General features: G+C 63.3%; 104 protein-coding genes (2 of these 104 cut by a window edge). 54 read left to right on the top strand and 50 right to left on the bottom strand.

Annotation, left to right across the window (positions count from 1 at the left end):
- From AC1DX6_RS08275 to AC1DX6_RS08245, 7 genes are all read right to left on the bottom strand, one after another.
- Positions 1-823, bottom strand: partial view of a xanthine dehydrogenase family protein molybdopterin-binding subunit gene (locus AC1DX6_RS08275; protein WP_477312253.1) — the 5' portion only. It extends 545 nt beyond the left edge of the window; only the first 823 of its 1368 coding nucleotides appear in the window; it begins with the start codon at positions 821-823; its stop codon lies off the left edge, out of view.
- Between the two features lie 10 nt (positions 824-833).
- Positions 834-1316, bottom strand: a complete 483-nt coding sequence (locus AC1DX6_RS08270; protein WP_477312252.1) for a (2Fe-2S)-binding protein — start codon at positions 1314-1316, stop codon at positions 834-836.
- Between the two features lie 59 nt (positions 1317-1375).
- A complete protein-coding gene (locus AC1DX6_RS08265) occupies positions 1376-2170 on the bottom strand; it encodes an FAD binding domain-containing protein (protein WP_477312251.1) in 795 nt (264 codons plus the stop codon).
- Between the two features lie 21 nt (positions 2171-2191).
- The gene (locus tag AC1DX6_RS08260; RefSeq protein WP_477312250.1) at positions 2192-2635 is read right to left on the bottom strand and encodes an SRPBCC family protein; all 444 of its coding nucleotides are present in this window, start codon (positions 2633-2635) and stop codon (positions 2192-2194) included.
- A gap of 113 nt (positions 2636-2748) precedes the next feature.
- On the bottom strand, positions 2749-3576 hold the full coding sequence (locus tag AC1DX6_RS08255) for an AraC family transcriptional regulator (RefSeq protein ID WP_477312249.1): 828 nt from the start codon (positions 3574-3576) through the stop codon (positions 2749-2751).
- 158 nt (positions 3577-3734) lie between these two features.
- On the bottom strand, positions 3735-4733 hold the full coding sequence (locus tag AC1DX6_RS08250; protein WP_477312248.1) for an ABC transporter permease: 999 nt from the start codon (positions 4731-4733) through the stop codon (positions 3735-3737).
- A gap of 61 nt (positions 4734-4794) precedes the next feature.
- Positions 4795-5538, bottom strand: coding sequence for an ATP-binding cassette domain-containing protein (locus AC1DX6_RS08245; protein ID WP_477312247.1), 744 nt, complete (start codon positions 5536-5538; stop codon positions 4795-4797).
- Between the two features lie 445 nt (positions 5539-5983).
- On the opposite strand from AC1DX6_RS08245, the gene AC1DX6_RS08240 reads away from it, so the two are divergent.
- Complete coding sequence (locus AC1DX6_RS08240) at positions 5984-6973, top strand: sugar-binding protein (RefSeq protein ID WP_477312246.1); 990 nt, start codon at positions 5984-5986, stop codon at positions 6971-6973.
- Between the two features lie 196 nt (positions 6974-7169).
- Complete coding sequence (locus AC1DX6_RS08235; protein ID WP_477312245.1) at positions 7170-7949, top strand: FadR/GntR family transcriptional regulator; 780 nt, start codon at positions 7170-7172, stop codon at positions 7947-7949.
- 15 nt (positions 7950-7964) lie between these two features.
- Here the strand turns inward: AC1DX6_RS08235 and AC1DX6_RS08230 are convergent, their stop codons facing one another.
- Positions 7965-8903 carry an NAD(P)-dependent oxidoreductase gene (locus AC1DX6_RS08230; protein ID WP_477312244.1) on the bottom strand — a complete coding sequence of 313 codons (939 nt, stop codon included), beginning with the start codon at positions 8901-8903 and terminating at the stop codon, positions 7965-7967.
- Positions 8904-9018: 115 nt separating this feature from the next.
- On the opposite strand from AC1DX6_RS08230, the gene AC1DX6_RS08225 reads away from it, so the two are divergent.
- A complete protein-coding gene (locus AC1DX6_RS08225; protein ID WP_477275137.1) occupies positions 9019-9915 on the top strand; it encodes an NAD-dependent epimerase/dehydratase family protein in 897 nt (298 codons plus the stop codon).
- 111 nt (positions 9916-10026) lie between these two features.
- Complete coding sequence (locus tag AC1DX6_RS08220) at positions 10027-10803, top strand: FadR/GntR family transcriptional regulator (RefSeq protein ID WP_477312243.1); 777 nt, start codon at positions 10027-10029, stop codon at positions 10801-10803.
- A gap of 83 nt (positions 10804-10886) precedes the next feature.
- Here AC1DX6_RS08220 and AC1DX6_RS08215 read toward each other — a convergent pair whose 3' ends face one another.
- The 5 genes from AC1DX6_RS08215 to AC1DX6_RS08195 form a co-directional block, all read right to left on the bottom strand.
- Positions 10887-11990, bottom strand: a complete 1104-nt coding sequence (locus AC1DX6_RS08215) for a Gfo/Idh/MocA family protein (protein ID WP_477312242.1) — start codon at positions 11988-11990, stop codon at positions 10887-10889.
- Positions 11991-12012: 22 nt separating this feature from the next.
- Positions 12013-12843 carry an ATP-binding cassette domain-containing protein gene (locus AC1DX6_RS08210; RefSeq protein ID WP_477312241.1) on the bottom strand — a complete coding sequence of 277 codons (831 nt, stop codon included), beginning with the start codon at positions 12841-12843 and terminating at the stop codon, positions 12013-12015.
- Entirely contained in the window at positions 12840-13955 is a 1116-nt protein-coding gene (locus AC1DX6_RS08205; protein WP_477313635.1) for an ABC transporter permease, read from the bottom strand. Before AC1DX6_RS08205 ends, AC1DX6_RS08210 begins: the two co-directional genes overlap by 4 nt.
- Positions 13956-14106: 151 nt before the next feature.
- On the bottom strand, positions 14107-15075 hold the full coding sequence (locus tag AC1DX6_RS08200) for a rhizopine catabolism ABC transporter substrate-binding protein (protein WP_477312240.1): 969 nt from the start codon (positions 15073-15075) through the stop codon (positions 14107-14109).
- A 62-nt stretch (positions 15076-15137) separates the two neighbouring features.
- A complete protein-coding gene (locus tag AC1DX6_RS08195) occupies positions 15138-16112 on the bottom strand; it encodes a polysaccharide deacetylase family protein (RefSeq protein WP_477312239.1) in 975 nt (324 codons plus the stop codon).
- A gap of 308 nt (positions 16113-16420) precedes the next feature.
- Between AC1DX6_RS08195 and AC1DX6_RS08190 the strand changes: the two genes are divergently transcribed.
- Positions 16421-17668, top strand: a complete 1248-nt coding sequence (locus AC1DX6_RS08190; protein ID WP_477312238.1) for a DegT/DnrJ/EryC1/StrS family aminotransferase — start codon at positions 16421-16423, stop codon at positions 17666-17668.
- A 49-nt stretch (positions 17669-17717) separates the two neighbouring features.
- Here AC1DX6_RS08190 and AC1DX6_RS08185 read toward each other — a convergent pair whose 3' ends face one another.
- The 6 genes from AC1DX6_RS08185 to iolE form a co-directional block, all read right to left on the bottom strand.
- A complete protein-coding gene (locus AC1DX6_RS08185) occupies positions 17718-17978 on the bottom strand; it encodes a hypothetical protein (protein ID WP_477312237.1) in 261 nt (86 codons plus the stop codon).
- A 33-nt stretch (positions 17979-18011) separates the two neighbouring features.
- Positions 18012-18548, bottom strand: a complete 537-nt coding sequence (locus AC1DX6_RS08180) for an RNA polymerase sigma factor (RefSeq protein ID WP_477312236.1) — start codon at positions 18546-18548, stop codon at positions 18012-18014.
- Between the two features lie 9 nt (positions 18549-18557).
- Complete coding sequence (locus AC1DX6_RS08175) at positions 18558-18788, bottom strand: YgaP family membrane protein (protein WP_477312235.1); 231 nt, start codon at positions 18786-18788, stop codon at positions 18558-18560.
- Positions 18789-18942: 154 nt separating this feature from the next.
- Complete coding sequence (gene mocR / locus AC1DX6_RS08170; RefSeq protein ID WP_477312234.1) at positions 18943-20397, bottom strand: rhizopine catabolism transcriptional regulator MocR; 1455 nt, start codon at positions 20395-20397, stop codon at positions 18943-18945.
- A gap of 16 nt (positions 20398-20413) precedes the next feature.
- On the bottom strand, positions 20414-20620 hold the full coding sequence (locus AC1DX6_RS08165; RefSeq protein ID WP_477312233.1) for a LacI family DNA-binding transcriptional regulator: 207 nt from the start codon (positions 20618-20620) through the stop codon (positions 20414-20416).
- Between the two features lie 208 nt (positions 20621-20828).
- Positions 20829-21740: a myo-inosose-2 dehydratase gene (iolE, locus tag AC1DX6_RS08160; protein WP_477312232.1), complete on the bottom strand. Its 912-nt coding sequence runs from the start codon at positions 21738-21740 to the stop codon at positions 20829-20831.
- 269 nt (positions 21741-22009) lie between these two features.
- Between iolE and AC1DX6_RS08155 the strand changes: the two genes are divergently transcribed.
- From AC1DX6_RS08155 to AC1DX6_RS08120, 8 genes are all read left to right on the top strand, one after another.
- A complete protein-coding gene (locus AC1DX6_RS08155; protein WP_477313633.1) occupies positions 22010-23239 on the top strand; it encodes an MFS transporter in 1230 nt (409 codons plus the stop codon).
- 163 nt (positions 23240-23402) lie between these two features.
- On the top strand, positions 23403-24431 hold the full coding sequence (gntR, locus tag AC1DX6_RS08150; RefSeq protein ID WP_477312231.1) for an HTH-type transcriptional regulator GntR: 1029 nt from the start codon (positions 23403-23405) through the stop codon (positions 24429-24431).
- 104 nt (positions 24432-24535) lie between these two features.
- Positions 24536-24856 carry a hypothetical protein gene (locus AC1DX6_RS08145; protein ID WP_477312230.1) on the top strand — a complete coding sequence of 107 codons (321 nt, stop codon included), beginning with the start codon at positions 24536-24538 and terminating at the stop codon, positions 24854-24856.
- Positions 24857-25228: 372 nt separating this feature from the next.
- Positions 25229-26356: a sugar ABC transporter substrate-binding protein gene (locus AC1DX6_RS08140; RefSeq protein WP_477312229.1), complete on the top strand. Its 1128-nt coding sequence runs from the start codon at positions 25229-25231 to the stop codon at positions 26354-26356.
- 80 nt (positions 26357-26436) lie between these two features.
- Positions 26437-27984, top strand: a complete 1548-nt coding sequence (locus AC1DX6_RS08135; RefSeq protein WP_477312228.1) for a sugar ABC transporter ATP-binding protein — start codon at positions 26437-26439, stop codon at positions 27982-27984.
- The gene (locus AC1DX6_RS08130; protein ID WP_477312227.1) at positions 27981-28961 is read left to right on the top strand and encodes an ABC transporter permease; all 981 of its coding nucleotides are present in this window, start codon (positions 27981-27983) and stop codon (positions 28959-28961) included. Before AC1DX6_RS08135 ends, AC1DX6_RS08130 begins: the two co-directional genes overlap by 4 nt.
- The gene (locus AC1DX6_RS08125; protein ID WP_477312226.1) at positions 28958-29944 is read left to right on the top strand and encodes an ABC transporter permease; all 987 of its coding nucleotides are present in this window, start codon (positions 28958-28960) and stop codon (positions 29942-29944) included. Before AC1DX6_RS08130 ends, AC1DX6_RS08125 begins: the two co-directional genes overlap by 4 nt.
- 7 nt (positions 29945-29951) lie before the next feature.
- Entirely contained in the window at positions 29952-30503 is a 552-nt protein-coding gene (locus tag AC1DX6_RS08120) for a gluconokinase (RefSeq protein WP_477312225.1), read from the top strand.
- Here AC1DX6_RS08120 and AC1DX6_RS08115 read toward each other — a convergent pair.
- Positions 30498-31646, bottom strand: a complete 1149-nt coding sequence (locus tag AC1DX6_RS08115) for a lysophospholipid acyltransferase family protein (RefSeq protein ID WP_477312224.1) — start codon at positions 31644-31646, stop codon at positions 30498-30500. The genes AC1DX6_RS08120 and AC1DX6_RS08115 overlap by 6 nt on opposite strands.
- A gap of 112 nt (positions 31647-31758) precedes the next feature.
- On the opposite strand from AC1DX6_RS08115, the gene AC1DX6_RS08110 reads away from it, so the two are divergent.
- Positions 31759-31893, top strand: coding sequence for a hypothetical protein (locus AC1DX6_RS08110; protein ID WP_477312223.1), 135 nt, complete (start codon positions 31759-31761; stop codon positions 31891-31893).
- A gap of 65 nt (positions 31894-31958) precedes the next feature.
- Here the strand turns inward: AC1DX6_RS08110 and AC1DX6_RS08105 are convergent, their stop codons facing one another.
- The 9 genes from AC1DX6_RS08105 to AC1DX6_RS08065 form a co-directional block, all read right to left on the bottom strand.
- Positions 31959-32408, bottom strand: coding sequence for an RrF2 family transcriptional regulator (locus AC1DX6_RS08105; RefSeq protein WP_006202816.1), 450 nt, complete (start codon positions 32406-32408; stop codon positions 31959-31961).
- Positions 32409-32656: 248 nt separating this feature from the next.
- Positions 32657-33643: a sulfate ABC transporter substrate-binding protein gene (locus tag AC1DX6_RS08100; protein ID WP_477312222.1), complete on the bottom strand. Its 987-nt coding sequence runs from the start codon at positions 33641-33643 to the stop codon at positions 32657-32659.
- A gap of 181 nt (positions 33644-33824) precedes the next feature.
- Positions 33825-34865, bottom strand: a complete 1041-nt coding sequence (locus AC1DX6_RS08095; protein ID WP_477312221.1) for a sulfate/molybdate ABC transporter ATP-binding protein — start codon at positions 34863-34865, stop codon at positions 33825-33827.
- A 12-nt stretch (positions 34866-34877) separates the two neighbouring features.
- Positions 34878-35762 carry a sulfate ABC transporter permease subunit CysW gene (gene cysW / locus AC1DX6_RS08090; protein WP_477312220.1) on the bottom strand — a complete coding sequence of 295 codons (885 nt, stop codon included), beginning with the start codon at positions 35760-35762 and terminating at the stop codon, positions 34878-34880.
- Positions 35755-36606, bottom strand: a complete 852-nt coding sequence (cysT, locus tag AC1DX6_RS08085; RefSeq protein ID WP_477312219.1) for a sulfate ABC transporter permease subunit CysT — start codon at positions 36604-36606, stop codon at positions 35755-35757. The genes cysW and cysT overlap by 8 nt, the downstream gene beginning before the upstream one ends.
- Before the next feature lie 23 nt (positions 36607-36629).
- Positions 36630-37658, bottom strand: a complete 1029-nt coding sequence (locus AC1DX6_RS08080) for a sulfate ABC transporter substrate-binding protein (RefSeq protein ID WP_477312218.1) — start codon at positions 37656-37658, stop codon at positions 36630-36632.
- Positions 37659-37900: 242 nt separating this feature from the next.
- Positions 37901-38623 carry a M15 family metallopeptidase gene (locus tag AC1DX6_RS08075; RefSeq protein ID WP_477312217.1) on the bottom strand — a complete coding sequence of 241 codons (723 nt, stop codon included), beginning with the start codon at positions 38621-38623 and terminating at the stop codon, positions 37901-37903.
- Positions 38624-38641: 18 nt separating this feature from the next.
- On the bottom strand, positions 38642-40732 hold the full coding sequence (pbpC, locus tag AC1DX6_RS08070) for a penicillin-binding protein 1C (protein WP_477312216.1): 2091 nt from the start codon (positions 40730-40732) through the stop codon (positions 38642-38644).
- 206 nt (positions 40733-40938) lie between these two features.
- Positions 40939-46422, bottom strand: coding sequence for an alpha-2-macroglobulin family protein (locus AC1DX6_RS08065; protein ID WP_477312215.1), 5484 nt, complete (start codon positions 46420-46422; stop codon positions 40939-40941).
- A gap of 272 nt (positions 46423-46694) precedes the next feature.
- Between AC1DX6_RS08065 and AC1DX6_RS08060 the strand changes: the two genes are divergently transcribed.
- The 6 genes from AC1DX6_RS08060 (at position 46695) to AC1DX6_RS08035 (ending at position 61445) form a co-directional block, all read left to right on the top strand.
- Positions 46695-48623, top strand: coding sequence for an autotransporter assembly complex protein TamA (locus tag AC1DX6_RS08060; RefSeq protein WP_477312214.1), 1929 nt, complete (start codon positions 46695-46697; stop codon positions 48621-48623).
- Between the two features lie 3 nt (positions 48624-48626).
- A complete protein-coding gene (locus AC1DX6_RS08055; RefSeq protein ID WP_477312213.1) occupies positions 48627-54677 on the top strand; it encodes a translocation/assembly module TamB domain-containing protein in 6051 nt (2016 codons plus the stop codon).
- 286 nt (positions 54678-54963) lie between these two features.
- Positions 54964-56619, top strand: a complete 1656-nt coding sequence (locus tag AC1DX6_RS08050; RefSeq protein WP_477312212.1) for an ABC transporter substrate-binding protein — start codon at positions 54964-54966, stop codon at positions 56617-56619.
- Between the two features lie 224 nt (positions 56620-56843).
- A complete protein-coding gene (locus AC1DX6_RS08045) occupies positions 56844-57878 on the top strand; it encodes an ABC transporter permease (protein ID WP_477312211.1) in 1035 nt (344 codons plus the stop codon).
- A gap of 12 nt (positions 57879-57890) precedes the next feature.
- Entirely contained in the window at positions 57891-59048 is a 1158-nt protein-coding gene (locus tag AC1DX6_RS08040; protein ID WP_477312210.1) for an ABC transporter permease, read from the top strand.
- Positions 59049-59099: 51 nt separating this feature from the next.
- Positions 59100-61445, top strand: coding sequence for a dipeptide ABC transporter ATP-binding protein (locus tag AC1DX6_RS08035; protein ID WP_477312209.1), 2346 nt, complete (start codon positions 59100-59102; stop codon positions 61443-61445).
- 12 nt (positions 61446-61457) lie between these two features.
- Here AC1DX6_RS08035 and AC1DX6_RS08030 read toward each other — a convergent pair whose 3' ends face one another.
- Complete coding sequence (locus AC1DX6_RS08030; protein WP_477312208.1) at positions 61458-62048, bottom strand: transglycosylase SLT domain-containing protein; 591 nt, start codon at positions 62046-62048, stop codon at positions 61458-61460.
- Between the two features lie 218 nt (positions 62049-62266).
- Between AC1DX6_RS08030 and AC1DX6_RS08025 the strand changes: the two genes are divergently transcribed.
- On the top strand, positions 62267-63805 hold the full coding sequence (locus AC1DX6_RS08025; protein ID WP_477312207.1) for a trimethylamine methyltransferase family protein: 1539 nt from the start codon (positions 62267-62269) through the stop codon (positions 63803-63805).
- A 57-nt stretch (positions 63806-63862) separates the two neighbouring features.
- The gene (locus AC1DX6_RS08020; protein WP_477312206.1) at positions 63863-66289 is read left to right on the top strand and encodes a GcvT family protein; all 2427 of its coding nucleotides are present in this window, start codon (positions 63863-63865) and stop codon (positions 66287-66289) included.
- Positions 66290-66311: 22 nt separating this feature from the next.
- Here AC1DX6_RS08020 and AC1DX6_RS08015 read toward each other — a convergent pair whose 3' ends face one another.
- Positions 66312-66704 carry a DoxX family protein gene (locus AC1DX6_RS08015; RefSeq protein WP_477312205.1) on the bottom strand — a complete coding sequence of 131 codons (393 nt, stop codon included), beginning with the start codon at positions 66702-66704 and terminating at the stop codon, positions 66312-66314.
- Positions 66705-66906: 202 nt separating this feature from the next.
- Here AC1DX6_RS08015 and AC1DX6_RS08010 point away from each other — a divergent pair, with 202 nt between their 5' ends.
- Entirely contained in the window at positions 66907-67395 is a 489-nt protein-coding gene (locus AC1DX6_RS08010; RefSeq protein WP_477312204.1) for a hypothetical protein, read from the top strand.
- A 71-nt stretch (positions 67396-67466) separates the two neighbouring features.
- Here AC1DX6_RS08010 and AC1DX6_RS08005 read toward each other — a convergent pair whose 3' ends face one another.
- Entirely contained in the window at positions 67467-68243 is a 777-nt protein-coding gene (locus AC1DX6_RS08005) for a VOC family protein (RefSeq protein WP_477312203.1), read from the bottom strand.
- A gap of 195 nt (positions 68244-68438) precedes the next feature.
- Between AC1DX6_RS08005 and AC1DX6_RS08000 the strand changes: the two genes are divergently transcribed.
- The 6 genes from AC1DX6_RS08000 to AC1DX6_RS07975 all read left to right on the top strand — a co-directional run bounded on the left by AC1DX6_RS08000 (position 68439) and on the right by AC1DX6_RS07975 (position 73517).
- Complete coding sequence (locus AC1DX6_RS08000) at positions 68439-69146, top strand: gamma-glutamylcyclotransferase (protein ID WP_477312202.1); 708 nt, start codon at positions 68439-68441, stop codon at positions 69144-69146.
- A gap of 129 nt (positions 69147-69275) precedes the next feature.
- Positions 69276-70640, top strand: a complete 1365-nt coding sequence (locus AC1DX6_RS07995) for an NAD(P)-dependent oxidoreductase (RefSeq protein ID WP_477312201.1) — start codon at positions 69276-69278, stop codon at positions 70638-70640.
- 2 nt (positions 70641-70642) lie between these two features.
- On the top strand, positions 70643-71956 hold the full coding sequence (gene preA / locus AC1DX6_RS07990; RefSeq protein WP_477312200.1) for an NAD-dependent dihydropyrimidine dehydrogenase subunit PreA: 1314 nt from the start codon (positions 70643-70645) through the stop codon (positions 71954-71956).
- Between the two features lie 109 nt (positions 71957-72065).
- The gene (locus AC1DX6_RS07985) at positions 72066-72584 is read left to right on the top strand and encodes an RrF2 family transcriptional regulator (protein WP_477312199.1); all 519 of its coding nucleotides are present in this window, start codon (positions 72066-72068) and stop codon (positions 72582-72584) included.
- A gap of 29 nt (positions 72585-72613) precedes the next feature.
- The gene (locus tag AC1DX6_RS07980) at positions 72614-73072 is read left to right on the top strand and encodes a carboxymuconolactone decarboxylase family protein (protein WP_477312198.1); all 459 of its coding nucleotides are present in this window, start codon (positions 72614-72616) and stop codon (positions 73070-73072) included.
- A gap of 67 nt (positions 73073-73139) precedes the next feature.
- On the top strand, positions 73140-73517 hold the full coding sequence (locus AC1DX6_RS07975; RefSeq protein WP_477312197.1) for a DoxX family protein: 378 nt from the start codon (positions 73140-73142) through the stop codon (positions 73515-73517).
- 44 nt (positions 73518-73561) lie between these two features.
- Here AC1DX6_RS07975 and AC1DX6_RS07970 read toward each other — a convergent pair whose 3' ends face one another.
- Together AC1DX6_RS07970 and AC1DX6_RS07965 are read right to left on the bottom strand one after the other, a co-directional pair.
- Positions 73562-74284 (bottom strand): SDR family oxidoreductase, encoded by a 723-nt coding sequence (locus tag AC1DX6_RS07970; protein WP_477312196.1) that lies wholly within the window; start codon positions 74282-74284, stop codon positions 73562-73564.
- Positions 74281-75120, bottom strand: coding sequence for an SDR family oxidoreductase (locus AC1DX6_RS07965; RefSeq protein WP_477312195.1), 840 nt, complete (start codon positions 75118-75120; stop codon positions 74281-74283). Before AC1DX6_RS07965 ends, AC1DX6_RS07970 begins: the two co-directional genes overlap by 4 nt.
- 98 nt (positions 75121-75218) lie before the next feature.
- Between AC1DX6_RS07965 and AC1DX6_RS07960 the strand changes: the two genes are divergently transcribed.
- Entirely contained in the window at positions 75219-76091 is an 873-nt protein-coding gene (locus AC1DX6_RS07960; protein WP_477312194.1) for a helix-turn-helix transcriptional regulator, read from the top strand.
- Positions 76092-76095: 4 nt separating this feature from the next.
- Here AC1DX6_RS07960 and AC1DX6_RS07955 read toward each other — a convergent pair whose 3' ends face one another.
- Positions 76096-76725, bottom strand: coding sequence for a TetR family transcriptional regulator C-terminal domain-containing protein (locus AC1DX6_RS07955; protein ID WP_477312193.1), 630 nt, complete (start codon positions 76723-76725; stop codon positions 76096-76098).
- A 239-nt stretch (positions 76726-76964) separates the two neighbouring features.
- On the opposite strand from AC1DX6_RS07955, the gene aptA reads away from it, so the two are divergent.
- The 5 genes from aptA (at position 76965) to AC1DX6_RS07930 (ending at position 81904) form a co-directional block, all read left to right on the top strand.
- Positions 76965-78293, top strand: a complete 1329-nt coding sequence (aptA, locus tag AC1DX6_RS07950; RefSeq protein ID WP_477312192.1) for an omega-aminotransferase AptA — start codon at positions 76965-76967, stop codon at positions 78291-78293.
- A gap of 70 nt (positions 78294-78363) precedes the next feature.
- On the top strand, positions 78364-79614 hold the full coding sequence (locus tag AC1DX6_RS07945; RefSeq protein WP_477312191.1) for a Zn-dependent hydrolase: 1251 nt from the start codon (positions 78364-78366) through the stop codon (positions 79612-79614).
- Between the two features lie 63 nt (positions 79615-79677).
- Positions 79678-81129, top strand: a complete 1452-nt coding sequence (gene hydA, locus AC1DX6_RS07940) for a dihydropyrimidinase (protein WP_477312190.1) — start codon at positions 79678-79680, stop codon at positions 81127-81129.
- 2 nt (positions 81130-81131) lie between these two features.
- Entirely contained in the window at positions 81132-81503 is a 372-nt protein-coding gene (locus AC1DX6_RS07935; RefSeq protein WP_477312189.1) for a hypothetical protein, read from the top strand.
- On the top strand, positions 81494-81904 hold the full coding sequence (locus tag AC1DX6_RS07930; protein WP_477312188.1) for a hypothetical protein: 411 nt from the start codon (positions 81494-81496) through the stop codon (positions 81902-81904). The genes AC1DX6_RS07935 and AC1DX6_RS07930 overlap by 10 nt, the downstream gene beginning before the upstream one ends.
- A 17-nt stretch (positions 81905-81921) precedes the next feature.
- Here the strand turns inward: AC1DX6_RS07930 and AC1DX6_RS07925 are convergent, their stop codons facing one another.
- The gene (locus tag AC1DX6_RS07925) at positions 81922-82326 is read right to left on the bottom strand and encodes a cupin domain-containing protein (RefSeq protein ID WP_477312187.1); all 405 of its coding nucleotides are present in this window, start codon (positions 82324-82326) and stop codon (positions 81922-81924) included.
- Between the two features lie 116 nt (positions 82327-82442).
- Between AC1DX6_RS07925 and AC1DX6_RS07920 the strand changes: the two genes are divergently transcribed.
- The 4 genes from AC1DX6_RS07920 (at position 82443) to AC1DX6_RS07905 (ending at position 86650) form a co-directional block, all read left to right on the top strand.
- Positions 82443-83234 carry an ABC transporter ATP-binding protein gene (locus tag AC1DX6_RS07920; RefSeq protein ID WP_477312186.1) on the top strand — a complete coding sequence of 264 codons (792 nt, stop codon included), beginning with the start codon at positions 82443-82445 and terminating at the stop codon, positions 83232-83234.
- Positions 83235-83610: 376 nt separating this feature from the next.
- Complete coding sequence (locus AC1DX6_RS07915) at positions 83611-84489, top strand: ABC transporter permease (protein WP_477312185.1); 879 nt, start codon at positions 83611-83613, stop codon at positions 84487-84489.
- A complete protein-coding gene (locus AC1DX6_RS07910) occupies positions 84486-85640 on the top strand; it encodes an ABC transporter permease (RefSeq protein WP_477312184.1) in 1155 nt (384 codons plus the stop codon). Before AC1DX6_RS07915 ends, AC1DX6_RS07910 begins: the two co-directional genes overlap by 4 nt.
- Positions 85641-85678: 38 nt before the next feature.
- Positions 85679-86650 (top strand): ABC transporter substrate-binding protein, encoded by a 972-nt coding sequence (locus tag AC1DX6_RS07905; RefSeq protein WP_477312183.1) that lies wholly within the window; start codon positions 85679-85681, stop codon positions 86648-86650.
- A gap of 45 nt (positions 86651-86695) precedes the next feature.
- Here AC1DX6_RS07905 and AC1DX6_RS07900 read toward each other — a convergent pair whose 3' ends face one another.
- The gene (locus AC1DX6_RS07900; protein WP_477312182.1) at positions 86696-87154 is read right to left on the bottom strand and encodes an Lrp/AsnC family transcriptional regulator; all 459 of its coding nucleotides are present in this window, start codon (positions 87152-87154) and stop codon (positions 86696-86698) included.
- A 124-nt stretch (positions 87155-87278) separates the two neighbouring features.
- On the opposite strand from AC1DX6_RS07900, the gene AC1DX6_RS07895 reads away from it, so the two are divergent.
- Together AC1DX6_RS07895 and AC1DX6_RS07890 are read left to right on the top strand one after the other, a co-directional pair.
- Positions 87279-88562: a cystathionine gamma-synthase family protein gene (locus tag AC1DX6_RS07895; RefSeq protein WP_477312181.1), complete on the top strand. Its 1284-nt coding sequence runs from the start codon at positions 87279-87281 to the stop codon at positions 88560-88562.
- Positions 88563-88726: 164 nt separating this feature from the next.
- On the top strand, positions 88727-89164 hold the full coding sequence (locus tag AC1DX6_RS07890) for a CHRD domain-containing protein (protein WP_477312180.1): 438 nt from the start codon (positions 88727-88729) through the stop codon (positions 89162-89164).
- Between the two features lie 49 nt (positions 89165-89213).
- Here AC1DX6_RS07890 and AC1DX6_RS07885 read toward each other — a convergent pair whose 3' ends face one another.
- From AC1DX6_RS07885 to AC1DX6_RS07875, 3 genes are all read right to left on the bottom strand, one after another.
- Positions 89214-90863 carry a thiamine pyrophosphate-binding protein gene (locus AC1DX6_RS07885; RefSeq protein WP_477312179.1) on the bottom strand — a complete coding sequence of 550 codons (1650 nt, stop codon included), beginning with the start codon at positions 90861-90863 and terminating at the stop codon, positions 89214-89216.
- Entirely contained in the window at positions 90860-92035 is a 1176-nt protein-coding gene (locus AC1DX6_RS07880; RefSeq protein ID WP_477312178.1) for a CaiB/BaiF CoA transferase family protein, read from the bottom strand. Before AC1DX6_RS07880 ends, AC1DX6_RS07885 begins: the two co-directional genes overlap by 4 nt.
- 80 nt (positions 92036-92115) lie before the next feature.
- Entirely contained in the window at positions 92116-93048 is a 933-nt protein-coding gene (locus AC1DX6_RS07875; RefSeq protein WP_477312177.1) for an alpha/beta fold hydrolase, read from the bottom strand.
- Between the two features lie 211 nt (positions 93049-93259).
- On the opposite strand from AC1DX6_RS07875, the gene AC1DX6_RS07870 reads away from it, so the two are divergent.
- Positions 93260-94267, top strand: a complete 1008-nt coding sequence (locus tag AC1DX6_RS07870; RefSeq protein ID WP_477312176.1) for a ribonuclease T2 family protein — start codon at positions 93260-93262, stop codon at positions 94265-94267.
- Between the two features lie 84 nt (positions 94268-94351).
- Positions 94352-94966: a hypothetical protein gene (locus AC1DX6_RS07865; RefSeq protein WP_477312175.1), complete on the top strand. Its 615-nt coding sequence runs from the start codon at positions 94352-94354 to the stop codon at positions 94964-94966.
- Positions 94967-95003: 37 nt separating this feature from the next.
- Here the strand turns inward: AC1DX6_RS07865 and AC1DX6_RS07860 are convergent, their stop codons facing one another.
- Complete coding sequence (locus AC1DX6_RS07860; protein ID WP_477312174.1) at positions 95004-96290, bottom strand: GGDEF domain-containing protein; 1287 nt, start codon at positions 96288-96290, stop codon at positions 95004-95006.
- Positions 96291-96533: 243 nt separating this feature from the next.
- On the opposite strand from AC1DX6_RS07860, the gene ettA reads away from it, so the two are divergent.
- From ettA to AC1DX6_RS07835, 5 genes are all read left to right on the top strand, one after another.
- Positions 96534-98183, top strand: a complete 1650-nt coding sequence (gene ettA / locus AC1DX6_RS07855; RefSeq protein WP_477244549.1) for an energy-dependent translational throttle protein EttA — start codon at positions 96534-96536, stop codon at positions 98181-98183.
- Positions 98184-98228: 45 nt separating this feature from the next.
- Positions 98229-98999 (top strand): trans-aconitate 2-methyltransferase, encoded by a 771-nt coding sequence (tam, locus tag AC1DX6_RS07850; RefSeq protein ID WP_477312173.1) that lies wholly within the window; start codon positions 98229-98231, stop codon positions 98997-98999.
- A gap of 105 nt (positions 99000-99104) precedes the next feature.
- Positions 99105-99440, top strand: coding sequence for a hypothetical protein (locus AC1DX6_RS07845; protein ID WP_477312172.1), 336 nt, complete (start codon positions 99105-99107; stop codon positions 99438-99440).
- Between the two features lie 117 nt (positions 99441-99557).
- Positions 99558-100679 carry a beta-ketoacyl-ACP synthase III gene (locus tag AC1DX6_RS07840; protein ID WP_477312171.1) on the top strand — a complete coding sequence of 374 codons (1122 nt, stop codon included), beginning with the start codon at positions 99558-99560 and terminating at the stop codon, positions 100677-100679.
- 195 nt (positions 100680-100874) lie between these two features.
- Positions 100875-101291 carry a GFA family protein gene (locus tag AC1DX6_RS07835; RefSeq protein WP_477312170.1) on the top strand — a complete coding sequence of 139 codons (417 nt, stop codon included), beginning with the start codon at positions 100875-100877 and terminating at the stop codon, positions 101289-101291.
- Positions 101292-101316: 25 nt separating this feature from the next.
- Here the strand turns inward: AC1DX6_RS07835 and AC1DX6_RS07830 are convergent, their stop codons facing one another.
- From AC1DX6_RS07830 to AC1DX6_RS07820, 3 genes are all read right to left on the bottom strand, one after another.
- Positions 101317-101883 (bottom strand): methyltransferase family protein, encoded by a 567-nt coding sequence (locus tag AC1DX6_RS07830; protein ID WP_477312169.1) that lies wholly within the window; start codon positions 101881-101883, stop codon positions 101317-101319.
- A gap of 100 nt (positions 101884-101983) precedes the next feature.
- The gene (locus AC1DX6_RS07825; protein ID WP_477312168.1) at positions 101984-102376 is read right to left on the bottom strand and encodes a VOC family protein; all 393 of its coding nucleotides are present in this window, start codon (positions 102374-102376) and stop codon (positions 101984-101986) included.
- Complete coding sequence (locus tag AC1DX6_RS07820; protein ID WP_477312167.1) at positions 102376-102798, bottom strand: hypothetical protein; 423 nt, start codon at positions 102796-102798, stop codon at positions 102376-102378. The genes AC1DX6_RS07825 and AC1DX6_RS07820 overlap by 1 nt, the downstream gene beginning before the upstream one ends.
- A 114-nt stretch (positions 102799-102912) precedes the next feature.
- Here AC1DX6_RS07820 and AC1DX6_RS07815 point away from each other — a divergent pair, with 114 nt between their 5' ends.
- Positions 102913-103554 carry a TetR/AcrR family transcriptional regulator gene (locus tag AC1DX6_RS07815; protein ID WP_477312166.1) on the top strand — a complete coding sequence of 214 codons (642 nt, stop codon included), beginning with the start codon at positions 102913-102915 and terminating at the stop codon, positions 103552-103554.
- A 4-nt stretch (positions 103555-103558) separates the two neighbouring features.
- The gene (locus tag AC1DX6_RS07810; RefSeq protein ID WP_477312165.1) at positions 103559-104176 is read left to right on the top strand and encodes an MOSC domain-containing protein; all 618 of its coding nucleotides are present in this window, start codon (positions 103559-103561) and stop codon (positions 104174-104176) included.
- Positions 104177-104219: 43 nt separating this feature from the next.
- On the opposite strand, the gene AC1DX6_RS07805 is transcribed toward AC1DX6_RS07810, so the two are convergent.
- On the bottom strand, positions 104220-105062 hold the full coding sequence (locus tag AC1DX6_RS07805) for an SDR family oxidoreductase (protein WP_477312164.1): 843 nt from the start codon (positions 105060-105062) through the stop codon (positions 104220-104222).
- Positions 105063-105256: 194 nt separating this feature from the next.
- Positions 105257-106219 carry an aminotransferase class IV gene (locus AC1DX6_RS07800; RefSeq protein WP_477312163.1) on the bottom strand — a complete coding sequence of 321 codons (963 nt, stop codon included), beginning with the start codon at positions 106217-106219 and terminating at the stop codon, positions 105257-105259.
- 183 nt (positions 106220-106402) lie between these two features.
- Here AC1DX6_RS07800 and AC1DX6_RS07795 point away from each other — a divergent pair, with 183 nt between their 5' ends.
- On the top strand, positions 106403-106909 hold the full coding sequence (locus AC1DX6_RS07795; protein WP_477312162.1) for a hypothetical protein: 507 nt from the start codon (positions 106403-106405) through the stop codon (positions 106907-106909).
- A gap of 12 nt (positions 106910-106921) precedes the next feature.
- Here the strand turns inward: AC1DX6_RS07795 and AC1DX6_RS07790 are convergent, their stop codons facing one another.
- Both AC1DX6_RS07790 and tsaA read right to left on the bottom strand, forming a co-directional pair.
- Positions 106922-107236: a DUF2293 domain-containing protein gene (locus tag AC1DX6_RS07790; protein WP_477312161.1), complete on the bottom strand. Its 315-nt coding sequence runs from the start codon at positions 107234-107236 to the stop codon at positions 106922-106924.
- A complete protein-coding gene (gene tsaA / locus AC1DX6_RS07785; RefSeq protein ID WP_477312160.1) occupies positions 107233-107754 on the bottom strand; it encodes a tRNA (N6-threonylcarbamoyladenosine(37)-N6)-methyltransferase TrmO in 522 nt (173 codons plus the stop codon). Before tsaA ends, AC1DX6_RS07790 begins: the two co-directional genes overlap by 4 nt.
- Before the next feature lie 167 nt (positions 107755-107921).
- On the opposite strand from tsaA, the gene AC1DX6_RS07780 reads away from it, so the two are divergent.
- Together AC1DX6_RS07780 and metF are read left to right on the top strand one after the other, a co-directional pair.
- Positions 107922-108944: an ArsR/SmtB family transcription factor gene (locus AC1DX6_RS07780; RefSeq protein WP_477312159.1), complete on the top strand. Its 1023-nt coding sequence runs from the start codon at positions 107922-107924 to the stop codon at positions 108942-108944.
- Positions 108944-109861 carry a methylenetetrahydrofolate reductase [NAD(P)H] gene (metF, locus tag AC1DX6_RS07775; RefSeq protein ID WP_477312158.1) on the top strand — a complete coding sequence of 306 codons (918 nt, stop codon included), beginning with the start codon at positions 108944-108946 and terminating at the stop codon, positions 109859-109861. Before AC1DX6_RS07780 ends, metF begins: the two co-directional genes overlap by 1 nt.
- A gap of 393 nt (positions 109862-110254) precedes the next feature.
- Here metF and AC1DX6_RS07770 read toward each other — a convergent pair whose 3' ends face one another.
- Positions 110255-111175: a DMT family transporter gene (locus tag AC1DX6_RS07770; RefSeq protein ID WP_477312157.1), complete on the bottom strand. Its 921-nt coding sequence runs from the start codon at positions 111173-111175 to the stop codon at positions 110255-110257.
- A gap of 209 nt (positions 111176-111384) precedes the next feature.
- Between AC1DX6_RS07770 and AC1DX6_RS07765 the strand changes: the two genes are divergently transcribed.
- Positions 111385-112605 carry an alanine racemase gene (locus tag AC1DX6_RS07765; protein WP_477312156.1) on the top strand — a complete coding sequence of 407 codons (1221 nt, stop codon included), beginning with the start codon at positions 111385-111387 and terminating at the stop codon, positions 112603-112605.
- 41 nt (positions 112606-112646) lie between these two features.
- Here AC1DX6_RS07765 and AC1DX6_RS07760 read toward each other — a convergent pair whose 3' ends face one another.
- A protein-coding gene (locus AC1DX6_RS07760) for a lytic murein transglycosylase (protein WP_477312155.1) crosses the window boundary here: on the bottom strand, positions 112647-112980 show its 3' portion. The gene runs 845 nt beyond the window's last position; 334 of the gene's 1179 nt are visible here — the last part of the coding sequence; its start codon lies beyond the right edge, outside the window; its stop codon occupies positions 112647-112649.

The following is a 112980-nucleotide window of genomic DNA, read 5'->3' as shown; positions in this document are numbered from 1 at the left end:
TGGCGATCGGCTCGACGATGACGTCGACCTTGCCGCCAAAACCGCCGCCGACGGTGCCGCCGACGAAATGCAATTTGCTGCCGGGCATCTGCAGAATGATCGAGGCGTTGTCGAGGGTGAAGAACATCGCCTGCGTGTTGGTGTAGCAGGTGAAGCGGTCATTGCCCTCGGGCACGACGATGCAGCCGGTCGTCTCGGTCGGCGCGTGTTCGATGGGCGAGGACTGGTAGCTCTGCTCCAATATGTGATCGGCGCCGGCAAAGCCCGCCTCGACATCGCCGAAGCGCACTTTTCGGCACTCGCCGCTGTCATAGAGATAATAGTTCTGGCCGTGATACTCGTTGACGACTGGCGCGCCCGGCTTCAGCGCCTCCTCCATGTCGAAGACGGCCGGCAGCACCTCGTAGTCGACTTTGACCTTGGCGGCGGCTTCTTGCGCCGCACGCTCGGTCTCGGCCAGCACCGCCACCACGGCCTCGCCCTTCCAGCGCACCTTGCCGTCGGCCAGCACCGTCTCGTCCTCCGGGCCGATCTGGATCAGTATCAGGATGGTGTAGACATTGTGCGGCACATCCTTGGCGGTCAGCACCTTGACCACGCCCGGATGTTTCTCCGCCTCTGACGTGTCGATCGAGCGGATACGGGCATGATGGTGCGGGCTGCGCACCATCTTCAGATGCAGCATGCCGGGAAAGTTGCGGTCGGCGAAAAAGGCAGTCTTGCCGGTGACATGGCTGGGCGAATCCGAACGCGGCCTGGGCTGGCCGATCTCGTGCAGGTCGTCCTTGCGCTGGTCGGCGAAGTAATTCTTGCGCAGTTCCATCTTTGTCCCCTCAGGCCGCGTTCTGCGAATTGGCGCGGGCGGCGGTCAGCACCGCCTGGATGATCGGCTCATAACCGGTGCAGCGGCAGATGTTGCCCGACAGCGCTTCGACAACCTCGTCGCGGCTGGGGTTGGGCGTGTGGTCGAGCAGCACCTTGGCCGCCATGATCATGCCCGGCGTGCAGAAGCCGCATTGCGTGGCGAAGGCGTCGAGGAAAGCGCGCTGCAGCGGGTGCAGGACGCCGCCTTGCGACAGGCCCGATGTGGTGGTGATGGCGGCGCCGTTGCAGGTCTCGGCGAGCGTCAGGCAGGACAGCCTGAGTTCGCCATCGATGATGACCGAACAGGCGCCGCAGGTGCCCTGGTGGCAGCCGCCTTTCGGCGAGGTGTCGCCGATCTTGTCGCGCAGCGCATTGAGCAGGGTGGTGCCGCTGTCGATGAATTCGGCCGTTTCGCTGCCGTTGAGCGTGAACTGAACCGGGACCTTTGCCATGTCGTTTCCTCCTTGCGCGCCTGCCCCGCAGGGCAAGCGCGCGCCCCCCAGCGGGTTTTTCAGGCAAGCAAAAGCCGGCCGAGATGGACCGGCAGGACTTCGTTGCGATACCAGGCGCTGGCGATAGGATCGGTGGCCGGTGCGGTGCCGTCGCGGGCGACAGCCAAGGCGGGCGCGATGCCTTCCCGGGTCAATTTCCTGCCGAGCAGCGCCTTTTCAGCGGCGACAGCGCGCAACGGCCGGTCGGCCATGCAGCCAAGCGCGATCCGCGCCGAGGAGACGGCGCCATCCGCCGCCTGTTCCAGCACGGCGGCGATGCTGAGCACCGAGACGCCTTTCGGCTTGACCCTGGAGATTTTCAGGAAGCGAAAGCTGCCTTGCGCCGGAATCGCAAAACCGACCGCGGTGACGATCGCTTTGCTCTTGTCGCGGCTGGCCAGGAAGGCCTCGATCGGCAGCTCGCCGTCATCCGTGCTGACCGTCGCATTCAGCGCCAGCAGTGCGACAGTGAAATCGCCATAGGGCGTCGGCGCAAACAGATTGCCGCCGACGGTCGCCATGTTGCGGATGGCCGGGCCGCCGACAGCGCGCGCGGCGCGGGCCAGCGGCGCCAGATCCGGGTGGCGGGCAATCGCGGCCATGGTCACCGAGGCGCCGATGCGGACGTTGCCGCCGGCAACGGCAATTGTCGACAGCGAGGGGTCTGTCAGGCGCACAAGGCTCGAGACCGAAACATCGCCTTCATTGGCCGCGCGGACTACGAGTGTACCCCCGCCGAGATAGCGGGTGCCCTGGAATTTCAGTGCCGCATTCGCGTCCTTCACCGTCGAGAAAGTCTGCAGTGCAAGCGCCATGGCCGGCTCCCTTGTTTGCGCTCAGCCTTGGCCGGAAAAGTGGCTCTTTAAGGCGTTGAAGCCACCCTGGAACACATTGGTGCCCATGCCCTCGACCAGCTTGTCGGCGTCTTCCGGCGCGGCGTCGAAGCTCGCGGACCATTCGGCAAAGGTGCGGTCGCCGTCGGTCACTCGCCGCAGTTGAAGCGTCGCCTTGTGGTTGGTGAGCGGCTGCGGCGTCTCGAGAATCGAATAGCTGACGAGGAAATTCGCGTCGGAGAAGTCGAGCAGTTTTTCGCGGATGCGGGCGCCGCTGGCGAGCTGGAAGTTGCGCACGCAGCCGATGGTTTCGGCGCCCTTGCCGTCTTCGATATGGCTCTCGACCATGCGCGGGTGCCAGCTCGGCAGGCCGTTGAAGTCGCGTATGCGCGCCCAAACCTTTTCGACCGGCGCGTCGATGACGCTGGAGATGGTGACGTTCGCCATATGATGGGTCCCTTGCGCGTTTTGCTGCTCGGCAAGGTAGGGCGGCGTCAGCGCCGCCGCTTATCAATCAGTCTTCAAAGCTTATCGATGCGTCTGAAAATGCAGGGCCAGACTCAGCTGATGGCCCGCGCCGCCTCGCGGTAGAGCGTCGGCGGGACACCAACGTGATCGCGGAAGAAGCGCGAGAAATTGCCTTGCGTGGTGAAGCCGAGATTGCAGGCGACCGAAATCAGCGGCTCCTGCGACCACTGCAGTTGGCGTACCGCTTCCTCCATGCGCAGCGTGTTCCAATAGACGTTTGGCGTCAGATTGGTCTGTTCCTTGAACAGGGCAAAGAAATGCGGCCGTGACAGACCGACGCTGCGCGCCACGTCGTCGAAGCAGATGCGCTCGCAGACATTGGCTTTCATCAGCTGGATTGCCTTGCGAACGCGGAAGTCCTGCATGGTGTGGACGCGGGCGCGCACCGTCTGCGGCGCCGAGGCGTCGGCGGCATCGAGCACACTGTCGATGAAGCGCTCGATCTCGTAGTTGGCGATGTCGTCGATGCTCTCATTGTCGCTGAGATGATCGAGCAGATTGCCTGCCGCCTGGTGCAGCCACGGCTCCAGCGTGATCGCCGGTACCGAAAACAACGGCGCGGACGAAGGCATGTCGCGGCGGCGGCGGGCCCAATCCGGATCGATGTAGAAAGCGAGGAACAGGCCCGGTCTGCCGTCGTGCGACAGAGCATGGCTGTGCGGTTCGAAGGAATTGATGCCGGCGGCGGTGCCGGGGCCGAGCCGCACCGTCTGGCGGCCGATGGTCATTTCGCCGGCCGCGCCTTCCAGCCAGATGATGATATGCGCCTCGACATGGGCATGGGTGACGAAGTCGCTGGCGACATTCAGGACAGAAACATGTCCGAACCGGCCCCAATAGAGCCTGATCGCTTCCGTCATGGGTATATCCTCCCGCAGGCGACTGGCCTCCCTTCGCCTGCAGGGGGATAGTGCGGCGCGCGGCGTGCCCGCGTCAAGGCAGATGCGCGGGACCGGTGACTCCTGTGTGCCACAGCGGCGGATTTTCGATAGGCCGGCTTGCGCCGTCGCCGTCGCCTTTATTCTTCGCGCCTGAAGTTGCGGAGCCGGTCGAACAGCACCGCCAGCAGGATGGCGCCGCCGATGAACACGCCTTGCCAGAAGGCATTGATGCCGAGCAGTCCGAGGCTGTTGCGGATCACTTCGATCAGCGCCGCGCCGACGATGGCGCCGAAGGCGGTGCCGACGCCGCCGGCCAGGTTGGCGCCGCCGATGACGGTGGCGGCAATCACCTGAAGCTCCATGCCGGTGCCGAGATTGGTGGTGACGGCGCCCAGCCAGCCGGTCTGGATGATGCCGGCAATGCCTGCGGCCAGTGCCGAGATCATATAGACGGCGACCTTGATCTGGCGCACCGGAACGCCGGTCAGCGTCGCCGCATGCTCATTGCCGCCGATGGCGAAGATGTGGCGGCCAAATTTCGTCCAACGCAGCGTGAAGCCGGTAATCAGCGCCAGCAGGATCATGTAGAGCACCGGATTGGCGATGCCGAACACCCAGGCGCCGCCGCCCAGCGCCAGAAGCTTGTCGTGGTCCGGTCCGAACTGGAAGACGACGGTGTTGTTGGACGCAACCATGGCCAGGCTGCGCGCGATCGACAGCATGCCGAGCGTCACCACGAACGGTGGAAAGCCGAGATACGCGATCAGGATGCCGTTGAAGGCGCCGATGGCCAGCGCGGTGCCGATCGAGGCAAGAATACCGATCTCGATCGAGTAGCCGGCATGCATGGTCACCGCCAGCACCATCGAAGACAGGCAAAGCACCGAGCCGACCGACAGGTCGATGCCGCCGGTGATGATGACGAAGGTCATGCCGAGCGCGATGATGGCGACGAAGGTGATGTTGCGGGTGATGTTGTAGAGGTTCTTCGACGTGGCGAAGGCGTCGGTGGCAAACGACAGGAAAATGCAGGCGAGGATGACGGCGATCACCACCCAGAAGGTCTGGCTGGCGAATATGCGCGAGAAAATAGTGTGCTGTTTCTGCGCGATCGTCTGATCAAGGGTGACAGCCATTATCGACCTTTCCTGCCGGCGATGAGCCGCGCCAACGTGGCGAATTCCTGATTTGCCGCGCTCATGCGGCTTGCTCGATGGCACCGGTGATCAGCCCGGTCACTTCCTCGGGTGAACTCGACGCGATCGTCTTGTCGGCGACCTTGCGGCCGCGCCGCATGACGATGACGCGGTCGGCAACGTCGAAGACATCGGGCATGCGGTGGCTGATCAGCACGACCGCGATGCCCTGGTCGCGCAGCCGGCGGATCAGGTTCAGCACTTCGGCCACCTGCCTGACCGAGATCGCCGCCGTCGGCTCGTCCATCAGCACGATCTTGGCCTGCGACAGCCTGGTGCGGGCGATTGCCACGGCCTGGCGCTGGCCGCCGGACATCTGCTTGACGAGGTCGCGCGGGCGGGTTTCCGATTTCAGTTCGGCAAAGATCTGGCCGGCGCGCTTGTACATCGCGGCATAGTCGAGAATGCGAAACGGCCCGACGCCGCGACGCAGTTCACGGCCGAGATAGACGTTGGCGGCGGCGGTCAGATTGTTGCATAGCGCCAGGTCCTGGTGGACGATCTCGATGCCGTGCTGGCGTGCTTCCACCGGCTTGTGCAGGATCAACTGCTTGCCGTCCATCTGCATCGTGCCGTGGCTCGGGTGGAAATTGCCGGCGATCATCTTGACCAGCGTCGACTTGCCGGCGCCGTTGTCGCCCATCAGGCCAACCACCTGGCCGGGCTCGATCGACAGCGACACATCGTTGACCGCCTGGATGGCGCCGAAATGCTTTGAAATATTGGTGAGTTCGAGAACCGCCACCAGCCTTTTCCTTCCCCATTGTGCCGGGCAGTTATTCTGCCTCAGTCTCGCTCTTTCCAGCTCCTCCCGGAAACGGCGACAGCGTTCTTTTACGCAAAAGCCGGCGCGCGTCAATCAATTGCCGGGCGAATTGGGGCACTTCTTTTTCTAAAAATCCGTTTTGTAGGACAAATAGCATTGACGTTGGCGGCGAGCCGATATTAGCTAAGCATCGGAGGAGAATAGTCGATCCCCGATGCCGGTCGGATGAAGGGATCGTCGGAGGTTATGGGTCAAGGATTCGGCAACGGCTTGTTTGCTGTCCGGTTCGAGGCCGCATCTGAAAATACTTATCGACCTGGCTTGAAGACATGAGCGCTCGCAAAACGACCCTCTGTCATCGCGCATCCGGGTTGATCTGTGTGGCGGGCACGCCGTGTCCGTCTATTTCAACGGGAGGACTGACATGAGGAAATCACTATTGCTCGCCGCTGCCGCCGTCATGGCGCTGGGCGCCGGGCCGGCGATGGCCAAGAAACAGCTCGTCATCGTCGTGAAGGGTCTCGACAATCCGTTCTTCGAAGCCATCCATCAGGGCTGCGAGAAATGGAACAAGGAGAACGCCAGCTCGGAGTACGAATGCTTCTACACCGGTCCGGCTTCGACCTCTGACGAGGCCGGCGAAGCCCAGATCGTGCAGGACATGCTGAGCAAGGCCGATACCGTGGCGATGGCGATTTCGCCGTCCAACGCGCCGCTGATCGCGCAGACGATCAAGACCGCCAATCCGACGATCCCGATCATGACGCTCGACGCCGACCTCAGCAAGGAAGATGCGGCACTGCGCAAGACCTATCTCGGCACCGACAACTATCTGATGGGTCACAAGATCGGCGAGTACATCAAGAAGGGCAAGCCGAACGGCGGCACGATCTGCACGATCGAGGGCAATCCTGCGGCCGACAACATCCTGCGCCGCGCGCAAGGCATGCGCGACGCACTGTCGGGCAAGGAAGGCCTCGCGGCGCTGGCCGGCGAAGGTGGCTGGACCGAAGTTGCCGGCTGCCCGGTGTTCACCAATGACGACGGCGCCAAGGGCGTGCAGGCGATGACCGACATCCTCGCCGCCAACCCGAAGCTCGATGCGTTCGGCATCATGGGCGGCTGGCCGTTGTTCGGCGCTCCGCAGCCCTATCGCGACCTGTTCGGCCCGCTCAAGGACCGCATCGCCAGCAACGACTTCGTCATTGGCGCCGCCGACACGATCGGCGACGAAGTGGCGATCGCCAAGGATGGCCTCGTCACCGCACTCGTCGGCCAGCGGCCGTTCGAAATGGGCTACAAGGCGCCGTCGGTGATGATCGACCTGATCACCGGCAAGCCTGTCGCCGATCCGGTGTTCACCGGTCTCGACGAATGCACCAAGGATACAGTCGACACCTGCATCCAGAAGTAGGCCGCGATTTCGGGGCGTCCGTTTGACGGGCGCCCCGTCACATCGGTTTCAATGACAATGGACGAAGCAGCATTGTCGGGGCAGCAGCTCCGGCTTTCGCATGCCCATGGTTTCGTATTTTCGGCGAAGATTTCGCAGGGTGCGGACAAACTCCGGACAATCTCCCGCGACGGATAGCCGACGCACTGGAACGTGGATGCCGGACGAAAAATCAAGAAAGCGACGCGCCCGGGTCGATGCGCTGGCCAGCCTTCCGGCTGCCGTTCGTCGTGCCGATGCTACGAGGGTTCCGGGCTCGAGCGTGCATGCCTCGCTGGCCCACGAGATTGGTCTGCGGATCGTGCGCGGCGACTATCCGCCGGGAACCATCCTGCCCAATGAAGCCAAGTGGTCTGAGACGTTCGACGTCAGCCGCTCGGCGGTGCGCGAGGCGATCAAGATGCTGATGGCGAAAAGCCTTTTGGCATCACGCCCCAAAATCGGCAGCTGGGTCGAGCCGAAGGAGCGCTGGAACCTGCTCGATCGCGATGTGCTCGCCTGGTATGCGACGGCGCCGGACCGCGAAGCGTTCCTGCGCACCGTGCAGGAGTTCCGCCACATCATCGAGCCGGAAGCGTCCGCCTTCGCCGCCGTGCGGCGCTCGGAAGAGCAGATGGCCGAGATCAGCCAGGCCTGCCGCGAGATGGGGGAGGCGACAAGCCTGCAGGCGCGCACGCGCGCCGACACGCGTTTTCACCTCGCCATCCTGCGAGCCTCGGGCAACGACCTTCTGGTGCCGCTCGGCGTGCTGATCGAATCGGCGCTCGACCACCTCTTTGTCTTCGTCACGCGCGAAACCAGCGACCAGCGGCGGGCGCAAGCGCTGCATGAGGCGATCGAGAAGGCCATCCGCCTGCAGCAACCCGCCGCCGCGCGCAACGCGGTGCACCGGCTGCTCGCGAACACCGACGACGTTGTCCGCCGGTCGCGACGCTGACGCTTGTCGGCGCCCTCAAATCGTTTGCTTCTTGCCGTCCTTGCTGGGCATCAGGTCGACACCGTTGACCTTGCCGATATGCGTCGCCAGCATCGGCACGAATTGTTCGGCGGGACCGGTGGCATGGGCGCCGGCGAACGAATTCTTGGTGGCATTGCCCAGAGGGTTGGCGATGCTTGCGGCGCCCGCCATCGATTCCAGATAGGTGAGATCCTTGAAGGCGTTGGCGATTGAGAATTTGTGGGCGTCGCGGTCGCCTTCCAGCGTCCAGCGCATGAAGGTCTGGTAGAAACCGCAATCCATGCGGCCGTTGCGGATAACGCTGTCGAAACGCGCCGGCGAAATGCCGACCTTCTCGGCCAGTGCCAGCGCCTCGGAGTAAATCGCGGCATAGCCCAGCGAAATGAAATTGTTTAGCAGCTTCATGCGATGGCCATCGCCGGTGCCGCCAATATGGACGATGCGTCCGGCCCAGGTTTCGATGACAGGCTTCACGCGGGCAAAAAGCGCATCAGGCGCGCCGACCATGGCGTCGAGCGTGCCTTCCCAGGCTTCCTTGGGGGTGCGGCTGAGCGGGGCATCGACAAAGTCGACGCCGATATCCTTCAGTTCGGCCGCCAGCGCCACCGTCGATACCGGATCGGAGGTCGAGCAATCGACGACCACCGAGCTCTTCTTCAGGCCCTCCTTGAGGCCGCCGGGGCCGCGAATGATGGCCTCGACTTCGCGCGACCCGGTGACGCAGATGAAGACGATATCGGAGGCCGCGGCGACGTCGCGCGGGGTCGACGCTTCCGTTGCACCCCGGCCAAGCAGATCTTCCGCCGGCTTGCGGTTCTTGCGGCCGAGAAAGGTCAGGGAATAGCCTTTGTCGACGATGTTCTTGGCGATCCCATGCCCCATCAGGCCAAGCCCGATGAAGCCGATCTTCTCGCTCGCGGCAGTCGTGTTCATATCGTCCGTCCTGTCTGGATTATTGATAATTGCCCTGCTGTTTTTGCCGTATGCGGTTGCAGAATGCAATATTGTCTGACAATACACAAAAATCCTTCGAGATGTGGAGACCAAAATGACGAAGCGGATCATGTTCACCGGCGGCAGCGGCAAGGCTGGGCGTCACGTCGTGCAGTATCTGGTCGAGCAGGGCTGTCAGGTGCTCAACATCGACACCAAGCCGCTCGACAATCCCAAGGTGCGCACGCTGATCACCGACATCACCGACAGCGGGCAGGTGTTCAACGCGCTGTCGAGCTATATGGGCCTGCACGAGTTCGATCCGTCGCTGCGCCCGCAGCCGGTCGACGCCGTGGTGCATTTCGCCGCCATCCCGCGCATCATGATCACCACCGACAACGAGGTGTTCCGCATCAACGCGATGGGCACCTACAATGTCATCGAAGCTGCGGTGAAACTCGGCATCCGCAAGGTGATCATCGCTTCCAGCGAGACGACCTATGGCGTGGTGTTCGCCAACGAGCCGCGCGACCCCAAATATTTCCCGCTCGACGAAGCGTATGACGTCGATCCGATGGACAGCTATGCGCTGTCCAAGGTCGTCAACGAGCACACGGCGCGCGCCTTTGCGCAGCGCAACGGCACCGACATCTACGCCTTGCGCATCGGCAACGTCATCGAGCCGCATGAATATTCGCTGTTTCCGAAGTGGTTCGCCGATCCGGGTTTCCGCAAGCGCATCGCGTGGAGCTATGTCGACGCGCGCGATCTCGGCCAGATCACGCTGCGCGCGGTCGAGAAGGACGGGCTCGGCTTTCAGGTGTTCAACGCGGCCAATGACGACACCTCGTCGGACCTGCCGACAGCCGAGCTGTTGAAGCGGTTCTATCCCGATGTGCCGGTCAAGGCCGAGCTCGGCGAATATGAGACGCTGCTGTCAAACCGCAAGGCGCGTGATTTGCTCGGCTTCCGGCCCGAACACAGCTGGCGCAAATACGTCAAGACGGCCTGAGAGGGAGCGCATCGCCCGCAATCCAATGCTGATCTGTGCATAGAAGCGGGCTTTGCGGCCCAGCCCGTTTCGCCGGCTTGACAGTTTTCGGAATCCAGACTTTGTGGATGCATGCTGGACGGGAAGCCGAAAAAGACAAAAGCGCCTGCCAAGCCGACGCCTGCCGAGCACCCCGCGGGTGTTCGACGGGCGGACGCGACACGCATGCCGGGGTCGAGCGTGCATGGGTCGCTGGCCAATGAAATTGGTCTCAGGATCGTGCGCGGCGACTATCCGCCGGGCACCATCCTGCCCAACGAAGCCAAATGGTCCGAGACCTTCAACGTCAGCCGCTCGGCGGTGCGCGAGGCGATCAAGATGCTGATGGCGAAAAGCCTTTTGGCATCACGCCCCAAGATCGGCAGCTGGGTCGAGCCGAAAGAGCGCTGGAACCTGCTCGATCGCGATGTGCTCGCCTGGTATGCGACCTCGCCCGACCGCGAGGTTTTCCTGAAAACCGTGCAGGAGTTCCGCCACATCATCGAGCCGGAGGCGACCGCCTTTGCCGCGATGCGGCGGACCGACGCGCAGATGGCTGAGATCAGCCAGGCCTGCCGCGAGATGGGCGACGCTACCAACCTGCAGGAGCGCACCCGCGCCGATACGCGTTTTCATCTCGCCATCCTGCGGGCGTCCGGCAATGATTTGCTGGTGCCGCTCGGGGTGCTGATCGAATCGGCGTTCGACCATCTCTTCGCCTATACGACGCGCGAGCTCGACGACCTGCAACACGCACAGAAACTGCATGAGGCGATCGAGAAGGCCGTCCGCCTGCAGCGGCCGGATGCGGCGCGCAACGCGGTGCGCAAGCTGTTGGCCAACACCGACGGCGTCATCAGGTCCCGGTAAGCCGATATCCAGGTGAGACCTGCCTGAACTGGATCTCGGCATACCTGCATGCCAAGGCGATGACCGGACCTTTTCTCTGCCTGTCAGGCCGGTGATGTCGCCAGATGCTGTCGGGTCAGGCCGATCAGCAAAGCCTGATCGCGCGCGGCGTGTTCGGGCGGATTGACCACCGGCTCGCCATTGACAATGGCGCCCCAGAAGCCGCGCATTTCTTCGACGAAGGCCTCGGCATAGCCGGCGCGCAGATCCTTGCTTGAAAGCGTATGACCGTCGGACGTCTTCACCGTCAGCCGGGTCGGATGGTGGTTGAGCCAGGGCGAGGGGAATTCGAGCTCAAGGCTGGCATCGTCGAAGAACAGCGTGATGCGCTCCTTGTAGTCGGCAAGCTTTGGCACCGTCAGATGCGTCATGGTCCATAGCGCCTGGCCGCCGAGCAGCCTGACAGCGCCCTGGCCGCCGTCGCCATTGGCGAAGATCTGCGCGCCGACGATGTTGCCGTCCGGCACGCCGAGCGCATCGAGCAGGCCGTGCACGGCATTCACATCGTGAATCAAGGCGGAGCTGTAAGCGCCGGTAAAACCACGGAAAGCCAGATCGGTCAGCGGCATGCCGACGGCGCGCTCGACCTGGCGCTTCTGCTTGGCCACAGCAGCGGTAATCAGCTCCTTTGGAATGTCGGTGCCTCTGACATAGCGGTGATGGGCAATGAACGGCCAGGCATCGGGATCGTTGACTTCGATCGAGACCGAACGCAGCGTCCCAGCCGTGCCGGGCAATGAGGCAAGCGCCAGCCGGTAGCTCGGATCGAAGCGCTTCATATAGCCGACCTGCATGACTTTCTTGGCCGCATCGCGTGCCGCGACTATCTCGGCGATTTCCGCCGGCGAATAGCAGAGCGGCTTTTCGCAAAAGACGTGCAGCCCGCGCGCCAATGCTGCCAGAACTTGCTCATAGTGCAGCGGATCGGGTGAGCCGATGACGACCGCGTCGAGACGTTGGTCGAAGAGCTGGTCGGGCGTTTCGAAGTTGGCGATGCCATGGGTGTCGGTGACGAACTGGCGCGAGATTTTTGACGGATCGGCGACCCCGACGAGTTCAAACAGGTCACTGAGGCGCATCAGATTGGGGATGTGCTCGACCTGCGAAATCATGCCGGCGCCGATCACCCCGACGCGTATCCTGCTCATGCGATTGTTCTCTGAAATGGACTCACGGCGCGGCTGACGGCCGGTTGCCGATCTGGGCCAGCAGGCCGGCGATCTCCGCTTCGACCGCCTTCAAATCTTCGCCGCCCGACATGATCGAGATCACCTCGTCGCGCGAGATGTCCGACTTGGCGTAAGTGCCGCGATTGCGGCCACGATTGAGCAGGGTGAAGGTGTCGCCGACCGGATAGGCGTGGTGGATGTTGTGGCTGATGAAGATGACGGCGAGACCACGCATGCGCGCCTCGATGATGAACTTCAGCACCATCGCCGCCTGATGCACGCCAAGCGCCGAGGTCGGCTCGTCCAAAATCAGCACGCGGGCGCCGAAATGCACGGCGCGCGCAATCGCCACCGACTGGCGCTCGCCGCCCGACAGCGTGCCGACGGCCTGTGTCGGGTCGCGCACGTCGATGCCGATATCGGCCATGGCTTGCCTGGCTATGGTGTTGGCGCGCTCCTTGTCTATGCGCGAGAAGGGCAGGCTGCTCTTCGTCGGTTCGCGCCCGAGGAAGAAATTGCGGGTGATCGACATCAGCGAGATCATGCCGAGGTCCTGGAAGACGGTGGCAACGCCAAGATCCTGCGCGTCGCGCGGGCTGCGGAAGGAGACCGGCTTGCCGTCGACGAGGATTTGGCCCTTGGTCGGCCTGTAGACGCCGGACAGCACCTTGATCAGCGTTGACTTGCCGGCGCCGTTGTCGCCGAGCAGGCAATGCACCTCACCCGGATAGACCTTGATGTCGATGTCCTGCAACGCGCGCACCGAGCCGAAATTCATCGACACGCCGCGCAGTTCCATGGCTGGCTGGATGCTCTGGGCCAGTTCGGTCATTTGCCGCCTCCGCGCCCGAGCGCCTTCAGGCGGATGTAGTTGTTGACCAGCACCGCCATCAGGATGACGATGCCGAGGAAGACCTTGAACCAGTCGGTGTCGATGCCGGTGTAGAAGATGCCCATCTGCACCAGGCCGAAGATCAGCGCGCCGAACAGCACGCCATAGACGGTGCCGTAGCCGCCGGTGAGCAGCACGCCGCCGATGACGGCGGCGATGATTGCCTCGAACTCCTTGAGCAGGCCGCGCGTGGTGTCGGCGGAGCCGGCTTCCATGACCTGGATGGTGGCGAGCAAGGTCGCCGCGCAAGCGGTATAGACGAACAGGGCAATCTTGACCCGGTCGACCGGCACGCCGACGTTGCGGGCGGCGATCAGGTCGCCGCCGGTGGCGAACATCCAGTTGCCGTATTTGGTCTGGGTCAGCACGTAGCCGGCAAGTGCTGTCAGGCCGAGCCACCAGACGATCGACATCGGGATGCCGACGACGAAGGGGATGCCGTCGCTGCGGGTGGCGATCCAGCCTTGCGTTCCCATCCAGTGGAACAGGCCGGTGAACAAATGGCCGTTGAACAGGCCGGCGGTCGCCGGATCCGGCGCGCCTTCCAGGATGTAGGGGATCTGCGTGCGGCCGGTAACGGCGCGGGTGATGCCGATCGACAGCCCGCGCAAGATGTAGAGCGAGGCCAGCGTGACGATGAAGGAGGGCAGGCGGGTCTTCACCACGATCAGGCCGTTGAGATAGCCGGTGAGGATGGCCACCGCGAAGGCGCAAGCGATGCCGCCCCACAGCGGCAGGCCCCAATATTTGACGGTGAGACCGATGACGACGCCGGCGAAGCCGACCATCGAACCGACCGAGAGGTCGAACTCGCCGGCGATGATGAGAAGGGCGGCGGCGGTGGCGACGATACCGAGTTCCGCCGACAGCGTCAGGAAGGTCATCGAGCCTTGCAGCGAGTAAAGGTTCGCCGCGCCCGGCAGCAGCGCAAAGATGATGATGGTGGCAAGCAAGCCGCCGGCCGCACCCGCTTCCGGGCGGCGCAGCCATTGGGTCAGCCTGCCGGTGCTGGCCAGCCGCTCGTCGGCGCCCGCGGCCCGCTTCGACGTCATGCCGAAACGGTCCGTCGCCTGCAACTCAGCTGGAGGTATCGCCTTGTCTTCCACGACCGCCATTAGGCTCCCCAATCGCTCAATTCGCAATGTCGACCAGACACCGGGGAGGCGGCATCATGCGCTTCCCCGGTTGGTTTGGTTTGCCTGACTAGCGGATGCCGTCCTTGGCCAAAGCCAGGATCGCCTTGGCCTTGTCGGGCGAGTCGATGAACAGCGGGCCGGTGTAGGAATTGTTCTGCGGCCAGAAGCCATGCGTGGCGTGCTCGACCAGATAGATGACCGGGAGGTACCCCATCAGATATTGCTGGGCGTCCATGCCGAAGCCCATCTCGCCGGCAACGACGGAGTCCAGAACTTCGGGGCTGATGTCGAACGTGTAGAGCTTGATCTTGCCGAACAGTTCCTTCTGCCGGAAAAGCGGGATCAAGGGATTGGCGGCCGTGGCGCCGAGGGCAAAGACGGCCTGGGTGTCGGGATGCGCCGACAGATAGGCTTCGGTGCGGCGCTGGACATCGGCCGGATCGGGCGACACGGCCAGAACCTCGGTGCCGCCGCCGGAGGGCTTCAGCCCATCGTTGAGGCCCTGGCAGCGCTGGTCGAGGCTGACATTGCCGACCTCGTGGTTGATGCAGACGACTTTCAGCGTGCCTTCCTTGGCGAGCCGCTCGCCGGCCTTCTTGCCGGAATCATACTCGGAAACGGTGCCGACATAGAGCGTCGTGCCGAGCTCGGCGCCTTCCTTTTCGCCGGAATCGAGAACCACCATGGGAATGTTGGCGGCCAGTCCGGCCTTGACCGATTTGCCGAGCGCATTTGCGTCGGCGATCGAGACGGCGATGCCGTCCGGGTTGGTGGCGATCGCGGCGTCGAGAAGCCTTGCCTGCTCGACCACGTCGAAGACCTGCGGCGCATAATATTCGACCTTGGCGCCGGTCAGGGCGGCCGCGTCATCGACGCCGCGCTTGACCACGGACCAGTAGGGATCGGAGGCCGAGCCATGCACGACGAAGGTGATGCGAACATCCTTCGGGTCCTTGAGGCCGGCGGCATGCGCCACTCCTGCCAGCACGCCCGCCGAGACAATAGCGCCCAGTGCCATTTTCAGAACAGTCTTCATGTTATTCTCCCATTCACCGTTACAGTTCCCGTTCTCTCACGTTGGCCGGTCGCGTGCCCGGCTCACGTCGCGGATCGGCTGGCCACTTTGCGGGCCTTTGCCGATACCGGTTGCTGTTCGCCTGCAGCGCTGCCGCGGCCTGTTCTTGTCGATCGCCCGGCCGACAGCGCGGTGCGCAGTTCCTCGCGCAACGGCTTCATGCCGATGATGTCGAGCGGCTGTGCGGCCAGCCAATCGCGAAAGCCCTGGTCGCGGAACAGCTCATATTCCTCGGTACGGATATAGGCCGCCCGCGGCTCGATCAGCTCGAGTTCGCCCGGCGCATTGAAATGCAAGCAGAAGAAGGTCAGGCCTTCGCGCACGCCCTCGACCAGCGCCTTGTAGGCTGGCTCGACCGGCCTGGAACGAGGGCGGCCCCATGTCGTCTGGATGGCGGCATCGAAGATAACAAAGCCGCTGGCACGAGCCTGCGCCACACCGCGCTGGAAGGCTTCCTCGGTAACGCCGACCAGATTGTCGTTGGGCGAATAGGCCGACAGCGTTTTGGTCAACAGGACGGGCAACCGGTATTCCAGTCCGAGCCTGATGTAGATGTCGCAGAATTCCGGCGACAGTGCCGCGCCCATATGCGCATCGAGATGGGTGACATCGATGCCGGCGCGATAGGCGGTGTCGATCTGGGCGCGAAGCTCGGTCTCGACGGCTTGCGGCACCGCCTTGCGGCGGGTCGTCGCCACATCGGGCCAGAAGAAGCCGAATTCGTCGGTCAGGCCGGCCGCGCGCGACAGCGCGGTCAGCGGCCGCCATTTATAGTGCTGTTTTTCGCTGTTCAGCGTCAGGTGAACGCCGAGGTCGAGCCTCGGGTCGGCGGCGGCACTTTCGGCCATTTCGAGGAACCACGGGCAAGGTACCATCACCGCGCCCGAACTGCACACGCCCAGCCGGCTCAATTCGAGGAAGGCGCTGTTGGCGCCGTGGCACATGCCGACATCGTCTTCGTGCAGCACGATCCTGCGGCCGGAGGCGGGCCCGCTCATGGACGGCCCCCAGATCGCCGGCAACACGACGCTTCGGGTCTTCCAAAGTGTGTCCCGTCTTGCATGGAACCCGACCGTTTGCCCAACTGGCCGGAATGGAACGCCCAAACCGGCCTTTCCGACAGGGCCACTTTGCCGAATTCGGATGGGTACGATTTTCCTGCCAGGCGCGATACTTGGCCTCGTCGGTTGCCCGCAATCAGCACCGCCGGCTCCGGGATGGCTTGGTCAGATCGCGGCGGAGTGGTTCTTTCAAACAGTGCCGGCAAGCGTACAGCTGTCCACACCATCAAGGGACGGAGGCTGCCATGTACAGTGCCGGTGAGGAAGAAATCGAAGCCATTGCCAGGGTGATCCGCTCGGGCGCGCTGTTTCGCTACGGAAAGGACAGCGAATGCGACCGCTTCGAGGCCCGCTATGCCCGGCATCTCGGCGTCGAGCATTTTGCGCTGGCGGCCAGCGGCACCTACGGGCTTGCCGCCGGCCTGATCGGCCTCGGCATCGGCCCCGGCGACGAGGTGCTGGTGCCGGCGCACACCTACATGGCGACGGCCACCGCGGTGCTGTCGGTCGGCGCTATTCCGGTCATCGTCGACATCGACGAGAGCCTGACCATCGACCCTATCGCCTTGCGCGATGCCATCGGGCCGCGCACCAAGGCGGTCATCCCGGTGCATATGTGGGGTGCGGCCTGCAACATGAACGCGATCATGGACATCGCGGCCAAGCGCGGCCTGCTCGTGCTGGAAGATGTCTGCCAGGGCATTGGCGGCGGCTATGAGGGCCGCAAGCTTGGCTCGATCGGCCATGCCGGCGCCTACTCCTTCAACTATTTCAAGAACATGACGTCGGGCGAGGGTGGCGGCATCGCCACCAGCGACCCGAAAGTGGCGGAACGGGCGCGTTGCGCCATCGATCCTTGCCATTTCTACTGGCAGGGCCGCAGCGACAGCATCAAGCCTTTCGCCGGCATCGGCGCGCGGGCATCGGAACTGATGGGGGCGATGCTCAACGTCCAGCTCGACCGTCTCGACGGCATCATCGAGGCGATGCGGGCGGAGAAAAAGGCGGTGCTGGCCGGTACCCGCCATCTCGGCAATCTCGGCCTGACGCCGTCGCCGATGAACAGCCCGGACGACGATTGCGCGGCGCAGGTGATGTACCTGCTGCCGAACGAGCAGGCGGCACAGATTTTTTCGAAGACCATTCCCAGCGTCATTGCCGGCAAGACCGGCCGGCACAATTTCACCCAGTGGGATCAGGTGCTGATGCATGAGGGCGCCCACCATCCGGCGCTCAACCCCTACACGCTGCCGGAGAACAAGGGTCTGCGGCTCACCTATGCCGACGATCTCGGCAAGGGCTCGCTCGATATCCTCAACCGCACGGTGATGATCGCCATGAACCCGGCGCATGGCGACACCGATATCAGGGATATGATCCACAACATCGATGCGGCGGCGCGCGTGGCGCTGGAAAACGCCTCGCTGGACGATGTCGAGCTGCGCAAGGCAGCGCCTGTCGACCTGCAGAAATTCGATAGTGTGAACTATTAGCTCTGCACAGTGATTATGACTCTTTGGCCGTATCGTTACTGATGGTCATTCACGGTGCCGCATGGTGGCGTTTGAACTTACGGTAGGTTGTCTCGACGAGACCGATCGTCCAGCAGATGGGGCAACCGCGAAAAGCCACCATCAACACGCCAGCCAGGGCCAGCGAATAAAATGGATGTGGCACAGAGATCGATATCGCGTAACTCAAAGCGCTGATGCCGACAATACCGCGGACCAGATGTTCGACAAGACCATTGCTGGCGAACATTGTCTTGGGCGAGGCGGTAGATGACAGGTTCATGGGGTTCATAGAAATTTACCTCGCCAATTCATAGTGGTTCAATCAATCCAAGAGGTATTCGCGTAGGAGGGCCCGGCTCCGGTGCAGTCGACCCTTGATGCTCTCGCGGGTGAGGTTCAGTGAAGCGGCGACCTCGTCGATCGTCATCTCTTCGATATCGCGTAGTATGATCACCTCGCGGTAGTGTTCGGGCAGGGATTGGATCGCGCGTGAAAGGTCAAGCCGGAGTTCGTCCAGCGATAAATGTGCCAGGCGGTCCACGTTGGCCGGATTCAGCAACGCGTCGTCCAGATTGTCCGGCTTTCCCATCGCGCGCATTGCCATGCGCAAACATTCGCGGCGTACCACGGCCAGCAGCCAGCCCGATATAGAGCCCAGTGCGCGCAGCGTTCCGACGCGGCGGTACAGTAGCCACAATGTCTCCTGCACCACGTCGTCAACGTCGTCGGAAGCGCTGCAGCTGCGCCGCGCATAGCGTCGAATGTCTCGCTGTGCGAGGTCCAGCAAAGCCAAGATGGCTTGCTTGTCGCCATTGCGCGCGTCGTCAACCAGAGCCAGGTCATACTTCGGCGTGTACATGCGGGTGTCCTACTTCGCAGTGTCGAGGCGGCGGTTCGCGGCATCCAAGCGGCGGCCCGCCATGGCACACATGGGACAAAAACCGATGAAGCCGGTGAGCAGTGTGCTGACGCCGACGCCAGCAATCGCATAGCCGATGATAAGCCCACTTAAGCCCAGCAAGCCGCAGGCGATCATGGCCAAACCGGCAACGACACGAACCGCGCGTTCCCATCCAGGTACATTCTTGACATAAAGCACGGTAAATCCCCCAAAGTTGCAAGCGCAATGGCACGCTCGAAAGGTAAGAGGGCTGGGAATGCAGTTTCGGTTCGCGTCGTTCTAAAAGTATTTCAACAGCGCCATTTCCAGGTCACCCCGCCCTCGGTTCATCAGAGGGTTCTGTGCTGAGGTACTAGCTCCGGTCGAGCCTTATGAACGCAGCCCGCAGCGCCAGCACCGCGCGCAAGATCTGGCGTTCGTCCATCGCTGCATAACCCAGCAGCAGGCCGTGTTCGGGCTCGCTCGAATGGTAGTTGATGGAAATGCCTTGCACGTCGAGCCCTTCCTTGACAGCGGCGGCGACGACGTCGCTGTCCCTGTAGGGCCGGACGAAACTTGCCAGCAATTGCATGCCGGAATCATTTTCGGTGACCGTCAGCCATTCGGCCAGATGCTCCTGGCAGAGCTTGACGAAATTCGCCTGCCGGCGCGCATAGAGGCGGCGCATGCGCTTGAGATGCGTGGCGAAATAGCCTTGGGTGATGAAGTCGTTGACCGTCGCCTGCAGGATCAGCGGCGCGAACTGGCCGGTAATCGAGACCGCCCTGTCGAACGGAACCGACAATTCGCGCGGCACGATGAGATAGCCGATGCGCAGCGCCGGGATCAGCGTCTTGCCGAAGCTGCCGATATAGACGACGCGGTCGGCGTGATCGAGCCCGCGCAGCGCCGGCACCGGCCGGCCGCGAAACCGGTATTCGCCGTCATAATCGTCCTCGACGATCCACGCCCCGTTGCGCTCGGCGATATCGAGCAGCTGCAGCCGCTCCTCGATGCGCATGATGGTGCCGAACGGCCACTGGCAAGACGGTGTCACATAGATTAGCCGCGGTGGCGGCAGATCCGGGTCGGCCAGATGCCATCCGCGCCGGTCGACCTTGAGCGGCGCCAGCCTGGCGCCGCTGGCGAGGAAGGCGCTCTTGGCGCCGAGATAGCCGGGCTCCTCCATCCAGACCGTGTCGCCTTCGTCCATCAACACGCGCGAGGCAAGATCGAGCGCCGCCTGCGCGCCGGTGACGACGATCACCTGGTCGGCGGTGCAGTTGATGCCGCGCGACAGGCTGATGGTCGACGCAATGGCCTGGCGCAGGCCGGGATGGCCGGCAAAGGAGAGATAGCCGAGCAGGCTCTCGTCGCGGCTGCGGGCGTTGCGCACCAGAAGGCTCGACCAGATGGTGAAGGGGAAGGACGCCGTTTCCGGCACGCCGGGATGGAAATTGATGACCCCGGCATTGCGTGGCGGTTGCGGGCCATTGACGATGGTCTGGCCGCGCCGGGAGAGCTTTTGCGGGGTGGCGAGTCCGGCGCGCAGTGACGCCAGCGGACGCTTCTGCTGGATTGGCGCCACCCAGGTGCCCGATCCGGCGCGCGCCTCGATGAAACCTTCGGCGAGCAGCTGGTCGTAAGCGGCGATGACCGTGTTGCGTCCGACCTTCAGATCTTCGGCCAGCGAGCGGGTCGACGGCAGCAACGTGTTCTGCGGGATCTGGCCGTCGAGGATGAAACGCCGCAAGGCGCCGTAGATCTGCCGGTGCATCGGTTCTTCCGAGGCGCGGTCGACCGACATGATATCGAGGGAAAGGCGCATGTGGTCGGCCAAGGCGCTAGCTTCCGACAAGTCGTGCGGCGCGGGCGATCTTTTCCTCGTTGAGAAGGCAGACCGTATCGAGCACGAGGCGCCGTGTTTCGGGGCGGACCTCGCGGCTGTTCTTCAAGGCGCGGTGCACGGTGGCGGCGCCAAGGTCCGCCTTTTTGGCGATCTCGCGGATGGTGCAAAGCCGTTCCATGCCAAGTGCAGCCTCGAAAGCCATGTCGCTCCTCCATCGGGGGCTCTCACATCAAGGCACGGCTTTGTGCCTGCCTCAAGCTTGAAAGTCCGGGCCCGAAAAACCGGCGCCCCCGAATTCTGCGATCCGCGCCGCTACGGGAGCAAGGCGGCGCGGATCGCCGGGCGCTTTCGCGTCGCTACCCCATCGAGGCGCGCGCCCAATCGGCCGACCATCCGCCCCCCGGCGCTGGTCAGGCCATCTCTCTTGTCACGACCTCGAAGCCGGCCTTGCGGGCGGTTTCGAGCAGCGAGGCGTAGCCCTTGCTGGCATAGGTCAGCGGATGCGCCTTGGCCGGGTCCTGCTCGGCCTCGACGACGATCCAACCTTCGTAGCCGCGCTTGGCAAGCGGCTTCAGCAACGGCAGGAAATCGACCGCACCGTCGCCGGGCACGGTGAAAATCCCCTTCATCACCGCGACCATGAAGCTCATGTCTTCGCGCCGCGCCTGTTCCAGCACCGGCAGGCGAACGTCCTTGCAATGGAAATGCACGATGCGGTCGAGATGCCGTTTGAGCAGGGAAGCCGGGTCGCCACCCGAAAACAGGCAGTGGCCGGTGTCGAACAAAAGACCGACGCTGTCTCCTGTCGCCGCCATCAGGCGGCCGATCTCGCTGTCGGTCTCGACGATGGTTCCCATGTGGTGGTGGAAGGCCATGCCGACGCCGAACGCGGCCATGCGGTCGGCAAGCCGGGTGAGTTTCTCGCCATAGGCCTGCCATTCGCCATCGGCGAGGCGCGGGCGCTCGGAGATCGGTGCGAAGATGCCGTCATGGCGGCCGCGCGAGGTGTCGGCATAGACGACGAGCTTGGCGCCAAGGTCGCGCAGCAGCGTCAGATGCGGGGTGATGGCGGCGAATTCCTCGTCGACGGTGCGGTCGAGGATGCGGCCGTCATACCAGCCCGAGACGAGCTCCAGCCCATAGGAAGACAGGATCGGCCCGAGCGTGGCGCTCTGCCGCGGAAATTTGCCGCCAAGTTCGGTTCCGCGATAACCGGCCTGCGCGGTTTCCGACAGGCAGGTCTCCAGCGGCGTGTCGCCGCCGAGCGCCGGAACGTCGTCGTTGCTCCAGGTTATGGGGTTGATGCCGATCTTGACCGTCATGCCGCCAGACTTTTGCAGGCTTGGGGAAACACAAAGCCGAGCCCGCAAACTGGCGGCAAAGAGGACCTGTCACTAGGTCCAGTTCAGGCAAATTTAGCAGAACCAATCAACGAGGTTCGATGCCAGTCGTCCGATGGACGCTGCGGTCATGGTTTTGGAGAAATCCCTGGAGCCACGGATTTGCCGGTCGTGGTGCTGCTCGGCGTCTCGAATGTGCCGATAGTGGCGCCGAAACCGGTCGATTTGCAGAACTGCGGACAGGAAACGCCTTGACCCCAACCGTCTCCAGCCGGGCGAGCAGCCCCGGCATCGACAGCACCTATGCGTGGACGCGGCTCGGCATCTCGATGCTGCTGTCGACGATCGGCGGCGTCGGCATGTGGGCGGTGGTCGTGGTGCTGCCCGCGGTGCAGGCCGAATTCGGCGTCGACCGCGCCGCCGCGTCGATACCCTACACCGCGACCATGGTCGGCTTTGCCGCCGGCAATGTGCTGGTCGGCCGCGCCATCGACCGCATGGGCTACTGGTTCCCGGCGCTGATTGCTGCGATCGCGCTCGGCAGCGGCTTCCTGCTGGCGTCGCTGGCCACATCGATCCTGCAGTTCACCCTTGTCCAGCTGCTGATCGGCGTCGGCACATCGGCCATCTTCGGTCCGCTGATTGCCGACATCTCGCACTGGTTCAACCGCCGCCGCGGGGTCGCGGTTGCGTCGGCGGCCTCCGGCAACTATCTCGCCGGCGCCATCTGGCCGGCCGTCATGCCGATGTTGATGAAGGCGGAAGGCTGGCGCTTCACCTACGCAACCATCGGCCTCATCTGTCTCGCGACCATGGTGCCATTGGTGCTGATGTTGCGGCGGGGCGCCCCTCGCGAGGCCGCGCCCGGATCGCCCGGCAGCCGCGTCGTGCAGCCGATCTCGCTGTCGCCGGCGGCCTTGCAGGTGCTGCTCGTCATTGCCGGCCTCGGCTGCTGCGTGGCGATGTCGATGCCGCAGGTCCACATCATCGCCTATTGCATGGATCTCGGCTATGGCGTGGTGCACGGCGCCGACATGCTGTCGATCATGCTGGCGGCGGGCGTCGTCAGCCGGTTGGCGTCGGGCTTCATCGCCGACCGCATCGGCGGCGTCAAAACCCTGCTGATCGGCTCGGTGCTGCAATGCCTGTCGCTGCTGTTCTACATCCCCTTCGACGGGCTTGCCTCGCTCTATGTCGTCTCCCTGGTCTTCGGCCTGTCGCAAGGCGGCATCGTGCCTTGCTATGCCATTATCGTGCGCGACTACATGCCGGCCAGGGAAGCCGGCCAGCGCGTCGGCATCGTCATGATGGCGACCATCTTCGGCATGGCGATCGGCGGCTGGATGTCGGGCTGGATCTACGATCTGACCGGTTCCTACGCCGCGGCATTTCTCAACGGCATTGCCTGGAACCTTTTGAACATAGCGGCGATGGTGCTGGTGCTGTGGAAGGCGCGGCGCAGCGCCCTGGCGATGGCCTGAGGGCGACCGGCACTGCCGTGCGTTCACTTGACAATGGCGCAATGCTGCGCGACGCCAGATTGAGGGTGACAGCCGGCTGGAGTGGTATGGCGGCAGGGGCAAGGACGCTGGGTATCGTTTCGCAACCACGGGCCTTCAAAGGCACGGCGCCGGGATCGAGGCCATGATCAAGCCGCGCTCGCGCCGCGGCGGCGGCCGTCCGACCATCGCCGATGTGGCGCGCAAGGCCGGCGTCGGCGCCATCACCGTGTCGCGTGCCTTGCGCGAGCCGGAGCGGGTCTCCGAGGATCTGCGCAAGCTGATCCAGGCTGCCGTCGACGAACTCGGCTATGTCCCCGACCCGAACGCGCGGGCGCTCGCCTCGGCGCGGGCCGATGTGTTTGGCGTTCTGGTGCCGTCGCTTACCAACAACGTCTTTGCCGAAGTGGTGCGCGGCATCTACGACAGCCTGTCGGATGGCCCGTTTCGCATCCAGCTAGGCAACACCCATTATTCCGGCCTCGAGGAAGAAAGGCTGTTGCAGCTGTTCGGCTCGCAGCGCCCGGCTGCACTGATCGTGGCCGGCATCGACCAGACGCCAACCTCGCGAAAACTGCTGGAGAGCGCCGGCTGCCCGGTGGTGCAGGTGATGGAGACCGGACCCGATCCCGTCGACATGCTGGTTGGCTTCTCGCATTTCGATGGCGGGCGGGCGGCGACAGAGCACCTGATCGAGAAGGGGTACCGCCGCATCGGCTTTATCGGCGCGCGCATGGACCCGCGCTCGCAGCGGCGCCTCGCCGGCTATCGCGCAGCGATGGAAGCCGCCGGCCTGTTCGACCCGCGGCTGGTCACCACCACGCCGTTGCTGTCCAGCGTGACACTCGGGCGCGAATTGTTTCGCGATGCGCTGGCCAAGATGCCGTCGCTCGACGGGGTGTTCTGCAACAATGACGATATCGCGCTCGGCGTGCTGTTCGAGTGCCACCGCGCGTCGATTGCCGTGCCGAAGACGATCGGCATCGTCGGCTTCAACGATCTCGACATGATGCAGGCGGCCTTTCCTTCGATCACCAGCATCCGCACCCACCGCTACGAAATCGGCCGGCGGTCGGTTGCCATGGCGCTCGCGGCAATCGCCGGCAACAGGCCGGAAGAGCGGATCGTCGATCTCGGTTTCGAGCTCAAGCGCCGCGAGAGCACCGACCGTTGAAAGCTCGACCGAGGAGTCCGTTGATCCGGACGGCTCGACCCTCATCGCGGTGAGATCGTACCTGGGCGGAGGTATTCAAGGAATGCCTACGCGGGCCAGGGTCCGTGAACGTCTGGGCGGTTTCCTATGGGAAAATGGGGAGGCCGAACCGCTTCATTGAGGGTCACGCTTATCCATGCGGCAAGGTCATTCTTGATCCACTTGTCCACCATCTGGCGCTCGTTGTCGGAAAGGAGGGGTGCGAGGCTTGCCAATATATCGAACACGCCAGCTGCGTAGCCGCGCCGGTAAATGTGTTCCCGTTCTGGATCAATGCCGCTTTCCATCGCCCGTTCCACATCCTGTATTGTTCCGCGCTTGCGACGAAAACGGTAGTGGAATTCACCGACGTTGTCGCTGTTTCTGGTCGCGGCAATCGCGGGTAAGTGGCCAGAGCAGCGGGTCGTCGATCTCGGTTTCGAGCTCAAGCGCCGCGAGAGGACCGACCGTTGAACACGCATTCACCACTGTGCGAATGACGCTTTACACTGCGTAATGGTAGCGCTACCATTTTCGCTGAGAGGTGCTTATAACAAATAGTAAAATCTGTTTATTATATATAAGCGACACCTCACGCTTGTTTATTATGGATAATATGATAGTTTTTCCGGCGCTGACGGGAGAGCAAGGGGAGGGGATCGGGGCGGCGCCAGGCCACCGAAAGGCGCGGTAAAGCTGGGCAGGAGGTGCCAGGCCTGACGCGCGCGAAGACGTCACAGCACTAACAACAATCAGAACTGCAACTGGGAGGAATATCGATGATCAAGTCACTCGTTGGTGGCATCGTTGCCGCCACTGCATTCGTCATGCTCAATTCGGCCGCAATGGCCGCCGGACCCGAAGTCGTCCCGGGGCCAGCCGCCGAGCCGGACTGCTTCGCGCCCTGGGCCGCAGATACGCAGTTCTTCAAGTTTCCCAAAAAGGATGGCCCGTACCGGATCGCGCTCGCCAATGGCTATATCGCCAACACCTGGCGCATCCAGATGATCCAGACCGCCAAGGCTTACGCAGCGCAAAAGGACGTCGCCGCCAAGCTGAAGGAATTCAAGGTCGTGTCGACCGGCGAGGATGTGCCGGCTCAGATTTCGGCGATCAACAACTTCATCGATTCCGGCTATGACGCCATTGTCGTCAATGCGCAGAACCCGACCGCTTTCGCGCCGGTGATCAAGCGCGCCAAGGAAGCCGGCGTCGTGCTGGTCGCCTTCGACAACATTCTCGACACCAAGGACGCCATCAACGTCAACGTCGACCAGAAGGGCCTTGGCGAACTTTGGGGCAAATGGCTGATCAGCCATATACCCGATGGCGGCAAGATCCTTGAAGTGCGCGGCGTTGCCGGCACGTCGGTCGACACCGACCGCCACAATGGTATCCATGAAGCCTTCGACGCTTCCGGCAAGAAGTGGGACGTCACCGAAGTCGCCGGCAAGTGGGACGACCCGACGGCGCAGAAAGTCACGGCTGACGCCATCGCCACCAACGGTCCGTTTGTCGGCATCACCGGCCAGGGTGGCGATACCGGCATCGTGCAGGCGATGATCGACGCCAAGCATGCCTTCGTGCCGTTTGGCGGCGAAACCGAAAACGGCTTCCGCAAATTCTGCGCGGCCCACGCGGCGGACGGGCTGAAATGCTCATCGGCCGGCACTGGCCCGGCCCAGGTGGCGGTTGCCATCAAGACGGCGATCGCGGCACTCGAGGGGCAGGTCGTACCGCAGTCGGTCAAGCTGCCGCTGGCCATCGTCGAGGATCCGAACTTCAAGGAAGGCCAGGATTATTTCCCCGACCAGTCCGACAATTTCTTCGTCGGCAATTCCTTCCCGACCTGCGGCATCAACTTCACGGCGCAGGAAATCATGGGTCAGACCAAGGCGGACCAGTAGGCAACGTATCCGGCGCCGCGGGATCTCCGCGGCGCCGGCCACTCCATATTCCTGGTCGTCAAACTGCCTTGGGAGGGCCGATGGACGGTGCGGTTCCGCTCTTCCGGATGGAAGGCATATCCAAGCGCTATGGTGGTGTGCGGGCGCTGGAAAAGGCCGAGCTTTCGGTTTCATCCGGCAGCATTCACGGCATCCTCGGCGAAAACGGCGCCGGTAAATCGACGCTGATCAAGGTCATGGCGGGCGTCGTTGCGCCCGATGAAGGCCGCATGATGCTGGATGGCAGCGAGGTGACGTTCGCTTCGCCTGGCGCTGCAAACAAGGCCGGTATCGTCTGCATCTTCCAGGAGCTGTCGCTGGTCCCAGAACTCAGCGTCGCCGACAACATCGTCATTTCCGACCCGCCGACACGGTTCGGCATGATCGATCGCAAGGCACAGCGTCACATCGCCGAGGAAGCGCTGGCGCGCGCCGGCGCCGCCGACATCCACCCGCTGGCGCTGGTCAAGGATCTGCCCCTTTCAAGAAGACAGATGGTCGAGATCGCCAAGGCGCTGGCACGCAAGCCGCGCATCCTGATCCTCGACGAGGCGACCTCGGCGCTGACCGCGACTGACGTCGCCAAGATCTTTAGCGTGCTCAAGCGATTGCGCTCAGAAGGGCTGGCGCTGCTCTACATCTCGCACCGCATGAACGAGATCGCGGAACTCGCCGACCAGTGCACGGTGTTCCGTAACGGCCGCAATGTCGCCAGCTATGCGGCGGGCACAAAGAGCGACAATGAAGTCGTCGAACTGATGATCGGACGCGAATACAGCCATATTTTCCCGCCGAAGCCCGCGCGCGCTGCAGCTGCCGCCGTTCCCGTGCTGGAGGCGCGCAAGCTGTCCTGGACCGACCGGCTGGACAATGTCTCGCTGACGGTCGGGGCAGGCGAGGTGGTCGGTCTTGGCGGTCTCGACGGCCAGGGCCAACGCGAATTGCTGCTCGCCTTCTTCGGTGTGCTGCGCGGTCTGTCCGGTCAGATCCTCATCGACGGCAAGCCGGTGGCGATCGCCAGCCCCGCCGCTGCACGCCATGACGGGATCGGCATGGCGCTGATCCCGGAAGACCGCAAGACCGAAGGCCTGATGCTGCCGATGACGGTGCGCGAGAACCTATCTTTCGCCGCACTCGACCGATTGGCGAAAGCCGGCATCATCGACCGCGCCGCCGAGCAGCGCTTGATCGACGACATGGTTGGTCTGCTGGCGATCAAGACGGCAGGCCTCGACATTCCGGTCGGCGCGCTGTCCGGAGGCAACCAGCAGAAGGTGGTCATCGCCAAATGGCTGATGCGGCAGCCGCGCATCATCCTGCTCAACGATCCGACGCGCGGCATCGATGTCGGCACCAAGCAGGAGCTTTATCAGCTGATGCGCAAGCTGGCCGATGCGGGTGCGGCGATCCTGTTTTATTCGACCGACTATGACGAACTGATCGGCTGCTGCGACCGTGTGCTGGTGCTCTATGATGGGGCAGTCAAGCGCGAACTGGTCGGCGCCGAAATCACCGAGCGGGCGCTGATATCAAGTGCGCTCAACATCCACGGCGAGGAGAGCCCCGTGAGCCTGGGAGCGGACGCGTGAAAGATTGGCGCTACTGGCTGGCCGAACAGCGCGGAACGCTGCTGGCGCTCGGCATTTTCATCGTCATGTTCGTCATCTACACCTCGAACCATCCGGCCGGCTTCACCGCCAACGTGGTGCAGACGGCCTCGAACAAGGGCGTGCTGCTCGCCTTCGTGGCTATGGCGCAGACGCTGGTGGTGATCACCGCCGGCATCGACCTTTCCGTCGGCATGATCTTCACGCTGACCAATTGCCTGGCTTCGTGGCTGGTTGTTGGCACCGGCATCGAGACCGCCTTCGGGGTCATCGCCGTGCTTGGCACCGGGCTGCTATGCGGGGCGATCAACGGTGCCATTGTCATCTATGGGCGGCTGCAGCCGATCGTCGCCACCATCGCCACAGGTGCCGTCTATTTCGGCATCGCGCTGTTGCTGCGGCCATTTCCCGGCGGCTCGGTCAATGAGGATCTCGCCGACGCCCTGACCGGGCGTCTGTTCGGCGTGGTGCCGGCCAGCCTGGTGGTGCTGCTCGCCGTGGTGCTGATCGTCTGGGTGCCGTTCAGCCGCTCGGTGCTCGGTCGTGCGGCTTACGCGGCGGGCTCATCGGAAATGGCGGCCTACATGTCCGGCGTACCGATCCGGCGTGGCAAGTTTGCCGCCTACGCGCTTGCCGGGCTGCTCGCGGCGATCGGCGGGCTGTTCCTGACCTTCTTCACCTATACGGGCGAGGCAGCCTATGCCAGCGGCAACGCCTACACGTTGTTCTCGATCGCCGCCGTCGTGCTCGGCGGCGTCTCGCTGTTCGGAGGCAAGGGCAGCGCCATCGGCGCGATCTTCGGGGCGCTGGCTTTCCGCACCATCGGCGATCTGCTCTTCGTCTTCGATTTCGATCCGCTCTGGCAGCCGCTGTTCCAGGGCGTTATCCTGCTGATCGCGGTCAGCCTCGGCGCCTTCGCCCTGTTCAGGGTCCGCAACCGGCTGGAGTGGTTCCTGTGAGCGAGACGACATTGGGCGGAATTGCTGGCCGTATGCCGAAATTCATTCGCCGTGCCGATCCGGCGGTGCTCACGGCCTTTGCCTGCATCGTGCTGCTGCTGTTCCTGGGCAGTCTCTATTCGCGCAGTTTCCTGTCGCCTGAATATCTCTTGCAGCAGCTCAAGGTGGCGTCGTTCCTCGGCGTCATCGCTACCGGCATGATGCTGGTCATCCTGCTCGGCCAGATCGACCTTTCGGTGCCATGGTCGGTGGCGGTGGGCGCCATGATGGCCAGTGCGATGGCGGCCTTCGGGCCGACTGGCGTCGCGTTGGCGATTCCGTTCGGCATTTTGTGCGGCGTCGCGATCGGCATCGTCAATGGCATCGGCGTCGCCTATCTGCGCATCCCCTCGATGATCATCACGCTGGCCACCAACGCCGTCGCGCAAGGGCTGATGGTGGTCTACACTGGCGGGTTCTCGCCGCAGGATTCGGCGACCGGCGCGATGCGCTACCTGGCGACTGGCTTTGCCATTCCGGGCGTGCCCAATGCCGTCGTCATCTGGGCGCTGATCGGAGCTGCGATGGTCTTCGTGCTGACCCGCACCAGCTTCGGCCGCAGCGTCTACGGCATCGGCAATCGCGAGCGCGCAGCCTACCTCTCCGGCATCGACACACGGCGCGTGGTGATGATCGCCTTCGCCGTTTCCGGCGGGCTCTCAGCCTTCGGCGGGGTGCTGCTGGCCGGCTACGCCTCCAAGGCGGCGCAATCGATGGGCGATGCCTATCTGTTGCCGTCGATCGCCGCGGTGGTGCTTGGTGGCACCTCGATCCTCGGCGGGCGCGGTTCCTATCTCGGCACCGTGGCCGGCGTCATCCTGATCACGCTGCTGCAGTCGATCCTTTCCGTCATGCAGATGCCGGAGGCCGGGCGGCAGATCATCTATGGCGTCGTCATCGTCGCCATGCTGCTGCTCTATGGCCGTGCACCGGCAAGCCGCTAATCCGCTCGTGGACGAAGCGGCGGCACAATCTCGGGCGAGCCGTGCCGGGCCGGGGCTTGCCATCGTGGTCATGGGCGTCGCCGGCTGTGGCAAATCAGTCGTCGGCAAAGCTTTGGCCGCGGCGCTTGGTGCCATTTTTGTCGAAGGTGACCGGCTGCACCCGCCCGAGAATGTCGCGCGCATGGCGAGCGGCGAGCCGCTGACCGATGCGTTGCGCGAAGGCTGGCTCGACGCCATCGGCCGACAGATCGCGGCGTCGACCGGCAGCGGGCAGGGCGTGGTCGCCGCCTGCTCGGCGCTGAAACGCAGCTATCGCCAGCGTCTGCGCGGTTTTTGCCAGGGCATCGTCTTCGTCTATCTGGAGATCAACCCGGCGACCGCAAAGCGGCGCGTCGGTAGCCGCAAGGGGCATTTCATGCCGGCAAGCCTTGTCGACAGCCAGTTCGCCATCCTCGAAGCACCTGCAGCCGACGAGCGGGCATTGACCCTCGATGGGACGCGTCCGGTGGCCCAGACCGTCACTGAGGCCGTGAGCCTGCTTGGCAGCGTGGTTTCATGAGGATGTGCCGGCATCATCGTCCGGCCCGGCATTGTCGGGTCGTTCGCTGAGCCGGTCCTGGCCGGACCATACCATCATCTGCTCGGGATGAAGCTTGAGGGCCTCAAGCAGGCGGTCGCGCTTGAGCAGGATGTAGTGCGCCTGAAGCTCGATGTTCTTGGCGCCCGAGGCACCCGGCGCCGGCCTAGATGCCGTTGGCAGCAGTTCCGGGCTGATGACGGCGTGGTATTGGCGAAAGGGGACCGTCTCGAAGGTCGACATGGCAAACAGCGCTGCCCCGCCTCTGGCGGCGAAATTTGCCGGCGCCGAGGCAAGGTGGGTCCAGCCGTTTTCGCCAAGCGCCACTTCCGCAAATGTCGAGCCGGCATGGATGTTGTTGGTCATCAGGACAACACCGTTCTCCCTCAGGATCTTCTGCATGCGCGTGGTCACCTGATAGGCGTCGCTGCGATCGAACACGACGCGGCTTTTCAGGAAACGGTTCTCAACCCAGACCATGGGCGGATTGAGAAAACGCAAGCCGAATGTCGTCTCGGAGATGCCGTGGAAGCGGACGCTTACCTGATGGGCCTCGACGCCGGCCTCATGCAGCGCGCGCTTGCCGATGATCGTCTGGGCGGTGAACTGATCGCACCAGATGATGGCGCCGCGGCCGCGCTTCAGCGCTTCCCGAAGACCTTCGAGCCCCTCCAGGCGGATGGCCGGCGACCAGCCGACGCCGACCAGATGCGCGGCGAGAAGCAGGCGTCGACGGTGAAGCGCGGCAAGCATGGCGCTGAACAGTTTTTGCACATCGACGCCGCTGCCAAGCACGGCCCGCGTCGACGGCTCGTAGCGTGAAAAATCCTTGCTGACATGGCGCTTCTGGCGAAGCCTGGACACCCAGCCACAGATCGGTGCCCACCAATTGACCGGCAGCGTTGCGGCGACACCGAGATAGAAAGCAAACAACAGGCTCTCGCGGAAATCCCTGTTGGAAAAGCGGCGCAGCTTTGCGGGTTTGACGATCTTGCGGCTGAAGAACCGGACAGACTCGGCGCTTTCCGGCACCAGGACATCGGCGATGATTTCAGTGTGGTAGCCTACGGCGGATGACGGTTTGCGGCCGGCTCTCCTGGATTGTCCGAACCACGGCAGCCTCATCCGATCGGTGTCCAGCCTGTTTTGCGCGCATCCGAAAATCGCTTTACTGCGTCTGCCACAGGGGCGCAATCGGCGCCGATGGAGCATTGCGGTAGGTATTCAAGGTTCGAGCGTGGAACAGGCGCTGTCGGGCGCCACCGCCGATGGCGAGCCGATCCGCGATTTCGCGCGCAGCCGCATCGTCGAGTTCAAAGTGCCGCGCCACATCCTGCGGGTCGTGCTTGCCGGCAAGCTCGGTCTGGTCTGAGGCGACTATTCGTATTGGAGCATGATCTTATGCGAAAACCGGCTCCCACTTTTCGGGATCATGCTCTAGATCTGCGACGTCAGTTCGACCGGGAAATCGTCATTGTCGGCGTCGCGCATGGCGGCGAGGCTGCGATTGTCCAGCACCTCGGCGATCGCCTGGCGCACTTCCAGCATCATGTGGCGGACCTGGCAGGTCGCCTCGTCGCAATCCTCGCAACGCTGGTACTGGGTGCGGCTGGCGCAAGGGATCGGCGCCAGCGGCCCGTCGAGCACACGCACGACATGGCCGATCTTGATCTCGGAGGCCGGGCGGGCGAGGCGATAGCCGCCTTCCTTGCCCTTGCGGCTCTGGACGAAACCGGCATTGCGCAACTCGCCCAGAATGGCGTCGAGGAATTTCTTCGGGATGTTGTTGGCGACCGCAATGTCGTTGACGAAGGCCAGTTGGCCGACCGGCAGGCCGGAAAGATGCACGAGGGCCTTGAGGCCGTATTTGCCTTTTTTCGTCAGCATGCCCTGATCAACCCATGAAGCCCCAACCACTCGCATCTGGCGACTGTTTGTGTGCAAATGATGACGTTTTCGCCGTGCGTTCGCGAAAACAAGCCGCCGGATCGCACGTTAGGCATGAACGCGTTGATTCTTCGTAACGTTTTGCACCACAGGGCCTCGAAACCCGGTCGCGCTGGCAATTCGGACCGCCCAGAACGAAGAAAACCGGCTAGTCGCCGGCTTTCCTTGAGGTCGGATGGTGGTGATTTCTAGCGGCTGCCGTAGGCCTGGTCGAGCAGGCCGCCGGCGGCGAAATGCTCCTTCTGCACCTTGTCCCAGCCGCCAAAAACATCCTGCACCGTCAGCAGGCGGACATCGGGGAAGTCGGCCTTGTATTTGGCCGCGACTTCCGTGTTGCGGGCGCGCAGGCCATTTTCGGCGGCGATGTTTTGACCTTCCGGCGAATAGAGGAAGTCGAGATAGGTCTTGGCCAGATCGCGGCTGCCGTGCTCGTCGGCGACCTTGTCGACGATCGCCACCGGGAACTCGGCCAGCAGACTGACCGAGGGCGTCACCTGCTCGAACTTGTCGTCGCCATACTCCTTGCGGATGCCACGTGTTTCCGACTCGAAGGTGATCAGCACGTCGCCGATCTCGCGCTGCACGAAGGTGGTGGTGGCAGCGCGGCCACCGGTGTCGAAGATCGGCACGTTGTTGAACAGCTTGGTGACGAATTCCTTCACCTTGGCGTCGTCGCCCTTGAACGCCTCCTTGGCGTAGGCGGTTGCCGCCAGATAGGTGTAGCGCGCATTGCCAGAGGTTTTCGGGTTGGGGAAGATCACCTGCACGTCGTCGCGCACGAGATCGTTCCAGTCCTTGATGTGCTTGGGATTGCCCGCGCGGACGAGGAACGAAGGCAGCGAGTAGAAGGGCGAGGCGTTATCGGGAAAATCCTTCTGCCAGTCGGCCGAGACGAGACCTTTCTTGACCAGAAAATCGATGTCGGTGACCTGGTTGAAGGTGACGACATCGGCGCCGAGGCCCTCGGCGATGGCGCGCGCCTGCGCCGACGTTCCGGCATGCGACTGGTCGATGCTGACGCCGGGGTGTCCGGCTATGAAAGCCTTGTTCACCTGCGCGAACAGTTCGCGGCCGACATCATAGGAGGCGTTGAGCAATTTGTCGGCCGACCAAGCTTGGGAGGATGCGAGGAAAAGGCTGGCGACGGTGACGACGCCCAAGAAAAATCGCTTCATGAAAACAGGCTCCGGATGCAATGCGTCTGATGCCTGAAGATAACCGCGCCGCGTCGCTGGCGACGAGACATGCGCACCGGACTTATCAGGCCGTCGCGAGAAAAAGCATTGTCGAAACAGTCATCTGGTAGGATTTCCTTCCAACCAGAGTCTTTTCTGCGTCTTCCCGGCGGATGATGCTCTATGCAGCCGGAAAAAGCTTCCAGCGCTTGGGGCGAAACGCAACCCGGCTCTTCTGTGCCGCCGGATGGTCGACTGGCAGCTCGATTTCGACCCGCTGGCGCTCGCCGCCGATTTCGAGTTCCACCCGCCTGGTGCCGGCGACGCGGCGGCTGGCGGCGACGGTGCCGGCAATGCAGCCGCTGCAGCCGTCGAGCAGTTCGACATCGTGCGGGCGGAAGAACAGCAATGCGTCGCCTGAAGGCGCATGCGGCGCCGCCAGCCCGATCGGGCGGTCGGCGATCCAGACCTCGCCATTCTCGACCTTGACAGGAAGCGAGCTCGATTCACCGATGAAGCCGTAGACGAAGGGCGAGTTCGGCGTGTCGTAGATTTCGTCGGCGGTGCCGACCTGCTCGATGCGGCCCTGGCTCATCACCACGACGCGGTCAGCAAGCTCCAGTGCTTCTTCCTGGTCGTGGGTGACGAAGACGGTGGTGTGGCCGGTGGCGTCGTGGATCTCGCGCAGCCAGCGGCGCAGTTCGCGGCGCACCTGGGCGTCGAGCGCGCCGAACGGCTCGTCCAGCAAGAGCACCCGGGGCTCGATCGCCATGGCGCGGGCCAATGCCACGCGCTGGCGCTGGCCGCCCGAAAGCTGCGCCGGATAGCGCTTTTCCAGGCCGGAAAGCTGGACCAGGTCGAGAAGCTCGGAGGCGCGGCGACGGATTTCCTGCGCCGGCGGCCGTGTCGGCCCGTGCCGGACTTTCAGGCCGAAACCGATATTGTCGGCGACCGTCATGTGCCTGAACAGCGCATAGTGCTGGAAGACGAAGCCGACATTGCGCTCCTGGATCGACTTTTGCGACGCGTCCTCGTCGCCGAAGAAGATTTTTCCTCGCGTCGGCCGCTCCAGCCCGGCAATCAGCCTGAGCAGCGTCGTCTTGCCGGAACCGGACGGCCCCAGCAGCGCGATCAACTCACCGGACTTGATGTCAAGCGACACGTCATGGAGGGCCGGAAACCGCTCAAACTCCTTGCGCACGTTGGCAACGCGAACTTCCATTTACAGAACCTTCTAATGCCCGCGTGTCGCGGCGATCTCGGCGCCGTAGCGCATCTCGAGCAGTGTTTTCAAGACCAGAGTCACCAGCGCCAGGCCCGCAAGCAATGAAGCCACGGCGAAAGCGCCGACGGCGTTGTACTCGTTATAGAGGATTTCGACATGCAGCGGCATGGTGTTGGTCAGGCCGCGAATGTGACCCGACACCACCGAGACGGCGCCGAATTCGCCCATGGCGCGGGCATTGCACAGCAGCACGCCGTAGAGCAGCCCCCATTTGACGTTGGGCAGCGTCACATACCAGAAGGTCTGCCAGCCATTGGCGCCGAGCGAAAGTGCCGCCTCTTCGTCGCCATTGCCCTGTTCCTGCATCAGCGGGATCAATTCGCGCGCGACGAAGGGGAAGGTGACGAAGACGGTGGCCAGAACGATGCCGGGCACGGCAAACAGGATGGCGATGCCATGCGCCTTCAACCAGCCGCCGAGCAGGCCTTGAGCGCCGAACAAAAGCACATAGACCAGTCCGGAAATGACCGGCGATACCGAGAACGGCAGGTCGATGAGCGTGGTCAGGAAGGCCTTGCCCTTGAACTCGAACTTGGCGATCGCCCAGGCGGCGGAAATGCCGAAGACGACGTTGAGTGGCACCGAGATCGCCGCCACCAGCAGCGTCAGCCGGATCGCCGAGCGGGCGTCGGCATCGCCCAGCGCTTCGGTATAGGCACTGACGCCTTTGGCCAGCGCCTCGTGGAAGACGATGATCAGCGGCAAGAGCAGGAAGATACCCAGGAAGGTGAAGGCGATGGCCATCAGCACGATTTGCGCCGGGCGGCTTTCGGTGACCGCCGCCGACTGGCTCTCGTGGTGCGGCTCGTAGGATTTGATTTCGGGATCAGCCATAGCGCTTGCGGCTCCATGACTGGGCGAGATTGACGACAAGAAGCATCACGAACGACAGCAAAAGCATGATCGCCGCGATCGCCGTCGCGGCGGGGTAGTTGTACTCCTCCAGCCGGATGACGATCAGAAGCGGCGCGATTTCGGATTTGTAGGGCAGATTGCCGGCGATGAAGATGACCGAGCCGTATTCGCCGACGCCGCGCGCAAAGGCCAGCGAAAAGCCGGTGATTATGGCCGGCGCCAGGCCCGGAAACAGGATACGGGTGATGATCTGGAAGCGGCTGGCGCCAAGCGTGGCGGCGGCTTCCTCAACCTCCTTGTCGATCTCCTCCATGATCGGCTGCACGGTGCGCACGACGAAGGGCAGGCCGATGAAGACCAGCGCGATGACGATACCGAGCGGCGTATAGGCGACCTTGATGCCAAGCGGCATCAAAAGGTGGCCGATCCAGCCGTTTGGTGCGTAAAGCGTGGTCAGCGCAATGCCGGCCACGGCCGTCGGCAGCGCGAAGGGCAGGTCGACCATGGCGTCGACAATGCGCCGGCCGGGAAAGCGGTAGCGCACCAGCACCCAGGCGACCAGCGTGCCGAAGACGACATTGACGCCAGCCGCGAGGAAGGCGGTGCCGAAGCTGATTTCCAGCGCGTTGAGGGTGCGGCGATCGGTGGCAATGGCCCAGAATTCAGGCCAGCCAAGGGCGGCCGAGCGCCAGACCAGCCCGGACAAGGGAATGAGGATGATGAGGGTGAGGTAGGCAAGCGAGAAGCCGAGCGTCAGTCCGAAACCCGGAATGACACTCGGCTGTCTGAACCGCCACCCCGCCTGCGCGGGTGCTGTGGTCATATCGTCCTGATCTAGATTTTAGCTCACTGGGCCGGCTTATAGATCTGGTCGAATATACCACCGTCGCCGAAATGGTAAGGCTGTGCCTTCTTCCAGCCGCCGAAAAGCGGATCGTCGATGGAGATCAGCTTGATATCAGGTGTTTTGGGCAGATCCGCCGGCGCCACGAGTTCCGGCTTGGCCGGACGATAGTGGTTCTTGGCGATGATCGTCTGCCCTTCCTTGGAATAGAGCCAGCCGAGATAGGCTTCGGCGACCTTGCGCGTGCCCTTGGCGTCGACATTGGCGTCGACAATCGCCACCGGCGGTTCGGCCAGGATCGATGTCGGGGGGTAGACGATCTCGAAATTGTCGGCGCCGAATTCGTTCAGCGCCAGATAGGCGTCGTTTTCCCAGCCGATCAGCACGTCGCCGAGGCCCTTTTGCGCGAAGGTGACGGTCGAGCCGCGCGCGCCGGTGTCGAGCACCGGGGCATGGGCGTAGAGATTGCCGACGAATTCCTTGGTCTTGGCTTCGTCGCCGCCATCATTGGCGTTGGCATAGGCCCAGGCAGCGAGATAGTTCCAGCGCGCGCCGCCCGAGGTCTTCGGGTTCGGCGTAATCACCTGGACACCGTCCTTGATCAGGTCGCTCCAGTCGTGGATGCCCTTCGGGTTGCCCTTGCGAACCAGGAAGATGATGGTCGAGGTGTAGGGGGCCGAATTGTTCTCGAACTTGGTGCGCCAGTCCGGATTGATCTTCTTCGACTTGTTGACGATGGCGTTGATGTCGCCTTCGAGAGCCAGCGTCACCACATCGGCATCGAGGCCGTCGATCACGGCGCGGGCCTGTGCGCCCGATCCGCCATGCGACTGCTGGATTGTGACCGTCTCGCCGGTCTCGGCCTTCCAGTGGGCGACGAAGGCCTCGTCATAGGCCTTGTAGAGTTCGCGAGTCGGGTCATAGGACACGTTCAGAATGGTGGTATCGGCAAACGCGAAACCGAGCGTGCCGAACTGGACAGATGTGGCGACCAGTGCGCCGAGCAGTTTCCTGAAATGAGGTTTGGTCATTTCCGCCTCCGTTGATGACGGCCGAACTCTAGCGAATTGATAGAAATTAGATGCATTCAATGTTGCCTTTTTTGCCCCATTGAAGCAATTTTTCGCCGAACCTCAGCCTCATGAGGAAATATTTTCCTCGCGTAGCCATCGCGAGGATCCGGTGCTGATCAGAGATCTAACTAGAAACGGGTCGCGCTTCGGCAATGGCCGCAGGGAATCGGGCGAACTTTGCCGTCACAGCGGCCGAAGGCTCACTCGGCAGTGACGGGAAAGTCGAAGCGCTGCTTCGGAAACGGCTCGCTTTCCAGCGTGAAGTGCCACCATTCGCGCGCATAGTTCTTGAAACCATTGGCGCGCATCGCTTCGACAAGCCGCTGGCGGTTGGCGGTCGCTTCCCCAGCAAGCGGGCGGTGCGCCGTTTCGCTCATCGGGTCGAAACAGTCGAAACCGGTGCCGAAGTCGAGCGTGTCGGCATCGGGCGCGCCGCAGGCCGGCTTTGGCGCGCTCTTGGCATCGGTTCGCGCGATGGCGACATCGACGGTCGAGCCGCGCGAATGGGTGGACAGTTCGCCGATATAGCCCTTGGCGATGAGGTCCTTACGCTTGACCGCGGGATACCATTGCGGGTCGGGCGGTCCGCCTTCTCTCGTCCATTGGCCCATATCGGAAACGGCACGCGCCGGGCGGTAGCAGTCGAAGACGACCAGCGTCAGCCCCTCAGCGGCGATTGCCTTCTGCACGCCGGACAGAGCTTCCGCGGCTTGCCTGGTCAGGATGCACACGGGAGCCTCATAGCCGCTGGCCTTGCGGTGCAGGAAGTTTTCGAGGCCGGCATAGCGGATGTCCTGCCGGATCGAGGGATCGACATCGGCGAGGCGGACAAAGCCGGCGGGGAGGGCATCGGCGCTTGCGGGCAGGGCGAAAGTCAGCGGCAGCAGGGCGCAAAACGCAATGCGTTGAATCACCTGCCGCATTCTATTCAACGAACAGTTTCACTCGACGAACACTTTCACGCTGGCCGCGCGTCCCACCGCGTCGATCACGGTCAGCGTCGAGTAGCCGGCGCCGTCAGGCAGCCAGGTGGCGGAGCGGCGCCGGTCGATGCCGGTGAGCGGCTTGCCGTTGGCCAGCCAGCGGAACGGCGCGCGGCCACCTTGCAGCTTCAGCACCAGCGGCGAGGCGTCGGCCGAATTGGTGGCAAGATCGACGCGGGCGCCGTCGGGCGGGAAGATGATCGTCGGCGCCGGCTCGGTCGGCGTCGCCTGCACCAGCCCGTCGGCGCCGGCGCCGAAGCGCGCCAATGTCACCGGCAAGTCCTCGCGTTTGGGCCTGACGACGCCGGCCGGCTGGCTGGGCAGCGGCACCGCGGCGAGGCCCGAACGGACGAAGCCTTCGAACAGGATGGGTGCGGCGGAGACATAACCGGAGAGGCCGGGCACCGCGCCGGCATCGGCGCGGCCGACCCAGATTCCCAGCACATAGCGGCCGTCGAAGCCGACCGACCAGGCATCGCGATAGCCATAGGACGTCCCGGTCTTGTAGGCGATGCCGCGCTGGGCAGCGCCCTCTGGCGGCTTGACGCCCGACAGGATGTCGGTGATCTGCCAGTTGGCCTGATCGTCAAGGATGGTGGCGGTGGTGCGTTCGGCATTGGCCGGCTCGGTGCCGTCATGCAGCGAGTGCGCCTTGCCGCCATTGGCAAGCCCGGTATAGAGCTGGACCAGGTCGCGCAGCGTCACCCCGACGCCGCCTAGGCCGATGGCCAGGCCCGGCGCCTCGTTAACAGGTAGAACGGGGTTGACGCCGGCCTGGCGGAAACGCGCCGTCAACCGCGCCGGGCCGACCGCGTCCAGCACGCGGATTGCCGGCACGTTGAGCGACAGTTGCAGCGCCTGCCGGATGCTGACGTCGCCCTGATAGCCCATGTCGAAATTCTTCGGCCGGTAGCCCCCGAAATCGACCGGGCTGTCCTCGATCAGCATTTCCTGGGCCACCAGTCCCTGCTCGAAAGCCAGGCCATAGATGAACGGCTTCAGCGTCGAGCCGGGCGAGCGGATGATTTTGGTCATGTCGATCCAGCCGGAGCGGCTGGCGTCGAAGAAATCGGCCGAGCCGACTTCGCCCAGTATGTCGCCGGTGCGGGCATCGGCCAGCACCATGGCGACGGAGAGGCGAGGGCCGAGCTTGCTGGCGGCGTCCTTGGCCACCTGTTCCAGCCCTTCCTGCACGCTTTTGCGGATCGTCAGTTGCAGCGGCTTGCCGGCGACAGCCTTGGGCAGCATGGCATAGGCGGCATGCGGTGCCAGCGCCGGCAACTTGCGACGCAGGCCCGAGACATCGTCGAGCGCGGCACGTGCCGCTTCGCGTTCGCCAAGCAGGCCTGCCGAGACCATGCGGGTCAGCACCCGATCGCGGGCGGCGTGGGCGATGTCGAGGTTGCGGTCGGGACGGCGTTTCTCGGGCAGCTGCGGCAGCGCGACGAGCAAAGCTGCCTCCGAAACCGTCAGCCGCTTCGGCTCCTTGCCGAAATAGGCGAGCGAGGCAGCGCGCACGCCTTCGAGGTTGCCGCCATAGGGGGCAAGCGTCAGGTAGCGTTCGAGGATCTCGCGCTTGGACAGCCGCCGCTCGATCTGGATGGCACGCAGCATCTGCTTGATCTTGGAACCGAGGCTGCGGCTTTCGCGCGGTTCGATCAGCCGGGCGAGCTGCATCGACAGTGTCGAGCCGCCGGAGACGATATGGCCGCTGGTGACGAACTGCCCGGCAGCGCGGGCCAGCGCCAGCACATCGACGCCTTCATGGTCCCAGAAGCGCTTGTCCTCATAGGTGACCAGCATGTCGACGAACTGCTTGTCGACCTGGTCGAGGCGGGTCTCAAGCCGCCAGTAGCCGTCTGGGGTGGCGAAGGCCCGCAACAGCTGGCCGTCGCGGTCCTGCACTTCAGTGGAGACCGTCAGTTTTTCGGGCAGGGGTGGCGGGAATGCGCGGTCGAGTTGCCAGAGCGCAGCGGTGGCAATTGCAAGAATTCCGGCGCAGGTGGCTGCGGTTATGGCGGTGCGGCGAAGGATTTTCCTGGAAAGCATGGCGCCGCCCCTCATTGCCCTGCCGGGCATTTCTCCCCGTGTAGAGACGGGGAGAAAGGGGCCTGCGCAGAGGTTTTCGCCAACTTCCAACGTTGCAGAAGAGGCACCGACGATCGCAGCAGCGCCCTTCTCCCCGTCTCTATACGGGGAGAAGGTGCCGGCAGGCGGATGAGGGGCAGCGCCATCGCTACGTCTATCAAGGCGCCTTACGGCGCCTTGACCTCCATCATGCCGGTGGCGGTGCGGGCCGAATATTGCGGCCGGTACATGTCTTCGATCGTCGCCGCCGGATGGGCATAGACGCCCGGCGTCACCGCGCGCACGACATAGGCGAGCGTGATGTTACGATCGCCGTCGCCATCGTTCGGATTGAACGCCGCGACGAAACGGTCGTCGCGGAATTCGAGATGGGCAGCGTCGGTCTGCGCCAGCCAGGAGAAGTTCGTCAACTGGGCGCTGGAGACCAGGCCGGGATTGTCGATCTCGAAGCCGGCCGGCAACAAGTCGGTGATCAAAAGCCGCGACGGCCACCTGTTCTGCTCGTAGATCTTGAGCACGACCACATAGCGTTCGTTCTGGGTCACCTCGGTGACGTTGGCCTCGGTGCCGTCGAGCTTGTAATAGGTGCGCTCGATGGTGAAGCCGTCGCCGCCGGCCGGCAGAGGCTGGATCGGCGACGCCACCGTGGTGACGACCGCCTGCAGCGGTGTTGTGCCGGTGTTGGTGATGGTCAGCGGGCTGTCGACCAGGTCGGTGCCGGTGATCTGGTTCGAATAGCCGCCGGCATGCGCTGCGCCATTGACGGTCAGCGTGATCGAATCATTGCCCGACCTCAGCGCGCGGGCCGCCAGCAGCATCCAGGATTCGTCCTGTGTGGTGGTCCAGCGGGCCTCGGCGCGTTGTCTTGCCACCAGCTTGATCAGCTCCGGCATGATCTTCGGCACCGGCTTCGATTCAGCGGCAAGCGCCAGTATCGCCGCGCCGTCACGCAGCGGCGAACCATAGTCCGACCGGTAGTAGTCGTAGTCGGTGGCGGCCTTGGCCAGTTGCAGGGCGGTCTGGAAGGTCGCTTCCGCGCGCTGCGTGTCGCCGTACAGCGCCAGGCTCGCCGCCAGCTGGCCGACGGCCATCGGGCTGGTAAAGGCTTCGAGCTGGGTGTCGGCATAGTAGCGCAGATCGCCGACCGAAGCCTTCTTGTTGCGGGCCAGCACGTAGAGCGCGTAGGCGATCTCGCTGCCGCGATCCTGGACGTCCTGGTCGTAACCGACCGAGTTCTGCAGATTGCTCAGCGCCTGGCTCATCGCCAGCGCCGGCACGTCGTATTTCTGCTCACGCGCCCGGGTCAGGAAGTCGGTGACGTAGGAGTCGAGCCACAGATCGCCGGAGCCCGGACCCCACAGGCCGAAGCTGCCAGCCGAGGCCTGATAGCTCAGCACCTTGTAGATGGCTGTCTGGATGCGATCATGCAGGTCGGGGTCGCTGGCCATGCCGATGCTCGAGGCCATCTCGTTGACGTAGAGAAGCGGCATGGCGCGGCTGGTCGTCTGCTCGGCGCAGCCATAGGGGTAGCGGTCGAGCGTCATCAACAGCGACGGCACGTCGAAGGCAGCAGCCTGCGAAACGCCGACGCTGACGGACGCGCCGTCGAGCAGACTTGCCGCCAGCAGTTCCTTGTCGACGCGCAATGCGCCGCCATTGCCCTTGAGGTCGACCACCAGGCGGGTGGTAACCGGCAGTTGCGGCGGGCGCACCGGCACATAGAGCGTCTGCTCGACAGTGGTGCCGTCGGCATGGGCGAGTTTGATGGTGATCGAGGCATTGCCCGCCGTCCTGGCCACCAGCGGTACTGTCAGCGTCTGCCGCTTGCCCTTGGCCAGCGTCAGCTTTGCGGGCAGGGGCTTGTCGCCGGTCGAGAGATCGCCGGTGGTGTCAATGGACAGCGCATAGTCGCCGGCCGGACCATCGGTGTCGGCGACGTCGAGCCGCATGACGGCGGCATCGCCGGGCGCCAGGAAGCGCGGCAGGCCGGCGGTGATCACTATGGGATCGCGGACGATCACATCGGTCTGGGCATGGCCGACCGCTTCCTTGGTCCAGGCGACGGCCATGACGCGCACGGTGCCGTTGAACTGCGGAATGTCGAAGTCGACCCGTGCCTTGCCGTCGGCGTCGAGCTGCACCACGCCGGAGAAAAAGGCGACCAGCTTTTCGGTCGGCGGACTGCCTTGTGTCTGCATGGCCGCACCGTCGCCGCCGGTGCGCAATTTGCCGGTGGCGCCCAGCGAACCGTCGATGAGACGGCCATAGATGTCGCGAATTTCAAGGCCGAGCATGCGCTGGCCGAAGAACCAATCCTCCGGATCCGGCGCCTTGTAGTTGGTGAGGTTCAGGATGCCGACATCGACGGCAGCGACCGTGACATAGGCGTTGGTGCCCGGCTGTACGCCGGCCACGGAAACCGGGATCGACAGCTGCTGGCGCGGCATGGTCTTGTCCGGCGGCGTCAAGGTGACCGCGAGCTTCTTCGAGCCCGGATCGACCTTCAACCATTTCACGCCGATGGCGCGGGCCGGCATGCGCGTCTCCTGCGCGTCACCGGGCCTAAACAGGGTTGCGGTGATATAGGCGCCGCCACCCCAGTCGTCACCGACCGGGATATCGACGGTGCTGCCGCCGGCGGGAACGCTGGCGGTGACGGTCTTCAACAGCTTGTCGGCACCGATGGTGAGCAGCAGTTCACCGGCAAAATGCGGCGAGACCTTGAGCTTGGCCACTTCGCCCGCCGCATAGCTGTCCTTGTCGAGAGCGATCTCGAGCCCGTCAGGTGTTTCGGTGGTGGTCGAGGAGACATACCAGCCGGCATCGAATTCATAGCTGGTCGCCGGTCCTTCCGGATCGGCCGTCTCGATCTCGAGCCGGTACTGGCCCCAGTCGACCGGTACCGAGACGGTGGCCTCGGCATCGGCGCTGAGATCGATCTGGCCATTGGCGATCGACTTGGTGAACGTCACCGGTTCGTAGTTCCAGGAGTTGTTGGAGCGGTACCACTGGTAATTGCGTTCGACCTTGACCAGCGACCACTGCGCGCCTTTCAGCGCCTCGCGCTTGCCGTCGGGATCGACGGCGATCAGGCTGAATTTCGCGGTGCCGCCTTGCGGCACTTCATTGTCTTCGAAATCCGGACGGATGCCGATCATGTGGCCGGACGGGCGGATGCCGATGTTCAGCGAGCGCTCGATGGCGCGGCCGCCGGTTTCGCGCATGCGCACCGTGACCTTGGCATCGACGAGCTTGGTGGTCGCCGGCAGTTGCTCGACGGAGACCGGGAAGGTCGCCTTGCCGTCATCGCCGACCACCGGCAGATCGGTGAACGGGGTGACGGTCGGCTCCGCCGACTGCTCGTCGGCGAGGCCGAACGAATAATCCTTGAAACGGTCCCAGTCGCGCGCGGTCGACAGCGTCAACTCGCCTTCGAGCGCAAGGCCCGCTGCCGGCGCGCCGTAGAGGAAGCGGCCGTCAATGTTGATGTTGGCGGTTTCGCCCTGCGCGATCTCCTGCTTGTCGGAGGTCATGTCGAATTCGATGCGATCCGGGACGAAATCCTCGACCAGGAACATCTGGCTGGCAACGGCCGCCTGCTTGGGATCGGTGTAGATCGACACCGTCCAGGTGCCGCGCATGGCGTTGGGTTCGAGCGGCAGGTCGACGGCATGGCCGCCGGCCGAAGCGCCGTCGCTGACGATGCGGCGGTTCTCGACCCCGTCGGGACGGGTGAAGATGAAGGTCAGCGGCAGGTTCTCGACCGCCTTGGCGGCGCCGTCGCGGGCAAGGGCTGCGACATGGACGTCCTCGCCGGCGCGGTAGATGCCACGCTCGGTCCAGGCATAGATGTCGAGGGCGCCGGGCGCCGCGCGCCCGGTGACGCCGCGATCGGACAGGTCGAAGCCGGCGCGGCCCATGTCGAGGAAGACGAAGTCGTTGTCGCCCTGCTTGGCCATCAGAACGGCCGGCACCATGCCGCCATCGCCGCGCGTCAGGCCGGCGTTGAAGACAGCATGGCCTTCGGCGTCGGAGGTCGCAGTGCCGAGGATTTCGTTGTTTCTGGCGAGCAGCGTCAGTTCGGCGCCGGCGATCGGCTTGGCGGTTCCGAGCGATCGGGCAAAGACGTTCAGCCCGTCCTGGCCGGTATAGGTCGACAGGCCGATGTCGGAGACGACGAACCATTGCGTGGCGATCGAATTGTAGTCGTCGCCGTTGTCGTTGACGGCCTGCGCGGTTAGCACATAGACGCCGGGCTTGCGCTGCGGCAGAGCCTCGTCGACCGGGAAGGACGTGGTGACGTCCTTGTTCAGATCATTGACGATGTCGAGCTGGCCTTCCCAGACCGGCGAGCCCATCTGATCGGCGATGCTGGAAATGTCGTAGCCGTCGAGCTGCTTCAGGAACTGGTAGCCGGACAGAAGCTGCGCCAGCGAACGGTCTCCGATGCGGTAAAGCTTCATCTGCGCGGCGTTCATGTTGACGGTGACGACCGGGATGCCCCGGCGCGCGCCGGCGGGCAGCACGAAGCTGTCGCCGGTGAAGCGGGCCGAAGGCGCGCGGTCCTGCACATAGATCGACAGCACCACTGGTGCGGCGGTGACTTCGCCTATTGCCGCCGGCAGGCCGGCGCGGAAGGTCACTTCATAGTGCTGGCCGTGCTCGAGCCCTTCGACGCAGATCTGCTTGTCCTTGGCCTCGACGCCCTTGGGCGGCGCGTTGTCGACGGTGACGAATTGCGCATAGTCGACGCCGGTCTTGACCAGTTCCTCGGAAAACTGCGCGCAGATGCGCGGCGCGCTGGTGTCGGCATCGACCGAATGGTCAATGATGCGGAAACCTTTGCGCGCCTTCAGATCGGCATAATCGGCCTGGACGGCAGGCGAACTGACCAGAGCGAGACTGGCTTCGTAGGCCTGCAGGGCCGGCCGGTAGAGGTCGCGGCGATCGAGGCCGGCACCGATCAGCGCCAGCGCTTCGGCGCGCGTTTTGGTGGTGCGCAGCAGCTTGTAGGCGTTGAGGCCGGCCGAGGTGGCGTTTACCGGCAAATTATAGGCTTCCGGGGTGTTGGCCGTTGGCTGCACGGCGAGCGTTTCGCGCGCCAGTCCGAGCCAGAGCTGGCCGTCATCGGGCAACACCGAAACCGCGGCTTCGTATTTCTGCATGGCGGAGCGATGGTCGCCGGTCAGGGCCGACTGTTCGGCCGCCGCCCGCAGTGCGGTCAGCCCTTCGGTTGGCTTGGTGTAGGTCGGATCGGTGAGCTTGTTGCGGTATTGCTGGGCCTGGTCGGCCATCCAGCCCGGGAAGAAGGTGAGTTCCGGCGGCGCGCCGATATCAGGATCGCCATCGATGTTGACGATCTTGCCGGCGACCGCACCGCTGAAGGGCTTCAGCGAATTATAGTCGGATTTGAGGAAGCACCACTTGGCCTTGTTGTTATAGGTGAAGGCGCGGCAGGCGGGATCGCCGAGGCATGTGGTCTTGCACTGGTCGAGGCTGACATTCTGGTCGGATCTGAGATCGAAACCGAAATAGTCGGAGTTTTCGGTTGTCACCACCCGCCGTGCTTCGGCCGCTTGCGCGGCAGTTCCCCAGGCGAAAAACAGAAGAATCAGAATCGACAGACCACGAGCCGCCGCGCGCATTGCCATAACACCCTCCAGACACTGCTTACGTCCCGGCATGTTCAAGCTTCAGTCAGGCTTGTCAACACAAGGACGGGGCAGGTGCCGCCTGCCAACGGTTTCCTTTCCGGTCGATGACCGGTAGTACCTCCATAGGACAGGGATCACGCTTTCTTGCGAAAACGCAGAAGGTGTGAATTCCAAGCCCGGACTATTTCAGACAATTGGATTGTGGCCCCTTTACGAGCGCTTCAGAACTTCATTCCAATTTTAGCTTTGGGGACTAAGTTAGAACAGTAATGCAGGCGTGTGAAACGCAGATGTCTAGGGGTACCGCGCGACGGCGCCGGCTTTCGCGCGCCCTGATTCTGGCCCTGGCCTGCTCGACCGTGTTGGTTGCCGAAGGCGGAAATGCGGCCCCTTTCGAGCTATTCGGCATTAAATTGTGGGGCTCGTCCAACGACGAAGACGCCGACATCGTCGATCCGCTGCGCTACGCCGTGACCATAGAGGCGCCAGATGCGGACAAGGACCTAGTCAAGAAGATCGAAAACGCCTCGGCTCTCAAAGCCGACGAAGAACGTCCGGTTTCGGGTTCGCTCGGGCTGCTGGCCAAGGCGCGCAGCGACCGCGAGCAGCTGGTCGCCGCGCTTTATGCCGACGCCCGCTACGAGGGCGTCGTCACCATCACCATACAAGGCAAGCTGCTGGACGAATTGCCGCCCGATGCTGAGTTTTCAGGCCCGCAACCGATCCCGGTTGTGATCAGCATTGCCGCGGGCCCGAAATTCACGCTTGGCAACATAAGGCTGGAAGGCGACGCGGCCGGGCTCATGAGCGCCGATTTCGGCCTTATCGCCGGCGGCGACGCGGGGTCGGGCGCGGTGCTCAAGGCCGAGGCGCTGATCGTGCGGGCACTGAAACAGGAAGGCAGGCCGCTGGCGAGGATCACCGACCGGCAGATCGTCGCCGACCACGCGACCTCGACGCTCGACGTGACGCTGACGGTCGCCGCCGGGCCGATCGCCGGCTATGGCGACACCACGGTCGAGGGCACCGAGAAGGTCGACCGCGATTTCACCGAATACATGACCGGACTGAAGCGCGGCCGCCAGTACTCGCCCGAAGAGATCGACGATGCGCGCGACCGGCTGCTGGCCCTGGAAGTGTTCAACAGCGTGACATTGAAGGAGGCCGACAGCCTCGACGCCGACGGCAACATTCCGATCGGCGTCCAGGTCAGCGAGCGCAAGCCGCGCTATTTCGGCATTGGCGGCACCGTCTCCAACACTGAAGGGCTCGGCCTCGAAGGCTATTGGGGCCATCGCAACCTGTTCGGCCGGGCCGAAAAGCTGCGCATTGACGGCAAGATCAGCGGCATCGGCAGCAATGATCTGAGCCAGCTCAACTACAATGCCGGCATCATGTTCGAAAAGCCGGGCGTGATCGGGCCGGCATCGAAGTTCTTCGCCAGCGTCAAGACGGTCTTCGAGCACCCGGACGCCTACGACCATTTCTCGCTCAAAGGCAGCACCGGCCTGTCTTACGATCTGACCAAGAAGCAGACGGTTTCGGCGGAGGTGGCGCTCGACTATTCGAGGGTCACCGACACTTTCGGCAAGCATAAATACCTGATCGCCAGCATTCCGCTGCAATATGTCTACGACAACAGGGACAACCGGCTGAACCCGACCGGCGGCTTCAGAGTGCTGGCCTATGCCGAGCCGAGCTACGACATTTTGAACGGTGCCGCCTTCGTCAAGCTGAAGGGCGAGGGGTCGGCCTACCAGTCGCTGGATACGGCTTCGAAGTTCGTGCTGGCTGAGCGCGTCGCCGTCGGCTCGATCGTCGGCACCAGTCTCGGGAATGTTCCGGCCGACCGGCGCTTCTACTCCGGCGGCGGCGGCTCGGTGCGCGGCTACGCCTATCAGGGCATCGGTCCGAAGGACTTGACGGGCCAGCCGATCGGCGGGCTTTCGTTCTTCGAGACTTCGGTCGAGATGCGCATCGCCATCACCGACACGATCGGCATCGTGCCATTCGTCGATGCCGGCACCGTCTCGACGAAGGTGTTTCCCGACTTTTCCGACGTCAAGGTCGGCGCCGGTGTCGGCTTGCGCTATTTGACGCCGTTCGGGCCGCTGCGCATCGACGCCGCCGTGCCGCTCAACCGCGATCCCGGCGATCCGCACTTCGGCATCTATGCTGGCATTGGCCAGGCGTTCTGAGCCATGAAGATGTTCAAGCGCATCCTTCGCATTGTCCTCTACACGCTGCTCATCGTGGTTGCGGCGGCGGTCGGTGCGCTCATCGTGCTGACCAAGACCGAGCGCGGCCGCGACAACCTTGCCGGTATCATCTCGCGCATGGCCTCGACGGACGATCGCAAGGTCACCGTCAGCGGCATCGATGGCATCTGGTCCGGCGCGCTGACCGTCGATCATGTCGTGCTGGAGGATCGCCAGGGCGCCTGGCTGGTGGCTCGCAAGGTGGCGGTCGACTGGTCGCCTTTGGCACTGCTGTCGAAAAATTTCAACGCCGACCGCATCGCCGCCGAGCGTATCGAGCTGGCGCGGCTGCCGGTGGCCGGAACGCAGCCACCCGACCAGGGTGGCGCCACAACCTTGCCGGTGTCGCTCGACATCAAGCAGATCGATCTTCCCGAAATCGCGCTCGGGCCTGCGCTTGCCGGCACCGGCGTTGCCGAACTGACTGCCAAGGGCGCGCTCAAGGCCGATGCGTCGCCGCTGGCGATCGAGACCAACCTCAATGTTACCCGCCGGGACGGCAAGCAGGGCAAAGTCGACGCCAAGGTGCATTTCGCGCCGGCCGACAACAAGCTCGACCTTGACCTGAAGGCGTCGGAACCAGCCGGCGGCATCATCGCCAACCTGCTGAACCTGCCGGACGCGCCGCCCGTCGACATCGTGGTCTCCGGCACGGGACCGCTGGCCAACTGGAGCGGTGTCGGCACTTTCATGGTCGACGGCCAAATCGTCACCCAACTCACCGGCCGCCATCAGCTCACCGACAAGGGCAACCATGTCGAGGCCAGGGGCGACGGCGAATTCGATCGCTTCCTGCCCGAGAATCTGAAGCCGCTGTTTGCCGGCAAGACCAGCTTCGACCTCGCCGGCACCGCGACGGCTGCCGGCGGTGTCGATATCGAGCGCGCCACAATCGACAGCGACGCGGTGCATGGCACCGCCGCCGGCATGGTCGATCCGAAGGGCGCCAGCGATCTTTCGGTCGAGCTTGCGGCCAAGGCTCAGCCGATCGTGATCAATGTCGGCAGCCAGGCGCAGCCGATCATGGTGGCGATCAACAATGCGACCGCGCGCGCCTTCGGCGACGGCAAGGCGCCGATGATCGACGCCGGCGTCTCGCTGGTCTCGGTGGTGGCTGGTGGCACGCAGCTCAACAATCTGGATGCGCAGATCCATTCGGACGGCTTCGACATCGAGAACCGCAGCGGGCCGGTCAGCGTGAAGCTGGTAGCGGCGGCCCTGAAAACCGATGTGGCGACGCTGGCGCCGCTGGTCACCGGCAAGCTGACGGTCGATCTTGCGGGTTCGGTCAGCAAGGATCAAATTTCGCTCGACGAGGGGACGCTGCGCAGCGATGCGCTTAACGCTTCGCTGACCGCCAGCGTGGCGCTGGCCGACCTGTCGATGCAGCTCAAGATGAATGCCGATGCGGTGTCGACGGCACTGCCGCCGCAGATCAGTTCGCTGCTCGGCGAACGGGTCAAGTTCTCAGCGGCCGCGACCCGCGATCCGCAAGGCTCCTTCGCCGCCAATTCGATCTCACTGACCTCGGGATCGCTGACCGCCAGCGGCACCGCCAGCGCGCAAGGTGCCGACATCCAGGCCGACATCAAGGGTACGCTTGGCGATGTGTCGGTGCTGTCACCGATGGTTGGCGTTCCGGTCGCCGGCGGCGTCAATTTCGCGCTGACGGCAAGCGGCCCGCGCACGGCGCCGGACTTCTCAGTTTCCGCCAACAGCGAAAGCCTGACGGCGTCGGGCCGCACCGTGAAGGACATCAAGCTGACCGCGACGGGGAAGGCCGATATCGCCAATCCCGCCGCCGATGTCTCGCTGACCGGCTCCGCCAACGACCAGCCGCTCGACATCAAGGCGTCGCTGGTCACGTCAGACGGCAAGCGGTCGGTCAACGGGCTCAGCGTGTCGCTGGGCGACAACAAGGTTTCGGGCGACCTCGCGCTCGACGACGGCCTGCTGCCGCTCGGCACGCTGACGCTCGACGCTCCCGACATCGGGCCGCTGGCATCGCTTGCTGGGCAGACGGCGGCGGGTGATGTGAAGGGCACCATCCGCTTCTCGAACGACGGTGGCGCGCCGACCGTGGCGATCGATGCAACCAGCACCTCCATTTCGCGCGGCGAACTGGCGGCAAAGACCATCGCCGTCAACGCGCTGGTCGCCAACTATCTCAAGTCACCTGCAATCTCCGGCACCATCAAAGCAGATAGCGTCACCTCGGGAACCACCGTGGTCAGCGGTATCAATGTCGACCTGAAGCGCGACGGCGACTGGACCGGCTTTGGCGGCGGCGCCACCATTGCCGGCATCCCGGCTACGGCCGCCGGCCGGGTGAAGATCGCCGACGGCACGACCAGCGTCGAAATCGCTTCGGGTGAGGCGACCGTTCGCGGCATCAAGGCAGCAATCGCACAGCCATCGACATTGAGCATCGCCAATGGTGTGACCAGCATCGAGAGACTGGCGCTCGATGTAGGCGGCGGATCGGTGACGCTGTCCGGCACCGCCGGCCAGGCGCTCGACCTCGCCGCCACCGTCTCGCAACTGCCGGCGGCGCTTGCCAATGACTTCTCGCCCGGCCTCGAGGCCGCCGGCACGCTCGGCGGCACGGCGCAGATTTCGGGTTCTCCGGCAAATCCCGATATCCGCTTCAACGCACAGTTGGCAGGCGCCGAGACCAGCCAGACCCGCCAGGCGGGGCTCGGGCCGCTCGTCGTCGACGCGGCAGGCAGTTTCACGACGGCGAGCGGGGTGGCGCTCGACCATGCGACGCTGACCGGCGCCCAGATTTCCGGCAAGGCGAGCGGCACCATCAATCCGAACGGCGCCAGCGATTTCGCCCTCGATCTCGCCTCGACCGGTCCCAGCCTGCCGCTGGCGCTCGGCAGCGCCGAAAGCCCGATCAAGCTCGAGCTGCAGGCGTTGTCGGCGAGGGTCGCCGGGCAGGCTGCGCAGCCGAGGCTGGATATTTCCGCTGTTCTGCCCAAAGTCTCGACCAATTTCACCAAGTCCGAGGGCATCACGCTGGCGCTGCATTCAGATGCCTTCGACGTGAAGAGCCGCACAGGGCCGATTTCCGGCACGGTGACGGCGGAGAAGATCGGGCTGGACAACCCGACCATCGCGCCGCTCATCGCCGGCAAGATCACCGCCAAGGTGGCCGGCAGCCTGGCGGCGGATGCCATCACCATCGACAGTGGTTCGGTGCAGGGCGCAGCGCTAGAAAGCGCCTTCAATGGGCGCGTTTCGCTGGCCGACGGCGCCATCGACCTCAACCTCAAGGCTGACGCCCTCTCGGCGGCGTTGCCGGCAGCGGCGCGCGGCGTGCTGGCCGAGCGGACGCAACTCAGTGCCGTGCTGAAGCGTGATGCCCACGGCAATGTGAACGCGAACCCGGTCACGCTGGCCTCGGGCGCGCTCACGGCCGTCGGGCAGGCCAGCCTCGCCGATGGCAAGGTTACCGCCGATGTCAGGGGTGCGCTGGCCGACATCTCGCTGTTGTCGAAGGATGCCAAGGGTGCCATCGTCTTCGCGCTGAATGCGCAAGGCGCCGGCGCCGCGCCCGACCTGTCGCTGACGGTGACCGGCGACCGGATTTCGGTGGCGGCGCGCGAGATCACCGGGCTGAAGCTGACCGCCACCGGCAAGGCCGATGCCGCCAATCCCGCGGCCAATGTGCAACTGACCGGCAATGTCGCGGGACAGGCCCTGCAAGGCAGCGCGGTGCTGGCGACAGCGGATGGCAAGAGCGCCATCAACGGGCTGCTGCTGTCGCTGGGCAAGAACAGGATTTCCGGAGACCTGGCGCTCGACGAGGCGTTCGTGCCGGTTGGCACCGTTGCGCTCGATTTGCCCGATATCGGCCCGCTGGCGGCGCTGGCGCTGGAAAAGGCGGAAGGCGATGTGCGCGGCACGATTGCCTTCTCGAAGACAGCCAATGGCCCGAACGTCGCCATCAAGGCGACGACGGCCTCGATCTCGCGCGGCGACCTCTCGGCCAAGACCGTATCGATCGACGCGCTGATCGCCGATTATCTGGCTGCGCCGGTGATCTCCGGAAAGGTTCGTGCCGACAGCGTCACCTCCGGCGGCACCGTCATCAGCGGCATCGATGTCGATCTCAAGCGCGATGGCGACTGGACCGGCTTTTCCGGCGGCGCCACCGTCAAGGGCATTCCGGCCAAGGCTGCGGGTCGGGTGAAGGTGGCCAACGGCACGACGACGATCGAGCTGGCCTCCGGCCAGGCCACGGTGCAGGGGATCAAGGCGGCGATCTCCCAGGCCTCGACGGTGACCATCGCCAACGGCGCGACGACATTGGACAGGCTCGTGCTCAACCTTGGCGGCGGCACGGCGACGGTGACGGGCAAGGTCGGCCAGGCGCTCGACCTCAACGCCACGCTGTCCAGGGTGCCGGCCTCGCTGGCCAACAGTTTTTCGCCGGGCCTGCAAGCCGCCGGTTCGATTTCCGGGACCGTAAAGGTGACGGGCGCGCCGGCCAACCCGGCGATCACCTTCAACATCGATGCCAGCGGGGTGCAGACGTCGCAGACCCGCGGCGCCGGCCTTGGCGGCATGAGCGTCTCGTCGTCGGGAACGTTTGCCGGCAAGAAGCTCGCCTTCAACGCCGATATCAGCGATGGCGCCGGGCTCGGCCTCAAGGGCGGCGGCAGTGTGGTGACAGCGGGCACGCCGGCGCTGGTGCTCGACTTCAACGGCAAGGTGCCGTTTTCCTTCCTGGCCGCCAAGCTAGCCGCGCAGGGCCTGTCGCTGAGCGGCACGGCAAGCGTCAACGTCCAGGTGCGCGGCCCGGCGACGTCGCCGGTGATCGGCGGCACCATCAACACATCCGGCGCTCGCCTGGTCGATGCGCGCTCCGGTCTTGCCGTCAACGACATCGCCGCTGATATCTCGATTGGCAGCGGTGTCGCCAGGATCAACCGGCTGACCGGCACGCTGTCGACACGCGGCAGCCTGTCGGCCAGCGGCACGGTCGGCATCAACCCGGCGCAAGGGTTTCCGGCCGACCTGTCGATCAAGCTGGTCGATGGCCGCTACACCGACGGCAGGGTGGTCACCGCCAATCTCGGCGGCGACCTGACCATCAAGGGACCGCTGACCTCGGCGCCGGTGATTTCCGGCACCATCAATCTGGCCAAGACCGTCATCACCGTTCCCGAAAAGCTGCCGGGTTCACTGGCGGCGCTCGACGTCAAGCACAAGAACGCGCCGGGCACGGTGCGTGCGCAAGACAAGGCGCTGCGGCCGGCGGCCGCAGGCAGCAGCGGTGGCAGCGGCCTCAACCTCGATGTCACCATCCACGCGCCGAACCAGATCTTCATCCAGGGCAGGGGCGTCGATGCCGAGCTTGGCGGATCGCTCAAGCTGACCGGCCCGGCATCGTCGCCGCAAGCGGTCGGCACCTTCACCTTGCAGCGCGGGCGGCTGTCGATCCTCGGCAAGCGGCTGACGTTCACCGAAGGCACGGTCGGCTTCTCCGGCTCGCTGGTGCCTTACCTCAACCTGACTGCCACCACGACGACGACCAGCACCACCGTCACCATTCTGGTGTCGGGCGAGGCGACCAATCCGAAATTCACCTTCTCGTCAGTGCCGGCGCTGCCGGAGGACGAGGTGCTGGCGCAACTGATCTTCGGCCGCTCGATGTCGAACCTGTCACCGCTGCAGATCGCCCAGCTGGCCGAAGCCGCGGGGCAATTGGCCGGCATTGGCGGCTCAACCTCGCTGCTCGAAAACCTGCGCAGCGCCATCGGCGTCGACGATCTCGACGTGACCACGGACGACAAGGGCGGCACATCGGTCTCGGCGGGCAAGTACCTGAACGACCGCACCTATGTGACGATCCAGAAGGGCGACAAGCCGGGTTCGGGCAAGGCGACGATCGATCTCAATGTCGGGCGCGGCGTCAAATTGCGCGGCGAGGCCAATGATGCCGGCGAAGCCAAGGGCGGCATCTTCTACGAACGCGAGTATTGAGGCACTGGTGGTTGAGACCTCCTGGGCGTGGCCCGCTTGGCACCATCTTTCGAGAGTGGCTGGCGCTCTTCTAAGCCGCGCGAATGGCTTAGTTTAATCGGCTGCGGAGATTCGAACGAAATCTGCGGCGCAGTAGCAATTTTGCGCCAAGACTGTCGTTATCACGCGAACCGCTCCCCTTCCAAAGTTGCACATTCTCCAACATGTTCTCAGTCCACGCCGTCTTTGACATCGCGGCGCGGATGCGGAATGTTAAAAGGCAGAAAGCCAACAATGGGAGTTAGTGATGACAATTTACAAGAGCAATGGTGATCGCGTTCCGGATCACATCCTGGCGATGGCTGAAGACGCCAAGGCAGGCACGGTGGATCGTCGCGAGTTCCTGGCCCTGGCCAGCGTTTTCGGCGCATCGACGGCAATGGCCTATGGAATGCTCGGCCTGGCAGTGCCGACCGAGGCGCGCGCCGAAGATGCTCCCAAGAAGGGCGGCATCCTGAAGGTCGCCCAGTGGGTCAAGGATCCCAAGGATCCGCGCAAGTCCGACTGGTCTGAAATCGCCAATGCCGAGCGCCAGGCGCTCGAGCCGCTGGTTAAGTACACCACCGAATACACGTTCCGCCCCTATCTGCTCGAGAGCTGGGATGTGAATGACGATGCCACCGAATATGTGCTGCATGTGCGCAAGGGCGTGACCTGGCACAATGGCGATGCGTTCACCGCCGACGACGTCGTGCACAATTTCAACCGTTGGGGCGAAAAGGCTGCCGAAGGCAATTCCATGCCTGGCCGTCTTGGCACGCTATTCGACGACAAGACCGGCAAGCTGCGTGAAGGCGCGGTGACCAAGGTCGACGACATGACCGTCAAGCTGTCGCTGACCAAGCCCGACATCTCGATCATTCCCGGCATTTGCGACTACGTCGCTCTCGTCGTCCACAAGACCTTCGACGAAAAGGGCGGCGATTTCAAAGCCTGCCCGATTGGTACCGGTCCGTTCGAGCTCGTCTCCTACGATGTCGGCCAGAAAGTGGTCTACAAGCGCCGCGCCGACAACAAGTGGTGGGACGGTGACGTCTATCTCGACGGCATCGAATTCATCGACTACGGCACCGATCCGGCCGCCATGGTCAGCGCCTTCGAGGCGGGTGAAGTGCACACCAATTTCGAGACGTCGGCCGACTATGTGTCGATCCTCGATGGCATGAACCTGGTCAAGTCCGAAGTCGTCACCGCCTCGACCATCGTCTGCCGCACCAACGTCAACAACAAGCCTTACGACAACGAGAAGGTGCGCAAGGCACTGCAGCTCGGCGTCGACAACAATGTCGTTCTCCAGCTCGGCTACGGCAATGCCGGTTCGGTCGCCGAAAACCACCATGTCTGCCAGATCCATCCGGAATATTACGAGCTGCCGAAGCTCACCCGTGATCCGGCCAAGGCGAAGGCCCTGATGGCGGAAGCCGGCCAGGCCGACTTCGAGCACGAACTGATCACGGTCGACGAGGACTGGCACAAGAATACCGGCGATTCCATCGCTGCGCAGCTGCGTGACGCTGGCATCAAGGTGAAGCGTACGGTGCTGCCGGGCTCGACGTTCTGGAACGACTGGCTGAAGTATCCGCTGTCGATGACCAACTGGAACATGCGCCCGCTCGGCGTCCAGGTTCTGGCGCTGGCCTATCGCACCGGTGAGGCCTGGAACGAGTGTGCATGGTCGAACCCCGATTGGGACGCCAAGCTCAACGCCGCGCTTTCGGTCGCCGACGCGGCCAAGCGCAAGGACATGATGAAGGACATCGAGCAGATCCTGCAGGATTCCGGCATCATCATCCAGCCTTACTGGCGCAAGCTCTACAGCCACTCGGTTGCCGCCGTTAAGAACTACAAGATGCATCCGACGTTCGAGCGCGACTACGGCAAGATCTGGCTCGACCAGGCGTGATCGCACCAATCGGGGAAGGGGCGGTTCGTCCCTTCCCCCTTACTGCTTGCATGAATCCAAACCGGAAGTCGGCGCAGCAAAAAGTTGCGGACGCCTGAGGCGAAGTCGTGCAATAAAACAGGGTTGATTGCATCCGAGGGCCTGTTTGACAGCCAGTTCCGCTATCGCGGCTGAGGTGGTTTTCCGGCAGGCTCCAACCCCAACCAGACCGGCAGGGGACCGCCATGCTTTCTTTCGTTATCAGGCGTCTCGGCACCATGGCATTGACGATGCTGTGCCTGACGATGATCGTCTTCTTCCTGATCAATCTCGATCCGAATTTGAAGAAACTGGCGATCAGCCAGACCGAGATGCACACCTCCGCGGAGCAGCTGGAAAACTGGCTCGCCGAACATGGCTACCGCCAGAACTTCTTCGTTCGCTACGGCCAATGGCTCGGCCTGATGCCCAAGCAGCCGGTGACGGACCCGGCGACGGGCAAGCCCGCGCAGCGTTTCTCCTTCTGCAATGATCCGCTGGTGCCAACCTTCTCCGGCATCCTGCAAGGCGATTTCGGCTGCTCGACCAAGTTCAAGACCAATGTGGCGTCGAAGCTGTTTCCGGCGTTGAGCGCCACCGGCATCCTGATGCTCTGTGTGCTGTTGGTCATGGTGCCGATATCACTGTTGATCGGTATTCTTGCCGGCATGCGTGAGGGCTCGCGAACCGACCGTACGCTGTCCGTGGCCTCAATCGCCTCGACGGCGACGCCCGAATATGTGTCGGGCGTCATCTTTACCGTCATCTTCGCCTCGTGGCTCGGCTGGCTGAACGGCTCGGCCGCCTCGGCAAGCCAGGGCATCACCTTCTACAATTTCACGCTGCCGGTGATGACGCTGGCGATCTACGGTATCGGCTATATCGCCCGCATGACGCGCGCCTCGATGGTCGAGGTGATGACGCAGCAATATATCCGCACGGCCCGGCTGAAAGGGCTCTCCTTCGGCAGCGTGGTGGTCAAGCATGCGCTGCGCAACGCACTGATCGCGCCGTTTACGGTCATCATGCTGCAGTTTCCCTGGCTGCTCACCGGCGTCGTCATCGTCGAGGTGATGTTCCGCTATCAGGGCTTTGGCTACACGCTGGTCGAGGCGGCCGGTAACAACGACATCGATCTTTTGCTCGGTTGTTCGCTGGTTTCGGTGTTCATCGTCCTGATCACCCAGCTCATTTCCGATGTCGGCTACGCGTTTCTCAATCCGCGTATCAGAGTTCAGTAGGGGGTCGGGCGGATGCAGGTCGAATATCTCAGCGGCTTCAATGTCGTGCTTGGCGTGCTGGCGCGTTTCTGGCCGGTCTGGATCGGACTCGTCCTGGTGATGGGGGCGAGCTTCGCCTACAAGAAAAGGCTCGGCCTTTACGGCCAGCTGTTCGACAGCGGCGTCGGCATTGTCGGCGTCGGCATCTGCCTGTTCTGGCTGTTCACGGCGATCTTCGCATCGACCATCTCGCCCTTCGATCCGCTGGCCCAGATTCCGATCATGAAGGACATGCTGCCGGGTGCGATCGAGCCGCAGTCGGGGCTCGCCTATCTGTTCGGCGGCGACAAGCTCGCCCGCGACGTGTTTTCCCGCATGGTCTATGGCAGCCAGATCGTGCTGATCATCGCACCGGCGGCGACGGGTTTTGCGCTGATGGTCGGCATCACGCTTGGCCTGCCGGCCGGCTACTATGGCGGCAAGATCGACACCGTGCTGTCGTTCCTCGCCAATCTGGTGCTGGCCTTCCCGGTGATCCTGCTGTTCTACCTCCTGGTGACGCCGGGCATCATGGACACGCCCATCCCTTACGGCATGGCCGGCCTGTTCTTCATGTTCCCGATCATCTTCTTTTCCGTGCTGTTCTGGACGCGCTACAAGAACCGGCCCGACCGCCTCTACATCCTTCTGGGGCTGACGCTGATCATCGGCGGCTGGGTCTATCTCGGCCTGGTCTTCGATGCCGATCCGTTCAAGATCATCCACATCGATCCCAACCAGCTTAACATCTTCGTGGCGGTGGTGTTCGCCTCAAGCCCCGGCGTGTTCCGCATCGTGCGTGGCCTGGTCATGGACATCAAGACCCGCGACTATGTGGCGGCGGCGCAGACGCGCGGTGAATCGCCCTGGTACATCATGCTGTGGGAGATTCTGCCCAATGCGCGTGGGCCGCTGATCGTCGATGCCTGCCTGCGCATCGGTTACACCACCATCCTGCTCGGCACGCTCGGTTATTTCGGCCTCGGCCTGGCGCCGGAAAGCCCTGACTGGGGCACCGCGATCAAGGACGCCAGCCGGCTGCTGCGCTCCTTCATCCATCCGGCGCTGCCGCCGACGATTGCGCTGATGTCGTTCGTGCTGGGCCTGAACCTGCTCGCCGACTCGCTGCGCGAACAATCGATGAAAGACTGATCTGCGGGTTTCGACCCGACGCGCCTGAAAGAAATTGGATTGGAGCGACCCATGAATGAGGCAGTTCGAAATCCCGGCAAGCCGAGCAATGGGCCAAACGCTGCGCCGATCATCGAGATCGAGAACCTTTCGATCTCCTTCTTCACCCGCAAGGGCGAGATACCGGCCGTCATGGATTTTTCCTGCACGGTCATGCCCGGCGAGGCGATGGGCATCGTCGGTGAATCCGGCTGCGGCAAGTCGACCGTGTCGCTGGGCATCATGCGCGACCTCTCCAACATCGGTAAGATCGTCGGCGGCAAGATCAAGTTCCAGGGCAAGGACATGGGCGAGCTCTCCGACGAGGAGCTGCGCGCCATCCGCGGCAACAAGATCGCCATGATCTACCAGGAGCCGATGGCCAGCCTCAACCCGGCGATGAAGGTCGGCCAGCAATTGATGGAAGTGCCGCTGATCCACGACAAGGTGTCGAAGGAAGAGGCCTATACGCGCGCGCTGGACATGGTGCGCTCGGTCAAGCTGCCCGATCCCGAGCGCATGATGCGCTCCTACCCGCACCAGCTTTCCGGCGGCCAGCAGCAGCGCATCGTCATTGCCATGGCGCTGCTGTCGAAGCCGGCGCTGCTTTTGCTCGACGAGCCGACGACGGCGCTCGACGTGACCGTGGAGGCGGGCATCGTCGACCTGGTCAAAGGTCTCGGCGAGAAGTTCGGCACGTCGATGATCTTCGTCTCGCACAATCTCGGCCTGATCCTTGAGACCTGCGACCGCATCACGGTGATGTATTCGGGCGAAGCGGTGGAGACAGGCAAGATCAAGGACGTCTTCGACCGGATGCGCCATCCCTACACGCAAGGCCTGTTCCGCTCGATCCCGCTGCCGGGCGCCGACAAGAATTCGCGACCGCTGATCTCCATTCCTGGGCAATTGCCGCTGCCGCATGAGCGGCCCAAGGGCTGCAATTTCGGTCCGCGCTGCCACCATTTCGTTGAGGGCGTCTGCAACGCCGCCGAAATCCCGATGATCGAAGTCGCGGGCCACGAAGGCCATTTTTCGCGCTGCGTTCGCTTCAACGAGATCGACTGGGAAGCGCTGCCGCCCGGCGCCAAGAAGGTCAATGAGAAGGTCGTGCCCGGCGCGCCGGTGCTCAAGGTCGAGGATTTGAGGAAATACTACAAAGTCGGCGGCAGCGAGGTGTTCGGTTCGAGCGAAGGCCGCGTCGTCAAGGCCAACGAGACCATCTCGTTCATCGCGCGCGAATCCGAGACCGTCGCCATCGTCGGCGAATCCGGTTGCGGAAAGTCGACGCTGGCCAAGGTGCTGCTCGGCCTGGAGACGGCAAGCTCCGGCAGCGTGACGCTCGGCAACAAGGAGATCCAGTCGACCGGCATCGAGAAGCGCAGCGTGGAAACGGTGTCGTCGATCCAGATGGTGTTCCAGAATCCGTTCGACACGCTGAACCCCAGCCATTCGGTCGGCTCGCAGATCATCCGCACGCTGGAAAAGTTCAATGTCGGTAACACGGTGGCCGACCGCCGCAAGCGCATGCTGGAACTGCTCGACCTGGTGAAGCTGCCGCGGGCATTCGAAACCCGCAAGCCGCGCCAGCTTTCCGGCGGCCAGAAACAGCGCATCGGCGTGGCGCGGGCCTTTGCCGGCGATGCCAAGGTGGTGGTTGCCGACGAGCCGGTGTCGGCACTCGACGTGTCGGTGCAGGCGGCGGTGACCGAGCTGCTGATGGACATCCAGCGCAAGAACAAGACGACGATGCTGTTCATCAGCCACGATCTGTCTGTCGTGCGCTACATCGCCGACCGCGTCGTCGTCATGTATCTCGGCTATATCGTCGAGCAAGGCACGACCGACCAGATCTTCTCGCCGCCCTATCACCCCTATACCGAGGCGTTGCTGTCGGCGATCCCGATCGCCGATACCAGCGTGGTCAAACGGCACATCGTGCTGGAGGGCGACATCCCCTCGGCGATGAACCCGCCCTCAGGCTGTCCGTTCCAGACCCGCTGCGGCTACAAGAAGCTGGTGCCGGACAATCTGTGCGAGACCAAGGTGCCGCCGGTGAAGAATCTCGGCGACGGCCATATGAGCCTGTGCTGGTTGGCCGACGACGTGCTGGCGAAGATGGAGCCGGTGATCAAGTTCGACAAGGAACATGCAGCCCATGAAGGCGTGCCGGAAGACGCACCGCATGGCTCAAGCCCGGCTTCGACAGGAGCGGCGCCCAAACGGCCGCGTGGCAAATCGTCGACCGCGGCAGCGGACGAGATCGGCGATGCCGTGGAGCAGGGCCAGGCTGGGATGCGAGTCCGTCGCCTCAAAGTGGTCGACGAGGCTTCCGAAACCGGTGTCAAGAAGCCGAAAGATACGACAAGGCGGCACTAAACCGGGAAGGTGCTAGTTGCCGCATTGTCTTAGCTGATCGGCATAGTCGCGGGCCATCTTTTCGGTGGCCCGGGCATAGCTTTGGACGCCGGCGTCGCCGCGGTTGCCGCGCTGATAGGCGGTCCAGCCGAGGTAGTAGGCCAGGTACAGATTGTAGGTGTCGTTGCGGGCGACGCCAAAGGTGTCCGCGGTCTTGGAGTGGTACCAGCCGACGAAATCGACCGCATCGGCAAATTTCGTCCGCCGCGCCGCCCAGTTGCCGGTCTCGCTTTGATATTGCGACCATGTGCCGTCCAGCGCCTGCGAGAAGCCGGTGGCGCTGGAGACATGCGTCCACGGAATGAAGCCCAGGAGCTTGGTGCGCGGCGGCCTGGCGTTGCTCTTGAAGCCGGATTCCTTGCGCACTGTCGCCATCAGCACCGGAACCGGTATGCCGTATTTCTGCTCGGCACGCTCGGCCGCCGCCTGCCAGTTGTCGAACCAGCCATCGTTCTGGTCGAAGACGGCGCAGACATCATTGATATGGCTTGGCGGCGTCGCGCAGGCCGACAGCGCCAGCAGCACGCAAACAGCTACAATTTTACTAAAACTCGACCTGACCATGAGAAGACGAATAGGCCGAAAACATAAAGGGAATCTTGCCGCGTTTGTTAACCGCCTGTGGAGCGCCTTCGGTCGAGCAGGCCAGATATCAATATTCCGACCTTTTTTGGCGTTTTTGTCGGATCGATATCCCTAAAATGCCGCCTTGGCTAAAATCACGCCTGCGAATGGCGTATTTCTGACAGCTTGGCCGACCTGCCAGGGCTTTGATGCCGGGCATGAATGAACCGAGACGCAAGCGCGGCGCCGAGCGAACCAGCAACAGAGGCCCCGCCGCCATCCCACAGCTGCCGCTCCGGCGCGTGACCAATCCCTATCCGCCGATGGCGATGCTCTCAGTCGACCAGATCGAAGCAATCCACCAGGCGTCGATGCACATTCTGGAGAATTTCGGCATCGAGGTGATGTCTCAGCGCGCGCTGTCGCTGTTCGAGAAAGCGGGGGCCATGGTCGATCATGCGACGGCGAATGTCCGCATCGATCGCGGCATGGTCGAAGCGGCGCTGAAGACGACGCACGCCAGCTATACGTTGACGCCACGCAACCCGGCCCATGCCGTCCATCTCGGCGGCAACACCATCAATTTTACGCTCGTTGCCGGGCCACCCAATGTGCATGACATGGAACGCGGGCGGCGCGCCGGCAATTTGCGCGACTATGCGGACCTCACCCGGCTGGCGCAGCATTTCAACTGCATCCACATGCTCGGCAACCAGGTTTGCGCGCCGGTGGAACTGCCGGCCAATGCGCGCCATCTCGACACCTATTTCACCAATCTGACGCTGACCGACAAAAGCTTCCATGTCTCGGCGATCGGCCGGGGCAGGGCGCTGGACGGCATCGAGATGATGGCGATTTCGCGCGGACTGACGCTTGATCAGATGCGCGACGATCCCGGCATCACCACCATCATCTCCGTCAACTCGCCGCGCCGCTTCGACGAGATGATGGCCGAGGGGCTGATGACCATGGCCGAGTTCGGCCAGTCGGTGGCGGTGACGCCGTTCACCCTGATGGGGGCGATGAGCCCGGTGACGCTGGCCGGCGCATTGGCGCAGCAGAATGCCGAGGCGCTGTTCGGCGTGGTGCTGACGCAACTGGTACACCCTGGCGCGCCGGTGATGTATGGCGCCTTCACCTCCAATGTCGACATGAAGTCGGGCGCGCCGGCCTTCGGCACGCCGGAGAACACCAAGGCCAACATCGCGTCGGGGCAGTTGGCGCGGCGCTACAATTTGCCCTACCGCACGACGCCGGGCTCGGCCTCCAACGCCGCCGACGCGCAAGGCGCCTATGAGACGCTGATGGCGTTGTGGGGCGCGGTGCTCGGCCACGGCAACCTCGTCTATCACGCCGCCGGCTGGCAGGAGGGCGGGCTGACGGCGTCGTTCGAAAAATTCATCATCGATGTCGAAATGATCCAGCACATGATGGAGTTCTTGCGCCCGATCGAAGTCAACGAGGCGGAACTTGCCGTCGAGGCCTTGGGCGCGGTGCCGACCGGCGGTCACTTCTTTGGCGAGCCGCACACGCTGGAGCGCTACGCCACCGCCTTCTACCAACCGATGCTGTCCAACTGGCAGAATTACGAGGCGTGGCAGGAAGCCGGTGGGCTCGACGCCACGGCACGGGCGACGCGGCTGTGGAAGAAGGCGCTGGAAGACTATGTCGAGCCGGTGATGGACATCGCCGTGCGCGAGGCGCTGGAGGCCTATGTGGCCAGGCGCAAGCGAGCGATCGGGCAAGGCGAGCCGTGATGCTTCCCATCCTGATTCATCTCATCCATCCAACCCACTGATATCAGAGAAAAATCCATGAAATCGCATGCAAAGGTCGTGGTCATTGGCGGTGGCGTCGTCGGATGCTCCGTGCTGTTCCATCTGGCACGCCATGGCTGGACCGACGTGGTGCTTCTGGAGCGCGACGAGCTGACCTCGGGCTCGACCTGGCACGCGGCCGGCGGCATGCATACGATCAATGGCGATCCCAACGTCGCCAAGCTGCAGAAATACACGATCTCGCTCTACAAGGAGATCGAGGAGCTGTCGGGGCAGGCGACCGGCGTGCACCTGACCGGCGGCGTTTTGCTGGCGGCAACTGAAGCGCGGCTCGACTGGTTGCGCGGCGTGGTCGCCAAGGGGCGCTATCTCGGCATCGATCTCGAGGAAATCTCGCCCAACGAGGCGGCCGAACTGATGCCGCTGCTCGACCCGAAACAGTTCGTCGGTGCGGTGCGCAACAAGGAGGACGGCCATCTCGACCCGTCCGGCGTCACCCATGCCTATGCCAAGGCCGCGCGCAAGCTTGGGGCGGAAGTGGAGCGCTTCACCAAGGTCGAGGACATCGTGCGGCGCGCCGACGGGATGTGGCGCGTTATCACCAACAAGGGCGAGGTGGTGGCCGAGCATGTCGTCAATGCCGGCGGCCTGTGGGCGCGCGAGGTCGGCCGCATGGTCGGGCTGGAACTGCCGGTGCTGGCGATGGAGCACATGTATCTGATCACCGAGGACATGCCGGAGGTCGCCGCCTGGAACCAAAAGACCGGCACCGAGATCATCCACGCGGTCGATTTCGACGGCGAGCTCTATCTGCGTCAGGAACGCGGCGGCATGCTGATGGGCACCTATGAGAAGGCCAACAAGCCATGGTCCGAATTCTCCACGCCGTGGAATTTCGGCCACGAACTGCTGGAGCCGGACATCGACCGCATCGCGCCGTCGCTCGAAGTTGGCTTCCGGCATTTCCCGGCCTTTCAGAACACCGGCATCAAGCAGATCATCAACGGGCCCTTCACCTTCGCTCCCGACGGCAATCCGCTGGTCGGGCCGGTGCGCGGCCTTCCTGGTTTCTGGGTCGCCTGTGGTGTCATGGCCGGCTTTTCACAGGGCGGCGGTGTCGGACTGGCGCTGTCGAACTGGATGATCGAGGGCGATCCCGGCGCCGACATCTGGGCAATGGATGTCTCGCGCTACGGCGACTGGGCGACGATGGCCTACACCAACGCCAAGGTGCGCGAGAATTATTCGCGCCGCTTCTCGATCCGCTTCCCCAATGAGGAACTGCCCGCCGGACGGCAGCTGAAGACGACGCCGATTTACGATCTGCTGTCGGCCAAGGGCGCGCAATGGGGCGTCTCCTACGGGCTCGAAGTGCCGCTCTGGTATGCGCCCGAGGGCGTCAAGGACGAGTTCTCGTGGCGTCGGTCCAGCGACTTCATCCATGTCGCGAAGGAAGTCGCGACTGTCCGTGATGGCGTCGGCCTGGCGGAGATTTCGAACTTTGCCAAATACAGGGTGACGGGCGAGGGGGCAGCCGCTTGGCTCGACCGGATTTTTGCCTGCAAGCTGCCCAAGCCAGGCCGCATGACGCTGGCGCCGATGCTGAAGGAAGACGGCCGGCTGATCGGTGACTTTACCCTGGCCAATATTGGCGACGGTGAATGGTTCATCGCCGGCTCCGGTGTCGCCGAGCAATATCACATGCGCTGGTTCGAGGCGCATCTGCCTGCCGACGGCTCGGCTCGGATCGAAGCGCTGGCGCAAAAGCTGACTGGTCTGGCAATCGCCGGCCCGAAGGCGCGGGAGGTGCTGGCGAAAGTCACCCGCGCGGATATCTCCAATGCCGTGTTCCCGTTCATGGTGGTCGCAAAAATAGACATCGGCATGGCGCCGTGCCTGATCGGTCGCGTCAGCTACACCGGCGATCTCGGCTACGAGATCTGGGTGGCGCCGGAATATCAGCGCGCTGCGTATCTGGCGCTGATGGCTGCGGGCGAGGAATTCGGCATCGGCCTGTTCGGTTCGCGGGCGCTCAATGCGCTCAGGCTGGAGAAGAATTACGGCTCGTGGGCGCGCGAGTATCGACCGATCTACGGGCCACTCGAAGCCGGGCTCGACCGCTTTATCGCCTATGGCAAGGCGGCCGACTTCATCGGCAAGCAGGCAGCACTCACCGAGCGCAAGCAAGGCGGCAGGCTCAGGTTGCGCGCCTTCGTCGTCGAAGCAATCGATGCCGATGTCATCGGTGATGAGCCGATCTGGTTCGACGGCGCCGTGCGCGGCTGGGTTACGTCAGGCGGCTATGCGCACCATTCGAAGGTGTCCGTCGCTCTCGGCTATGTGCCAAAGGAGATTGCCGACGAGACCGACGGTTTCGAGATCGAACTTTTGGGCAAGCGCCATGCCGCGCGCATGCAGCCGACGCCGCTGTTCGACGCCAATTTCGAGCGGATGCGCGCCTGAAGCGCGCATCCGCTTCAAGGCGTCAAGCGCTGCGGCGGTTGTCGAGCGCGAAAGCGCCGGCGCCGGCAAACACCAGATAGAGGAAGATGAAACAGAAGGAGATCGCCGAATCGCCGCTGTTGTTGACCGGGAAGAAGTCGCGCGGGTAGTGCGCCATGAAATAGGCAATGGCCATCTCGCCGGCCAGCAGGAACGCGATCGGCCGGGTCAACAGCCAGAGCGCCAGCAGGATGCCGCCGGCGAATTCGAGAATGCCCGCGGTCAGCGTCAGCCCGGTCAGGGCGCCGGCATGGTCGCTGACAGGGAAATTGAACAGTTTCTGGGTGCCGTGCTCGACGAATTGCAGTGCCGTCACGATGCGGAGCATGCCCAGAGCCTGCGGTTGAAATCTGGCCATGCCGTCAAAAAGCTTCATCAAAAACTCCATTTTAAACCCGCCCAGTCCGGCCATAGATTATCGCCCGGCAATGGACCATTCACTTCCCTTGCCCTGCCATCAACAATCGGTGATTTATCCCCAATTTGACCTTCCACATCTTTCTCTCTATGGTTGCATTCATACCGCTATGGTTGTACCAATGCGTAGACAACACTCCAAACCATGTGGGTTCCCTGCCATGAAAAAAGTCGTCATCAGCCTGTTCGCAATCCTTGCAGGCACCAGCGTCGCCATGGCCGCCGACGCCGGCTGTGCTGCCTTCAAATGGCCGGTGACACGCGAGCAGGCATTGTTTCCGGCAGCGTCGGCCGCGCAGTCCGGCGCGTCCCTTGCGGCCGGCGAGGCTGCAGATCTGGCGCTGGTGCCGGTCGACACGATCAGCTTTGACGTGCCACCGGAACGTGCACCGGCGGCCGGCACATTCGGCGCGACGGCAAGCGTGACCGTGCCACCGGAAGGCGAGCTCCAGATCACCCTGTCCGGAGAGGCCTGGATCGACGTCGTTCAGGACGGCCATGCCATGAAGTCATCAGGTTTTAGCGGAGTGAAGACCTGTCCCGGCATCCGCAAGAGCGTGCGCTTCAAGCTGGCCGCCGGTCCGGCCGCGATTCAGCTCAGCGGCGCCAAGGACGAGAGCATCAAGGTCGCGGTGCTGGCGCCGGAATGACTCGCTGGCGCCCTCTCATCGCACCCGTCGGCGCGATGAGAGCTGGTCAGGGGTGACAGTATCGGGCGGGATCAGCGCCCCGGTGCGATCAGCGCGAAATAGGCGCCTTGCGGATCGGCGCACTGGGCGATCCATTGGCCAGTCGGCACCGGCATCGGACCCATGACGATCTTGCCGCCATTGTCGGTGACGCGCTTGGCGGCGGCGTCGATGGCATCGACATTGAAGTAGAACAGCCACACCGGTACTGGAAGCTGCTCAGGCTTGTTCATGATGCCGCCGCCGGATTCAGGGCCGGCCGCAAAAGTCTGATACATGCCCATCTCGCCGAGGTCGAAATTGCCGGCGCTGATCCAGCCGAACTGGCCGGAATAGAAGTCGAAGGCCGCCTCCCGGTCCGAGGCATAGAGCTCATGCCAGCCGACATGGCCTGATGTGGTGGCCGGAACGATGGGCTGGTCGGGACCATTGGGCTGCAGGAACATGAACGTCGCGCCTTGCGGATCGGCGACGACGGAGAAGCGGCCGACGCCGGGAATGTCGTCGGGTTGGCGATGAACAGCCCCGCCGGCGGCCTTCAACGCTTTGGTCGAGGCATCCGCGTCCTTGGTGTGGATGTAGCCGACCCAGGCCGGCGGCATGCCCATCTTGGCGGCATCCTCGGGCATCGTCATCAGCCCGCCGACGCCACGCTCGCCAGAATTCACCACGATGTAGCGCGGCATGCCGGGCGCCTTGTCGAAGGGCTCGGCCCTCCAGCCGACCACCGTAGTGTAAAACGCCTCGGCGGCATCGAGATCGGTGGTCATCAACTCGTACCAGAAGAAGGGCATCGGGGACTTTGGCATTGTCGGTCTCCTCATGGTTTCCAAGCGTCGATCATGCGTGATCCATCCGAGGACGATCTTGGCGACACTAATCCGACACCGGCTGCACAATAATGACGGTAGTGACGGTGCGTTCACAAGAGTTCCACGGCTTGCGCGGCTTGGACTTTTGCACTTTCCTGCAGCGACGGGGGTTGTCGTTCCATGCATCGTCAAATGTCGCTCACGTCGGAGCTTGTCGCACTGTGCCATCGGCAGGAGGCCGATCCCGGTCCCGATGGCAGCTGGACGCAGTTGAACGATGAGGACTACCGGGCGCTTGCCTTGCGGCTGGCCGATGAAGCAGACGAGGGACCTCTGTGGGTATTCGCCTATGGCTCGCTGATCTGGAAGCCGGCCTTCGAGTCCGTCGAACGGCAGCGCGCCACCGCCTTCGGCTGGCATCGGTCGTTTTGTCTCGACATCCAGCGCTGGCGCGGCAGCACCGAGCAGCCGGGGCTGATGATGGCGCTCGAAAAGGGTGGGCGATGCGACGGCGTGATCTACCGCCTGCCGGACGGCGAAAAGCCGGCCCAGATCGAAAGACTGTTGCGGCGTGAGGTCGACGATCACGAGAGTATCGGCTCGGTTAGATGGCTTCCCATGCGCACGGCACAAGGGCCATTGCGGGCGCTGGGCTTCTGGGTCGGTGTGACCGGCAGGGGAACGTCGCTTAACCAGCCACTGGAAAAGGTGGCCAAGGTGCTGGCCAGAGCCTGCGGGCATGTCGGGTCCGGCGCCGAGTATCTCTACAACACGGTCAGCCATCTCGAAGAATTCGGCATCCGTGACCGCAATCTTTGGCGGCTGCAGGAGCTCGTCGCGGACGAGATCAGGTCGGTCCATGGCCACGCTCTCGCGTCAGGCCTTTCTTCCGCGCTGTAACCGCATAACATGAGTAAAAAAATCATGTTATTACTGAAGCTTTTCAGAGGCTTGCGTCGAAAATTGACCAATTGATAAAAAAATAAAACGTGCTAGCCTTCCCCAAAACGAAAACAAGGGGAACTGACGATGCCAGAAGGCCAGTTCAAAGAGGGCATTGCCGGCGGCCGGCTTTCGCCAGAGCAATATGCCGACAATTTCTCCGACCTGCATCCGCCGCTCGATCATCACGAGGCGCTGGTCGAATCCGACCGCTGCTACTTCTGCTACGATGCGCCGTGCATGAACGCATGCCCGACCTCGATCGACATTCCGCTGTTCATCCGTCAGATCTCGACCGGCAACCCGATCGGCTCGGCCAAGACGATTTTCGACCAGAACATTCTGGGCGGCATGTGCGCCCGTGTCTGCCCGACCGAGACACTGTGCGAAGAGGTCTGCGTGCGCGAAGTCGCCGAAGGCAAGCCGGTGCAGATCGGCCGGCTGCAGCGCTACGCCACCGATGTCGCCATGGCCGAGAACAAGCAGTTTTATCCGCGCGCCGCCTCGACCGGCAAGACAGTCGCCGTGGTCGGTGCCGGACCGGCCGGGCTTGCTGCCGCGCACAGGCTCGCGCGCCATGGCCACGACGTGACCATCCTCGAAGCCCGCCCGAAGGCCGGCGGCCTCAATGAATACGGCATCGCCGCCTACAAGAGCATCGACAATTTCGCCCAGGCGGAGGTCGATTATGTCACTGCCGTCGGCGGCATCGACATCCAGAACGGCAAGGTGCTCGGCCGCGACTACCAGCTGTCGGACCTGACCCGGAATTACGACGCGGTGTTTCTCGGCATGGGGCTTGGCGGCGTCAATGCGCTGCGCGCCGATGGCGAGGACGCCGATGGCGTCACCAACGCCGTGGAGTTCATTTCGGAGCTGCGTCAGGCCAGCGATCTCTCCGGCCTGCCGGTCGGCCGGCGCGTCGTCGTCATCGGCGGCGGCATGACGGCGATCGACGCCGCCGTGCAGTCGAAGCTGCTCGGCGCCGAGGAAGTGACGATCTGCTACCGGCGCGGCCAGGAACACATGAATGCCTCCGGGTTCGAACAGGATCTGGCTGCTGCCAATGGCGTCACCATCCGCCACTGGCTGCAGCCGAAGCGGGTTATCGCCGAGGGCGGCAAGGTGTCGGGCATCGAACTCGAATACACGGCGATGAACGGCGACAAGCTTGCCGGCACCGGCGAGCGGTTGACGCTGGTCGCCGACCAGGTGTTCAAGGCCATCGGCCAGAGCTTTGTGCCGGCAGCGCTCAACGGCAGCGGCGCTGAGATCGCGCTCGAAGCCGGCCGCATCAGGGTTGACGCCGAAGGCCGCACCTCGCTCGCCAATGTCTGGGCCGGCGGCGACTGCATCTTCGGCGGTGACGACCTCACTGTCTCGGCCGTGGCGCAAGGCCGCGACGCGGCTGAATCGATCAACCGGGCACTGACCTCGAACGGGAGGGCATGAGCATGGCAGACATCCGCAACAATTTCGTCGGTATCAAATCGCCCAATCCATTCTGGCTGGCCTCGGCGCCGCCGACCGACAAGGCCTACAACGTCATCCGCGCCTTCAAGGCGGGGTGGGGCGGCGTGGTGTGGAAGACGCTGGGCGAGGAAGGCCCGCCGGTGGTCAATGTCAACGGCCCGCGCTATGGCGCGATCTGGGGTGCCGACCGCCGCCTGCTCGGCCTTAACAACATCGAGCTGATCACCGACCGCGACCTGCAGGTCAATCTGCGCGAGATCAAGCAGGTCAAGAAGGACTGGCCCGACCGCGCCATCGTCGTCTCGCTGATGGTGCCTTGCGTGGAGGATGCCTGGAAGGCGATCCTGCCGGTGGTCGAGGAGACCGAAGCCGACGGCATCGAGCTCAATTTCGGCTGTCCGCACGGCATGTCGGAACGCGGCATGGGCGCCGCTGTCGGCCAGGTGCCGGAATACATCGAAATGGTGGTGCGCTGGTGCAAGGCCAACACCCGCATGCCTGTTATCACCAAGCTGACGCCCAACATCACCGATGTGCGCAAGCCGGCGCGCGCAGCACTTTCCGGCGGCACCGATGCGGTATCGCTGATCAACACCATCAATTCGATCACTGGCGTCAATCTCGACAGCTTTGCGCCAGAGCCGACCATCGACGGCAAGGGCTCGCATGGCGGCTATTGCGGCCCGGCGGTGAAGCCGATCGCCATGAACATGGTGGCAGAGATCGCCCGTGATCCGGAAACGCATGGTCTGCCGATCTCCGGCATTGGCGGCATCACCACCTGGCGCGATGCAGCTGAATTCATGGCTCTGGGCGCCGGCAATGTGCAGGTGTGCACGGCGGCGATGACCTATGGCTTCAAGATCGTGCAGGAGATGATCGCCGGCCTGGAAAACTGGATGGACGAGAAGGGCCATGCGTCGCTCGACGACATCATCGGCCGCGCCACGCCCAACGTCACCGACTGGCAGTATCTCAACCTCAACTATATCGCCAAGGCACATATCGACCAGGACGCCTGCATCAAATGCGGCCGCTGCCATATCGCCTGCGAGGACACCTCGCATCAGGCGATCACCAACATGGTCGACGGCAAGAGGCACTTTGAAGTGATCGAGGCGGAATGCGTCGGCTGCAATTTGTGCGTCAATGTCTGCCCGGTCGAGAACTGCATCACCATGGAACCGCTAGCCGTCGGCGTGATGGACCAGCGCACCGGCAAGGCGGTGTCGCCGATCTATGCCAACTGGACGACGCACCCGAACAATCCGATGGCCAAGGTGGCGGCGGAATAGGTACGGCATTCGATGAAAAAGCGGCGCCTTCGGGCGCCGTTTTTCATTTTCCTATTGCAGATAAAAATTATCCACGATAGGATATATCCATGAATTGGAGATCGATCCCATGAAGCTGGGCGAGGGCGTCGAAGCGGCCATCCATTGTGCGGCCACGCTGGCCAGTGTGGAAGGCAACGGCACCATGCCGGGCGCCGCTCTTGCGGAGTGTTTCGGCCTGTCGCCAAGCTATCTCTTGAAGCATCTCAATCAGCTCAGCGCGGCGCGTATCCTGGAATCAGTGCCGGGGCCGGCCGGCGGCTACCGGCTGGCGCGGCAGGCCGAGCGCATTACGCTGCTTGATATCGTGCTGGCGGTGGAAGGCCGCGAGCCGGCTTTTCGCTGCGGCGAAATCCGCCGCAACGGGCCGGTTAAGCTCGACGCATCGGCCTATGTGAAACTGTGCGGCATCAACGCCGCGATGCTGAAGGCGGAGCGCGCCTATCGTGCCGCTCTCGCTGAAACAAAGCTGTCCGACATCGTGGCCTCTTACGCGGCAGAAGGCGATCCGAGATCGATTGCCGCCAGTTGTGCCTTCGTCGCGCGCCACCAGCGGCCGCAGAAATCCGCTTCGACCAAGCAAATTTAGCCCCCCAGACATACGTGAAAGGAAAGACGATGAAACAGAGGTTGCAATTTTTCGCCAAGGCACCGGAAATCATGAAGGCGGTGTCGGCGCTCAACAAGGCGGTGGACGAGTGCGGGCTCGAAGTGGGCCTGCTGCACCTGATCAAGCTCAGGGCGTCGCAGATCAATGGCTGCTCCTACTGCGTCGAGATGCACAGCCGTGAGGCCAGGCGCGACGGCGAAACCGAGACGCGTCTCTACCTGGTTTCGGCCTGGAAGGAATCGCCGCTGTTTTCCGAACGCGAGCGCGCCGCCTTCGCCTGGACCGAAGCGGTGACGAAGATCGCCGATGGCGGCGTCTCGGACGAGCTCTATGCCAAGACGCTCGAGCATTTCTCGGAAGAGGAACTGGTCAAGTTGTCGGTAGCGCTCGGCATGATCAACACCTGGAACCGGCTCTGCATCCCGTTCCAGGCCATTCATCCGATGCCGGCGGCCAAGGCCGCCTGAGAAACCGTTCGTGTTTGGAGCGCCGTCGAGGGAGGCGGCGCTCCAACTGTTTTAAAGGGAGAGTTTGATGCCTGTCGATTTGCCTTCGACCTTGTTGTTTCTCGGCCGCCTGTTGCTTGGCGGCGCCTTTGTCTTTGCCGGCCTGCGCAACGTCCAGAACGCCGCCTTCCTGACCCAGCTGATGGCGGCGCGCGGCGTGCCGCAGGCGCGGTTGGCGCTGTGGGCCGGCATTGTCCTGCAGGTCGCCGCCGGTGTGCTGGTGATCGCAGGCCTCTGGACGGCAATCGCCGCGGCGGTACTGGTCGTGTTCCTCATCGTTGCCACGCCGATGTTCCACAATTTCTGGGATCATCAGGGTCCGGACCGCGCCGCACGCATCAACGGCTTTGTCGGCAATGTCGCGCTGGGCGGTGGTTTTCTGACGCTGATCGCGCAGTCTGTTTGACAAAACTGGCGGCGGCCTTGCGACCGTCGCCATCTTGCGCGGCTCTAAGCCGCAAATCTCAGGCCGCCATCGCAGGTCAGCACCTGGCCGGTGACGAAGCCATTTGAAACCAGGAAGGCGATGGCATCGGCCACGTCCTCGGCGCGGCCGACGCGGCCAACTGGGGTCTTGCCGGCATAGTCGGCAAAGATCGCTTGCCGCTGCTCGTCGGGCAGGAAATCCCACCACGGCGTGTCAATGACGCCGGGCGCCACGACATTGACCCGCAGCGGCTTTAGTTCCACGGCCAGGATAGGCACCACGGTCAAAAGCATGCCGTTGATGGCGGCGATACCGGCGACGCCCGGCATCGCAAGCTGGGCCGATACCGCCGAGATGAAGGTCACCGATCCATTCCTGCTCAAGGTCGGCAAAGCTGCCTGCAGACAGGACAGTTGCGGCCGGACCTTTTCGTCGACGCCGCCTGCAATGTCGGCGAGATCGAGGGTTGGAAATGGACCAAGTCCCTTGCCCCCGCTGGCGGCCAGAACAAGGTGATCGAAGCGGCCGAGGCGCTCGAAGAACCGGCTGACCTCGTCCGGGTTCGAGGCATCGAAAGCAGCCTTCTCGGCAGCGCCGTTAAGGCTCTTCCAGGCGCTGTTGAGCTTTTCCTGGTTGCGGCCGGTGATGGTCACCTTCATCTCGGGGCCAAGCAGTTTTTGTGCTGTGGCGAGGCCGATGCCGGATGAGCCGCCGACGATGACGGTGTGCTGTATTGTCTTGGTCATGAATGCTGTTCCTTCGATGGTGCGGAGGCGAGGCCGACGAAGTCCATGCTCAAAGTGCGCAATTGCTGCCTGGCCTTGGCGTCATAGGCCTGCGCATCGGCGCGGGATTCTTTGAGGCCGTCGAAATAGAGGCCGCTGCGTCCTTCGAGATCAGGCGATGTCGCAAGGTTGACGATGGCGTCGGCACCGGTCTCGACCGAACTCCACGGCGTCACGCCGGCCTGGCGGACCATGGTGGTGTTCATGTAGCTGGCCGGATGCAAGCTGTTGACGGTAACGCCGGTGCCTTTCAGTTGCTCGGTCAGGTCGATGGTGAACAGGATCTGCGCCAGCTTGCTCTGGCAGTAGGCGCGCACACCGTCATAGGAACGGGTAAGCATGACATCGCCGAAGTCGATCGCCTGCTGTCCGGCCGAAGCGACGTTGACGATGCGTGAAGGCGCGCTGGCCTTGAGTAGTGGCAGTAGCTCACTGGTGAGCAGGAAGCCGGCGAGGTAGTTGACGGCAAAGCGCAGCTCGTAGCCGTCAGCGCTGACCTGTCGCTTGGTGCCGGCGGTGCCGATGCCGGCATTGTTGATGAGGACGTCGAGCCGGCTGGTTTTTCCGCGCACGGCCTCGGCGAGGCGGCGAACCTCGGCAAGTGAGGAAAGATCGGCGGCGAGAAACTCGGTCCTGCCGCCGGCGGCTTCGATCTCGGCGACGACGGCCTTGCCGCGCGTCGCATCGCGGCCATGCACCAGGACGCGGGCGCCTCCAGCGCCGAGCCTTTGCGCAACGACGCGGCCGACGCCGTCGGTCGATCCGGTGATGAGGATTGTCTTGTCTTTCAGGTCCATGCTCAGAGCCTCCATCGCTCTGAGCGCAAGATGGAGCGTTTGACGCATGCCAAACAGTTCAAACTTTATCCTGGTATCAATACTGCTATAATAGGTTCATGGAGTCCCCGACACACTCTGCTGAAGACAGCCGCCGGCGCGAGCTTGGCGCCTTCCTGCGCTCGCGCCGCGAAAGGCTGACGCCGTCGGCCATAGGCATCGCAACCGGCATGCGGCGACGCACGCCAGGCCTGCGTCGCGAAGAAGTGGCGATGATCGCCGGCGTCGGCACCACCTGGTACACATGGCTAGAGCAGGGGCGTGAGGTCCGGCCGTCGGTCGAGGTGCTGGCGGCGCTCAGCGAGGCGCTGCGCCTGGACGCGGCCGAGAAGCGGCACCTGTTCATTCTCGCCGGCCGTCAATTGCCGGAGCGTCGCACGGTCGCGCCGGAAAAGGTCGACGGCCCCTTGCTGCACATGCTGCAAACCCTGGTGCTGCAACCGGCCTATGTCGTCGGGCGGCGCTGGGACGTGCTGGCCTGGAATCCGGCGGCAGTGGCGGTGTTCGGCGACTATGGCTTGCTGGAGGGCGACGCCCGCAACATCGTCCATATGGTGTTCACCAATCCGCACCATCGGCGCCTGCTGGCCAACTGGGAGCAACTGGCGCGCACCGTGCTGGCCTCGTTCCGGGCGGAAAGCGCCCGCTATGTCGGCGATGCGGATTTCGAGCGGCTGATCGCGCTGATGACGCGCTCCAGCCCGGAGTTCCGCGACTGGTGGCCGCAACGCGACGTGGCGCGCCGATTTTCGGGAGTGAAACATGTCCGGCATCCGAGCGCTGGCGCCATGACATTCGAGCATATGAGCCTGTCGATCGATGACGGCTCGGACATGAGGCTGATCGTCTACACGCCGCTCGTCGAGCAGAACTCGATCGCCAAACTGCAGGCATTGGTGGATGCGCTGCCGGCCGAGCGGCGCAGCGCGTGAACTGTCAGCCCTTCGGCTTCAGCCCGTCGATGAACAACTGTTCGAGAAACCTTGCGGCATCCTCGAAGCGGCCGTCGCCGCCGCGGTCGGCGCCGAGTACGGCACGGACCTGGACATCGAAATCGGCATAGTGCTGGGTCGTTGCCCAGATCGAGAAGATCAGGTGCCAGGGATCGGTCTTGGCGATCTTGCCGGCGCGCATCCAGCCCTTGATGACGCCAGCCTTCTCATCGACCAGCGTCTTCAGCTCACCTTCCAGCAGCGGCATGATGCGCGGCGCGCCTTGCAGGATCTCGTTGGCGAACAGCCGGCTCTCCCTAGGAAAATCGCGCGCCATTTCGAGCTTGCGCCTGATGTAGCTGCGCAATTCGGTCAAGGGATCGCCGATATCGTCGAGTTCGCGCAGCGGCGCCAGCCAGGTCGCGAGCAACCGCTCCATCAGCGTCTCGTGGATATCTTCCTTGCGGCGGAAATAATAAAGCAGGTTCGGTTTCGACATGCCGGCGGCTTCGGCGATCTGGTCGATGGTGGAGCCGCGAAACCCATTGGTGGAGAAGACCTCGAGCGCCGCCTCCAGGATGAGTTCGCGCTTTTCCTGCTGGATGCGGGTGCGGCGCGGGGCAGGGATGTCCATATCGGCGCTCACCCCGGCAGACCTTGGGCTGCAGGGCAATCTGGACCAATTCTCTGGACCAGTTTTTCTCTGACCTGTGGAGCGCACTTCAGATGCCGCATTTCCGCTAGTAATCCCTTGACCGCCGACAGGGCGGTGCTAACGTTTGTCCAATCGGTCAAAAATTTGCGTAGCACGAAATCGCAACAAAGACCAAGCGTTGGCCGCAGCGAAACAGGTTACAAGGGGAAGTCTTGGTCATGTCCAACCGGCTGAAAGTCACGCCGAACGATCTCAGCGCATTCTGGATGCCGTTCACGGCAAACCGGCAGTTCAAGCAGGCGCCGCGCATGATGGTGTCCGCCAAGGACATGCATTACACGACGAGCGACGGGCGCAAGGTGCTCGACGGCACTGCGGGTCTCTGGTGCGTCAATGCCGGCCATTGCCGGCCGAAGATCACCGAGGCGATCCAGCATCAGGCAGCCGAGCTCGACTATGCGCCGGCCTTCCAGATGGGTCACCCGATCGTGTTCGAACTGGCGAACCGCCTGGTCGACATCGCGCCGAAGGGCATGGACCATGTGTTCTTCACCAATTCCGGTTCGGAATCGGTCGACACGGCGCTGAAGATGGCGATCGCCTATCATCGCGCCCGGGGCGAGGGCGCCCGCACCCGCCTGATCGGTCGCGAACGCGGTTATCACGGCGTCAATTTCGGCGGCATCTCGGTCGGTGGCATCGTCAGCAACCGCAAGATGTTCGGCACGCTGCTCGGCGGCGTCGACCATATGCCGCACACGCATCTGCCGGAGAAAAACGCATTCACCAAGGGTGTGCCCGAGCATGGCGCGGAGCTGGCCAACGAGCTGGAGCGCATCGTCGCCCTGCATGACGCCTCGACCATCGCCGCTGTCATCGTCGAGCCGGTCGCCGGTTCCACCGGTGTCATCCTGCCGCCGAAGGGTTATCTGCAGAAGTTGCGCGAAATCTGCACCAAGCACGGCATCTTGCTGATCTTCGACGAGGTCATCACCGGCTTCGGCCGCCTCGGCACGCCGTTCGCCGCCGACTATTTCGGCGTCACGCCCGACATCATGACCACCGCCAAGGGCGTCTCCAACGGCGTCATCCCGATGGGCGCCGTGTTCGTCAAGAAGGAGATCCACGACGCCTTCATGACCGGCCCCGAGCACATGATCGAGTTCTTCCACGGCTACACCTATTCGGGCAATCCGATCGCCTGCGCTGCCGCACTCGGCACGCTCGACACCTACAAGGAAGAGGGGCTGCTGACCCGCGGCGAGGAACTGGCGCCCTATTGGGAAGACGCGCTGCATTCGCTGAAGGGCGAGCCGAACGTCATCGACATCAGAAACATCGGCCTGATCGGCGCGATCGAGCTGGCGCCCATCCCGGGCAGCCCGACCAAGCGTGCCTTCTCGGCCTTCGTCAAGGCGTTCGAGCGCGGGGCACTGATCCGCACCACCGGCGACATCATCGCACTGTCGCCGCCGCTGATCATCACCAAGGGCCAGATCAACGAATTGATCGACCATGTGCGTGAAGTGCTGAGAGCGGTCGACTAGGACTTGACCGTAGCAAAGGGCGGCGTCGGGAACCGCCGCCTTTTGCGTGAATGAAATGAGAGGATCTTGAATGGCCGCACCCGGCGAGAATCTGCGAATCAATTCAGACCGTTTGTGGGATTCCATCATGGAGATGGCGAAGATCGGCCCCGGCGTTGCCGGTGGCAACAATCGCCAGACCGTGACCGACGAGGACGGCGAGGGCCGACACCTGTTCAAGCGCTGGTGCGAGGCGGCAGGGCTCGAAATGGGCCTTGACGAGATGGGCACGATGTTTGCCCGTAGGGAAGGCACCGACCCCAGCCTGCCGCCGGTCTATGTCGGCAGCCATCTCGATACGCAGCCGACCGGCGGCAAGTATGACGGCGTGCTCGGCGTGCTCGGCGGGCTGGAAGTGGTGCGTTCGCTCAACGATCTCGGCATCAAGACCAAGCATCCGATCGTCGTGACGAATTGGACGAATGAGGAAGGTTCGCGCTTCGCCCCGGCGATGATGGCATCCGGTGTGTTCGCCGGTGTGCTCGACCAGGCCGACGTCTACCAACATGTCGACAAGCAGGGCAAGAAATTCGGCGAAGAGCTGGAGCGCATCGGCTGGAAGGGCACCGAGAAGGTCGGCGATCGCAAGATCCACGCTTTCTTCGAACTGCATATCGAGCAGGGGCCGATCCTCGAGGACGAGGGCATCGATATCGGCGTCGTCACCCACGGCCAGGGGCTGAAATGGCTGCAGGTCACGCTGACCGGCAAGGAGGCGCATACCGGATCGACGCCGATGCCCAAGCGCCGCAATGCCGGTCTCGGCATGGCCCGCGTCATCGAGCTGGTGCACGAGATCGCCATGGACTATCAGCCGGATGCCGTGGGTGCTGTCGGCCACATGGAGGTCTATCCGAACTCGCGCAACATCATTGCCGGCCGCACCGTCTTCACCGTCGACATCCGTTCACCGGAAAAGGAAGTGCTCGACGCCATGGACGGCCGCATCCGCGAGGGCATTGACACGGTCTGCGAGGCGCTCGACATCCAGTATAAGATCGAGCAGGTCGGCCATTTCGACCCGGTGACCTTCGATGCCGGCTGCGTCAAGGCGATCCGCGATGCCGCCGATCGGCTCGGCTATACGCATCGCAACATCGTCTCCGGCGCCGGCCATGACGCCTGCTGGATCAACCGCGTTGCGCCGACAGCCATGGTGATGTGCCCCTGCGTTGATGGGTTGTCACACAACGAGGCTGAGGACATCTCCAAGGAGTGGGCCGGCGCCGGCGCCGACGTTCTGTTCCACGCGGTGGTGGAGACGGCCATCATCGTGGAGTGAGCTTAGAAATCTGGATTCCAACGCCGCTCGCAAAGAAGCGCGAAGAGAACAGGGGAACAAGAAATGTCGAAAGTCATCAAGAACGGCACCATCGTCACCGCCGACCGTACGTGGAAGGCCGATTTGCTGATGCAGCACGGCAAGATTGTCGCCATCGGCTCCAATCTGCACGGCGACCATGAGTTCGACGCCACCGGCTGCTACATCATGCCGGGCGGCATCGATCCGCACACCCATCTCGAAATGCCGTTCATGGGCACCTATTCGGCCGACGATTTCGAATCCGGCACCCGCGCCGCCCTTGCCGGCGGCACCACGATGGTGGTCGATTTCTGCCTGCCTTCGCCACAACAGTCGCTGCTTGAAGCCTTGCAGATGTGGGACAACAAGACCTCGAAGGCTGCCTGCGACTATTCCTTCCACATGGCAATCACCTGGTGGGGCAAGCAGGTGTTCGACGAGATGGCGACCGTCGTCGACAAGGGCATCACCTCGTTCAAGCATTTCATGGCCTACAAAGGCGCGCTGATGGTCGACGACGACGAGATGTATGCGTCGTTCCAGCGCTGTGCCGACCTCGGCGCGCTGCCGCTGGTGCATGCTGAGAATGGCGACGTGGTGGCGGCACTCTCGCAAAAACTGCTGGCCGCCGGCAACAACGGCCCTGAGGGGCACGCCTATTCGCGGCCGCCGGAAGTGGAAGGCGAGGCCGCCAATCGCGCCATCATGATCGCGGACATGGCCGGCGTGCCACTCTATATCGTGCATGTCTCTTGCGAGCAGGCGCACGAAGCCATACGGCGGGCGCGGCAGAAGGGCATGCGCGTGTTCGGCGAGCCGCTGATCCAGCATCTGACGCTCGACGAGAGCGAGTATTTCAACAAGGACTGGGACCATGCGGCACGCCGCGTGATGAGCCCGCCCTTCCGCAACAAATTGCACCAGGATTCGCTGTGGGCCGGCCTGCAGGCGGGATCGCTGCAAGTGGTGGCGACCGACCATTGCGCTTTCACCACCAAGCAGAAACGCAACGGCGTCGGCGATTTCACCAAGATCCCCAACGGCACCGGCGGGCTCGAGGACCGCATGCCGGTGCTGTGGACGACTGGTGTCAACACCGGCCGGCTGACGATGAACGAGTTCGTCGCGGTGACCTCGACCAACATCGCGAAAATCCTCAACATGTATCCGAAGAAGGGCGCCATCGTCGAAGGGGCTGACGCCGATCTCGTCGTCTGGGATCCGAAGCGCAAGAAGACGATTTCGGCCAAGAAGCAGCAATCGGTGATCGACTATAACGTCTTCGAAGGTTTTGAGGTGACCGGCCTGCCGCGCTTCGTGTTCTCGCGCGGCGAACTGTCGATCCAGGAAGCCGAGGTCAAGGCCAAGCCCGGCCATGGCGAATTCGTCGGCCGCGAGCCGAATGCGGCGGTCAACCGGGCGCTGTCGACCTGGAAGGAAATTTCTGCGCCGCGCAAGGTTGAGCGTACAGGCATTCCGGCGACCGGGGTTTGAGCTTGGCCAGCAAGGCAGCGCTCATCTCACTGGTGGTAGCAACCATGGCCGCCGGTCCGGCGAGTGCGGCTGGCGTGCTGGCTGGCTCCTGGGGCAATGATGTCGGCTGTGCCGGCGTCAAGGCCGGCTATCAGGACAGCGACGCCTATATCGTTCTGACCGCCGAAGGCATCGAGACCTATGGCAGTGGTTGCCGGTTCGAGCAGCGATTGACCTCGGTTCCGGGTGCCCAATCGCTTGATGCAACCTGTTCCGCGGAGGGGGAGGCGGGGACGACGACCGAAACAATTGTGGTCACCAATAGGGGTGAGGACGGTTTCTTCGTCACCATTCCCGGCCTTGAAGAAATGGGACCATTGCAATCATGTTCGTGAATTTGGGCGCCAGGGGGATGAGCTTGCGCGGTTTTGGTCTGTCCATTTCGATGATGGTCGTGCTGGGGGCGGGGTCGGCTTCGGCAGCGGCGATCGACCTGTCAAAGCCCTATGGCAACAAGTCAGGCTGCATCAACAAGAACGGCCAGCAAGTCTATGCCGAGGATATGCTGCTGTTGACAAACACCGATTTGATCACCGCGGCCAGCGCCTGCACCTTCAGCGACAAGCAGGCGAAACCCGATGGCTCGCTTGCCATTAAGGCGCAGTGCGAAGCGGAAGGCGAAGACGGTCAGTCGCCAACCGATTTCACGATCACGCGCAGCCCGAAGAACGCCAAGAAACTGGTAATCACCGATGCCGACGGCAATGTCATGGGGGAAGTATCCCGATGCCGATGAGGGCTTCTGCCCTGGCCTCAGGCGACCAGCGCATCCAGTTCCGGCAGCAGGACGACGCTCTCCTGTTCGTTGGGATCGGTGCGGGCAATGACAGCCGAGGAGGGGGCGTTGCTCAGATTGGCCGGCAGATGCGGTACGCCGGCGGGAATGTAGAAGAGGTCGCCGGCCTTGACGACGATGTGGTTCTCGAGCCGATCGCCATACCAGGTATGGACTTCGCCGGAGAGCACATAGATCGCCGTTTCATGGTTCTCATGCAGATGCGCCTTGGCGCGGGCGCCGGGCGGCATGGTCAGCACATGCATGCAGATGCCGGAGGAGCCGACCGACTCCGTGGCAATGCCGGCGAGATAGGTCAATCCCTGCTTACCTTGGTAAGCGCTTTCAGGACGGATAAGATGACAGGTGGGTTTGGGCGACATCGGGGTAACTCCGGGCGTCTATCTGATGGGGCAAGGCGAGTGGAAAGCAACACCGGGGCAAAATCAATCGGATTTCAGTCCGCGCCGCAGCGGCGGGAAACGGCAGGCTGCAGCCGATGACAGGGACTTCGCCAGCCGTCGTTTCGGCAAGCAAACTCGGCCTGACCTTCCAGACCAATGACGGTCCGGTGCAGGCGCTGTCCAATGTCGACCTGACCATCGGCAAGGGTGAATTCGTCTCCTTCATCGGTCCGTCCGGCTGCGGCAAGACCACCTTGCTGCGCGTCATCGCGGACCTGGAGAAGCCGACCTCGGGGACGATCTCCGTCAACGGCATGACGCCCGAGCAGGCGCGCGAGAAACGCGCCTACGGCTATGTCTTCCAGGCTGCCGCCCTCTTCCCGTGGCGCACGATCGAGCGCAATGTGGCGCTGCCGCTGGAGATCATGGGCCTGTCCAAGGCGGAGCAGACCGAGCGGATCAAGCGCACGCTCGACCTCGTCAACCTCTCAGGCTTCGAGAAGAAATATCCCTGGCAGCTTTCCGGCGGCATGCAGCAGCGCGCCTCGATCGCACGCGCGCTCGCCTTCGATGCCGATCTTCTGCTGATGGACGAGCCGTTCGGCGCGCTCGACGAGATCGTACGCGACCACCTCAATGAGCAATTGCTGGAATTGTGGGGGCGGACGAACAAGACCATCTGCTTCGTCACCCATTCCATTCCCGAGGCAGTCTATCTGTCGACCCGTATCGTCGTCATGTCGCCGCGGCCGGGCCGGGTCAGCGACATCATCGAATCGACGCTACCGAAGGTTAGGCCACTCGACATCCGCGAGACGCCGGAGTTTCTGGCGATCGCAGCCCGCGTGCGTGACGGGCTGCGGGCAGGGCATAGCTATGATGATTGAGGGGACTGACAAGCGAACGGTCGACCGCGCCTTCGTCATCCTGGGGCGGAGCAAGCGCGAAGCCGCCCGCGGATTCGTCATCCTAGGGCGAAGCAAGGAGCGAAGCGACGCGGCGCAGACCCTAGGATCCATGCCGTTACCTGTACGCTCGGCAACGGTGCGGAACACGGCACTCTTCGCGCGACCGCGGTTGGAAGCCCTTCTCCGCCGTTTTGGCCCCTCGGCCCACGTCACGGCATGGATCCTAGGGTCTGCGCGACGCTTCGCGTCGCTCCGCCCTAGGATGACGAACGCGAAGGTGGTCGACCTCCGCTTCGCTCCGGCCACCCTCTCCTCGTTGGGGAGAGGAGGGCGCCAGGCGCCTGAGGCCCGCTAGATGGACTCCTTCCGCGACAAGCTCATCCCCGTGACTTCGATCCTCTTGGGCGTGGTCGTCCTCTGGTACGTCATGGCCGTCATCCTCAACGCACCGTTCCAGCGCGATCTGGACCGCCGTGCCAATGAGACCTCCACCTTCAGCGAACTCATCGGCAAAACGCTGTCGCAGCCGAAGCCGACGCTGCCGGCGCCGCATCAGGTGGCGGTGAACTTCTTCGAGAACACGTTCCTGCGGCCCATCACCTCGAACCGCAGCCTCGTCTACAACGCCTGGGTGACGCTGTCGTCGACGCTGCTCGGCTTCGCCTTCGGCACCGCGCTCGGCATCATCATCGCTGTCGGCATCGTGCATGTGGCGACGCTCGACCGCAGCCTGATGCCATGGATCATCGCTTCGCAGACCATTCCCATCCTGGCGGTGGCGCCGATGATCATTGTCGTGCTGGCGGCGGTCGGCATTACGGGGCTGATCCCGAAGGCGATGATCTCGACCTATCTGTCGTTCTTCCCGGTGACCGTCGGCATGGTGAAAGGCCTGCGCTCGCCCGAACTCATGCATCTCGACCTGATGCACACCTACAATGCCAGCGCATCGCAGACCTTCTGGAAGTTGCGCGTGCCGGCATCGGTGCCGTTCCTGTTCACCTCGATGAAGGTTGCGGTGGCGGCAAGCCTGGTCGGCGCCATTGTCGGCGAACTGCCGACGGGTGCGGTCGCCGGCATCGGCGCCAAACTGCTCGCCGGCGCCTATTACAGCCAGTCCATCGACATCTGGTCGGCGCTGGTTGCCGGTTCGGTGGTGGCGGCACTGCTGGTCATGGTGGTCGGCATCGCCGGCCGCATCGTCGACCGCGCCATGGGCGGGAGGCCGGCATGAACTGGCTGAAACCCTCCTGGCAGACGGTGCTGGCGATCCTCCTGTGCCTGATTGCATTCGCGCTTGGCGCGATGTCGAAGCCGGAAGCGGCGGCGTTGGCGCAACCCGAAGCATCCTTCGACTATCCCTATCTGGTGACGAAGGGGCTGATGTACGGCTTGCTTGTGATCGCAGCGTTTGTCTCGATGACCAAGCTGCCGTCCATAGTCGAGGCTCTGGTGCTGTTCGTCGGCGCGCATCTCACCGCCTGGCTGTTGATCACGGGAATAAACGGGTTCGAAGGCACGGCACTGGCACCGTATTTCCTGGTGCTCGCCGCTGCGTGGCTTCTGGGATGGCGTTGCGTGGCGGTGCTGTCGTCCCTGCGCCCTGTCGCGAATTGGGCGAAGACGGCACTTCGCCTGATCATCCCTGCCATCTTCGGCGCCTGGATCCTGATCCTCTGGGAAGCGATCACACGCGGCGCCGGCATTCCTTTCATCCTGCTGCCGCCGCCGAGCGCCATCGGCGCGCGCATCGCTGGTTCGCTGCCGGTGCTCGGCGCCGACGTGCGGCAGACCATCTTCAAGGCGGTAATCTTCGGCTATGTCGTGGGCAGCGGCACAGGCTTCCTCGTGGCCATCGCGGCCGACCGGGTGCCGTTCCTGCGCCGCGGCCTGCTGCCGATCGGCAATATGGTCTCGGCACTGCCGATCATCGGCGTCGCTCCGATCATGGTGATGTGGTTCGGCTTCGACTGGCCGTCCAAGGCGGCGGTGGTCATCATCATGACCTTCTTCCCGATGCTGGTGAACACGGTCGCAGGGCTTGCCGCTTCCGGCCATATGGAGCGCGACCTGATGCGCACCTATGCGTCGGGCTACTGGCAGACGCTGTTCAAGCTCAGGTTGCCGGCCGCCGCTCCCTTCATCTTCAACGCGCTGAAGATCAATTCGACGCTGGCGCTGATCGGCGCCATCGTCGCCGAGTTCTTCGGTACGCCGGTGGTCGGCATGGGATTCCGTATTTCGACTGAGGTCGGGCGGATGAACATCGACATGGTCTGGGCCGAAATCGCAGTTGCAGCACTTGCGGGTTCGGTCTTTTATGGCGTGGTCGCTCTTTTCGAGAGAGCCGTCACGTTTTGGCATCCCTCTGTCCGTGGTGGATAGGGGCGGTGGGTTTAGGGTTAACTTCAGAGGGTAAAAACATGAAAAAACTGATTATTCCTGTTCTGGCCGGCGCAATGTCGCTTGCCGCGTTCCAGGCAATGGCCGCCGACAAGGTGACGTTGCAGCTGAAATGGGTCACGCAGGCCCAGTTCGCCGGCTACTATGTCGCCAAGGCCAAGGGCTTTTATGAGGCCGAAGGCCTCGACGTCGACATCAAGCCGGGCGGTCCCGACATCGCGCCGGAGCAGGTGATCGCCGGTGGTGGCGCCGACGTCATCGTCGACTGGATGGGCGGAGCGCTGGCCGCACGCGAAAAGGGCGTGCCGCTGGTCAACATCGCACAGCCGTTCAAGAAGGCCGGCATGGAGCTGGTCTGCCCGAAGGACGGCCCGATCAAGACCGAAGCCGACTTCAAGGGCCATACGCTCGGCGTCTGGTTCTTCGGCAACGAGTATCCGTTCTACGCCTGGATGAACAAGCTTGGCCTGAAGACCGAAGGCGGCGCCGATGGCGTTACCGTGCTGAAGCAGAGCTTTGACGTGCAGCCGCTGATCCAGAAGCAGGCGGATTGCATCTCGGTCATGACCTACAACGAGTACTGGCAGCTCATCGACGCCGGCTACAAGCCGGATCAGCTGACCGTGTTCAACTACTCGGCGATGGGCAACGACCTGCTCGAAGACGGGCTCTATGCCTCGGAAGACAAGCTCAAGGATCCGGCCTTCGAAGACAAGATGGTGCGTTTCGTGCGCGCCTCGATGAAGGGCTGGAAATATGCCGTCGACAACAATGACGAAGCGGCAGGCATCGTCATGGACAATGGCGGCCAGGACGAGAACCATCAGAAGCGCATGATGGGCGAAGTCGCCAAGCTGGTCGACAATGCCGACGGCAAGCTCGATCCGGCGACCTACGAGCGCACCGCCAAGGCGCTGCTCGACCAGAAGATCATCACCAAGGAGCCGACCGGCGCCTACACGACCGCCATCACCGACAAGGCGATCAAATAAGCCTACGGACTATCTTGTCTTGAAAACGGCGCCTCTGGCCAAGTGTCAGAGGCGCCGTTCCTTTATGGTGTTCATAACGAAGCTGGTCTCGATCGAGGCGACGCATTTCAGCCGCGCGATCTTTGCCTTGATGAAGCGCTCGTACTCTTCGAGGCTGCCGGTCACCACCTTCAGCACATAGTCGCGCGAACCGGTGACGAGGTGGCATTCCAGCACCTCTTCCCAGCCGCGGATCGCGTCCTCGAACATGACGATCTCGTCCTCGTTCTGGCGGCTGAGCCGGACGGTGGCTATGGCAACCATGCTCCAACCGAAGGCGGCGGGGTCGACCAGGGTGGTATAGCCTCTGATGACACCGGTTTCCTCCAGCCGCCGCACACGCCTGAGGCAAGGCGACGGCGACAGGCCGATACGCTCGGCAAGCTCGTTGTTGGTGATGCGCGCGTCGGCCCGCAGTTCATTCAGGATCTTGCGGTCGAAATCGTCGGCTATCTTCTGCTGCACTTTTGCTCACTCCCGGCAATTTGTTGCCGAGATGCAGCCATGCGAGGCCGAAAATAGCAAGGACTGGTGGATTGGGATCGCATAAATTGCCGCGCGAGACCCCTCCAGAACGTAGGAAAAAGCCATGCCCGCGCCACGCCCGTCGAAAACCCATATCGGCAACCACAAGCTCCATCCGGAGACGCTGATGCTGAGCTATGGCTTCGATCCGCAACTGTCGGAAGGCGCCGTCAAGCCGCCGGTGTTCCTGACCTCGACCTTCGTGTTCAAGTCGGCGGAAGAGGGCCGCGACTTCTTCGACTACACCTCGGGCCGCAAGGAGCCGCCGAGCGGCACGGCGTCCGGCCTGGTCTATTCGCGCTTCAATCATCCCAACTCAGAGATCGTCGAGGACCGGCTGGCGATCTATGAGGGGACGGACGCCTGCATCCTGTTTTCTTCAGGCATGTCGGCGATCGCCACGACATTGCTTGCCTATGCCCGCCCGGGCGATGTCATCCTGCATTCACAGCCGCTCTATGGCGGCACCGAGACGCTGTTGACGCGCACGCTTTCCGGCTTCGGCATCGGTGCTGTCGGCTTCGCGGACGGTGTCGACGAGACGGCGGTGCGCGAGGCTGCCGAAGCAGCCGTCGCGAAAGGCCGCGTCTCGGTCATCCTGATCGAGACGCCGTCAAATCCGACCAACAGCCTGGTCGATATCGCGCTGATGCGGAAGATCGCCGACGAGATCGGAGCGGGCCAAGGGTCGACGCCGATCATCGTCTGCGACAACACGTTGCTCGGCCCGGTGTTCCAGCGGCCCATCGAACACGGCGCCGATGTCTCCGTCTATTCGCTGACCAAATATGTCGGCGGCCATTCCGACCTGATTGCTGGTGCCGCCATGGGCAGCAAGGCGGTCACCAAGCCGATCAAGGCGCTGCGCGGCGCGATCGGCACGCAGCTCGATCCACACTCCTGCTGGATGCTCGGCCGTTCGCTGGAAACACTGTCGATCCGCATGGAGCGCGCCAACGACAATGCGCGCATGGTCGCCGAATTCCTGCGCGATCATGCCAAGGTCGAGAAGGTGCATTACCTGCCGTTCCTGGGCGAGGACACGCAAGCGGGCCGCGCCTATCTCGCACAGTGCACCGGCGCCGGCTCGACGTTCTCGTTCGACATTCGCGGCGGCCAGAAAGCGGCTTTCGCCTTTCTCAACGGGCTGCAGATATTCAAGCTGGCGGTGAGCCTCGGCGGAACGGAATCGCTGGCCAGCCACCCGGCGGCCATGACCCATTCGGGCATTCCCTTCGACGTGCGCCAGCGCATCGGCGTGCTGGAGACGACGGTCAGGCTGTCTATCGGCGTCGAGCACCCGGACGATCTGATCGCCGACCTGACGCAGGCGTTGGCGGCGGTCTGATTGTTGGCTTCGCGGACATCAAAAAAGGGGCTGGCGACCGCCCCTTTTCGTGGCTGCGGTAACATCTGCGTGTGCCGGGATACATCGCGTCGTTCAGCCGTTGCAGTGAAGCATCCGCGCGCCGGGGAGCCGCGGTGGATGCGTCAATCAAACGGAGGTCCTTCATGCATATTCAATCCTTGCCGGTGCTTTCGGCGTTCGCTGTTTCGACAGCCCTGCTGTTCGCATCGCCGGCCATGGCCGATATTGTGAAGTACAAGGCGACGCTCGATGGCAGCCAACAGAGCCCGCCGGTCGCCACCAAGGGCAAGGGAACCGCCACATTCACCTTCGACACCGCCAAGAAGAAGCTCAGCTGGAACGTCAAATACTCCGGCCTCAGCGGGCCGGCGATAGCCGCGCACATTCACGGTCCGGCGGCGATGGGTGAAAACGCACCTCCCGTAATCCCGTTCAAGAAGCTCAAGAGCCCGATCAAGGGATCGGAGACGTTGACCGATGCCCAGGCTGCTGATCTGGAGGCCGGCAAATATTATGTCAATGTCCACACCGCCGCCAACAAGGACGGCGAGATTCGCGGGCAGATCGAGGCGGCGAAGTAAGGTAAGACGGGTCGACAAAAAGGGGCGGTCGACCGCCCCTTTTGTGGCTTCAGGCCTTGTCGCGGATTTGCGTCATCGTCCGGGTCGGCGTGATGGCTTCCGGATCGAGCCGGATTTCGACGATCGCCGGCTTGCCGCTGGCGCGCGCGCGTTCGAAGGCCGCAGCGAAATCGGCTGTCTTCTCGACCGTCTCGCCATGACCGCCATAGGCGCGGGCCAAAGCCGCGAAGTCGGGATTCTTAAGATCCGTGGCGACGACGCGGCCGGGATATTCGCGCTCCTGATGCATGCGGATGGTGCCGTAGATGCCGTTGTTGACGACGATGACGATGATCGGCAGCTCGTATTGCACGGCGGTGGCGAATTCCTGTCCGTTCATTAGGAAGCAGCCGTCGCCGGCGAATGCAATCACGTCGCGGTCCGGGAACAGCTCTTTCGCGGCGACCGCCGCCGGTGTGCCGTAACCCATCGAGCCCGAGGTCGGCGCGCCTTGCGTGGCGAAGCGGCGGAAGCGGTGGAAGCGATGCACCCAGGTGGCGTAGTTGCCGGCACCATTCGTAAGAATGGCGTCCTCGGGCAGCATCTTTTCCAGATAATTCATGATCGGTCCCATCTGGACGGAGCCGGGGCCGCTTTCGGGCGGCGTCGACCAATCGAGATAGGCGGCGTGCAGTTTCGGCGTCTCAGTCGCCCATGCCGGTTCGCCGGAAGGCTTGCGCCTGGCAAAAGCTTCGACGAAGGCGGTAGGTGAGGCATTGATCGCCAGCGTTGGCCGATAGACGCGGCCGAGTTCGCCGGCATCGGCATGGACATGCACCAGCGTCTGGTCGGGGTAGGGGCTCTTCAGAAGCGTGTAGTCGGAGGAAGGCATCTCGCCCATGCGGCCGCCGATGAGCAGCACGAGATCGGCCTGCTTGATCGCTGTCGCCAGCTTTGGATTGATGCCGATACCGACATCGCCCGCATAGTTCGGGTGGAGGTGGTCGAACAGCATCTGGCGGCGGAAGGAGCAGCCGACCGGCAGCGACCAGGCCTCGGCGATCGTGCGTATTTGCGCGACGGCTTCTGCATCCCAGCGTGTGCCGCCAAGAATGACGAAGGGGCGCTTGGCCTTGTTCAGCAGCTTTTCCAGCGTGTCGAGTTCGGCTTCGCCCGGCCGGGTTTCGACCGGCGTGTGCGGCAAGGCGGCGGGTGCTTCGACCAGGCTGGTCAGCATGTCTTCCGGCAGCGAGATGACCACCGGGCCGGGACGACCTGACGTCGCCACCGCAAAGGCTCGGGTGACGAACTCGGGAATGCGCGAAGCGTCGTCGATTTCGACCACCCATTTGGCGATGTCGCCGAAAAAGCGCTTGTAATCAACCTCCTGGAAAGCCTCGCGCTCCTTGGCGTGGCTGGCGACCTGGCCGATGAACAGGATGACCGGTATCGAATCCTGCATGGCGATGTGGATGCCGGCCGAGGCGTTGGTGGCGCCGGGGCCGCGGGTGACGAAGCAGATGCCGGGCTTGCCGGTCAGGCGGCCATGGCAATCCGCCATCATCGCAGCGCCGCCTTCCTGGCGGCAGACGATGGTACGGATCTCAGAGTCATGCAGCGCATCGAGCACGGCGAGGTAGGATTCGCCGGGCACGCAGTAGATGCGGTCGGTGCCGTTGGCTTCGAGCGCGTCGACGATCAGTTGTCCGCCAGTCTTCATTTTCCTGATCTCTCCAGCTCAGCAAGAATCTCTTCGGTGTGTTCGCCCAGTCGCGGCGAAGGGCGCTCATAGACCAGCGGTGTTCCGGACATCACCATCGGCGCGCGCACCGAGGGCAAAAGATTGCCATGGCCATCGTCGAGATCGAGCCGCATGCCGCGCGCGATGGTCTGCGGATCGGCAAACATCTGGCCGATATTGTTGATCGGACTGGCCGGCACGCTTGCTGCTTCCAGCTTTGCCAGCAGCGGGTCGCGATCAAAAATCTTCAGCGCCTCGATCATGCGTTCGCGCAGTTTTGCCCGGTTGGCGACCCGGGCCGGATTGGTGGCGAAATCGGGGTTCGCTGGCAGGTCGTCGAGCCCGACGGCGGAGCAGAATTTGGCGAACTGGCCGTCATTGCCAACCGCCAGGATGATGTGGCCATCCCTGACCGGCACCACTTCATATGGCGCGATGTTCATATGCGCATTGCCCATCTGCACCGGCGATTTGCCCGACACGAGATAGTTGAGGTTCTGGTTGCCAAGGGCCGAGATCTGGGTGTCGAACAATGCCATGTCGATGTGCTGGCCTTCGCCGGTTTTCTCGGCATGGCGAAGGGCTGCCTGGATGGCGATGACCGAATAGAGGCCGGTAAAGATGTCCGAAATGGCGACGCCGGCCTTTTGCGGCTCGCGGCCGGCCTCGCCGGTGATCGACATCATCCCGGCCATGGCCTGGATGATGAAGTCATAGCCGGCGCGGGGCGCGTAGGGTCCATTCTGACCGAAGCCGGTGATCGAGCAATAGACGAGGCGCGGGTTGATCTTGCGCAGGCTGTCATGGTCGAGCCCGTATTTCTTCAAGCCGCCGAGCTTGAAGTTTTCGATCAGCACGTCGGCCGTCGCCACCAGCCGGCGTACGGTCTCGGCGCCTTCCGGCGTCGAGAAGTCGACAGCGATGGAGCGCTTGCCGCGATTGCAGGAATGATAATAGGCGGCCGACAGGTTCTCGCCGTCATGGCTCATCACGAAGGGCGGGCCCCATTTTCGGGTGTCGTCGCCACCATCCGGGCTCTCGACCTTGATGACGTCGGCGCCGAGATCGGCGAGCAATTGTCCCGCCCACGGCCCGGCAAGGATGCGGGCCAGTTCGATGACGCGGATGCCCTTCAGCGGAGGCTCAGTCATGGATCACCGTGATTGGTCGAAAGCGCAGCCTCTATCAACCCATATCGCCGCTGTCACGACCCTTGCGCTGGGCCAAGCCATCATCGCTTCACCACGCCGTCGGCCCAGACGGCGAATTCGTCCATGATGATGTCTCGATTCACCTCGTTGAGGCTTTCGTGGCGGGTCTCGGCGTAAACCTTTGAAACGAGATTCGAAAAGCCCATCATGTGCATGCGGCCAGTGAGATGGCTGACCGCCTTGCCGCCATCCGTGGACGGGTCCTTCTCACCACCAACCAGATTGACGAACAGGTCGCGCCGCACGGTCGCGAAATTGCGGTTGCTGCCGCCGTTGAGCGCCATCTGGACGATGTCCTGCCACATCGACACCGACGCATTCCAGCCGCACAACGGGTCGGCAATGTACTTGGCCACCTCGGCCTCGTCGTGCGACAGCCAGTCGAACGGTGTGCGGTGGTTGGGCACGGCCTTGCCCCAGGCCTGAAAGGTCAGTCTGGGCAACACGCGCGACGGCACGTCGGAGCCCAGCCTGAATTTCTCCCAGGCGAGAACGGCCAGCGCCACCTGGCCGAGCAGACCGGCGGAGAAATTGCCGTTCCAGATGGCGGCGGCATGGATGCGGGCGGAGTGGCGCAGGACGAAATTGAGCGCCACCGACGCGCCCATGGAATGGCCAAAGACAATGACCGGCAGGCTAGGCTGTTCCTTGGCGATGAGATCGTGGACGGCCACGACATCGGCAACGACCTTGGCGCCACCCTGCGTCTCGGCGAACCTGCCAAGCGGCGCGTCGGGCGCCGTGGTGGCGCCGTGGCCGCGATGGTCATGCGCGTAGACGTGGTAGCCGCGCTCGGCAAGGAAATCGGCGAAGCGGGCATAGCGCGCGGCGTGCTCGGCCAGCCCGTGATTGATCTGGACGACGGCGCGCGCAACGCCTGTCGCGTGCTTCACATAGAGGTTGAGCGCGGCCCCGGTCGGTGAGGCCAGCGTCGTCTGCTTGTCAAATGGCATGTCTCGCTCCCGTCGGCGACTGTTGGGCGACGGCACGATCAACGTCAAGGGATGTCACGGTTCGGGCGGAGGCGGGCGATTCCTGATCAACCATTCGTGAGGTATGACCGACAGGCGCAGTGGCGATTGTTTTTGCGACAGCCGAAAGAAATCGTAATTCTGACATGTCGCAAGTTCTAGGTTGCCCGACTGAATCGTTAGGAGTGCTGGAATGCGTATATCGGCGATATGGTGTGCGGTGTTTCTTGCCCTGGCTGGCACAGGCTTGGCGCAAGCCGATGTGAAGATGAGCGGCTCCTTCGTGGCCGATGCCGCCTGTCCGGCGACGCAAGGCATCAAGAGTGGCAAGAACCCCGGCAATGTATCGACCGCTGCCGGGCAGAGCTACGATCTCTTGGCGGGCAACAAGGATGCGCCGACGCACTATCTCATCCGTGTGCCCGGCGCCGATCCGGAGCGCCGCTGGGTGAAGATCAGCTGCGGCCATGTCTCCGGCGGCAGCGCGGCGACCGTGCCGGCTGCGCCGGCCGACCAGGGCAAGGCGGCGGCCTCGGGAAAGCCCGAATATGTCTTCGCGCTGAGCTGGCAGCCGGCTTTTTGCGAAACCAAATCCAGCAAGCCCGAATGCCAGGCGCAGACGAAGACCGGTTTCGACGCGACGCATTTCACCTTGCATGGGCTGTGGCCGCAGCCGAACGGAAATTTCTATTGCCAGGTGCCGGCAAGCGACAAGGCCAACGACAATCCTGCTCACTGGAAGGAACTGCCGGCGGTCGATCTCGATGCGACTACGCGAGCCGAGCTTGACCAGGTGATGCCTGGCACGGCTTCCAAGCTCGAGCGGCATGAGTGGATCAAGCACGGCACCTGCTACGGCAAGAGCCAGCAGGAGTATTTTGCCGACGCCTTGAACCTGATGCGCGCGGTCAACGCTTCGCCGGTGCGCGACCTGTTCACCAAAAACGTCGGCAAGCAGCTGACCTCGGATGCGATCCGCAGCGCTTTCGACAGCGCTTTCGGCGCCGGGGCGGGTGAGCGGGTTCGTGTCTCCTGCCTTGTCGATCCTTCGAGCGGCAGACGGCTGATCGGCGAGTTGACGCTGGGCCTGACCGGTCCGATTGGTCCGAACAGTTCTTTGGGCGACCTGATGCTGGCCTCCGCGCCGACGACCAAGGCCGGTTGCCCCAAGGGTGGCGTCGACGCAGCAGGATTCCAGTAAGCGAGGCGGATTCAAGCATGGGCGGGTCGACAGTCGCTTTGCCGCGACGCGATGGTATGGTTTGAGCATTCGATGGGGGTGGCGATGAGTGGCATGACGAGCGGCGCGCTGGCGCGGCTGGCGTTCTGGGCCAGGGGCATGATCGCAATCCGGGACGGCCGCATGGAATGGCCGGGGTTTTCCTACACCGAGCCGGAATGGACGCGGATGCGAACACTCGCCGCGCCGATCGGCGCCGGCACCTACCAGCTGTTCACTTGGGTCAATGCCGCGATCTTCATCGCCATCACCGCGCTTGGCATTTTCTGCGTCTTCCTGCCGCTGGCAACACTTCTGTTTCCGGTGCCCGCCGAGACCAGCGCGCTCAAGTTTTCGCTGCTGCTGGCGGCCTGCGCGTTCCTGATCATCGGGCTCGGCCTGCCGATTTCGATGCGCCTTTCAAGCGCGCTCGTCGCCTCGAAAGCCATACGTGCAGCATTGGTCGCCGCACCTGGCGACGAGGCTCTTGCGGCAAAAGTGTCCTGGCAGATCAATCGCATCATGCTCGTCATGTGCGGCCTGCTGGTGCCGGGCATTCTTCTGTTCATTGCCTACGACATCAATGCCGGACCGATCATCACCGCGCTGAAATGGCTGGCGATCGCGCTGATGGCGGTTTCGGTCGCGATCGGCGCCTTGCAACGGAAAAAGCAGGGCTGATCGTCAGCTGCCAGAGGCCGCACGGCTCGCTGAAGACCTATCCGCCGATGCCCTGTTCTGAGCGATTCCATGCGTCGAGCCTGTCGGCGTTGGGTTCGCCGATGACACGGTCGCGTCCGGTCAGCTTGGCCTTGTAGAGGCGCTGGTCGGCAAGGGCAAAAAGATCGGCAAGGCGTTGCGTGCTGTCACTGACGGTGGAAACGCCGGCGCTGACGGTCAGGTCGAACTTTCTGGTGATAGCGGATGCCTTGACCGCGTGCCTGACGCTTTCGCCCAGCAACCTGGCGAGCGGATGCGGCCGGGCGCAGAGAATGGCGAATTCCTCGCCGCCGATCCGGAACACCTGGCCCTCGGCGCCCACAGTCTCGGTCAGCACCGTGGCAATGGTTTTCAGGACCTTGTCGCCCTCGGCATGGCCGAAGCGGTCGTTGATCGATTTGAAGTGGTCGACATCGATTATCAGCAGGCTGAGCGGCTTGGCCATGCGCAAACTGACCGCTACGGCGGTTTCGCCGTCGGTTTCGAAGCTGCCGCGATGCAAGAGGCCGGTGAGGCCGTCGCGACCGACATGCTTGACCAGCGCCTCATAGCGCTCGCGATAGGTCAGCGTGTCGAAGATGTCGGAAAGTCCGCGCGGCACCGCGATCTGCCGCGCTTCGAACCAGCGCAGATAGGCGACAAGCATCGCGCTGTAGGTCAGCGCTGCCGCCATCTTGGCGAACCAGCCGCCGAAGAAAACAGCAATCGGTGCTCCGGCGACGAAATGCAGCGCGGTGAAAAATCCCGCCTGGTCGAAGGTCAGCACGCAAGCGACGGAGATCAGGATGCGGGTGAAAAGCGCCTGGCGAAGATAACGCCCAAGCTTTTCATAAAGCAGGATGATCAGGATGGCGTCGATGAACAGCAGCGACGTGCCCCACACCATCAGCCAGCCCATCTCATCGATGAAGCCGATGTCCGGGAGCTTGCCGTCGGGAAGCGGCGAAATCGCATGCAGGCGCAGGATCAACACAAGCCCGATCATCAGCGCATTGCCGAGCAACAGGCCGTAGATCGGCTGCCGGACGGTGGCCGCGTCCTCCTTGATGTAAAGCAGCAGCAGCATCACCAGCTTGCCGGAAAACAGCACCGCGGAGCCCGGCGACACCATGCCGAAGGGCAAAGCGACATAGAAAACGCTGGCAAGGTAGGTTTCCAGGAAATGCATGACGCCAAGCGCACAGACGAAGACGCCAAGGCCGATGCGGTGCCTGAAACGGAAGAGCGAGACCATGACGCCGAAGTAGAGAATTGCTTCGGCAAGGAGCAGGAAACTGTTCAGCAATGCCGTCGATCCCGATCTCTGCGGAAATCGCCACGTGCCGGCGATTCCCATCCGATACCGTTTTGACGACGAATCCTTAACCGCTGCTTTCGCCCGGTCTGGTAGCGATCCGAAAACTTCGCTGGCAAGATGGGCGCTTCCAGCCTGGGGAAAGCTTCAAAGCGCCAAAAGCGATTGCCGTTCGGCACGGCATCGCCTACATAGCGCGCAACTTCCATCCATTCTGATCAAGGAAAAGCGCGCGTGGCACGCCAGTTCATCTATCACATGGCCGGCCTCAACAAGGCCTATGGCACCAAGAAGGTGCTCGAAAACATCCATCTCTCCTTCTATCCCGACGCCAAGATCGGCATCCTCGGCCCCAACGGCTCGGGCAAGTCGACGATCCTCAAGATCATGGCCGGGCTCGACAAGGAATGGAACGGCGAAGCGTGGCTGGCCGAAGGCGCCACCGTCGGCTATCTGGCGCAGGAGCCGGCGCTCGATCCGAAGAAGACCGTGTTCGAAAACATCATGGAAGGCGTTGCCGCCAAGACCGCCATCATCGAGCGCTACAACGAATTGATGATGAACTATTCCGACGAGACGGCCGACGAGTCGGCCAAGCTCCAGGACGAGATGGACCGGCTGAACCTGTGGGATCTCGAACAGCAGGTCGAGATGGCGATGGAAGCACTCGGCTGCCCGCCCAAGGATTCGGAAGTCACCAAGCTGTCGGGCGGCGAGCGCCGCCGCGTCGCGCTCTGCCAGCTGCTGCTGCGCCAGCCCGACCTGCTGCTGCTCGACGAGCCGACCAACCATCTCGACGCCGAAACGACGGCGTGGCTGGAAAAGCATCTGCGCGCCTATCCGGGCGCGGTGATGATCATCACCCACGATCGCTACTTCCTCGACAATGTCACCGGCTGGATCCTCGAGCTCGACCGCGGCCGCGGCATTCCCTATGAGGGCAACTACACCAAATACCTCGAAGCCAAGGCCAAGCGCCTCAAGCAGGAAGGCCGTGAGGACGACGCCCGCCAGCGCGCCATCGGCCGCGAGCGCGAGTGGATCCAGTCGAGCCCGAAGGCCCGCCAGACCAAGTCCAAGGCGCGTATCCAGGCGTTCCAGGATCTTCTGGATGCAGCCGACAAGCGGCGACCAAGCGATACGCAGATCGTCATTCCGCATGGCGAGCGGCTCGGCAATGTGGTGATCGAGGCCGAAGGCCTGTCGAAGGGTTTTGGCGATACGCTGTTGATCGACGGCCTGGAGTTCAAGCTGCCGCCCGGCGGCATCGTCGGCGTCATCGGTCCGAACGGCGCCGGCAAGACGACGCTGTTTCGCATGATCACCGGCCAGGAGAAGCCCGATGGCGGCTCGGTCCGCATCGGCGAGACCGTCAAGCTTGGCTATGTCGACCAGAGCCGCGATGCGCTCGATCCGTCAAAGACGGTGTGGGAAGAGATTTCCGGCGGCGCCGAAGTGGTCAAGCTCGGCAAGTTCGAGGCCAACACGCGCGCCTATTGCGCGTCGTTCAACTTCCGTGGCGGCGACCAGCAGCAGAAGGTCGGCAACCTCTCCGGCGGCCAGCGCAACCGCGTGCATCTGGCAAAGATGCTGAAGACCGGCGGCAATGTGCTGCTGCTCGACGAACCGACCAACGATCTCGATACCGAAACGCTGGCCGCACTCGAAGACGCGCTGGAAAATTTTGGCGGCTGCGCCGTCATCATCTCGCACGATCGCATGTTCCTCGACCGCCTGGCGACGCATATCCTCGCCTTCGAAGGCGACAGCCATGTCGAATGGTTCGAGGGCAATTTCGAGGATTACGAGCAGGACAAGATCCGCCGCCTCGGCCCGGATGCCGTCAATCCGCACCGCATGACGTATAAGAGGCTGACGCGGTAAGGCACTGATTTGGGGGCGGGTTCTCGAATGATTTGAGGAGCTGAAATGGCTGATTGGTCCGCCGCCCAATATCTGAAGTTCGAGGATGAGCGCACGCGGCCGGCGCGCGATCTGGTGGCGCAGGTGCCGGTGGATTTTCCGCGCCGGGTCGTCGATATCGGCTGCGGGCCGGGCAATTCGACCGAATTGCTGGTCGAGCGCTGGCCGGATGCGCAGGTGAGCGGCTTCGACACCTCGCCAGACATGATCGAAAAGGCAAGGGCGCGCCTGCCGAGCGTTACCTTCGATCTGGCTGATGCGTCCGAGTGGCAGCCGGCCGAGCCGGTCAATGTGATCTTCGCCAATGCGGTGTTCCAGTGGCTGCCGGAGCATCCCGCGGTCTTTCAGCGGCTGATGGGTTTTTTGGCGCCGGGCGGCGCGCTCGCCATCCAGATGCCGGACAATCTCGGCGAGCCCTCGCACCAGCTGATGCGCGAGACGGCGGCCGAAATGCCGTTCGCCGGGAAGATGGCCGGTGCGGCACGCGGGCCGCTGCCGCCGGTGTCGTTTTACTATGATTTGTTGTCGCCATTCTCCGAACGGCTCGATATCTGGCACACCGCCTACAACCATCCGCTGGCCGATGCCGAGGCCATCGTCGAATGGGTGAAGGCCACAGGGCTGAAGCCGTTCCTCGATCCGCTTGAAACGGACGAGCGCAAGATGTTCCTCGAAGCCTACACGGCGAAGATCGCCAAAGCCTATCCGAAGACGGCGAACGGCAAGGCGCTGCTGCGCTTTCCCCGGCTCTTCATTGTTGCCAAGCAGGCCGCTTAGAAACGATTAGCTACGCCGGGCCGGGACGCTTGACCCGATTTCGCCACCATGCGCATTTCGTCGCTTCGAGATCGCGATCAATTGCCGCGCGGCAGGAGGTGGATGATGACACTGAGCAAAATACTTCTCGGCGGCAGCGTATGCGTGACTGCCATGCTAGCTTTCTCGATGTCGGCTGAAGCCAAGCGGGCGCGCTGCTTCACCAGCGACGATGGCTATTTCTCCTGCAACTACAGGGCGGTGGACAGCACCGGCAGTTTCCGCATTTCGGCGCCGGGATATCCGACCTATGTGCTTGAAGTCGACGGACCGGGCTTTGCCTATGGCTATATCAATCTCGGCCGCCGCAATGTGCCGCTGCCGGGGCAATTCGTGCGCAGCCGCGACGACGGCGCGTGCTGGAACAATCCGCAGACCAACACCAAGCTCTGCGCCTGGTGAGGTTCAGCCGACATTTGGTTTGAGTTGGCGTAGACCGCCGGGGTGAGAAAAGTGTTGCGCCGGGCATTTTCGACGCCCACATGAAGCCGCAACGCCTGCGCATGGGACGGACTGGAAATGCATCGCGTCATCATCAGCGGCATCGGCGTCGAAATCCCCGAACCCAAGATCACCAATGAAGAACTGGTCGACAGCTTCAATGCCTGGGTCGACATCGAAAATGCGCGCCGCGAGGGCACCGATGAGCCGCCGCTCTCGAAATCGGACAGCGCCTTCATCGTCCATGCCTCGGGCGTCCAGACCCGGCATGTGATCGAGCGGGAAGGCATTCTCGACCCGACGCGTATGACGCCACGCATTCCGGCGCGGCCCGACGATGCACTGTCGCTGGAGGCCGAGTTCGGCATTGCCTCGGCACGGAAAGCGCTCGACCATGCCGGGCTGAAGGCTGCGGGTATCGATCTGGTGATCTGCTCGGCCTCGCATCACCAGCGGCCCTATCCGGCGATCGCCATCGAGATGCAGGAAGCGCTGGGCACAAAGGGTGCCGGCTTCGACATGGGGCTCGGCTGCTCGTCGGCGGCAGCGGCCTTGCACATCGCGGTCAATCTGGTGCGGGCAGGGGCGCACAAACGGGTGCTGATAACGACGCCCGAAATCATCACCGGCCATCTCAATTTCCGCGACCGGCAGACGCATTTCATCTTCGGCGATGCTTCGGTGTCGATGGTCGTCGAAGGGCTCGCCAAGGGCGAGAGGCGGCCGGGCCGTTTCGAGGTTCTGGACACGCGCACCTGGACGCAGATGTCCAACAACATCCGCACCAATCTCGGCTATCACACCCGCACCGCCCAGGACGATCCCTATATGATCAACCTGGAGGGCAATCTGATCAAACAGGTCGGCAACAAGGTGTTCAAGGAAGTCACCGTTGCCGGGCACAAATTCATCGTCGAATTCTTGGGCGAGCACGGGCTGACACCGCAAGCCATCCGGCGCTTCTGGCTACATCAGGCCAATGCCCGCATGAACGCCATGATCCTGAAACTGGCCTTCGGCCATGAGGTCGACCACGACCGCGCGCCGATGGTGCTGGAGCGGCTCGGCAACACCGCTGGCGCTGGCGCCATCATTGCGCTCTCGGAGAACCACGCCGACATGAAGCCCGGCGATTTCGGCTTGATCTGCGCGTTTGGCGCGGGGTATTCTATTGGCGGCGCGTTGCTGAGAATGCTCTAAGCAGGTCGATATTCAGCCAGCCTGCAGACGGCGGCGCCCCGCGCTTCTGTCCGCTTCGTCAGGGTTCTCGACCAGCCTGGTCGCTTCGCGCCCGTCCTCCACTCCCCATTCCGCCTAACCTCAACACACCCTGTGTTCGGGAGTGTCTCGGTTTGAAATCAACACAGATCTCGCTCTAGAAAACGGAGGTTTCCAATGCTTGACGCCCGATGCAGTTGCGGCAATCTCACCCTGACGCTTCCACAAGCATCAGAACTGGTTATCGCCTGTCATTGTCTCGACTGCCAACGCAGAACCGGCGCGCCATTTGGCGTCGGCGCTTTTTATCCGGCCGACGCCGTGGCCATTTCCGGAACCGCTAAAGAGTTCACCCGCGATGCGGCCAGCGGCGGCAAGGTCCACAGCTACTTTTGTCCAAACTGCGGCTCAACGGTCTATTGGAAGGCCGACAGGCTGCCGTCGCTGATCGGCGTTGCCGTCGGCGCGCTGGCAGACCCCAAATACCCGTCGCCCGTCAGATCGGTTTTTGAGCAGTCGAAACATGATTGGCTTCAAATTGACGGGGCCGTCGAACACTTCCAGCAAAGCAGTGTGGCAAGGAATTCAAACTGAGCTGGCGTCCGCGCGTTTTGCCGCGTCAGGCCGGCGCGAACGGCACCAGCATCGGCACCCGCCTGGCATAGTCGTCATAGGCTGTTCCGAGCTCGCCGCGCAGGAAGCGCTCCTCAAGCCTTGCCTTCATAACGATACCAATGGTGAGAAGGGCAGCGCCGGCGACGCCCCAGACCGTGCCTTTCGCCACCATGGTGGCGAGGATCGCCAACAGCAGCCCGGTGTAGATCGGGTGACGGACGAGGCCGTAGGGACCGGTATCGACGACACGATGCTCGGCCTTGGCTGTGACCGTGCCCGACCACAGCCGGCCGAGATGCAAGCGCGCCCACCAGCAGAAGGCGAGGCCGATTGCAATCAGCGCGACGCAGATCCAAGCTTCGGCCCGGTCCGGGGTCCAGAGGCGAAGCCATCCGGCATAATTGTGTGCCGGAATGAAGAACAGAATGGTGCCGATCACCAGCACGGCCCGGTAAGGCGCCTCGGCGCGAAAACCAGCGCGCTTCTCGACCCGGTCGGACCAGAAAGCGGCAGCTATCCATGACGCCGCCCAGATCAGCCAAACCAGCACAATTGCCGAACCGGGGCGCATAGAGACCTCCAAAGACCTGTCTCACCATGAAGCCTGCGCAGCACGGCGGCAATGCGGCGCCATACGGAACTGGTTCAGGTAAGAAGATCGTGATCCGCGCTCAGCCGCCGGAGAACATCCACTGCACGCCAAAGGCGTCGACGAGCATGCCGAAGCTGGTTCCCCAATATTGTCGCGCCAGGGGCACCGTGATCCGGCCGCCTGCCGCCATGCGGCTGAAAAGCTCCTGCATCGCGGCCAGGTCGTCGAACTCCAGCATCATGGCGGAGCCTTTCATCGGCTCCGCATCGTCATTGTCTGAGGCATGAAACAGCACACCCGGACCTTCGAATCGCGCGTGCAGAACTTTTCCGCGCATGGCTTCGGTCCGCACCGGCATGTTGTTGTCGCCCCAGCGCAGCAGGATCGTTGCCCGGCCGAGGCCGCACTGTTCATAGAAGGCCAGTGCCGGCTCGCAATCCGTGGTGAAGAACAGCGAAGGGGAGAGCCGCATCACATCGCTGCGGCGGTCGCAGCGGCGATCAGCGCGTCGCCCGAGTATTGCCTGTTGCCGATGCCCCAGCCGCCGTCCGGTGCGTTGACGATGTTGATCCAGGTGTCTTCAGGCTTGTGATCCGGCACGCAGAGTTCGGCGACAATCCCTGCGGCAGCTGTGATGAAGGCGCTTCGGGCTTCGATTGAGCTGAGGCCGATGTTCGGCAGCTTCAACTCGACCATGACGACGGGCCGATTGGCGCCACCGGCGTAGATGTGACGAAGCGGCAGGACATGGACGGTGCCGCCGACGATCGCGGTGAAGAATGAATTGCCGGTGGCGCCGGAGGCTTCGATGAGAGCAGCGCTGAGGCGCGGCAGGATTTCGCGTTCTCCGGCTGGCGTCAGTACGCCTTCCGGTGCGGTCACGGTGATTGGCATTCGGGTCTCTCCTCCATTTGAACGACATGGCCCTGGTGAAGCTCTCTTGCCATGTTTCATATCAATCGATACGTTATAGCTGGAGAGCCGTCAACAGGTTTCGTATCGATCGCTATGAATAATTTTGAAAAGTCCCGCAGTGGCCGACCACGTGCGTTCGATCCCGACCGGGCGCTCGATGCGGCGATGCATCTGTTCTGGGAGCATGGCTATGAAGCGACGTCGCTGGCCATGCTGCGCGAGGCGATGGGGCTGACGCCGCCGCAGATCTACAGTGCCTTCACCGACAAGGAGACATTGTTCCGCAAGGCGCTCGCGCGCTACCACCAGACCGAGATAGGCTTTGCGCTGGAGGCGCTGAGCGCGCCGGTCTCGACGCAGGAAGCGGTCCGGCGGTTGCTGCTCGGCGCGGCGGAGGCGTATTCCAGGCCGGGCAAGCCTGGCGGCTGCCTGTTTGTCCGCGGCGCGCTTGCTGCCTCGCCGCAGGCGCAGAACATTGCGGATGAACTCAGAAACTTCCGCAAGGCGAGCGAAGCGGCGATTGCGGAGCGGCTGGCGATGGGGCGGGCAAAGGGCGATCTGCCGGAAAACCTCTCCGTCGAGGGGTTCGCCAAATATCTGGCCGGCGTCATGAATGGCATGTCGATCCAGGCGCGAGACGGTGCTTCGACCGAAGAGTTGCGCAGTTTGGCCCGAACCGCTCTTGCGGCGTGGCCGGTGGAGGGGCAAAACCAAGGCGCATCATCCAAGGAATGAAGCCATGCTGGATCTGTTTCCGGAAGCTGAAAAGCCGGTCGAAATCATCCCGGGGCGAAAGCTCGCCGCCAAAGTCTCCGCCCTCTACGTCGCGCCATTGGATCACTTTGAGACGCGTCCGGTGGAGGAATTGCAGCTTGGCTTCGACGGCATATCAGGCGATTTCCACGCCGGCGCGACGCGACGCTCGGGCGGGCGCGAGCCCTGGTATCCACGCGGCACCGAAATGCGCAACGAGCGGCAGCTGTCGATAGTGGCGGCCGACGAGCTGGCGATCGTAGCCGAACGCATGGGACTGGCGGAGATCAAGCCGGAGTGGATCGGCGCCAATCTCGTGATCGAAGGGGTGCCGAACCTCTCCATGCTGCCTTCAGGCACGCTGCTGTTCTTTAGAGGTGGCGTCACCATCAAGGTCGACGCGCAGAACGGGCCATGCCGCATCGCCGGCCGATCGATCGCCGAAAATGCGGGAATGGCAGACGTCGAAGCCGGTGCGCTGCTCTTTCCCAAATCCGCCAAGCGGCTGCGCGGTCTCGTCGCCTGGGTCGAGAAGCCAGGTATGATCACTAACGGCGAGGAGATCTCCGTGCGCGTGCCGGAGCAGTGGATCTATCAGGCTTAGCAGGGCAGGGGCTACGCCGCCTGGGCGGCGTAGCGACATTGCCTCAGGCGGCCTTGCGGTTCTTCTTCGCGCCCTGCGCCATGTCGGAGACATGATCCCACTTTTCCCAGGTGGCGATGCGATTGGCGTATTCCTGCTTGGTCATTGGCAGGCCACCATCGCCGAAGAACACGCGGAGCGGCGGCTCGGCGGCGTCGACGATGGCCAGCATTGCCGGACCGGTGGCCTCGGGATCGCCGGCGACCGAATTGGCGCGGCGCTCGGCCATCTTGGCGCGGGCGGGCGCGTAGGCCTCGATCGGTTTGGAAACTTTGGCCGAGGCGCCGGACCAGTCGGTGGAAAAACCACCGGGCTCGACCAGCGTGACGTGGATGCCGAATTCCGCGACTTCGATGTTGAGCGACTGGCTGAAGGCTTCCAGCGCCCATTTCGAAGCGTGGTAGAGGCCAAGCGAGGCAAAGGCGTTGACGCCGCCGATCGACGAAATCTGGATGATGTGGCCGGAACGTTGCGCCCGCATGATCGGCAGCGCAGCCTGGGTAACCCACAGCGCGCCGAACACGTTGGTTTCGATCTGGTCGCGGGCTTCCTGTTCGCTGACTTCCTCGATGGCGCCGAAATGGCCGTAGCCGGCATTGTTGATGACGACGTCGAGCCGGCCAAAGCGTTTGTGCGCCTCGGCAATCGCGGCATCGACAGCCGCCTTGTCGGTGACGTCGAGCTTTATCGCGGCGATCCTGTCGCCATATTTTTCGATCAGATCGGAAAGCGTTCCGGTGTCACGGGCCGTTGCCGCGACCCGGTCGCCACGGGCGAGTGCCGCTTCCGCCCAGACGCGGCCAAAACCTTTCGACGATCCGGTAATAAACCAAACCTTGCTTGTCATGATCCACCAATTCTCAATGATCTAGAGTTCTTGCCTGACCATGATGTTTTCCAAAAACCGGATTCCACTTTTTGGGATCATGGTCTAAACGGAGGCTTCTCCGTTTCGCTCATATATGAAGCGACGTCAGAGCATCCAAGATCGACGCACATTTTGTTGATGTGGGGCGGGCAAGGCGTCTGGCAAGGGATCGGTCAGGGGTAGTGTACCTGGCTCGACCAGGTAGGGTCGTCATGCTTCTGCCAATAGAGCGCCATCAGTCGGCTGGTGATCGCGCCGACCTTGCCGTCCGCCACCGGGGCGTCGTCGATGACCGTGACCGGCATGATGCCGCCGGCGGTCGAGGTGATGAAGACCTCATCGGCCTGATGCAGCGCGGCGACGCTGACGTCGGCCGCGGTGGCGGCAAGTCCAGCTTCGGCGCAGAGGTCGAAGACAGTGCGCCTTGTGATGCCGGGCAGCACGCCGACGGCCGGCGTCAACAGTCTGCCGTCCTTGACGCAAAAGACGTTGAAGCCTGGGCCTTCGGCGACATTGCCGTTGAAATCGAGGAGCAGCGCCGTCTCGGCGCCATGGTCGTAGGCGTCGTAGAGGCCGCGCACCAGATCGAGCCAGTGATAGTTCTTGATCGCCGGGTCGATCGAGGCCGGCGGAATACGCACCTTGTCGCTGATGGCAACACGCAGGCCGCGCTGCAACTGCTCGGCATTGGCGACCGAACCGAAGGGGACGGCGAAGGCCATGAAGCGGTTGACCGCCTGGCGCGGGTCGCGGCTGAAGGCCGGCGAGGCGCCGCGCGTGCACAGCATCTCGACATAGGCGGCGCGATGGCCCGACAGCGCCACGCAATTGTGCAGGATTTCGCTGACGCCATCGCGGTCGAACGGGATCGTCATGCGCAGTTTTTGCAAGCCGCCGAAGAAGCGTTCGAGATGCAGGTCGAGACGAAAGAAACGGCCATCCCAGACATGCACCGTGTCGTAGGTGGCATCGGAATGCAGAAAGCCCCAATCCAGCACCGAGATCTTGGCTTGCGACATCGGCAAATACTGGCCGTCGAGGAAGGCGACGCCGTCGGGATAGGCGTGCGGATCGATGTGACGTTCGGAAAGCGGCGGCAGCGGGTCTGCGGCTGGCACTGCAATGTTCTGGCTCATGACGATCTTCCCTTGCCGTCGCTCAACGCGCCCCGATCAGGCTATTCGCATCTGGCGGAAGGCATAGAGCCACCCGCATTGCGCTGGTTGTCCTTCAATGGCGATCTGGCAATGACGATCTGGCTGATGCATTGGGATTGGCCTACAATTCTCGGGCGAACGTAGCCGGAGGGGGACGAGGGCATGCAAGCGGGATTTCGAGCCATCATCTTGGCAATGGGGGTCTTCGTTGCCACTGGCGAAGCCTTTGCCCAGTGCGCACGAGAGGGCGAGGAACTGTGCCAAAGCGGCCAGACATACCGTTGCGAGAAAACGGGCAGCGAGCTAACGCCGATCTTCCAGAACCTGCCTTGCGTGGTCAATGTGCCGTCGCTGACCGGGACCTGGGTCGGCAGTGGCCATCAAAGCCCGGCCGGCGCCACCGGCGCCGACTGGTCGATCGCCATGACGATCAACGACAGCGGTGCGTCGATCGATTATCCGTCGCTCAGCTGCGGCGGATCGCTGGCCCAGATTTCCAGGGACGACACGTCCGCCGAATACCGCGAGAGCATTACCTATGGCCAGGACAAGTGCATCGATGGCGGCGCGATCACCGTCAGGTTTTTTAAGGGGAACCTGTCCTGGACCTGGGTTGGCCAGGCAGACGGCCAGCCCTATAACGCCGTCGCCGTCCTGACACGGAAATAGCGGCGCCTCGCGCTATTCTTCCTCGTCGTCGGAGTCGAGCAGACGCGTGGCGCGCCAGCGGGTCAGCACGATGTTGGTCTGTTCGATGACGAAGAAGCGCGCTGAGTCGCGGTCATAGCCCTCGGCCAGCAGCTTTTCGTAGTCGGTGTGCACATGGCGGATATGCGCCGTTGTCGCCAGCCAAACGGCAATGCTCGGCGGCAAGGTCTTCATATGCACCGAACCGGCGTCGGTGCGGATTTTCTCCATGTCGGCATAGGGCGCCAGCGGCAGAAGCGCTGTCAATGCCTTGGCGATGGCGCGGCGGCGGCCGGTCGGCGCGCTCACTGTTCACCGCGACTGGGTTCGTCGCGCCCGGCAATGGTCGCCTCGGCAAACGCATCGGTCGAGGCGAAATAGGGCTTGATGTCGATGACCGGCGTGCCGTCGAGCACATCGATGGCGTCGATATCGATGCGCCCGCTGTCGATGTCGACGGCGATCAGCCTGGCTATATGCAGCCCGACCGGGTTCGGCCGGGCAGGGGAGCGCAACGAGAAAACGCCTTTCGGTTCAGCCGCATGGCGGGGGTTTTGCACAATCAGAGTCCGCGGCGCGTGGTGCAACCACGATAGGATAACGATGTGGCTGGCGCGTTCCAAGGCAAGCAGGCCGGGACGATAGGGCGCCTCGATTGTGAGGAATGCCGCCCGTCCCGTTTCCCGCGCCGCGTTCATGTTCTTCGGGCAAGTCTCGCGCGAGGTCCATGGCGAGGCGATGCGGCCGATGAAGACGACATGGCCGTCTGGCGGCATGTCGGCCGGATCGGTTTCCAGAAGCTTTTCGCCAGTGCGGGTCTCGAACATGGTTTTCGCCTCTATCACATGTTCCCACCGATCGTGACCGAAAAGCGGTGCTTGAGCGTGGGGATCACGCCAGCGGCATTTTCTTGTCCAGCAGCGACATAGGTCTTGCAAGGCGGTGAAAATCGACATAAACATATGTTTATATCTTTTTCAAAGAGAATACGCCAATGCATGTCGCGCTCGATACGATGGTGGATACGTTAAAGGCGGCGGCCGAATCCAGCCGGCTGCGCATATTGGCGCTGCTGTCGCGTGGCGACCTCACGGTTTCCGATCTCACCGAAATCCTCGGCCAGTCGCAGCCGCGCGTGTCGCGCCACCTGAAGCTACTGCTCGAAGCCGGGCTGATCGGCCGCTACCAGGAGGGCTCGTGGGCCTTCTTCCGGCTGTCGGATACCGATTCGGCACGTGATTTCGTGCTGCGGCTCGTCTCCGGCATACGGGGCGCCGATCCGCAGGTCGAACGCGATCTCGAGCGGCTGGCGTCGGTCAAGCGCAAGCGGCAGGACCGCGCCGCCGAGTATTTTTCCGAAAACGCCGCCAGCTGGGACCACATCCGTTCGCTGCATGTGGCGGACCGTGCCGTCGAAGCCGCTCTCATCAAGCTCGTCGGCAAGCGGCCGTTCCAGTCGATGCTCGATCTCGGCACCGGCACCGGGCGGCTGCTCGAGATCTTTTCGCCGCTCTACCGGCGCGGCGTCGGCATCGACATGTCGCGCGAGATGCTGACTGTGGCGCGCGCCAATCTCGACAAGGCGGGCGTGTCGAACGCCCAGGTGCGGCAAGGCGATATTTTCGCACCGCCGGTCGAGCGCGACGCCTTCGATCTCGTCACCATCCATCAGGTGCTGCACTATCTTGACGATCCCGCCCGCGCCATCCGCGAGGCGGCGAGGCTGCTGCGGCCGGCCGGCCGGCTGGTGATCGTCGATTTCGCGCCGCATGCGCTGGAATTTCTTCGCGACCAGCACGCCCATATGCGGCTCGGCTTTTCCGACCGGCAGATCGCAGAGTGGTTTTCCGAGGCCGGGCTCGACCTTGAAGATGCCCAAGAGTTCGAACCGCGCGGCGGCAACGAGGCCAAGCTGACCGTAAAACTCTGGCTCGGCCGCGACCGCCGCATGCTGATCGCCGAGCCTTCCAATGACAGCCAACCCGCCCAAGCTTACCCGATGGGGGAAATCGCCTGATGAACCAGTTCCGCTTTTCCCGCCGTCCCGACATTGGCGACAAGGTCAGGGTGTCGTTCGAGTTCTTCCCGCCGAAGAATGATGAGATGGAAGCCAGGCTGTGGGACACCGTCACCCGGCTGGAGCCGCTGAAGCCGAAATTCGTCTCGGTGACCTATGGCGCCGGCGGCTCGACGCGCGAGCGCACGGCCCGCACGATCAGCCGCATTCTGAAGGAGACCAGCCTGACGCCGGCGGCGCACATGACTTGCGTCGATGCGGCGCGTCATGAGGTCGACGCCGTCATCCAGGAATTCGCCGACATGGGCGTGAAGCGCTTCGTCGCCTTGCGTGGCGATCCGGCAGAAGGCGTCGGCGCCGCCTACCGGCCGCACGCGGACGGCTATGCCAATGGCGCCGAGCTGGTCGGGGCACTGAAGAACGCCGGCGATTTCGACATTTCGGTCTCCGCCTATCCGGAAAAGCATCCGGAAAGCCCGGACTTCGCCACTGATATCGACATGCTGAAGCGCAAGGTCGACAATGGCGCGACGCGCGCGATCACCCAATTCTTCTTCGACAACGATCTTTATGAGCGCTATGTCGAGCGGGCGCGGCGGGCCGGCATCTACATCCCGATCGTGCCGGGCATATTGCCCGTGCACAATTTCACCCAGGTCGCCAATTTCTCGTCGCGCTGCGGCGCGCTGGTGCCGGCATGGCTGGCCGAGCGCTTCGAGGGGCTGCAGAAGGACCCGCAGACGCATGCGCTGGTGGCCTCCGCGGTGGCGGCCGAGCAGGTGCTCGACCTGGTCGAACGCGGCGTCGGCGATTTCCATTTCTACACGATGAACCGGGCCGATCTGGTGTTCGCCATCTGCCACATGATCGGCATCCGCTCGCATGAGGCGGAGACGGCGGGATCGGCGGCTGCTTAAGGCTCCGCTGCACCTCAAGAATGCAAAAAGGCCGGGTGAAAACCCGGCCTTTTCAATGATTTGGACTATTTAGTGCTGGTCTTCCCCCGCTCCAGCGGTCTTATGGAAGAAAGCCCATAATGAGGGCTCCGATGAATGCGAACGCAGCACAAATCATCAATGCGTTGATTGGCCTTGTCAGTCCCATGTCATAGCCTCCTCTTAAAGAGCTATTGACCGGAGTCTAGGGTCATTTGTGCAACAGGCAAGCGGAAAATATGCTGCATTGCGACGAAATTGTGGAATTTGCGACCTGCCATTTGCCGTTAAGCATTGAAACTCTTCGGCAAAAGCCGGCTTCAGACCTGTGAATAAAATGTGGCAAAGCCGCGGCCGAACGGCGGCATGACAGCGCTACCGTCGGCCGAACAGGCGGCCGTCGATGGTGACGAGACCGAACGCGATCAACGCCATGCCGCCGAGTTCGAACAGTTCGAGCCGTTCACCCAGGAACAGGAAACCGAGGAGGATGGCGCTGGCCGGCACGATGAGCGTGACCAGCGAGGCGTTGGTGGCGCCGGCCGAGGCAACGAGGTTGAAATAGAGGATGTAGGCGAAGGCGGTGGACAGCAGCGCCAGCGCAAACACCGCCGCCCATACCGGTGGCGAGGCCGAGAACAGTCCCGCCGGACCGTAGGTGAAGAGCACGACCGGGATCATAATGATGGTCGATGCCGTCAATTGTCCGGTGGCGATGACCGGCGAGGGCACGCCCTTGAAACGGCGGGCGACCATCAGGGCGACGGCATAGGACAGCGAGGCGCCGATCAGCGCGAATTTGGCCCAGACCGGGCCGCCGAGCCCGGCAAGCACGCCGGGGCCGATCATCACCGCGGTGCCGGCAATGCCGAGCACGATGCCGGCGACCTTGTTCCAGGACAGCTTTTCGTCGGATGTCAGCGCATTGGCGAGGATCAGCGTCCAGAACGGCGTCGTCGCATTGAGCACCGAGGCGACGCCGGCGCCAAGCTCGGTCTGGCCGGCAAAGATCAGCGAGAAGGGGATGATGTTGTTGGTCAGCGCCAGCAGAAAGAACAGGCCGGCATGCGGTAACGCAAGACGGAAGGAAGGGCCGCGCAGGCCCAGATAGAGCTGAAGCGCTATTGCCGCGATGGCGACACGAAACAACACCAGCACAAGCGGGTGCAACTCGCCAACCGCGATGCGGGCAAAGAAGAACGAGCCGCCCCAGATGGCGCCAAGCAGCAGGAGCTGCGCCCAGTCCTTGAGCACCATCGGCCCGCGTGCTGTGGGCGTTGTCGTCGCTATTGCCATGTGGTCCTCCCAGACGGGTCCGAATGCCAGCCAGTCAGGCTGAAGCGATAAAGACTTCGATGACAAGAGCCACCCGAAACCTGATCGCTGGCGTAGCATTCCCCAGAACTGGCGTAGTGCCGCCGCGTCAGGAGCGCGAGACACAGAATTGTTTTCATTAGCCGCTAGCTTGGATTAATTGTGCGCAGCCCCTGATTGAGGATTCGTCCATGCAGCGATTCGAAAATGCCCGCGAGGCGGCACTGGCGCTTCGTCCCGACGATCCGATCTACTGCTTCCGCCCGCAGGTGCTGCAGGCGGACGCCAGGCAATTCATGGGCATGTTTCCCGGCAAGACCGCCTATGCGGTCAAGACCAATGGCGAACAGATCGTGCTAAAGGCGCTGGTCGAGGCCGGCGTCACCGCCTTCGATGTCGCCTCGCCGGGCGAGTTCGCCGCCGTGCGCGCCGTCTCGCCCGATGCCGAGATGCTCTACATGCATCCGGTCAAGGCGCAGTCGGACATCAAGCTGGCGCTGGAGAAATACGGTATCCGCGTCATCTCGCTCGACCATGAGGACGAGATCACCAAACTGACCAGGGTGGTGCGGGCGCTCGACATCGATCCGGGTGCCATCAGCGTCTTCGTGCGCATCCAGACCAAAGGCTCGGCCGCCTACGAACTGTCGAAGAAATTCGGCGCCGGCCCGGCCTATGCGGTGGAACTCGCCGAGCGGCTCAACCGCACCGGCTACAAGGTCGGCCTGTGCTTCCATGTCGGCAGCCAGATCGAGGACCCCGACACGTTCGAGCGGGCGCTGGCCTCGGCCGACTGGGTGCGCAACCGCGTCTCCTTCGACATTGCCGGGCTCGATGTCGGTGGCGGCTTTCCGGCCGAGTACGGCCACGACCCCAACCGCAAGCAGATCGAGATGCCGTCGATCGGCCAGATCATGTCGCGGCTGGCGGGCGACATAAAGGAATACCAGTTCGACCAGATGCCGCTGGTGGCGGAGCCCGGCCGGGTGATCGTGGCGCGCTGCCTGTCGCTGATCGTGCGCGTGCTGCTGCGCAAGGGCAAGCGGCTTTACATCAATGACGGCATCTGGGCATCGCTGTCGGATTCATGGACCGGCAAGATCACACTGCCGGCCCGCTTCATTCCCGACCCGGCGATCCGCTCGCGCAATGGCGAGGAGAAGAACATCGTGCCGTTCAAGGTGTGCGGCGCGACCTGCGATTCCGTCGACATCCTGTCGCGGCCTTTCTGGCTGCCGGAAACCGTCGACACCGGCGACTGGATCGAGATCGGCCATATCGGCGCCTATTCGCTGTCGCTCAGAACCCGCTTCAACGGCTTTTATCCCGACACCTTCGTCGAGGTGACGACGCCCTTCGACGAAGGCGATGCGCCGCAAGGGTTTGCGAGTTTGGAGACGATGGCGGATTAGGGATTCTTCCTTTCTCCCCCTGCGGGAGAAGGGAAGAGGCGCTACAGCCTAGCCAACAGCTCCGGCGTCGGCCAGCCATCGACCGGCAGGCCTAGCCGCATCTGTTCCTTGCGGATGGCTTCGCGGGTGTTGGTGCCCAGGATGCCGTCGACCGTGCCGACGTCGTAGCCTTTGGCCTCGAGCTTGGTCTGCAGTTCCTTCATCTGGTCGCCGTTGAGGCCGGTTTCCGGATTGCGCGGGTCGAACTGCTTTGCCCCTGCCAGCCGGGCGGCGAGGTTGGCGGCGGTGAGCGCGTAGGTGAAGGACTGGTTCCACTCGAGATAAACATCGAAATTGTCATAGGCGAGGAAGGCGGGGCCCTTGCGGCCCATAGGC

It is taken from the genome of Mesorhizobium sp. P2_C4, assembly GCF_056404575.1.
This window is presented reverse-complemented; position numbering and strand designations above follow the sequence as displayed.

What these genes read in the sequence shown, in the direction of transcription:
- AC1DX6_RS08260 (WP_477312250.1), bottom strand. Translation starts at nt 2,635, where the DNA reads ATGGCGAACGTCACCATCTCCAGCGTCATCGACGCGCCGGTCGAAAAG.
- AC1DX6_RS07795 (WP_477312162.1), top strand. Translation starts at nt 106,403, where the DNA reads ATGCAAGCGGGATTTCGAGCCATCATCTTGGCAATGGGGGTCTTCGTT.
- AC1DX6_RS07885 (WP_477312179.1), bottom strand. Translation starts at nt 90,863, where the DNA reads ATGAAGACTGGCGGACAACTGATCGTCGACGCGCTCGAAGCCAACGGC.
- AC1DX6_RS08265 (WP_477312251.1), bottom strand. Translation starts at nt 2,170, where the DNA reads ATGGCGCTTGCACTGCAGACTTTCTCGACGGTGAAGGACGCGAATGCG.
- AC1DX6_RS08040 (WP_477312210.1), top strand. Translation starts at nt 57,891, where the DNA reads ATGCAGGTCGAATATCTCAGCGGCTTCAATGTCGTGCTTGGCGTGCTG.
- AC1DX6_RS07815 (WP_477312166.1), top strand. Translation starts at nt 102,913, where the DNA reads ATGAATAATTTTGAAAAGTCCCGCAGTGGCCGACCACGTGCGTTCGAT.
- AC1DX6_RS08230 (WP_477312244.1), bottom strand. Translation starts at nt 8,903, where the DNA reads ATGAACACGACTGCCGCGAGCGAGAAGATCGGCTTCATCGGGCTTGGC.
- AC1DX6_RS08075 (WP_477312217.1), bottom strand. Translation starts at nt 38,623, where the DNA reads ATGCGGCAGGTGATTCAACGCATTGCGTTTTGCGCCCTGCTGCCGCTG.
- AC1DX6_RS07905 (WP_477312183.1), top strand. Translation starts at nt 85,679, where the DNA reads ATGAAAAAACTGATTATTCCTGTTCTGGCCGGCGCAATGTCGCTTGCC.
- tsaA (WP_477312160.1), bottom strand. Translation starts at nt 107,754, where the DNA reads ATGTTCGAGACCCGCACTGGCGAAAAGCTTCTGGAAACCGATCCGGCC.
- cysT (WP_477312219.1), bottom strand. Translation starts at nt 36,606, where the DNA reads ATGACCACAGCACCCGCGCAGGCGGGGTGGCGGTTCAGACAGCCGAGT.
- AC1DX6_RS08045 (WP_477312211.1), top strand. Translation starts at nt 56,844, where the DNA reads ATGCTTTCTTTCGTTATCAGGCGTCTCGGCACCATGGCATTGACGATG.
- AC1DX6_RS07955 (WP_477312193.1), bottom strand. Translation starts at nt 76,725, where the DNA reads ATGGACATCCCTGCCCCGCGCCGCACCCGCATCCAGCAGGAAAAGCGC.
- AC1DX6_RS08240 (WP_477312246.1), top strand. Translation starts at nt 5,984, where the DNA reads ATGAGGAAATCACTATTGCTCGCCGCTGCCGCCGTCATGGCGCTGGGC.
- AC1DX6_RS07845 (WP_477312172.1), top strand. Translation starts at nt 99,105, where the DNA reads ATGACACTGAGCAAAATACTTCTCGGCGGCAGCGTATGCGTGACTGCC.
- AC1DX6_RS07970 (WP_477312196.1), bottom strand. Translation starts at nt 74,284, where the DNA reads ATGACCAAGACAATACAGCACACCGTCATCGTCGGCGGCTCATCCGGC.
- AC1DX6_RS07875 (WP_477312177.1), bottom strand. Translation starts at nt 93,048, where the DNA reads ATGCCATTTGACAAGCAGACGACGCTGGCCTCACCGACCGGGGCCGCG.
- AC1DX6_RS08135 (WP_477312228.1), top strand. Translation starts at nt 26,437, where the DNA reads ATGGACGGTGCGGTTCCGCTCTTCCGGATGGAAGGCATATCCAAGCGC.
- AC1DX6_RS08055 (WP_477312213.1), top strand. Translation starts at nt 48,627, where the DNA reads ATGAAGATGTTCAAGCGCATCCTTCGCATTGTCCTCTACACGCTGCTC.
- AC1DX6_RS08080 (WP_477312218.1), bottom strand. Translation starts at nt 37,658, where the DNA reads ATGACCAAACCTCATTTCAGGAAACTGCTCGGCGCACTGGTCGCCACA.
- AC1DX6_RS08225 (WP_477275137.1), top strand. Translation starts at nt 9,019, where the DNA reads ATGACGAAGCGGATCATGTTCACCGGCGGCAGCGGCAAGGCTGGGCGT.
- AC1DX6_RS08235 (WP_477312245.1), top strand. Translation starts at nt 7,170, where the DNA reads ATGCCGGACGAAAAATCAAGAAAGCGACGCGCCCGGGTCGATGCGCTG.
- AC1DX6_RS08180 (WP_477312236.1), bottom strand. Translation starts at nt 18,548, where the DNA reads ATGTACACGCCGAAGTATGACCTGGCTCTGGTTGACGACGCGCGCAAT.
- iolE (WP_477312232.1), bottom strand. Translation starts at nt 21,740, where the DNA reads ATGACGGTCAAGATCGGCATCAACCCCATAACCTGGAGCAACGACGAC.
- AC1DX6_RS07865 (WP_477312175.1), top strand. Translation starts at nt 94,352, where the DNA reads ATGAGTGGCATGACGAGCGGCGCGCTGGCGCGGCTGGCGTTCTGGGCC.
- AC1DX6_RS08165 (WP_477312233.1), bottom strand. Translation starts at nt 20,620, where the DNA reads ATGGCTTTCGAGGCTGCACTTGGCATGGAACGGCTTTGCACCATCCGC.
- AC1DX6_RS08105 (WP_006202816.1), bottom strand. Translation starts at nt 32,408, where the DNA reads ATGCTGACGAAAAAAGGCAAATACGGCCTCAAGGCCCTCGTGCATCTT.
- AC1DX6_RS07930 (WP_477312188.1), top strand. Translation starts at nt 81,494, where the DNA reads ATGTTCGTGAATTTGGGCGCCAGGGGGATGAGCTTGCGCGGTTTTGGT.
- tam (WP_477312173.1), top strand. Translation starts at nt 98,229, where the DNA reads ATGGCTGATTGGTCCGCCGCCCAATATCTGAAGTTCGAGGATGAGCGC.
- AC1DX6_RS08215 (WP_477312242.1), bottom strand. Translation starts at nt 11,990, where the DNA reads ATGAGCAGGATACGCGTCGGGGTGATCGGCGCCGGCATGATTTCGCAG.
- preA (WP_477312200.1), top strand. Translation starts at nt 70,643, where the DNA reads ATGGCAGACATCCGCAACAATTTCGTCGGTATCAAATCGCCCAATCCA.
- AC1DX6_RS08220 (WP_477312243.1), top strand. Translation starts at nt 10,027, where the DNA reads ATGCTGGACGGGAAGCCGAAAAAGACAAAAGCGCCTGCCAAGCCGACG.
- AC1DX6_RS07880 (WP_477312178.1), bottom strand. Translation starts at nt 92,035, where the DNA reads ATGACTGAGCCTCCGCTGAAGGGCATCCGCGTCATCGAACTGGCCCGC.
- AC1DX6_RS07920 (WP_477312186.1), top strand. Translation starts at nt 82,443, where the DNA reads ATGACAGGGACTTCGCCAGCCGTCGTTTCGGCAAGCAAACTCGGCCTG.
- AC1DX6_RS08115 (WP_477312224.1), bottom strand. Translation starts at nt 31,646, where the DNA reads ATGAGGCTGCCGTGGTTCGGACAATCCAGGAGAGCCGGCCGCAAACCG.
- AC1DX6_RS07975 (WP_477312197.1), top strand. Translation starts at nt 73,140, where the DNA reads ATGCCTGTCGATTTGCCTTCGACCTTGTTGTTTCTCGGCCGCCTGTTG.
- AC1DX6_RS08030 (WP_477312208.1), bottom strand. Translation starts at nt 62,048, where the DNA reads ATGGTCAGGTCGAGTTTTAGTAAAATTGTAGCTGTTTGCGTGCTGCTG.
- AC1DX6_RS08095 (WP_477312221.1), bottom strand. Translation starts at nt 34,865, where the DNA reads ATGGAAGTTCGCGTTGCCAACGTGCGCAAGGAGTTTGAGCGGTTTCCG.
- AC1DX6_RS07995 (WP_477312201.1), top strand. Translation starts at nt 69,276, where the DNA reads ATGCCAGAAGGCCAGTTCAAAGAGGGCATTGCCGGCGGCCGGCTTTCG.
- AC1DX6_RS07830 (WP_477312169.1), bottom strand. Translation starts at nt 101,883, where the DNA reads ATGCGCCCCGGTTCGGCAATTGTGCTGGTTTGGCTGATCTGGGCGGCG.
- AC1DX6_RS08060 (WP_477312214.1), top strand. Translation starts at nt 46,695, where the DNA reads ATGCAGGCGTGTGAAACGCAGATGTCTAGGGGTACCGCGCGACGGCGC.
- hydA (WP_477312190.1), top strand. Translation starts at nt 79,678, where the DNA reads ATGTCGAAAGTCATCAAGAACGGCACCATCGTCACCGCCGACCGTACG.
- AC1DX6_RS07985 (WP_477312199.1), top strand. Translation starts at nt 72,066, where the DNA reads ATGAAGCTGGGCGAGGGCGTCGAAGCGGCCATCCATTGTGCGGCCACG.
- AC1DX6_RS07910 (WP_477312184.1), top strand. Translation starts at nt 84,486, where the DNA reads ATGAACTGGCTGAAACCCTCCTGGCAGACGGTGCTGGCGATCCTCCTG.
- AC1DX6_RS07825 (WP_477312168.1), bottom strand. Translation starts at nt 102,376, where the DNA reads ATGCGGCTCTCCCCTTCGCTGTTCTTCACCACGGATTGCGAGCCGGCA.
- AC1DX6_RS08270 (WP_477312252.1), bottom strand. Translation starts at nt 1,316, where the DNA reads ATGGCAAAGGTCCCGGTTCAGTTCACGCTCAACGGCAGCGAAACGGCC.
- aptA (WP_477312192.1), top strand. Translation starts at nt 76,965, where the DNA reads ATGTCCAACCGGCTGAAAGTCACGCCGAACGATCTCAGCGCATTCTGG.
- AC1DX6_RS08185 (WP_477312237.1), bottom strand. Translation starts at nt 17,978, where the DNA reads ATGAACCCCATGAACCTGTCATCTACCGCCTCGCCCAAGACAATGTTC.
- AC1DX6_RS08035 (WP_477312209.1), top strand. Translation starts at nt 59,100, where the DNA reads ATGAATGAGGCAGTTCGAAATCCCGGCAAGCCGAGCAATGGGCCAAAC.
- AC1DX6_RS08100 (WP_477312222.1), bottom strand. Translation starts at nt 33,643, where the DNA reads ATGAAGCGATTTTTCTTGGGCGTCGTCACCGTCGCCAGCCTTTTCCTC.
- AC1DX6_RS08065 (WP_477312215.1), bottom strand. Translation starts at nt 46,422, where the DNA reads ATGGCAATGCGCGCGGCGGCTCGTGGTCTGTCGATTCTGATTCTTCTG.
- AC1DX6_RS07925 (WP_477312187.1), bottom strand. Translation starts at nt 82,326, where the DNA reads ATGTCGCCCAAACCCACCTGTCATCTTATCCGTCCTGAAAGCGCTTAC.
- AC1DX6_RS08050 (WP_477312212.1), top strand. Translation starts at nt 54,964, where the DNA reads ATGACAATTTACAAGAGCAATGGTGATCGCGTTCCGGATCACATCCTG.
- gntR (WP_477312231.1), top strand. Translation starts at nt 23,403, where the DNA reads ATGATCAAGCCGCGCTCGCGCCGCGGCGGCGGCCGTCCGACCATCGCC.
- AC1DX6_RS07870 (WP_477312176.1), top strand. Translation starts at nt 93,260, where the DNA reads ATGCGTATATCGGCGATATGGTGTGCGGTGTTTCTTGCCCTGGCTGGC.
- AC1DX6_RS07770 (WP_477312157.1), bottom strand. Translation starts at nt 111,175, where the DNA reads ATGGCAATAGCGACGACAACGCCCACAGCACGCGGGCCGATGGTGCTC.
- AC1DX6_RS08005 (WP_477312203.1), bottom strand. Translation starts at nt 68,243, where the DNA reads ATGCCAAAGTCCCCGATGCCCTTCTTCTGGTACGAGTTGATGACCACC.
- AC1DX6_RS08000 (WP_477312202.1), top strand. Translation starts at nt 68,439, where the DNA reads ATGTCGCTCACGTCGGAGCTTGTCGCACTGTGCCATCGGCAGGAGGCC.
- metF (WP_477312158.1), top strand. Translation starts at nt 108,944, where the DNA reads ATGAACCAGTTCCGCTTTTCCCGCCGTCCCGACATTGGCGACAAGGTC.
- AC1DX6_RS08140 (WP_477312229.1), top strand. Translation starts at nt 25,229, where the DNA reads ATGATCAAGTCACTCGTTGGTGGCATCGTTGCCGCCACTGCATTCGTC.
- AC1DX6_RS07960 (WP_477312194.1), top strand. Translation starts at nt 75,219, where the DNA reads ATGGAGTCCCCGACACACTCTGCTGAAGACAGCCGCCGGCGCGAGCTT.
- AC1DX6_RS07805 (WP_477312164.1), bottom strand. Translation starts at nt 105,062, where the DNA reads ATGACAAGCAAGGTTTGGTTTATTACCGGATCGTCGAAAGGTTTTGGC.
- AC1DX6_RS07800 (WP_477312163.1), bottom strand. Translation starts at nt 106,219, where the DNA reads ATGAGCCAGAACATTGCAGTGCCAGCCGCAGACCCGCTGCCGCCGCTT.
- AC1DX6_RS07895 (WP_477312181.1), top strand. Translation starts at nt 87,279, where the DNA reads ATGCCCGCGCCACGCCCGTCGAAAACCCATATCGGCAACCACAAGCTC.
- AC1DX6_RS07965 (WP_477312195.1), bottom strand. Translation starts at nt 75,120, where the DNA reads ATGGACCTGAAAGACAAGACAATCCTCATCACCGGATCGACCGACGGC.
- AC1DX6_RS07820 (WP_477312167.1), bottom strand. Translation starts at nt 102,798, where the DNA reads ATGCCAATCACCGTGACCGCACCGGAAGGCGTACTGACGCCAGCCGGA.
- AC1DX6_RS07890 (WP_477312180.1), top strand. Translation starts at nt 88,727, where the DNA reads ATGCATATTCAATCCTTGCCGGTGCTTTCGGCGTTCGCTGTTTCGACA.
- cysW (WP_477312220.1), bottom strand. Translation starts at nt 35,762, where the DNA reads ATGGCTGATCCCGAAATCAAATCCTACGAGCCGCACCACGAGAGCCAG.
- AC1DX6_RS08255 (WP_477312249.1), bottom strand. Translation starts at nt 3,576, where the DNA reads ATGACGGAAGCGATCAGGCTCTATTGGGGCCGGTTCGGACATGTTTCT.
- AC1DX6_RS08015 (WP_477312205.1), bottom strand. Translation starts at nt 66,704, where the DNA reads ATGAAGCTTTTTGACGGCATGGCCAGATTTCAACCGCAGGCTCTGGGC.
- AC1DX6_RS08020 (WP_477312206.1), top strand. Translation starts at nt 63,863, where the DNA reads ATGAAATCGCATGCAAAGGTCGTGGTCATTGGCGGTGGCGTCGTCGGA.
- AC1DX6_RS07915 (WP_477312185.1), top strand. Translation starts at nt 83,611, where the DNA reads ATGGACTCCTTCCGCGACAAGCTCATCCCCGTGACTTCGATCCTCTTG.
- AC1DX6_RS07835 (WP_477312170.1), top strand. Translation starts at nt 100,875, where the DNA reads ATGCTTGACGCCCGATGCAGTTGCGGCAATCTCACCCTGACGCTTCCA.
- AC1DX6_RS07780 (WP_477312159.1), top strand. Translation starts at nt 107,922, where the DNA reads ATGCATGTCGCGCTCGATACGATGGTGGATACGTTAAAGGCGGCGGCC.
- AC1DX6_RS08205 (WP_477313635.1), bottom strand. Translation starts at nt 13,955, where the DNA reads ATGACGTCGAAGCGGGCCGCGGGCGCCGACGAGCGGCTGGCCAGCACC.
- AC1DX6_RS07840 (WP_477312171.1), top strand. Translation starts at nt 99,558, where the DNA reads ATGCATCGCGTCATCATCAGCGGCATCGGCGTCGAAATCCCCGAACCC.
- AC1DX6_RS08210 (WP_477312241.1), bottom strand. Translation starts at nt 12,843, where the DNA reads ATGACCGAACTGGCCCAGAGCATCCAGCCAGCCATGGAACTGCGCGGC.
- AC1DX6_RS07810 (WP_477312165.1), top strand. Translation starts at nt 103,559, where the DNA reads ATGCTGGATCTGTTTCCGGAAGCTGAAAAGCCGGTCGAAATCATCCCG.
- AC1DX6_RS08195 (WP_477312239.1), bottom strand. Translation starts at nt 16,112, where the DNA reads ATGAGCGGGCCCGCCTCCGGCCGCAGGATCGTGCTGCACGAAGACGAT.
- AC1DX6_RS08025 (WP_477312207.1), top strand. Translation starts at nt 62,267, where the DNA reads ATGAATGAACCGAGACGCAAGCGCGGCGCCGAGCGAACCAGCAACAGA.
- AC1DX6_RS07945 (WP_477312191.1), top strand. Translation starts at nt 78,364, where the DNA reads ATGGCCGCACCCGGCGAGAATCTGCGAATCAATTCAGACCGTTTGTGG.
- mocR (WP_477312234.1), bottom strand. Translation starts at nt 20,397, where the DNA reads ATGCGCCTTTCCCTCGATATCATGTCGGTCGACCGCGCCTCGGAAGAA.
- AC1DX6_RS07765 (WP_477312156.1), top strand. Translation starts at nt 111,385, where the DNA reads ATGCAGCGATTCGAAAATGCCCGCGAGGCGGCACTGGCGCTTCGTCCC.
- pbpC (WP_477312216.1), bottom strand. Translation starts at nt 40,732, where the DNA reads ATGCTTTCCAGGAAAATCCTTCGCCGCACCGCCATAACCGCAGCCACC.
- AC1DX6_RS07980 (WP_477312198.1), top strand. Translation starts at nt 72,614, where the DNA reads ATGAAACAGAGGTTGCAATTTTTCGCCAAGGCACCGGAAATCATGAAG.
- AC1DX6_RS08200 (WP_477312240.1), bottom strand. Translation starts at nt 15,075, where the DNA reads ATGAAGACTGTTCTGAAAATGGCACTGGGCGCTATTGTCTCGGCGGGC.
- AC1DX6_RS08190 (WP_477312238.1), top strand. Translation starts at nt 16,421, where the DNA reads ATGTACAGTGCCGGTGAGGAAGAAATCGAAGCCATTGCCAGGGTGATC.
- AC1DX6_RS08250 (WP_477312248.1), bottom strand. Translation starts at nt 4,733, where the DNA reads ATGGCTGTCACCCTTGATCAGACGATCGCGCAGAAACAGCACACTATT.
- AC1DX6_RS08010 (WP_477312204.1), top strand. Translation starts at nt 66,907, where the DNA reads ATGAAAAAAGTCGTCATCAGCCTGTTCGCAATCCTTGCAGGCACCAGC.